This is a genomic window from Acinetobacter modestus (genome assembly GCF_014636095.1).
Taxonomy (GTDB): domain Bacteria; phylum Pseudomonadota; class Gammaproteobacteria; order Pseudomonadales; family Moraxellaceae; genus Acinetobacter; species Acinetobacter modestus.
This window is the reverse complement of sequence record NZ_BMDV01000002.1, coordinates 689,405-804,747: the sequence shown is the minus strand read 5'-3', so window position 1 is coordinate 804,747 and position 115,343 is coordinate 689,405. Positions and strand designations below refer to the sequence as shown.

Genomic DNA, 115,343 nt, shown 5'->3' with positions numbered 1-115,343 from the left:
TGAGCGTATAAAGCGGTCATGGCGATATAGCGAATCGCCAAAATAACCACAACAAATAACCCCAATAACATATGCCACTGGTTAAACCAGCTAAGTAAGACGGCTGCACCAAGCACGGCATAAACCAAACTACGTGCCCAACCAGCCCAAATCAGTAATTGTGTTGCTGCTATTTTTTTTAGTAAGAAAGCCGCTGTTACGGCAGCCAACAAGCCAATACCAGCACCAATCACAGACATCAGCACCCCAATCTCTGCCAGAGACCATTTTTGATCAATCAGCATTGGATTTAGCATGGCCATTGCTGGTGCTTCGACTACGCGATAACACACGATCAAAGCCAAAGCCCAAAGCATCTCAGGGCGCTTAAAGGCGCGAATCAGACTCGGCGCTTGCTTGGCAATTTTTTCAGTATTGGTTTTTTCTTTGATCTGAAACACTGCCAACATGGTCAGTGCTGTCATTGCAGCTAAACACATCAGTGCTGTTTGCCAACCATACAATTGATAAAGCCACAAAGTTGCAGCACCACCAATCATACTGCCTAACGCCACGCCAATACTTTGCGCCATACTGCCTAGGCGATATTCGGATTCAGAAAAGGTTTCAACGGTATAACCATCTATCGCAATATCTTGGGTTGCGGCAAAGGTTGAAATCCATAGACCGACAATGACAAAGATACTTAGACCGTAATCGAATTGAGTCAAAGCCAAGGCAACGACACCTAATACCAAGGCAATTTGAGTAAATAAAAGCCAAGTCTTACGTTTACCAAGTGCCTTAAAATAAAAACAATCAATTAAGGTCGCCCAAAAAAACTTAAAGGCCCATGGGATATACAGTAGCGACAACATGCCAATCCAACGCAGATCAACCCCTTGATGACGCAAAATCGCAGGTAAGGCAACATTATAAAAATACAGGGGTAATGCATGAGCAAGGTACAACACCACCACCGCAGATAAACTCAGTGCAGAGACTGTTTTGATTGGAAAATCTTGGTCAGGTTTTGTTTGTTGATTCATAAGTACCTCTGCATCGCCCATTGCACGGCATCGGTCTTTTCTAAACTGACAAAATAAGGAACATGCCAGGCTTTTTGCAAAGCTGGCGTGTCTAATCGAATACGATCTGCTTCATCTTGGGCAATTCGAGCAAGGCCAAAACAATATTGATAAAAATCTTGTTTATATTTTTTGTACCATTTCCCCTGAATCACCCGATATTCTTCGGGAAATTCAGTATTCGGCTCGGTTTGCATAATCAGCACAAAACTTCTTTTTTGTTCGAAATATTGTTGAATATGCATTAACCATTGCTCAAATTCTGCCACTGAGACATGCGCGGCAAAGCGCATGTCCAAGATGTGTATCTCATTGATAGATAGGCTCATGTAACACTCAGGATTTTGGCTGGCTGATCAGCTAGCTGTTGTTGTGATGTTTGATAATATTCACCAAACTTGTTATAAAAAGTTTCTCTAAAGCAGTAATACAGCATTGCCGTTTTTTCTGGCATCGGAATTAAACTTTGGGTTTCGTAGCAAAGTTCTGCGACCACAGCAGCATAAGGTTTAACCGTATGGTCTGGTTCACCCACGATTTTTTTCGCTTGTGAATGTTCAAAAATATAGAAACTCAGTAAACGAATTGTTGGACGTAAAAAGCCTTTGCCAAACACAGATTTATCGCCAAATAGCAAATGCCAACCGAGATCATTGTCATCACCTTCATAATAACGGCCTAAACGATCACGTTTACCTTCATAGATTTCGGTATATCCCACATCTTTGCCATCCACGCCCACAATCAATAAACGTTGATGGTCATCTGCTAGCATTTTGTCGAAGTAAACTTGTAGATCTAACTCAGATTTATTCAATTGCCATTGTGGAATGACATGCGGTTCATGCATCCATTGATGCAGCAAAGGAATATCTTGTGGATATTGCACTTGACGTAAGTAATACTGTGTTCCATCTTCGTGGTATTCAAAGTAGTCAGGTAATTGCTGAGAAATTGTTTTCATATCGAACCTTTATAAAATTTAGAAGAAGACTTAACCCGCTTTCGATTCAGTTTGCTGAATCGACCATTCAGCCAATGTTTCAGGGCTGACTGGGTTAGGGATTGGATCAAGGAATACAGGCACTGGACGCTCTGCTTCATCGTTATAACTGGTGGTAAATAGGCGGACACGGTTCAAACAAATTTTGGTGTAGGTTGGGCGTAACATGGCAAATTTTTCAGCACGTTCAGCCAACTCGGGATGTTGTTGGTTAAACGCAACAATGGTGTTAGAAATGGTTTGCCAGAAATCCTGTTCTGAATATTCTGGGTAATCTTGCAAGAACACATTACAGATATAACGGTAATGCACCATGAACAGCCCAGTGAAAATAAAATGACTTAAATCTGTCGCTTCATGACGTAATAACAAACTGCCTTCAGATGGCAATTGCGCCAATTCAGGGAAATCTTCATCCACCAAATTGATGTCATCAATAAAGTCTTTTAATACCAATGCTTTTGGCACACCATTTTCATGTACCAACATGGTGTTTTCACCATGCGGTGAAAAAGCTAAGCCATAGCGATACAGACAAAGCAGTAACGGACTGAGGCAGACTTGGGCAAATTGTGCTAACCATGCCAAAGGACTTAGACCTGATGCTTGAATCAGTACGCTTAGGATTGATTGACCTGAAATATCCCGATGTAATAAGGCTGCTTGAGAGAGCACTTGCTGTGATGGATCAACATAGCGATCGACACTTTCACGCCACAAGCAACCAAACAACTCTTTAAATTGGTAAGGTGCACCTTCTATTCGGTCAAAACATGGCTGGTGAATGGTTAAAGTTGCAACTTCACCTAAGAAAACCACACCGGTATTCTGCAGGTCTTGATCTTGCTGATGGATTTGCTTTAACCATCCAGTTACAGCTGGCGCAGCAAGATTACGTTTTGATGGTAGTCCACGATAAACAGCGGTATTAAAAATACTGACAGGCAGTTTAATGTAATGACGTTGTAAGTTCGATGTATTGCATAATGTACGAATAGACTGCATTGGCACATAGCTGTCTTGGCTAATGTTGAGCTCAATGATTTTCTGGTCGACAATTTCATTGGCATAGGTTGGAACCAACCATTGATGCCATTGCCAAGCATGTACAGGAATCAAAAAGTAATTTTGAGGGTCGAGATTTTTTTCTTTCAAAATTTGGATGAACTGCTGTAGTTCATTGGCATCAAATTCATGTTGATATAAACCACAAGCATCCCATTGTTCTGTACTGCGGAATTCTGCTAGATCACGATGTACAGCCAACCAGAGTACTTTGACTTCTGGAGATAGCTCTGGTGCAGCACTTAAATAATCATCATAACCAAAGCCCATACGGCCTTTGCTCATAATCAGCCAAGGGTGACCACGTAGCATGCCTTCAACTTTATAGTGCGGTTCAGTCAGCACTGCTGTGCTTGGTAAACGCGCTTCATTAAATAGGTGCGCTTCTGCCAACCAAGTATTATTCATTTCCTTAATCAAATACGCTTTGGTGAATGGCTTTACATTGGAACTGTCAGCCATTGCAACAATAAACTCATGTAAATTCCAAGCAGGCTGATCACTCTGCTGACCCTTGCTTACATCACGTACCGAGCCGTCCTGAATATTCCAGTGCCCTAACAAATATTGATGGCCTTGAAACTCATACTGACGATTGCCCAGATCTAACTGATAACGTCCTGCGGATATGGCTTTCACTTCAATAATTTCTTCATATAGAAACTCTGCAATCGCCATTTCAATGAGACGCTGCCCAGCGGCACGCCATTGCTGCTGATTAATTTTTAAAGTTGCAAAGTTCATATCAATTTCTCATAAGTTGAATGTACAGAAGCATTTTGTGCCCGTGTATTTGCACAGCGACTATTTGAATGTGCCGTAATCGTGTTCTGTTCTGTTTTCTTTAAAATAGAGTGTTTTTTGTTCACAACTTTTCCAGAAACAGCATCTTCTGGCAGCGCTTGGTCATCTACCATTTGGATTTTAGGATTTTGAGTGATTTCAAAATGCTGGAAGGTTTGCGCCTGCTGAGCAAGTTCATAAAGTGGCTCAACAAGCAATTGATTGATAATTGTCGCTGCACGATAAGCACCCAGCCCTAAGTCTGGTGTACCGACACCATGGCTATGCATTTCCTGATTTTGAACAAAAATATGGCCATTCAGATGATGTAAAACTCGATAGTCTGCTGTGATTTGCCAACGCTGTTTATGATCAAATTCAATATAAGGTTTCAGGAACTGCATAAAGTCAAAGTCAGGCGTAACGTAACCTGTTGCAGCAATCAGGAAATCACAATCTAAGTGGAAAGCCTGTGCCGTGGCACGCTGTTGGAAATGCAGTCGAATTTTTTGCGTCTCTAATACTTCTGCATCTTTCAAATCACATTGGCTATGTAAATGTGTCTGCAAACTTTGACCCGCAATGCTACGGTGATACAATTTTTGATAGATTTCACGGATGGTCTTTGCACTAATGCCCTTGTATAACAAAGACTGCTTCTGCAATTGCTGTTCTTTCTTCTCAGTTGGTAAAGTATAAAAATGCTGTGCATAATCTGGGCTAAAATGTTCCAGTCCTAATGGCGCATATTCCATTGGGAAGAAGCCCTGAGAACGCGTAAACCAGTGTAGGTCGAACTGATGATTGGCTGTATCTTGCTGCTCATCAAACAGATCAATAAAGACTTCGGCAGCAGATTGCCCAGAACCAAGTACCACCACATCGCCGTGTAAATCTGTATCGGCATGCGTCATATATTGCGCAGAATGCAGACATTTTTGTGGTTGCTGTTGCTGTACTTTGGTCAAACATTCAGGCAAGTGAGGAACATTACCGCTTCCGATGACCAGATGACGGCATAAATAACTGTGCTGAACACCTTCTGATTCCACCACAACTTTAAAGCCAATGGTTTGAGGTTCAATCTCCAAAACACGAGATTGGTATTCAATACAATCCAGTTGCTCTGCAACCCATTGGCAATAGTGGTTATATTCACAGCGTGGAATATGCGGCTGTTCTAAAAAGTAAAACTTATATAAACGCTGCTGATGACGCAGATAATTTAAGAAGCTGAATGGACTGGTTGGATCAACCATTGAGACCAGATCCGCCATAAACGGCACTTGCAATATCGTATTGGGTAACTGCATTCCTGCGTGCCAGTCAAACTGAGCTTTCTGTTCGAAAATTGCATAGTTCAGTGTGCTTTTATTATGCAGCAGGCTGGCCAGACTCAGATTAAATGGTCCTAGACCAATTCCAATGAAATCAAGCATAACTGACATCCTTCTGAGAAATACGCAGCGGATTTGGCAGTTGTACATAGACAGATTGATTTTCAACTGGTGCGATGAGCTCATCTAGCTCATGCAAACGTGTCAGCAAATTACCTTTATAAGGCAGTGTTGAATTAAACAATAATCCCTGCAACAAGGTACTGTCTGGATATTGCTGCAATTGCTCCTGCAAGAAACTTGTTAAATGTTCGAGCAATTCATCTTCAGTAATATAGCCTGTTGCGCCAATGGCATTGATAATGCCAAACAAGGTATTACCAAAGAAATAATAACTAAAACGTTCATCGACAAAATCTTTAGGACCAACGGCAAATGCTTTTTCTTTCAGTTCAGGCAGTGCTTGCAGAATTTCGGTTGCAAACTCTTCAATATAATAAAAACCTTGGTTATCACGTAACCATAAGGTTTTAGGGAAATGATTCTCTAACTCCAACAGCACATTCTGCTGATGTGACTCAAAAGCCATGCCATAACGATGGTATAGATACATCAACGGTTGCAAACTGACTTCAAGGAAGCGGTTAAACCAATCCAGAGCAATTTCTGAAAAATCGGTTTCATGATGTGCTTTTGCAATTTTTGCGAATAAGGTATTAAAACGATTTAGAGGCTTATCTGGATGATCCTGACATAAGGATGCAATACATGTGACTTGCTGATGTGGATGGAATGGCTGATCTCGGAAAATACAAATACTTTCATTCACCACTTCATCATCAATTTTTAAAGCAATCCACGCTGGGTCATTCACCGCTTTTAAGCTTGGGCACTGCTTTAAAATATTCTGACCAAATTCACTGTGCCATAGACGGTGGGTTAACTCACCACGGTGGCATTCTTTGGCTAAGTTCACCCGAATCGAGTTGGTAATCATCACTGAAAGTGATGGTTTTACCATCCATGGTGCATTAAAACTCGCCAGTGTTCGGATTGAAGTGGTTGGAGAAAATTGCCAGCCTCTTAAGCCTACATCAATTAACTGCCCCGTTTGTTTTAAACGTTCAAACCAAGGCTTACTTTGCAAATAACGGGCTTGCCAAGGATGTAATGGGAGTAATTTATATTCGGTGTGGGTCTTGAGCAGATTGAGATCATTTTCAGACAGATACCACTGTAGCGCTGTTTTTAATTGAGCTGAAATGTTTTCATCCGTGGCACAACCTTCAGAAATATAGTCCTGATGCACCAGCCAATAATGTAGTTGTGTCTTGCCTTTGTGTTCCGGTGAAAACTTTAGCCAATCTTCATGCACAAAACCTGTTCTACTTTTTGGTGCTGGGTGCATACTATGCCCCAGAATAAGCGCCTGCTCAGTTTCAATGAAACTCTGACCTGCTTTAACCAAATCATCAAAATCGGTCTCACGTTGTACTAAAAACTGTTGCAGTGCATCACGACTTTGAATCCACTTCTCTACTAAAGATGCAGCATCTAATGGAATAGACGATTCAAAAACGAGTTCTTCAAGCAATAACCCGACGATTGCAACAGGACTAAATGTCTTGATTTGACCATGAATAATAACTTGTGGAACATCTGCTAAACGGTGTCGCCCGACTCGACTGACATAAGATAAAGGGAAATTACATTGTGCTTGAATAGAATGTATTGGGATTGATAACAGCGTCAAACCTTGGCTAAACGCTTGTTGTTGCGGACTTTGCTGATTTTTATTAAGCAAGTGACCTTTGCCAGTTTCTTGCGTATATGCGTTGACGAAGTGTTGTATCGCCAACCGATTGGCAAGTGATTGCATCTGTCGGTATCCTCTTATAAAGAGAGAGTTAATTTTTTTTTCGAATGTTTTGAGCTCTAAACAAACCTTATTACAATGTTATTCACTGCAAATAAGATTTAATTAATGATAATTATTATCATTAACAATAGCAATTACAAAATTAGCTTAGATTTTCCTACTTAATACTCTGTTTTTTATAGTGAAAAATTCATTTAGATCAAGAAAAATACAAAAGATAATAATTCTTATTATCAATTATTTTAATTGTAATTCATTCTTTTATTGTTTTTATAAATCAAATAAAAGGGCTTTATGTTTTAAAGCCCTTTTTTAAAAATATTAGCAATCTAAAACATCTGAAAATGTAGCTTCCAGTAACTTAGCTAGATCAATTGGGTTAAGACCAATGTCCAATCCCCTTTTTCCACCGCTTACATAAATCTTGTTTAATGATTTCGCTGTTTCATCGATTACAGTTTTGAGTCGTTTTTTCTGTCCTAAAGGACTAATTCCACCGACTAAATAACCAGTTAAACGCTCAGCATCTTTTGGATTGGCCATTTGTAACCTCTTACACCCTACTGCTGATGCGACTTTTTTTAAATTTAATTGATGATTCACTGGCAAAACTGCGATGAAATAATTTTTTTCATCGGTGACCATTAGCGTTTTGAATACTTCATCTACATTTAGATTGAGTTTTTCTGCTGCTTCTAAGCCAAAACTTTTTGCATTTACATTATGTTCATATTCATGAATTGTGAATGCTATTTTATTTTTTTCTAATAACTTACAAGCTGGAGTCATTTCTTCTCAGTTCTTTGTTTTAGCGATTAAAGTAGCATAAGTGTAGCATTTAAAAATTAAGGATTAAATTAACTTAGGCTATTTTTGAGATAAATCTATTCTTGATAAACACTCAATTAACCTCATATATTCGCTAACAGTAAACAGAATGAGCTCAAGCAACGATGAGTTATAAACATAATAATTTGATGGCAATGCGTCAAAATTATTGGGATGATGAGTCATCTCCTACTGTGCAAGAAGAGAAAATTTTTCTTCGAAATACTTTGATTGAAGAAGGTATTTTTAAAGATGCGACTTTAGACGACACCAAGTATTTTTTCTTTACATTACCCAGTATCATTATTGTGAAAGCTCATGCTTTAGGCTTTCATCATAGTTATGTAAAGCGTATGTTGATTGCTCATATTCATACTAATCGTGCAGCTTTAATGAGAAAATCGACTCTAAAAATTCAGTTTAGGATTTAGGACATCTGTATAGTAAAGCCAAATTTGAAAGTTAAATTTCACTTAGGCTATTCTTATTTATTGACCTAGTTCACAAATTTAGACTGATAATTCAAGAGATTGAACTATTTTAATACGTTCAAAAGCTGTAATATCCGCTACAATTTAAGTCTCGGCTTTCAACCCTCCGATTTCAGCATAGGATTTTTCTTTCATGTCAGATCAGAACGATAAGCTTAAGAATCTAAAAACCTCCTCTGTAGATCGTCGCTTATCTATTGCAAAAGCCTCTTTACTCGCTGGAACACGTTGGGCGACTGCTAGCGCTACTTCAATTTTTTCTAGTGAAGAAGAAAAAGAGAAAAAGCGTAAAAAAGCCATGGCTGAACAAGCTCATTATTTAGTTTCTGAAATAGGAAAACTAAAAGGATCAATCGTAAAGATTGGTCAAATGATGGCTTTATACGGCGAACATTTCTTACCTGAAGAAATTACACAAGCATTAAATACATTGAACAATCAAACTGTCGCACTTGCTTGGCCTGCAATCAAAGCTCATTTGCAAGAACAGTTAGGTTCAAAATTAGATGAACTCACGATTGATCATGAACCAATCGGTACAGCTTCACTTGCCCAAGTTCATCGTGCGACACGTAAATCAGATGGTTTAGAACTGGTTCTTAAAATTCAATACCCTGGTGTGGCCGAAGCAATTGATTCTGACATGAATCTATTTAAAAACATGCTTAAACTCACACGTATGGTGCCGCAAACTCGTGAATTTGATCAGTGGTTTGATGAAGTTCGTGAAATGATGCATCGAGAAGTCGACTATGGCATCGAAGCCGCAACGACGCGTCGATTTGCTGATCGTTTAAAGAACGATCCACGCTATGCGGTACCAGAAATCGTAAATGAATTTTGCTCTGATAAAGTGTTGTGCATGACTTTCGAGCGCGGTGTACCAATCAATAGTCCGGTAATGCTTTCCCTCCCCCAAGAACGTCGCAACCAATTAGGCGAAGCTTCTTTGGAAATTGCAGTACGTGAATTATTTGAATGGGGTGAAATGCAAACTGATCCGAACTTTGGTAATTACCTTGTTCGTTTGGGCAACGGCGATGATGTAAAGGATAAAATCGTTTTACTTGATTTCGGGGCGATTCGTCAATTTGATGATAACTTACTTGCTGTAGCACGGAATCTCATTCATGCAGGTTATGACCATGATAAAACTGCAATGGTCAAAGCCATGACTGGTTATGAGTTTTTTGATGGAATGCCAGATAGTATAAAACCTGGTATGGCAGACGTGTTCTTGATTGCGACAGAGGCTTTTAGTTGCCCAAGTAATAATCCGAATATGCCAGCTGGTGTAATGGATGACCAAGACCGCTACGATTGGAAAAAAAGCCAACTCCATAGTCGTGTAATGCAACAAGCAGCACAATCAATGGCATCACGTTATTTCTCTGTTCCACCAAAAGAATTTATGTTTATTAGCCGTAAGTTTATTGGTGCATATACGTTTATGACCGTGATAGAAGCAAAGACAAATGTACGAAAAATGATTCGTCAGTTTGCATAAGCGCTATACCTAAAGTCATTTTGACCAATCTGATTTGTCAGTTTGGTCAATTTTTTTAAAATTTATTTTTCTAATATTTTTTTTATTCATTTAAAAACAATAATATAAAATCCATATACGAATCATTTTACCCTTTATCTTTCTTAATTTAGCACGTCAAACAAGACATAGTTTTTTTGACTAGAGCATGTCAGCATAATTTTACAACCATCCTCTAGGATAAAATCATGTCGAATATGATGAATAAAGCTCAAGGCTTTGGGCTATCTTTGATCACTAAAATCGCAGGAAGCGAAGTATTAGATCAACTCAAATTAAGAAAATTTGTAGAGAAATCATTATATCAAGGATCAAAAACAGGTTTTAAAGTACTGAATAAAACACAAAAAGCTTTTAAACCACAAGCAATTGATAAGCAACGCCTCCCGAATCAAGTTAATAAAAATTTGTTTGATCTCAGCCTTACTGAAGAACAGCAAATGACTGTCGATGCAATGTCTCAATTCGCTGAAGAAGTTTTATATGCTTTAGCGCATGACGCTGATCATCAAGCACAATTCCCAGAACAACTTTGGCAACATTTGGTCGACTTAGGTTTGAACTACTATGCTTTACCTGAAGCATTAGGTGGTGTTGCCGCTGAACAAAATATTGTGAGTAATATACTAATCGCAGAAAGTTTAGCTAAAGGTGATTTCAGTTTAACAGCAGGTCTGCTCAGCACATTTAGCGTTATTAATGCAATTACCCGTTGGGGTTCAACACAAGTTCAATCGATGTATTTGCCTGTGTTTGCTGAAGATACTGACGTTACCGCAACATTTGCATTTCAAGAGGCGACTCCTGCATTTAATCCATATCAGTTAAAAACAACTGCAACTGAAGCAAACGGTCAATTCTACATCACAGGTGAAAAAACCTTAGTTATTCTAGGTGATACTGCGGATGTATTCCTTGTAAGTGCCGAGTTTAATGGTCAACCTGATATTTTTGTTGTGCAGTCAAATGAAACGATTGCAATCAAAGCTAATCCAGCAATGGGATTAAAAGCAACTGAAACAGCAACACTTCACTTCAATCAAACACCAGCTTTACGCTTAGGCGATGCTGATTTTGATTACACTGCATTTGTCGACCTTGGAAATTTAATGTGGTGCGCCATGGCGATTGGTACAGGAGAAGCAATCAAAGCTTACTGTATTAAATATGCCAATGAACGCACTGCTTTTGGCGAACCTATCTCTCATCGTCAAAGTGTTGCTTTCATGATTGCCGATATGGCCATTGAAATTGATGCTATGCGTATGTTGGTTTTAAATGCGGCAAGCTTGGCTGAAGCTGGTAAACCTTTCCATCGCGAGGCCTATCTTGCTCGATTACTTTGTGCCGAAAAATCAATGAAAATCGGTACAGATGGCGTTCAAATCTTAGGTGGTCATGGTTTTACTAAAGAGCATCCTGTTGAGCGTTGGTATCGTGATCTACGCGCAACCGCTATCTTACATTCTGGCTTACATGCGTAATTTTGGAGAAGAAGAATGAACTTACAAAATCCGAAAAAATTTAAAATGTTGGTTGATCAGGCGCATGAAACAGCATTGAATGTATTACGTCCTATTTCACGTAAATATGACAAAGCAGAACATGCATATCCTAAAGAACTCGATATGCTCGCTGCGCTATTAGATGGCATGAATGAAAGTGGCGAAGGTGTCGGTGCAGCCAATGCGAGTAAACGAGGTACAGCGAACCCAGATGCCATTGTGAATGGCGGCAACATGTCTGCAGCGCTTGGCATTATTGAAATGTGTTATGGTGATACAGGCTTACTACTTAGTATGCCACGTCAAGGCTTAGGCAACTCTGCCATTGCAGCAGTTGCGAATGATGAACAACTTGAACGTTTCAAAGGAACTTGGGCTGCTATGGCGATTACTGAACCTGGTTGTGGTTCAGACTCAGCGGCTATTCGTACAACAGCAACGAAAGATGGTGATGATTACATCTTAAATGGAGAAAAAATCTTTGTCACTTCTGGTGATCGTGCAGACTCAGTTGTGGTTTGGGCAACACTAGATAAAAAGCTTGGTCGTGCAGCAATCAAATCTTTCGTCGTGCCAAAAGGTACGGCTGGCATGAAAGTCGAGCGTCTTGAACATAAACTTGGAATCAAAGCTTCTGACACAGCCGTGATTAGTTTTATTGACTGTCGTGTACCTGCTGCAAATTTATTGGGTAATCCAGAAATTGATGTTGCTAAAGGTTTTGCTGGTGTTATGGAAACTTTTGATAACACTCGTCCACTTGTTGCAGCCATGGCAATCGGCTGTGCAAAGGCATCTTTAGAACGTATTAAAGAAATTTTTAAAGATCAGCTTGATCCAGACTACAAAACGCCTTATTTGCAAACCTCGAATTTAGCTGCTCAAATCTATCGTATGGAAGCTGAGTGGGAAGCTGCTCGCCTACTTATGATTAAAGCAACATGGATGGCTGACAATAAAAAGCCCAACTCTAAAGAAGCTTCCATTGCTAAAGCAAAAGCTGGGCGTGTAGGTAATGAAATTACTCTCAAATGCGTTGAATTAGCTGCAAGCGTTGGCTATGGTGAAGATGAGTTATTAGAGAAATGGGCACGTGACTCAAAAATCCTTGATATTTTTGAAGGTACACAACAGATTCAACAGCTGATTATTGCTCGTCGTGAACTGGGTAAATCTTCGAGTGAATTAAAGTAATTTAATTAATAAGACGCGGATTGGGAAAGACTAGAAAGTCTTTCCCAATGATTGCTAAAATTACATCATTCATCTTTTTAATAGAGTTGTTTATCGATAAAGAGCTAAATTTGTACTTTCCCTCTAGTTTTAATTTAATTTTTTTAGTAATTTAAAATCAGATACTTATTAAATATTTAAATTATTATGATTATCACAAAAAATTTAAGTCGATCAAAGTTAATTCGATTAATGGGACTATTACCATTTATTTTATTTCCTATACTCTCAAAAAAGTTGGTTGATCAAGGTTTGATAAATTTTAATTTATTGATCTTGATAACAATACTTACAGGTGCTTTATTGGCTTTAATAACAAGTCAGCTCCTCAAATATTTTAAAATAGAATAATAAATATTAAACATAGGGACTCTATAAATACTTGTTTTATTAAATGATCTAGATTTCATTGATGCTCAATAAATCATATCAAAACACAATCTAGATCTAGACAAACAATTATCTCTATCGCATCGTCACAAACTCTTCTGCTGAGGTAGGATGAATTGCAACAGTATTATCAAAGTCTTTTTTCGTCGCTCCCATTTTTAAAGCAACAGCAAAACCCTGAAGAATTTCATCCATTCCAAAACCGATACCGTGGATACCGACAATTTTTTCATTTTCACCCACACAGACTAGCTTCATTTTGGTCGGCTGACGATGTTGCGTAATGGCGCTATACATCGCAGTAAATGATGAATTATAAACTTTCACAGCTTGCTGACCATATTTCTCAATCGCTTCTTGCTCAGTTATCCCTACTGTTCCAATCGGAGGATGGCTGAAAACAACCGTTGGAATATTATCGTAATCTAAATGCTCATCTGGCTTATGATTGAATAATCGCTCAGACAATTTACGACCCGCTGCAACTGCGACAGGTGTAAGCTCCATTTTCCCTGTAATATCTCCCACCGCATAAATGCCTGTTTGGGATGTATTCTGGAATTTATCGACTTGAATATATCCTCGATCATCGAGCTGTATATTGGCTTTTTCTAAATTCAAGCTCGCCGTATTTGGCTCACGGCCTGTTGCCCAAATTAAGCAGTCGACAGTATGACTTTCACCATTTTCTAAATGAAGCACTACAGAGCCATCGGCATTCTTGGTAACTTTTTTAGGAACAGCTTGTGTATGTATAGTAATTCCATCTGTCTGCATCACTTCAACCAAAGTTTCACTCAAGAAAGAATCAAAACGTCGAACAGGTAGATCTTTACGAATAAATAATCCAACTTGTGAACCTAAAGAATTGAGTACCCCTGCCAACTCAACTGCAATATAACCCGAACCAATCACGGCAGTAGTTTTAGGTAAAGCAGTTAGCTCAAAGAAACCATTCGAATCAATGCCATATTCAACACCATCAATATCAGGCAATGATGGCTGTGTCCCCGTTGCAATCAGGATATGATCTGCTGTGAATTTCTCACCGTTGACTTCGATAGTATTTTTATCAATAAAATGAGCCGCACCATGAATAAGATCAATCTTATTATTACTTAGGCTATTTTGATAGGACTGATGAATACGATTGATATAAGCCTGTCTATTGTTAATTAAAGTCTGCCAATCGAAAGATTCAACTTTACTGTTAAAGCCATAATCAGGACCATATTTTTGAATTGATTCAGCAATATGTGCTGCATACCACATGACTTTTTTAGGCACACAGCCGACATTGACGCAGGTGCCACCTATTTCAGCTTTCTCAATGAGAGCACATTTTTTTCCATACATTGCAGCACGATTGACTGATGCAATTCCACCACTACCACCACCAATCGCAATATAGTCATAATGTTTTGTCATCATCGCCTCATAAAATCAATTGCAAGATTCTTGTTTGTTCTAACGTATAGATATACAGCAACAAAGTATAAAAGCCGTTGTTTTTTTAAATTTTTTATACAAGAAAATAAAAAGGCACTGATGATGACTCATCAGTGCCTTGCTTTGGGAAAACTTTGATTATTCAGCAGTCACAGCTTCAATCTGAACCTGTTCTAAAGACTGATCAACCACACCAAATTTCTTAAATAGTTTTGCACGACGTTTTGGATAGATATTGGCTTTATTCAAGTCACCTTTGTAGTGATCAAATACACGCTTATCCATCATTTTTGACCATAGTGGTGGAATTAATGCTGGTAATAACATTGTTGCATAACCACTAGGTAATTCTGGTGCTTCATCAAAATGGCGCAGTGCTTGGAATGGACGTGTTGGATAAGCATGATGATCTGAATGACGCTGTAATTGATACAAGAATAAATTAGTCACAATATTGTTATTGTTCCAGCTATGCTCTGGCATCGTACGTTCATATTTACCATTTTTATCTTTTTGACGTTTTAAACCATAATGTTCAATATAATTAATGATTTCAAACAAGCTAATACCGTAAAAAGCTTGAGTTGCTAAATAAGGAATTACACCTTTACCAAATAATCCAATCATTGAACCATGAAAAGCAGCACTCATTCCCCAGCCTTGCAATAATTCATTTTCAGTAGACCAGAATTCTTTACCTTTACGTTTCAAACGATTAGTTTCAATTTCAATAGCAGATTTGAAAGAACCAATTACTGTACGTGGCCAGAACTCATAGAATGTTTCACCCATTTGTGAAGATGCTGGATCTTCAGGTGTCGCAGCACGTTTATGGTGTCCATATGGATGTTCTACACGGAAGTGATTATATCCTGTTGGTACAAGAGCAAGATGAGAAAGAATATGATCTATACGCTCATGTTTATGGCTAAGCTCATGTGCAGTATTGATTGCGATACCATTGATCGCACCCATTGAGATACCCAACAAGATTTTATCGATAAAAGAAGTTTCTTTACGGCTAGATAAATAACATGCGTAAAAATTAGCTGCATATTGTAATGGAAGAAAGCTTTTAACTAAGCGTGAATAATAGGGATCTTTTTCAAGTAGTTTAATATCTTCATCAGTTGGGTTATTTGCATCTTTTCCAATCAATGTGTCAATTGCTGGAATAACGATGTGCAAAACAATTGGCCCACCTAATGCAAAGATTTTTTTCAATGGACGAGGCGCAAATTGATAACCTGCTAAAATACCAATGCCAATTGCAGGTAAAGCTGGGCTAATTGCCCATAAATAACGTTTACGATCCAATTCAGTTTTCGATTTTGGAATGCTTACTGGCGTAAGTTCTTGCTCAACATTTACTGGTGCATTCATCATCTTATCCATGTCTTTGTATATATATGTATATTTTGATGAATTATGAATTTCATGACAGTTGCAAGCGTCCAAAAAACCTATGTGAAAGTCTTTGGCATAATCTTCCATGTTTTTGTCCTAAAAACACATATTGAGTTATTAGGATAGCTCTCTATAATTTACAATGAATACATAATTTAAAAATCATATGGATGCTTTAAGTAAAATATTTGCTGATATTCATTTAAACCATACGGAATATATCTACTTGAAAACTCAAGGAGAATGGAGTTTTACGTGCCAAGATCAAACAGCACTTATCGTATACATTGTTTTAGTTGGTTCAGTTTTCATTCAAATTGATTCACAAAATAGTTTAACTGCTCATGCTGGTGAAATTGTCCTAATTCCTTCTGGAACAGCGCATACGGGTGCAGATAACTCCATCACAAAGCTTGTGAACGCAGTCGATATTTCAAAATTGTTTGATGGGCATAAAGAAGATGCTATTGAATTCGGTACAGATTCGTCAGAGAAAAATCTTATTTTAAGTGTTCGTTGTCAGATTGACACCATCATGGCACGCCCTTTTATTCAAGCGTTACCTTCAATCATTCATATTCAACACGGAGAAAATACAGCACCTGAATGGTTACAAATTGGTTTGCACTTTTTAGCATTAGAGACACAAAATATTCAGGCAGGCAGAGATATTATTATTGATCATCTTGTAAATATTTTATTGATCAAATGTATAAGAGATCATATTCAACAGATCTCAAATCAACATGGATGGCTAAGTGCTTTAAATCATCCTGAGCTCAGCAATAGCCTTGCTGCAATTCATAACCATCCTGAAGATGCATGGACGGTTGAAGCCCTTGCAGAACAATGCTGCATGTCGCGTTCAAAATTTGCAAGTTTATTTCATGAGGTGATCGGAGAATCTCCGTTGGCTTATCTACAACAACATCGTATGCGCTTAGCGAGCCAGTATTTACGTAAAAGTAATTATTCCATTCATCTGATTGCAAATAAAGTGGGCTATTCTTCTGAAACAGCCTTTAGCCAAGCATTCAAACGAACTTTTGAAGTATCACCCAAGCAATATCGACAACAATTTATCGAAGCAGAAAATTAGAAAATAAAAAAAAGACACCTCGGTGTCTTTTTTTTATTTTCTAAATTTTAACGGACAATACCGCGTGTAGACTTTTCTAGTGAATCAATAAACAATTGTGCTTCAGGCGTCTTGGTCAGTATGTCGCTACGAATCTGCTCAATGGCTTGCTCAGTGGTTAAACCAGCCTTATAAATCAGCTTGTACGCTTCTCTTAAACCTTGAATCGTATCTCGAGTCCAACCTTTACGTCGCATGCCTTCAATATTCATACCGTAAGCATGTGCAGGATTACCAGATGCCATCACGTAAGCAGGAACGTCCTTAAGAATTAAAGCTGCTCCACCAATCATGCTGTATGAATCAATACGGCAGAACTGATGAATACCCGCATTACCACCTACAATAACATGATTACCTACATGGACATGACCTGCAACGCCCACATTATTGGCAAAAATATTGTGATCACCAATTACACAATCATGCGCGATATGGGTATTCACCATGAATAAGTTATGACTGCCAATTTTTGTTATTGCATTATCCTGAACCGTACCTCTATGCAAAGTACAATGTTCACGAATAAAGTTATTATCCCCTATTTCTAGCCATGTCTCTTCACCTTGATACTTTAAATCTTGGCAAATTTCACCGACACTCGAAAACTGAAAAATATCATTATTTTTTCCAATTTTCGTAAAACCGCCAATTACCACATGTGAACGTAATTTAGTCCCAGCATCAATCGTTACATTCGGACCAACAATACAATAAGGTCCAATGTGTACATCAGATGCAATTTCTGCAGATGGGTCAATAATTGCGGTTGGGTGAATTAGGTTTTGACTACTCATGTCTGCTCAATTTTTTGGTGGGAAATAATGATCTCTGCTGTTGCAGCGACAATACCGTCGACACTAGCCTTACAATTGTACTTGTAAATGCCACGTTTTTGCATCACTAGTTCTGATTTTAAGACAAGCTGGTCACCAGCAACAACTTGTTTCTTAAATCTTACTTTTTCTGCGCCAGCAAATAAGAACAATGATCCTTCTTTTGGCTTTTGATTTGTCAATACAAAGCCTAATATTCCTGATACCTGTGCGAGAGCTTCAATAATCAACACACCCGGCATAATTGGGTATGTCGGGAAATGCCCTTGCAAAAACTCTTCATTAATAGAGACATTTTTATAGCCGACAATACTATTCTCAGTTATTTCTGTAACTCTATCAACAAGTAAAAAAGGATAACGATGCGGTAAATATTCACGAATCGTAAGAATATCCATGGGTAATGCAGGCATTGTAAATGCTGGAGATGTAGACTCAGTCATAATAAATTATTTACGTAACTTAAAGGTTGATTCAAGGGACTCTAATTGAGCTTGCATATGATCAAGCCTTTTAGTGATTTGGGTCAATGGCACATCTGCTAATTGTCTTAGGCGAACAATTGTCTTTTTCCAATGACTATTTTCAAACAATCCCATTCCAGAAGAATACGTTCCAGGTTCAGAAATATTTTTTGTGACCATTGACATTGCAGTAAGAGTGACATTATCGGTAATTTCAAGATGACCAACAACCCCTGATGCTCCACCCATGATACAGTTTTTGCCAATTTTAGCACTTCCTGCAATTCCACAATTCGCTGCAATCGCAGTGTTCTCTCCAATTTGAACATTGTGAGCAATTTGCACAAGGTTATCAATAATGACGCCATCTGCTAAAATTGTGTCATCTAATGCGCCACGATCAATACTACAATTTGAACCAATACGGACATCATTACCGATTCTTACCGAACCGAGTTGAGCAATACGGTGCCATTTTCCTTGATAAGGTGCAAAACCAAAACCTTCTGATCCAACCACAGTATTCGCATGAATACGCACCCGATCTTTTAACTTTGCACCACCAGTAATCGTGACATGCGCATCAATGAAACAGTCATTACCAATTTCAACTTCATCATCAATAAAAGCATGTGCTTGGATAATTGTATTATGTCCAATAACACAATGCTCACCAATGACAGCATAGTGCCCTATATAAGCATTATCAGCCACAATTGCAGAAGGATGAATTTGAGCAGTACTTTCGATACCTCTTTGAAAAATTTTCTTCTCAAATAAATGTGTAAGAGTTGCAAAAGCGAGATAAGGATTTTCTACAACGATAAAATTTTGCTTCGATGATAATTGTTGTTTTAATGCAGTTGTCACAATATAAACACCTGCTTCGCTTGCTTCAGCTTGTGCTAAATATTTTTCACCATTTACAAAACAAATGTGATGATTTTGTGCCTGTTCCAAACTAGACAAATTAGAAATCTTAAAATCTTTATCACCAAAAAGCTCACCTTTTACAAGATGAGCTATTTCTTCTAAACGATAACTACGTCTATTCATTGATTATTTCAGTGCGTTAACCTTTTGGATCATTTTATCAGTTAAATCATACTGAGCGTCAGAGGCAATTGTTGAATTTTTATTCAAAATAAGATCTAAATTATTTTCTTTTCTTAATTGCTCAGCTGCTTGCTTCACTTTTCCTTCAAATGCAGTGTTCATTGACTGCAATGTAGACTGTACTTTAGTCTGTAAGCCCTGTTGAGTTGTATTGAACTCATTTAACTTAGCTTGATACAGTGCAGTCATTTTTTGAATATCAGCTTGATTCATCTTAGGACCATCGGTTTGCGCTTTTTGCTGCATAGTTTCCAATTCTTTACCTAATTGTTCTAATCGCGTCGATGTTGGTTTAACTGATTGGCCAAGAGCAGCATTTTGTTGTTTAAGATATGTGCTACTTTCAACTACGCGAGCTAGATCAACAACACCTATACCAGCAGCATTCGTCATAGCAGAAACCGTTAAGCCTAAGCCTAACATCAACATCGTTAATTTTTTCATTATTTCGTCCTTTTATATTTTAAGAGCTTAAGGGCCATACTTAGAAAGTACGACCAATTTCGAATTGAATAGATTTGGTATTATCGCCACTCTTATCATTAAGCGGATAAGCATAACTTAATGATAATGGACCAATCATTGTAATCCATGTGAAACCTGCACCAACGCTATAACGCATATTGCCAAAATCGAACTTGTAGTTATCATTACAATATTGTTTGATATCAACAGTATTACCACTTACCAGAATATTACCACTTGGTACATTACATTGTGTATCAAATACTTGAGCACCCTCTGCAAAAAGCACAGGTCGAACTTGACGTGTCCAATCACCCTTAAATGGTAAAGGTAATGCTAACTCTGTTCCAAATTGAACTAATGCGTTCCCCCCAACTTCTTCTGGGCTCGGGTCATTTTTACCAGTTGCTTGGAAGATAACACTTGGGTATTTAGGTCCCAGTGAACTATTGTCATAACCACGAACAGATCCATACCCCCCCGCATAGAAGTTTTTATAGAATGGAAGATCGTTACCATAACCTAGTTTACCGTAGCCTCTAAGCACAAAACCCATAGGTAATGATTTGAATGCTTGAGCATCATAAGTCATTTTCTGATAATCAACATCACTACCAGGAAGCCCTACTTCTAGCCCCACACGATGAGACATACCTGATGTCGGGAAAAGTGGTCTATTTAAAGTATTATATGACCAACCTAAATTCAAAGTATAAGTTAGAAACTCACCTTCAAAGGCGTTACCATATTCTTTTAAACTAATTTTATTAAAAGACTTGTCTACACAGTTAATTGGTAGGTCATATCCTTCAGGAATTGTACCTGGTGTTGGATTACCTTTCTGAGCATCAATTTCTCTTTGAGATTTGTAATCACCATCACAGAAAGAACCTGTTCCTGTTTGTTTCCCACCATTAGCCAACAAATAATCACGAATATAAGTAGAAACGTTAGGACCTGTTCTTACTTTAGTTTGATCAATACCTAATGACGCACTAACACTTTGATTTTCATCAATTGGATAACCAAAACTCAAACTACCACCAATACTATCAGTAACATAGTTATTAACGTTATAGTTCTCGCTCAACTTCGTTTTTCGATAGTAGACGTTGTAACCACGACTTACACCATCAATGGTAAAGTATGGGTCTGTCACACTTAAGTTATAATAGTCTTGTGTTTCTGAACGGGATAAATCAATCGCAACGCGGTTTCCAGTACCCATAAAATTGGTTTGGCTTAAACCTGCTTGGAAAGTAATACCACCATTCTGAGAATAACCGACCGCAAGTGTAGTTGTACCAGAGTGTTGCTCTTCGACATTAATATTTAAATCAACTTGGTCTGGTGAATTAGGTACACGAACAGGTTTTACATCAACAGTTTTAAAGAAACCTGTGCGTTCTAAACGTACTTTCGACAAATCAATTTTTTCATTGCTCGCTAAAGCGCCTTCCATTTGACGCATTTCACGACGTAATACATCATCAGCTGTTTTAGTATTACCAGTAAAATTAATACGACGAACAGTGACTTGCTGACCAGGATTAATATAATAGTTTAGATTCACAATGCCTGTTTGATTATTAATTTCAGGCACAACATTCACTTCCGCATAGTAGTAACCTGCATTACCATACTTGCGAAGTAGTAACTGCTTAACAGCATTTACTTTTTCTTGTGAATAAGTTTCACCATCTTTATATAATTTTAATGCTTTTAATTCTTCAGGTTTATAGAGTGCATCGCCTAAGAATTTGGTTTCACCAAACTTAAACTGAGTGCCTTCATCAACTGAAACCTCAATAAAGATATGTTTTTTATCTTCACTGATGTTGAGTTGTGAATTGATAATATTAAAGTTGATATAACCTTTATTTAAATATAGAGCTCGTAACGCTTCTAAGCTTGCTGCCATTTTTTCACGTGCATAGCGATCATTACGTGTAACAATAGAAGCCCAACCGCTTTCTTTAACTGCAAAAGCTTGCTTAATATCACTATCATTAAATACAGTATTACCAATGATATTAATATCAAATACTTTTGCAGCAGTACCTTCATTAAAATTAAGCTTGAGTTCTACACGGTTATTTGGTCTAGCAACCGTATCAATCGTTACATCTGCATCATAACGACCTTGCTGAGTATATTGTTGTTCAAGCTCAGTCTCAATAATCTGTAATGCAGATTTCTTGAAAACTTCCCCTTCAGCAATACCCATCTTTTTTAAGCCTTGTTCTAAGGCTTCTTTAGGGATAAGTTTATTACCTTTGAATTCCAATTTTGAAATGATTGGACGCTCTACAACTTTAAACACCAATACGTCTTTTTCTTTATAGGCTTTAATGTCATCAAATAGACCTGAAGCATATAAAGTACGGATCGCCTCAGCAATCATTGGATCGCTTACTCTATCGCCACTATTTATTGGTAACATAGAATAGATACTTGCAGGTGTTAAACGCACGAGGCCATCAATTCGTATATCTTGTGCAAGAAACTCATCTGCTGCGTATGCTTGTTGTACCACTGCCATCGCACTAACCAGTGCCAAAGGCATTAATAAATGTGTGTGACGCATGCCCATATATTTTCCAGTAAGTTAAATTCCGTTTGCGTTTTTATAAACGCATGAAGTCGTTAAATAAAGCCAAAAGCATCATGCTACCGAGCAGTACCATACCAACTTTTAGACCAAACATCTGTATTTGTTCAGAAACAGGTTTACCACGTATTGCTTCAATAAAGTAATAAACTAAATGACCGCCATCAAGCATCGGAATTGGTAATAAATTTAAAATTCCTAAACTAACACTCATCAATGCCATAAAAGAAATAAAGGTTTGCCACCCCATTTCAGCACTCTGTCCTGCAACTTTAGCAATCGTAATAGGACCTGATAAGTTATCCAATCCAATTAGTCCACGTACCATTTTAGTAATCGAACTAAAAATCATACCTGACAATTGTGTTGTTTTTTCAACAGCAACGCCGAAAGCTTCTACAGGTGAATACTGAATGGTTTGTTTATATTCATTCGGAATTGTGATTTTACCTGCATCACTTTTTACTCCAAGAACACCACTTATATTACCCATATTGTCACGCTGACCTTGAGGCATCACTTGTAAATGAACCAGTTTGTCTTGACGTAGCACATCAATATTTAAGAGTTTTTCAGGTGAATTTTGTACAACATCAACGACATCAAACCAATCTTTCATTGCAACGCTATTAATCGCAACAATTTTGTCTCCGACTTTCATACCTTGACGTATTGCAGCACCATCAGTACTCAGTTCTTTTACAATCGCTGGAATCACAGGACGATAAGGTAAAAACCCTAACTCATCTAAAGGCGATTGGTTCTGATCTTTTAGAAAATCTTTGATCGGTAAACTAAACTGTTTTTCAGTTCCAGTACGATCAACAACAATTGAAACTTGGCCTGTCTCTCCAACACGATTAACTAAAGCATAGTTTAGTTTTTCCCATGTTGGTGTCGTTTGACCATCAACCATTACTACTTTATCGCCAACCTGTAAATCGACTTGGGCAGCAGGTGTATTTGGCATGATTTTGCCAATACGGGTATTTAATTGTTCCTGAGCAGGTAAAAACAAAATCCAAAACAATAAAACAGCAAAAATAAGATTAATCAGCGGTCCAGCAGCAACAATTGCAATACGTTTCCAAGGTGACTGACGATTAAACGCATAAGGTAAATCTTGCTCTGCAACATTACCTTCACGTTCATCAAGCATTTTAACGTAACCACCTAACGGCAATGCTGAAAGCTGGTATTGTATACCTGATTTTTTCGATTGCCATTTAAGCAAAGTCGGTCCAAAGCCAATAGAATAGACTAAAACCTTAACGCCTAATTTACGTGCGACCCAATAATGACCAAACTCATGAATCGCAATCAGTGGGCCTAATAATAAAATCGCTGCAACAATCATAAATAGTGCGCTCATACGATTTAACCCCCTATACCCACGATGTACTTCTCTGCAATACCTCTTGCGATCATATCAGTCTGCAAAATGATGTCTATGCTTTCTGCTTTAGCATTTTGTACAGCTTGTAAAGTATGCTCGACCACTTGCGTAATTTCAGTGAATCGAATTTGCCCTTTTAAAAATGCAGCAACCGCAATTTCATTGGCAGCATTCAAAATTGTAGGAGCCAACCCACCCGCACGCATTGCTTGACGAGCTAAACTTAAAGCTGGGAACTTAATATTATCAGGTGCCTGAAAATTTAATTGAACTGTTTCAAACAGATTTAAAGCAGGCACATCCGTCTTTAAGCGTTGCGGCCATGCCAATGCGTGCGCAATTGGCGTACACATGTCTGGGTTACCCATTTGTGCCAAAGTTGATCCATCCACATATTGCACCATGGAATGAATAATACTTTGTGGATGAACAACAACTGTAACAAAATGTTCTGATATTGAAAACAAATGACACGCTTCAATCAATTCCAAACCTTTATTCATCAAAGTCGCTGAATCTACCGAAATTTTTTGCCCCATAGACCAATTTGGATGCTTACAAGCCTGTTGAGGCGTTACATCATATAATTGTTCTAAAGAATGATTAAGAAATGGACCACCAGAAGCTGTTAATAAAACCTGAGACACACCAAGTTGTGGCTCACCTGTTCTCTCAATCTGTAAATAATTGTGTGGTAATGACTGAAAGATCGCATTATGCTCAGAATCGACAGGAAGCAATAAAGCATTATGATCACGTGCTGCCTGCATCATGATGTCACCTGACATCACCAAAGCTTCCTTGTTTGCAAGTAACACACGTTTGCCTGCTTTGACTGCGGCAAGTGTCGGTAATAAGCCAGCAGCACCGACGATTGCAGCCATAACAATATCAACAGCATCACGTTCAGCAATGGCTATCAAACCCGCTTCATCTGTTAAAATTTCAATATTTTTCAGGTTTTCTTGATTTAAACGTTGCTCTAGTTCTAAAGCTTTTATTTTCGGAACAACCACTATTTTAGGGTTGTATTTTTTACATATTTCTACCAGTTCATCTAAACGACTATATGCAGAAACTGCATAAACAGAGTATTGGTCTGGGTGTCGCGCCAATACTTTTAAGGTACTTTGCCCAATAGAGCCCGTAACACCCAATATACAAACAGCCTGTGTCATTTATAGATCTACACCAATAAGTTTTACCAATACATACATACCAGTTGCAAAAATAGGCGCGGCAGCAAGAAGTGAATCAATTCGATCTAATACTCCACCATGCCCAGGAAGTACACGCCCTGAGTCTTTAATCCCTGCACGACGTTTGATCATTGACTCAAACAAGTCACCTAGTACTGATGCAAAAACGGTAATAATAGAAAGAATCAGGAATAAGATAAGCTGTATTACAGTTAAGTTTAAATAGAAATATTGTACAACCAACATAATCACAACTGTTGTTGCAATACCACCATACAATCCCTCAACCGATTTATTTGGGCTTACTGTAGGAGCAAGTTTTCTTTTACCAAATTTACGACCAACAAAATATGCACCACTATCTGCCCCCCAAACTAACAAGAACAAATACATCAGCCACCAAGGTGAGCTATGCCAAACAGCATAAAGTGCAGTCACTGCTGCAGAAATTAGAATAAAACCAATTGCATATAGTGATACATTGTACCAATTATCTGATTCTGGAAAGCTTTTAACCCAGTAAATACTACCTAGCCACGTAAGAATAGATGCTGCCCATAGCAACAATGCAACATCATCAAAAAATAATGCGAGTGTTGAAACTGATGCTACACATATACCATATATCCAAGCCTTAGGTTTTGAAACAATAGCTTCTTTATGAGGCATAAGCTTAAACCACTCATAGCCTGCAACCCCAGCTGCTAAAATCATAAGCACAAACATTGGATAATGTGATTGCGTCGCAAACATGCAACTTAAAACAACAGCAACTAACACCAATGCGGTAATAATCCGCTCTAACATTATTAATTCTCTATTTTCGCTTGTTGAATCTGTTCTGTCGTCTTACCGAAACGTCGTTCACGTCCTGAAAAAACACGAAATGCGTAATCCAACTCTTCGACTGTAAACTCTGGCCATAAAGTTTCTGTAAAATACAATTCTGCATATGCAGCTTGCCACAATAAGAAATTTGAAAGGCGATAATCCCCCCCTGTACGAATCAATAAATCCACAGCAGGCAGGTCATTTAGACTGACATATTTATCAAATAAATCAACATTTATATGATTTGTTTGAACTTTCCCAGCAAGAACATCTTGAGCAATACATTTTGCAGCATGGGCCATGTCCCACATACCACCATAGCTAATCGCAATAGTTAAGGTCATAGAATCAAAGGCTGCTGTTTTTTGTTCTGCATATTTCATCAAATCACTTAAATGATCTGAGAGACGTGATCGGTCACCAATAAAGCGTAGAGCAATATTAAATTTTTCCATACGAGGAAGCTGCTCATGAATCGTATCTTCTAACAACTTCATGAGTAAATCGACTTCATACTGTGGTCGATTCCAGTTTTCACTTGAAAATGCAAAAACCGTTAATGCTTTTACGCCGACACTTTTACAATGCTCGACAATCGGATCCAAGACATTTTTGCCTTCACGATGCCCATCACCTTTTTGCATTTGCATCTTTTTGGCAAAGCGATTGTTGCCATCCATAATGATGGCAACATGCTGAGGAAGAAGTTGATCTTCTTGCAAGGTCATAAAATTAGACCTTCATTAATTCAGCTTCTTTCGCAGCCAAACGCTTTTCTACTTCAGCAACGAATTTATCCGTAATTTTCTGAATATCCTCTGATGCACGGCGATCATCATCTTCAGAAATTTCTTTTTCTTTCAACAATGCTTTGATATCACCTAATACATCACGACGAATGTTTCGAATTGCAACTTTTGCATTCTCAGCTTCAGTACGTGCAACTTTTTGCATATCGCGACGTGTTTCTTCAGTCAATGCAGCCATTGGCACACGAATTGCGTCTGCTGTAATAGGGTTCAATCCTAAACCAGCTTCACGAATTGCTTTATCGATCGCTGAAACCATTGAACGCTCAAATGGTTGTACTAAGAGTGTACGTGAGTCCTCAAGTCCTACGTTTGCAACTTGGTTTAATGGAACATCAGAACCATAGTAAGGAACCATCACACCATTTAAAATAGATGGGTGCGCACGTCCAGTACGAACTTTTGCAAAACCTTGCTCCAAAGAGTCAAGTGTTTTATTCATACGCAGTTCGCTATCTTTTTTGAGATCGTTAATCATATGATCTTCCTTACTTATTCATTAGGTATTACAAAATATTTAGACATTAGTATAAAGCGCTTTATGGCTCACGTACATTAATTCGTAACGTGAGTACCCTCTTTTTCACCCATAACAACAGAAAGTAAAGCACCCGATTTATTCATATCGAATACTTGTAATGGGACATTATGATCACGACATAAGCAAATTGCTGTAAGATCCATCACGCCAAGCTTTTCATCAAGCACTTGATCGAAAGTTAAATTGTCATATTTAACCGCATCATCATATTTACTAGGATCTTTATTATAAACACCATCAACTTTAGTTGCTTTTAAGATGAGGTTTGCTTCAATTTCAATACCACGTAAGCAAGCAGCAGTATCAGTTGTAAAGAATGGATTACCTGTACCCGCAACAAATACACAAACTTCGCCTTGGCTTAGGTGGCGAATTGCATCACGACTTGAGTAAGACTCAACAACCGTGCCAATTGGAAGTGCAGACATTAAACGTGTTTTGATATTACGGCGCACTAATGCATCACGCATTGCCAAACCATTCATTACAGTTGCCAACATCCCCATTTGGTCACCTGTTACGCGACCTACAAGACCATCTTTTTGTAACTGACTACCACGGTATAAGTTACCACCACCAACAACAATACCAACCTGTACACCCAAACCAACCAAGTGTGCAATTGAAAGTGACATCTGATCTAATACTTGGGCATCGATACCCATATCTTTATTGCCTGCTAAAGCTTCACCAGAAAGCTTTAGCAAGATTCGTGCATAACGTGGATTTTTAGAAGCTGACATACCTTTACTCCAAACCGACCAATCTCAAAATTTCTTCAATTTAATTCAATATCAAGCTGATTTAATCTGAATCAACTTAGCAAATAAATCATATTCATCTGCATCCGTGATTTCGACTTCGAGTAAATCACCCGCTTTAATCACATTTTTATCAATATCTTCAACAAATACGTTGCCATCGATTTCTGGTGCATCTGCATATGAACGCGCAACAGCAACTGGAAACTCTTCTTCCAAGCTATCAACCAATACTGTCATCGTCTGACCAATACGTTTTTGTAGTTTTTCAGCAGAAATTGCTTGCTGAACTTCCATGAAACGCTCATAACGATCTTGCTTGATCTCTTCTGGTACATGATCAGGAAGATCATTAGCAGTCGCGCCCTCTACTGGCGAATAAGTAAAACAGCCCACGCGATCTAATTGAGCTTCTTTTAACCATTCTAATAGAATTTGGAAATCTTCTTCAGTTTCACCAGGGAAACCCACAACAAAAGTTGAGCGAATCACCAATTCAGGGCATTTTTCACGCCACAATTTCAGACGCTCTAATGTATTTTCGCTATGGGCTGGTCGCTTCATCAATTTTAAAATGCGCGGACTGGCATGCTGAAAAGGAATATCTAAATATGGCAGGATTTTTCCTTGTGCCATTAGGTCAATGACTGCATCTACATGTGGGTAAGGATAGACATAATGTAAACGCACCCAAATACCAAGCTGACCAAGTGCTTCACACATATCATAGAACTTAGTTTTTACAGGTTGACCATTCCAAAAGTCCAACTTGTATTTGGTATCGACACCATAAGCAGAAGTATCTTGGGAAATAACCAATACTTCTTTTACACCAGCACGTTTGAGTGCTGCTGCTTCATCTAACACACTACCCACAGGACGAGAAACTAAATCACCACGCATACTTGGGATAATGCAGAAAGTACAACGATGGTTACAACCTTCTGATATTTTTAAATAAGCATAATGTTTTGGTGTTAGACGCACACCTTGTTCTGGAACTAGATCAATAAATGGGTTATGTTTTGGAGGCGCTGGTACATATTCATGTACAGCTTCCATTACATCTTGATAAGCTGCCGCCCCTGTAACTTTAAGCACATTTGGGTGCATTTGACGAATTTTATCTTCATCTTTACCTAAGCAACCTGTAACGATCACACGACCGTTTTCGCTCATGGCTTCGCCAATGGCATCTAAAGACTCTTGCACTGCAGATTCAATAAAACCACAGGTGTTAACAACAACCAAATCTGCACCGTCGTAATCTGATGCAACTTGATAACCTTCAGTCTTTAACTGAGTTAAAATTCGTTCAGAATCTACCAATGCCTTAGGACAACCTAAAGATACAAAACCGACTTTGGGGGTCTTCATGAATCTGCGCTCCACTTGAATCGGCGTATTGTATGACTTTTCTTTGCTGCCGCATAGCTACAAAGCCATCTCTTTGTGTAATGCACCAAAATACAACCAAAATTTTAAACAAACCCCAACAACGCACCATTTTAAAGCATGATAAAATATTGAAATAACTCAATCTATGTGAAAAATACAGCATAAAGTCATTATTTATGAATTAAGTTATTGAAAATTAGCTAATACGAAGTTGGCTTGCATTTTGCATTAAATACATTTCAGAAGTTAATGGCTATTCATCTACATTGATATTTATTGCGCCATTTTAAAACAGGACGATTCACAAATGGATCAACATAACACTATCGACTATCGACTACTCGTAGATAATCTGACCACTGCCATATTATTGGTCGATAGTAACCTTAATATTTTTTATTTAAATTCGGCTTGTGAAGCATTATTCGATGTTAGTTTACTTCGCGCATCTGGTCAGCCTGTGCTCAATCTACTTCATGCACATGACGATTCATTCAATACACATGAAGCTTTATTAAATACATTAGAAAGCGGACAACATTACACACGCCGCGAAGCTGTAATTAATGTGAACTTTAAACCAATCCATGTGGATTATACGGTCTCGCAATTAAATGCAGGTAAAAGTTATCACCCACTTTTATTAATCGAACTCAATCCAATTGATCGAATGTTGAAAATTTCTAAAGAAGAAAATTTAGTACAACAGCATCAAGTCGCGCGCCAATTGGTCCGTGGCGTGGCACATGAAATTAAAAATCCTTTAGCGGGCATTCGTGGTGCAACACAATTACTTGCTCGCAGCTTAAATGATGAAAGCTATCGTGAGTTTACCGACATTATTATTAGTGAAGTCGATCGCTTAACCAATCTAGCAGATACCATGCTTGGTTCACGTCAATTACCAAGCTATGAGCTAGTTAATGTGCATGAACCTTTAGAGCGCGTTCGTTCACTTATTGTGAACCAAACGAAGAAAAAAATTAAGATTACCCGTGATTACGATCTGTCTTTACCTGATGTAATGGCTGACCGTGATCAACTGATTCAAGTTATGCTCAATATCAGCGTAAATGCTGTGCAAGCAATGACTGAAAATAAAGATTTTTTTGTTGATTCAGAACCAGAGCTGATTTTAAGAACGCGCATTCAACGCTTAGTCACAATTAACGGTGTTCTGAATCGCTCATCGATAAGAATTGATATTGAAGACAATGGACCAGGTGTTCCAGAAAGCATATTAGAGTCTGTATTTTACCCTCTTGTTACTGGACGAGCAAAAGGTACAGGACTTGGCCTCAGTATCGCGCAAAACATTATGCATCAACACAACGGAATGATCGAGTGTCAATCCGTTCCAGGAAAAACCATATTTAGCTTATATTTACCTTGGGAGTCAGACCGTGTCACGAAATAAAATTTGGGTAATTGATGATGATCGTGCCATGCGTTGGGTACTCGAAAAAACTTTTAAAGAAGAAGGTTTTGACGTCACCAACTTTGAAGAGGCACAAACAGCGCTCGAACGTTTGCATGATGCTGCACCCGATGTCATTTTGACAGATATTCGTATGCCTGGAATTGATGGCTTAACTTTCTTGTCTAAAGTTAAAAACACGCATCCAGATCTACCTGTCATCATCATGACAGCACATTCTGATTTAGAATCTGCTGTCTCAAGTTACCAAACTGGTGCATTTGAGTATTTACCAAAACCATTTGATATCGATGAAGCTTTAGCATTAGTTAATCGTGCTATTTTACATATCAATAAATTGCAACAACAAGAAGCAACCAAAGCGACGACGCCTCTACAATCAACCGAAATTATTGGTGAATCGCCTGCAATGCAGGAAGTGTTTCGTGCCATTGGACGTCTATCTCAATCCCATATCACGGTTCTTATAAATGGTGAATCAGGTACTGGTAAAGAACTTGTCGCACATGCATTACACAAGCACTCACCTCGTCGCGCCAAACCATTTATTGCACTTAACATGGCCGCTATTCCAAAAGACTTAATCGAAACTGAGTTATTTGGGCATGAGAAAGGCGCGTTTACAGGTGCAAATACTCAACATCAAGGTCGCTTTGAACAAGCCAACGGCGGTACATTATTTCTTGATGAAATTGGTGATATGCCTTTTGAAACACAAACACGCTTGCTTCGCGTCCTTGCTGATGGCGAGTTCTACCGTGTTGGTGGACATATTCCAGTTAAAGTTGATGTCCGAATTGTAGCCGCAACTCACCAAGACTTAGAGAAGTTGGTGAATGAAGGTCGTTTCCGTGAGGACTTGTACCATCGCCTTAATGTTATTCGCATTCATATTCCGAAACTCGCTCATCGTAGTGAAGACATTCCTATGCTTGCGCAACATTTCTTGGCGCGTGCAGGTAAAGAATTAGGTGTTAGTCCTAAAATCCTACGTACAGAAACAACTGACTATATGCAGCAACTCCCTTGGCCAGGTAACGTTCGCCAATTAGAAAATACTTGTCGTTGGTTAACAGTGATGATTACTGGACGTGAAGTCTATCCAGAAGATCTACCTGCTGAGCTAAAACAAGTTGCTATACAGAAATCGACGAATGATGCATCAACTACAAGCCCAGCTTTAGTTGAAAGAATTGCTGTACATCATTGGGATGAGTTACTAGCTCAATGGGCAATTCAAAAGTTAAAAAATGGCGAAATGAAAATTTTAGATATCGCTACGCCAATGTTTGAGCGCACCTTGATTAATGCAGCCTTACAACAAACACGTGGTCGCAAACGCCATGCAGCAGAGCTTTTAGGTTGGGGCCGTAACACGCTTACTCGCAAACTTAAAGAGCTTGGCATGGATTCAACAGACGATGATGAAGATGATGAAGTTCGTTCAGCATAAATCATAAATAGCCCATAAAAGCGAGTAATGATCACATTACTCGCTTTTTTACATTGAGATGTTTAGATACATGATCCAATGTCATAGCCATACAAGACATATGGTTTTTGCTATAATAAAATATTCCCTCAACGCTCATTGAATATAATGACTGATATTTGTTACCCAAGTTGCGAACAACCTCAAACTCGTCGTGGTCAAGAACGTCGCCTTGCATTATTACTATGTGCAACCGATTTATTTCTTGAAAAAGGTTATGATGCGGTTTCCTTGGATGATATTGTCAATCATGCAGGTGGCTCAAAAGCTTCTATTTATAAATACTTTGGCAACAAAGAAGGTCTTTTTACTGCGATCTGTGATTATCGTCGTGAAGTGTTTTTTAAAGGTGTTTGTTTTCCATACACTTCAGAACAAAATAATTTAAGAACATACCTTGTGCAAACATTACAACGCTTTTATCAACATATTATTCAACCTGAAAATATTGCCTTTATGCGCATGTTCACAGAGCAAACTCAAAAAGATATACAATTAGCGCACTATTTTTATGACCAATGTGCTTTAAATATACAGAATACGATTGCATTTGCTTTAGGTCAGGCACACGACCTCAATGAAATATACTGCTCTAACCCTCATTTCTCCGCCATGATGTATTTCGGAATTCTACGTGATGTTGAATGGCGACTTTTAATGGGTTTAGAAGTATCAGCAAATGACGCTGAAATAACTGATTATATTAACTATTCAGTTGATTTATTCTTAAAAGCTCATCAAAAAGTCTAATTCTTTTGCATTTTTTAGGTGGTGTAGTATAGTAGTCAATTCCTTTTTTATCACCACCCATTAAATAACAATTAATTATTGTTTTTATTCAATAATTATTGTGGGAGTAACTATGGCGCTTCGGCATTTCCTGACTTTACGAGACCTTTCAACTTTAGAGTTGCAACGCATTTTAGACCGTGCTCAAGAATTGAAACGCATGCAACATGCAAATACGGTTTTTCAACCATTTGTAGGTAAAGTCTTAGGAATGATTTTTGAGAAATCGAGTACACGTACACGTATTTCTTTTGAAGCTGGTATTTGCCAATTTGGTGGTAATGCGATTTTCCTTTCTCCACGAGATACTCAATTAGGTCGTGGTGAGCCAATTGAGGATTCAGCACGTGTCATTTCAAGCATGCTTGATATCGTAATGATTCGTACTTTTGGCCATGATATTGTTGAACGTTTTGCTTCTTATTCGAAAGTTCCTGTCATTAATGGATTAACGGATGACCACCATCCATGTCAATTACTTGCTGACTTACAAACCTTTCAAGAACACCGTGGAAGCATCAAAGGTAAAACGGTTGCTTGGATTGGCGATGGCAATAATATGTGTAATTCATACATTGAAGCAGCACATATGATGGGTTTTAAACTCAAAATTGCTGCACCTGAAGGTTATGAACCAAAACCTGAGTTTTTGACTGAATTTGCCGATTGTGTCGAAGTGTTCAATAAAGCTGAGGATGCTGCGGTTAATGCTGACCTGATCGTAACTGATGTATGGGCAAGCATGGGGCAAGAAGAAGAACAAAAGCTTCGTGAAAAAGCATTTGCTGATTTCCAAGTGAATGAAAAATTAATGGATCTGGCTCATCCAGATTGTTTATTTATGCATTGCTTACCCGCACACCGTGGCGAAGAAATTTCTGAGCACATGCTGGATCATAAAAATGCTGTTGTTTGGGATGAAGCAGAGAATCGCTTACATGCTCAAAAGGCATTAATGGAATTCTTATTAAATGAGAATTTGAAGAAAGACTAAATAGCTAAAGAAAACAGCATCATCATGATGCTGTTTTTATTTTTGCGATCTAAATTGAACACTTAAATAAAAACACTTATAGTAGAAAAATCTTTTATTAGAAGAAGTTTCTCCTCTTGGTTGAAACTTTGATAACTACAAAGCGAACATTATGACTTCACTCGAACAAGCACTTTCTGAAATTCCTAGTTTTTCTTTGGTGCACGAGCATCTATTTAGTTCTGCTCAGCCAAGCGCTGAACAATTACTGCAAATTAAAGAATATGGCTGTAGTACAGTAATCAATCTTGCGACGAGCAAATCAGAAAATCATTTAGCTAAACAAGACCAAATCTGTTTGGATTTAGGCTTAAACTACATTCATATTCCTATTGATTGGGATCTTCCTTGTGCAGAACAATGCTTATTCGTTTTAGATTTAATTGCTCATCTTGTTCAAAATGAAATTGTTTGGCTGCATTGCGCCAAAAACATGCGTGTAAGTAGTTTGATGTATTTATATCGTCAATTTTATATGGATATGGATATGCCCACAGCTCAAGCATTACTTCATGAAATTTGGGAACCGAATGAGACTTGGACAGGTTTAATTCATAGTATTACTTTACAACTGCAAGGTCGTAAAGCAACACTTGAACTTGAACAATCATTAATGGATGTAGATCATCTTGCTTGATGTGAAATTAAGACAGTTGCTGTTGCTAAAATGCCTTCTTGGCGACCTGTAAATCCTAGTTGTTCCGTCGTCGTTGCTTTGATACTAATTTGAGTGATATCGACTTCAAGTACATCAGCAATACTTTGGCGCATTTCTAAATTATGTTTTGCGAGCTTTGGACGTTCACACGCAACTGTGATATCAGCATTATTTAAATGATAACCACGATCTAAAATTAATTGATATACGTGTTTCAATAAAATGCGGCTATCAGCTCCTTTATACTCAGGATCAGTATCTGGGAAATGTTGCCCAATATCTCCCAATGCTAATGCGCCAAGTAAAGCATCACTCAATGCATGCAAGACCACATCACCATCTGAATGCGCTTTTAAACCATGCGTATGCGAAATTTTAATCCCAGCTAAAGTAACGAAATTGCCTTCTTCAAAAGCATGTACATCAATCCCTTGTCCAATACGAATTTGAGCAACCATATGATTTTCCTTTTACAATATACTGAACAAATCTTGTATTCAGGCTTTCTATTTCGCTATAGTACAGTGAGCAAATTAGGCTGAACATATAAGTGATTATGCTGTTGAACACCTTAATAAATCAATTAAAGAAATCTGGTTATATCATCACATTGAGTTGTTTTTGCTCATCATTTGTATTTGCCGCGTCAATTAATTGTACAACACAGAATGCTGAGCAAAAAAAAATTTGTTCTAAGCAGTATCAAGACCAACGAACTAAGCTGAATAATAAGTTTTTAACCGCTTATCTTGTGACTGATGCTCCAATTCAACTACTACATGACACACAAAAGCTTTGGCTTAATCAAATCCAACAGTGCAAATCTAAAAATTGTTATCAGCAACAATTTGATGTTCGTTTAGATGATTTAAACTTTTATACTTCAATGAATCAGACGCTTACACAACACTATTTAAAATTTGAACATGGTGATTTAGCCAAACAACCTGTTCACATCCAGATTCATCAACTGGATAAAGATAAGTTAAAAATCGAAGGAATTGCTTATCGTAATCCCAATAATCGTGTAGAGACTCAAACTTTATCTTTACTTGCCTACACGACTCCCGAGCAAAAGAATCTAATTATTGATAATGAAAAAAAGTGCCAGTACCAATTTGACTTTCAAAAAGCTTTATTAATTATAAAAAGTGAGCAAAAAGATTGTGAACGTTTTACAGGAATATATCGTTTGTATGATTAAACTTAGTAGCGTCTAGATGACCAAAACCATCCAAAAATTCCTAACCATCATTAGGAACAACTGGTAACCATTAAGGAGAATCTTACCTAATATGTATATCTACACTACTTGAAATACAAAAATACCACTTAGATAAGGTATATCTGCTGATTCATCAATACAAAAACCGATACCAGAAAAGATATCATTATCTTCAACAATGTAGATATTTTCATGCTCATTAAAAATAGGATTACATAAATTCTTCAACTCTAAAAAAGGCATACCTATATAGATACAATTTATTAGTTTCCCCTTATAACCATTAAATATAGATATATTAAATAAAAATCCTAAATGATTAAAATGCAACTCAACCACTCCTTTTGAATAGAACCAAATCTCCCCCTCAATCCGCCCTTCACTAATTTCTCTAGTAGGCACACATAACCATTTATCATTCTTGTGAATAGAATCATGCAGTGGGATTCCATCCGTTATTAACCATTTTTTTACATCAGTCAAATTTAGCCCATTATAGAATTCTGATAATGTTTGCCCCAAAGTAAAACCTGCTGCAGACTTTTGTGGCTCAATGAGAGCATTAATATCAACTTCCATCATAATTTTATTTTCTCATCTATAATCTTTATTTAAAACCTAAGCAAATCACTGTAAAGCCAATGCTCTACTAAACTGAATAAAGCATTAATTTCAAAACTATCTAAAATATGATAAAAAGCCGATGTTTTCACATCGGCTTTTTATATTTAGCTTGGGAATTTTTGTGCAATTTCCTCGCTAATCAATACCGCTGTTGCGGCAGATAAAGTCCAGCCTAAATGTCCATGTCCAGTATTGTAAAATACTCGCGCATGTTTCCCCTGTTTCACCACAGGCAACATATTTGGCATCATCGGACGTAAGCCTGCCCATGGTACAACGTGCTCAGTTGAAATATCAAAATTTTGGTTAACCCAATTAATCAAAGGTTGTATTCGATCTGCTCGAATATCCCGATTGTAACCATTAAACTCAGCTGTACCAGCTACACGGAAACGATCCACGCCTAATCTTGAGGTTACAATCTTTGCACTTTCATCTAGCAAGCTAACCCAAGGCGCATTCTTTACACTTCGCTCATCTTTAAGCTGAACTGTAATTGAATATCCTTTTACGGGATAGACATTGACTGTATCACCCAATAAATCTGCAAGCTGATAACTTCCCACACCACCGCACACTAAAATAATATCAGCTTCAATTTGAGTCAGTTGAGTATTATCAGGGTGCATATTCTCTGAACTATTTTTGCAATCTACTACAACTCTATCCTGCAAAAACTTGATATCAATCACATCTAAACCAAAGCGATATTTGACACCATATTTTTTTGTTTGTTCGGCAAGACCAACAGAATACTTATGAATATCCCCTGTTGCATCCGCAGCAGTGTAATATCCACCATAATAATCACCAGTTAAATTTGGCTCAATAGATTTCATTTCTTCAGGTGTTATTGCATAACGCTCAAGTTTACCCTCGACTAAAACATCATTCACTTTTTTGGCAATATCGAAGTCTTGTTTAGTATGGTACATGTGCAAAATACCACGCTTTTCTAAATCAAAAGCAATATTTTCTTTTTCTGCAATTTCAAATAATCGTTGTCTTGCTAACAACGCTAAACGAACTGTTTCAATTGTATTTACCTTATAGTCCTTAATGTGAGTCAAAAACTCGACTAGCCAGCGATACTTATGCACACTAAAAGACGGATTGAGCAATAAAGGTGCATCTTTCTTACTCATCCATTTAATCCCTTTCAACACTGTTGCCTTCTGATTCCAGACCTCAGCGTTACAAGCAGACAACTGCCCACCATTGGCAAATGAAGTTTCCATTGCTGGAAATAAATGACGATCAATCACTGTGACTTCATAACCCAATTTAATTAATTCATAAGCAGACGTTACACCCGTAATCCCCGCACCAATAACAACAACATGTGGCATAGCAAACTCCTTGAAATGCATAACATTTCATAATGCTTAGCCCCATCTGTCATGGTACCTGAGAGTTTTGGCAGATGATTACCAATTAATCATTAAGCCTTCCCCTTCGGTGAGTGTTAATCGTAGAAGAAAAATTATCGTATGTTTCTACAAGTTGAGCACTGCTCTCCAGATTGTATTTCTATTATTACAGTCCTTCTGCCTGAGAGTTTCCGGGGTCGTTGCTCCTTCGGCGAGTTCATTGAAGAACTTCTCTCCCGCAATAATATTTATATCCATATAAGCAATATATATGCCGCTTAAAAATACAGACACTAAATTCTTGTAATTGTTTGTAGATTAAGATTTATGCAATTTAAAATAAATCGAAGTATAAAAAAGCAGACTTGAAGTCTGCTTTTTTATACTAAAATTTGCACTGCAAAATTTGATCTGAGAACTGTCCTTTCCATAGTTCTCGTAATGTTGGTAAATAGAATTTTTCACCAATCATCACTAATTCAGCATCAATCAGTGCATGAATCTCATGCATCAAAACATAATCCAATGCAATCAAGGAAAGCTGTGTTTGTTTCTGAGAAATCTGCTTACGTTTAACTTGCGCTTTTTTAACTAACTCGTTGGCAAAATTTTTATCTTTATAAGCGGTAATGGCACTTAAACGTAATTCAATGATTCCCCAACCTTCCAATAATTTCTTAAATACTTCGAAATCTTTAGATGTTGCTTCCCATGTGACATTTTCCAAATTATTGTCTTCTGGTAATACTGGTAACAATAAGTCGGCGGTGCTCGGAAAAATTTTCTTTAAATTCAACAGAAACTTAACAGGATTTTCATTTGGAAGATCAGAAAATTGGATATTGGTTTTGGTATCTGTCAAATAAATATTGAGCATAATGAAGCAACAATCAGGTAAATCAAAAGCATATTGTACGCAGATCGATTTATAAAAACTACTCATAAAAAATCCCCCTAGGTTAAAGAAGGATTTTTTAAACTACCAATACGATTTACTTACTATTCGGAGAAACCATATTTTCAGGTCTAACTACTTCATCAAATTGCTCAGCAGTCACTAAGCCAAGTTCAACTGCAACTTGCTTTAAGGTTTTATTTTCCTTATAAGCTGTTTTGGCAACTTTGGCAGAATTTTCGTAGCCAATCACAGGGTTGAGTGCTGTGACTAACATTAAAGAGTTATGCAAGAAATAATCAATTTTCTCACGATTTGGTTCAATACCTACCGCACAATGATCATTAAAGCTATTACAAGCATCTCCTAATAACTGAATTGATTGCAATAAGTTATAAGCAATCACTGGCATAAATACATTCAGCTCAAAGTTACCAGAAGCACCCGCCACATTAATGGTAGTGTCATTACCTAGAACCTGAGCAACAACCATGGTCATCGCTTCACTTTGTGTAGGATTGACTTTACCTGGCATGATACTTGAACCAGGTTCATTTTCTGGAATACGAATTTCACCAAATCCGCAGCGAGGACCACTCGCCAACCAGCGAATATCGTTAGCAATTTTATTTAAGCTTGCTGCCAATGTTTTTAATGCACCTGAAGCAAATACAGCCGCATCACGTCCTGCCAAGGCTTCGAACTTATTCGGTGCAGTCACAAATGGTAAACCTGTCAGTTCAGCCAGTTGCTCAGCTGCTTTCACTGCATAATCTGGATGTGCATTTAAGCCAGTACCTACCGCCGTTCCTCCTAAAGGCAACTCATAAAGACCTGCAAGTGCTTGCTGTAAACGTTTTAGACCATGCTCTAGTTGGGAAACATAACCACTGAACTCTTGTCCCAAGGTTAAAGGAGTCGCATCTTGCAAATGGGTACGACCAATTTTGACAATATCATCAAATTCTTTGGATTTAAGATCTAAAGTCGCTTTTAGTTTTTCCACTGCAGGAATGAGTAATTCATTGATTTGAATACTTGCAGCCACATGGATTGCAGTTGGGAAAGAATCATTGGTTGATTGCGCACGATTGACATGATCATTTGGATGTACTGGTTTTTGTGCACCTAGTACTTGTCCTAATTTTTGATTGGCAATGTTTGCAATCACTTCATTACAGTTCATATTACTTTGCGTACCAGAACCTGTTTGCCAAACTACAAGCGGAAATTGTGAGTCCCATTGACCAGCAATCACTTCTTCAGCAGCATCAACGATATATTGACTTAAATCTTCAGGTAATTGTTTTAACTCAGCATTGGTTATTGCAGCCGCTTTTTTCACCAAACCCATGGCACGAATCATGGCACGCGGTAAACGTTCTTGACCGATTTTAAAGTTCTGTAAACTTCGTTGCGTTTGTGCACCCCATAAGGCGTCATTTGGAACTTCAACTTCGCCCATAGTGTCATGTTCAATTCGCATTTGCATAAACAACCTCTGCTTTATTTGGTTAAAATGTTCACGGGCTGAAGCAAACTGATGCTTTTGGCTAGCGAAGACTCAGTTCATATTGATGTATATTTGATAAGTCTTAATTATCCTAAACAAAGCCATTAAAATTGTAAATAAGAATCATTATCTTAATTACCTGTTAAGGTATTGCGATAAAAACGCCATTCGTCTTCAATCATTTGTGATAGAGAACGTTTAGGAACCCAATTTAATATTTTTTTTGCTTTATCAATATTTGCACCCAATTGCGCTAACTCTTGGTTTTGATATACAGCAGGTTGCACTTGAATTTCGGTCTGAGTGACTCTTGCAACTTCATCAATCAAATTTTGTATAGATGTGAGTTGATGATGTGCAATATTGAATGCTTCCAAACAACTTGTTTGTGTTTTTAACCAATTTAATGCGATCAAAACTGCATCACAAGCATCCAAAACATGTAAAAAGCTTCTTTCAACCGTTCCATCTTCTGTCCGTGCTTGATTTTGCAATTCGATACAATCTCGCTGCATCGCTGCAACTTGTAAAGCTAAAGGCACAATATTTTTAGGGAGTTGAGTTACGTATTCCCCTAAAACGCCATGTTCAAAAGCACCAACAATATTAGATAATCTGAGATTGATAATTTTCCATTCATGATCGACTTTATAAGTATCCGCAATAATATCTTCAACCATTTGCTGAGATCGAATGTATGGATTTGGGTAGCGATAATTAAACTCAGTCTCTTCAACTACACTTGGATTAGATTGCCCATATACGGCCAAACTAGAAATATTGATTAACTCTCTAACCCCCATCCGCTGCATTGCTCTCAATAAGCTCATAATGCTGCTGACATTATCATTGTAGTATTCCAGAGGCTTTAGAACAGATTCTTCAAGCGATTTAAAACTGGCTGTATGAATAACAGTATGAATTGAATATTGTTCAAATACTTTATTTAAGGCAGGCGTATTTCTCACATCTACTTTAACAAATGGAATATACATTCCTGAGATGTATTCTAAGCGCTCCAAGGTTTGTAAAGTCGAATTGGCTAAATTATCAACAATAACAATTTCTTGCCCACGTGCTAATAAACTCAAAGCAATATGTGAACCGATAAAGCCTAAACCACCTGTCACCAAAATCATTGTATACTTACCTTCTTTTTTAATCTGTCCATCATTTTGCTTACATGACCATAGTGAATGTTCAATGAGTACACTACTGTTAATAACTTCTGCACCTACTTCAATTATGGCTTGGCATGCTTTTGGTTTAGCTCAAGCATTAGGAAATAAGTCCGAAGATTTTCGTGTCTTCTTTTACCAAGATGGTGTTCAGGTTGCGAATGATTTACAGTGGTTTCCTGATGATCAACGCAATCTAAAACAAGAATGGCAAAAGCTTGGCATTCGACTCCCTGTCTGTGTCAGTGCTGCCCTTGCTCGGGGAATCACTGATGCAAGCAATGCCCAACGTCATTCACTTCAACAACACAACTTAGCACAAGGTTTTGAGCTAGTTGGGCTTGGAGAGCTAGCTGATGCTGTGCAAAGCTGTTCTCGTTTAATTCAATTTTAGTTTAAGTTCATTAATAGAGTGTTGCTTTTAAAAGGTAAATTGTGTGAAATCTGTACTCGTCATCCTAACGCAATCCAATTTAACTAGTTTGCAGATCAACGAAAGCGTGTCTGCAACTATGGTTTTAGCAACCTTTGGTATTTCTGTCAAAGTATTATTAAAAGATGCTGCACTAAGCTTATTGAACAATAAATTAGAGTTCGATCAATTCAAACAAGCTTTTAAAATTGCTGCCAATATGGTGGACAGTTTTGAGTTCTATGATCTAACCCCGATTTTAGTTGAAACTAAAAATCAACACTTGGCGATTGCGCAAGATAGTGATCAAGAAATCGAGTTTGTTGAGATTCAGCCTGAATTTATTCAATCTTTCGATCATATTTTGTATTGGTAGAGCTCAGAAACATGGAAAATTCAACTTTATTTTTGATTCAATCCCCTTACTACAACACAGATAAAATCTGGATTGAGTTAGCTCAAATGGCACATGTGAATGATACGATTGTAGTCATGGGAGATGGGCTTTTACTGCTAACTAAAAAGATTTTAGATCTTTATCCAAATCTTTATTGCTTAAGTAATGAGCAAAGCTTACTTAGAGATGAAATCAAATCTGAGGTCAAAATTATAGAATTCGCTGAATTTGCTGATTTAGTTCTGCAATTCAAACGCTGTATTTCTTTAAAATAAATTATCTTTAGTTAATTAGGTTATTTCATGCAATTAGAGTTAGATCAAGACGGTCATTTGGTCGATTATACAATTTGGAATACTGAAGTTGCCCAGCAACTTGCTCAATCACTTGATCTAGAACTGACTGCTTGGCATTTCGAAATTCTCCACGCCGTACGTCAATTTTATCAACAATTTGGGCATTCCCCAGCAACTCGTCCACTGATTAAATTTTTGATGAAGACGGTTAGTGCTGAAATCAATAATGCTGAATTACAGCAAAGATTTAACACAGGTTTAGTAGCGCGTCATCTAAGTCGTTTAGCTGGTGTTCCCAAACCTGCCAATTGTTTATAACTGCTATAAATTATGCAAATTTTTTAGCGCATGCAACACAGGCTATCACAGCGATGGTAACGGCAAACATCGCAACACTTACTTGCTCGTGAAGCAAAACAGCTGCAATCATTAGTCCAAATATGGGTTGTAATAATTGTAATTGTCCTACTGTTGCGATACCTCCTTGTGCTAAGCCTTTGTACCAAAAAAAGAAACCTATCAACATGCTAAATAGAGAAACATAAGCTAACCCCAATTTCGCAGCATTTGAAATCTGCGCGAAGTCCGCAGGCATGTAGAGATATGAAATCAACAACATAACTGGCAAAGTTATTAACAGCGCCCAACAAATAACCTGCCACCCTCCTAAGTGTTTTGATAATTTTCCTCCCTCAGCATAACCGAAGCCACATAGTAAGATCGCAAGTAACATAAAAATATCGCCATAGCCAAATCGCCATGTACCACTTTGAATGATCATGTAAATAAAAACGATCAAAGCACCTAAAACTGCAAATAACCAAAAATTTACATTTGGCCTTTCTCCACCCCGTAATACACCAAAAATAGCAGTCGATAAAGGAAGTAAACCAACAAAAACAATCGTATGTGCAGCACTCACATATTGCAAAGCGAGCGCAGTAAATAACGGAAATCCTATCACCACGCCGATTGCCACATAAAATAATGCAAGCCAATCCCTTTTAGCAGGAAACTGTTGTTTTAACAGCAAAAGTAAGAATAAACCTAATAATCCCGCAATTGCAGCCCGAGCAGCAGTTAAAAAAGTAGGACTGAAATCCATAACAGCGACACGTGTTGCTGGCAAAGAACCTGCAAAAATAATCACGCCGATCAGTCCATTTATCCAACCCTGATTCGCAACTTTCATTTCTTTTCTCCAAATCTATTTGGAGAATTTAATCTGTAATATGTTATATTCCCACATACAATACAGTACAATTTCAAATAACTGTATTGGTATTTTTACCAACACAGTGCGAATAAATGATATGAAAATAACAAAAATTGATTTAGTCATACAGCACATTAATCAACAAATCAACAATCGTTCATTAATGCCTGGTTCTCGACTACCTTCCGTTCGTGCGTTAGCGAGACAATTAAACTTATCTATTTCAACCATTGTCGAAGGTTACGAACGTCTTGTGGCAAAAGGTATAATTGAAGCAAAAACAGGTTCTGGCTTCTTTGTAGCTGGGCCACTTGTACCTCTCTCGATTTCTGAAATTCACCCTAAAATCGATCGAAATATTGACCCTTTGTGGATATCAAGACAAGCTTTGGAAGCAAAATCAGATGTACTAAAGCCTGGCTGTGGCTGGCTACCCAATGAGTGGATGCCACATGAGCATATTCGTAAGGCAATCCGTAAAGTTTCTAAAACCAATCCAAACATTCTGACGGATTACTCTACCCCACTTGGGCTTCCTGCCTTACGTGAATTGCTAGCGCGTAGAATGCAAAGCAAAGGGATTGAAGGGATTGCAAATCAGATTTTATTGACTGATTCTGGTACGCAAGCGATTGATCTGATATGCCGTTATTTTTTAAAACCAAATGATGTGGTATTGGTAGATGACCCTTGCTATTTTAACTTCCATGCCCTGCTAAAAGTGCATCAAGTTCAAATCATTGGTATTCCCTATACCAAAAATGGACCTGACTTAGCCGCATTTGCAACTGCTATTCAAGACTTCAATCCAAGGCTATACATTACTAACTCCGGAATTCATAATCCAACAGGTGCTGTATTAAATGCAGCAACAGCCTATCAAGTTCTCAAACTGGTAGAACGGTCGAATTTGATTGTCATTGAAGATGATATTTTTGCAGATTTAGAATTACACACTGCTCCACGACTTGCCGCACTTGATGGTTTATCACGAGTAATTCATATTGGGAGTTTTTCTAAGACCCTATCAGGTTCAGTCCGTACAGGCTATATTGCCACTAAACCAGAATGGATTGAGGATTTAACAGATATCAAGATTGCAACAAGTTTTGGCGGTAATCAATTATCTGCTGAAATTTTGTATGCAGCATTAACGGATGGGAATTATCGTAAGTATTTAGAAGAACTGAAAATCAACTTAGCAAAGGCAATGGATTCAACCATCAAACAATTAGAAAAACTAAATATAACACCTTGGTTTAAGCCACAAGCAGGATTATTTTTATGGTGTGAACTACCTAGACATTTAGATATTTCATCTATTGCACAAGCTTGTTTGGAAAATGGTGTGATTTTAGCACCGGGGAATGCATTCAGCCAAAGTCAAAATTTTAAGAATTTTATTCGTTTTAATGTCGCACAATGCAGCAACTCGAAGGTTTTTGCCGTTCTATCTCATGCTATTCAACAAGAGCAAGAACGGCAGCATTGATAAAATTATGCAGTTTTTTGTTTTTGTTCAATAAAAGCAAAATATCCTGGACCAGCTGATACACGGACATCTTTTACATTCAACGGTTCATCACATTCTGAGCAAACCACCCTTGGATTCATTTTCTTACCGCAACCTTTGTGTGTAAACTCAATCGGTTTTCCAAGTCCCATATCCATCCACTTATCAGCCCACTGCACCATCGCTAAAATAAGAGGATAAAGATCCAAACCTTTATCAGTAAGTTGGTATTCAAATCGTTCTTGACGTTCTACATAAGGTACTTTGGTTAAAATACCATGCTCGACTAAACGCTTAAGACGCTCTGAAAGTACGTGGCGGGTCAGTCCCAAACTACGTTGGAAGTCATCAAAACGACGTATTCCCATGAAAGCATTACGTAAAATTAGCATTGTCCAACGATCACCGAGTACAGAAAGCGTTCTCGCAACTGAACATGGCTGATCGCCAATTTCTTCCCATTTCATTATTATCACCTGATCATTTTTTAGAACTTTAAAGACATCTCATCGATGCCTTGAACCGTCATGTTTAGAAACTAAACACTATAAAATATACACTAAACCACCTGATCAATCAGATGCAATATTGGTACTCAGTTAAATATCAAAAAAACAGATCATTTCATCTAAATTCATTCGATAACTTAGCTATGAATAAAAACACCTGAAAGCTCTTGTCCAGCATCTAACTGAATATTTGCAGGAATACGTACTAAACAATTGGCCTGCATTAAATTACTCAACATATGTGATTGTTGTTTCGCAAGGCTTTGTAACTTGAGCTGTCCCTGATCAAAATAAGCATGCATTCTTAAAAATCGCTCACGTGCATCAGATTTCAGTCCATGGGTGAGTACTCCACTAAACCATTGCATAGGCTCACGTTGATTTTGCAAAGTATCCAATAAAGCGTTGCCATAAATCTGCATACACACATAAACAGCCGCTGGATTACCCGGTAAACCTAATAAATAACAATGATGGTCAGGATCTTCATATTTTGCAAAAAATAATGGCTTACCCGGTTTTTGTTTAACTTTCCAAAATATCTGTTCAAATCCAGTCTGGAAAGCACATGGACGAACGAAGTCATAATCACCCACAGAGACACCACCCGTGGTAATAATGACGTCATATAAAGATTTTAATCGATCGAAACATGCTGTGACTTGTTCAGCCGCATCTGCAATATGTAGAATCTCGACATCCATACCATAAGCTTTGAACCAAGCCTTCAGTAACGGCCCATTGGCATCAAAAACTTTACCAATGTGTAGATCTTCAGGTTGCTCAGCAACCTCATCACCAGTAATAACCACAGCAACCTTAGGCTGTTGAAATACCTCGACAGTTTGCACACCTGCCATACTTAAAGCAGCAAGTGCACCGATATTGATATTCTGACCAACGTCCGCAAGCTGTTGACCTTGTTTGACTTCTTCACCAGTAAATCGAATATCAGCCTGTGGTTTAAGCTGTTCAATCAGTCGAATTGTCTCCGACTCAACTTTAACAATTTCTTGTCGAGCAACATGTGTGGTGCCTTCAGGAATTTTGCCACCTGTAAAAATACGAATGGCTTGCCCATCAAGCAATTGATATTCGAGTTTACTACCCGCTTTAATCTCACCAATTACATCAAAACAAACATCTTGAAGCTGTGTAAGTGAACTATTAATCGCATAACCATCTACCGCACTTTGAGAAAAGCTAGGTAGATTGACCTCGGAATAGATTGCTTTAGCGAGATAACGATTCAAACCTTGGGCTAAAGCCAATACCTCAGTCGTCAATATTTTGGGCTGAGTTCGAATGAGTTCAAGTGCCTCATCAATACTGATTAAACCCTTTTCAGCACCACATCCAGACATTATTCATATCCTCCCGGATGTGGTAAATCTCGGCAAACATCAAAAATATGAACGAGAGCTGGCAGAATAGCTGCCATTGATTCACTCGCACCACCACGGCTACCCGGCAGCGTTACCACTAAGGAACGATCAATAAAACCTGCTACACCACGAGACATTGCCGCATATGGTGTGCGTTTTTGGCCAAAAGAACGTGCCGCTTCCATCAGACCATCTAATTTACGTTCTAAAAGTGGTTCAAGTGTATCAACCGTAATATCTCGTTTACCAATACCTGTACCACCAACGGTCATGATACATGCATAAGACTTTGTCAATTCTAGTACCAATTCTTTCAATTGATCTGATTCATCTGGCAAAATTTGATAATGAATTGGATCAAAACCTGCTTCGGTTAAGGTCTCAACCACTGATTTCCCTGCGGTATCAGGTTTACGTCCTGCTGCCACCGTATCAGAAAGTACGATCACTGCCGCTGAAACAGGTTGACGTAGAGTCCGTTTAAAATGTGACTTACCTCCTTTTTTCTTAAGCAATTTACATTGGTCTAAACACAATTCATCAGGTTCACAATGCGGCTTCAACATGTCATAAATGGTTAACCCTGCCAAACTCGCAGCAGTCAAGGCTTCCATCTCAACCCCTGTAGGCCCAATGGTTTCTACAGTCGTCAGAATCACAACGTGATCATGTTGTAAATCATATTCAACATCAGCACGATAAATCGGTAAAGGATGACAAAGAGGAATCAGTTCATCAGTGCGTTTTGCCGCCAAGATTCCTGCGATACGAGCTGTTTTTAAGGCATCGCCTTTTTCAGTATTTCCATCACGCAGTAGCTGAATGCAATGCGGTGGGGCATATAAAATCGCTTGTGCCTCTGCAACACGATAACTTTCGGGTTTCATCCCAACATTTTTCATTTTTACTTCCTAACGCTTTATTCGTGTGTATGCTCATGCGCACAATTTTCATGTTCGTGATGATGGTGATGCTCATGTTTATGAACATGAGCATCAGTTTCGACCGTATCTTTACGAATACAGCAACCTTCTACATATTGACTTGTACCATCCATAAAGAACTCTTCTTTCCAAATTGGTACTTCATGTTTTACACGTTCAACGGCTTCTTCACAGGCTTGAAATGCTTCACGGCGGTGAGCAGCATATGCAATTGCAATGATTGCTGTTTCACTGACATCCAAATAGCCAATTCGATGCATCACACGCACATAAGAAACCTGATGCTTCTCTTTGATTTGCTGCTCGATTTCACGAATCATTTTTTCAGCAACAGGTGTATACGAGGTATATTTTAAAGCTTTAACTGCTTTACCTTCATGATGATTACGTACAGTTCCAATAAAAATATCAATACCACCACATTCAGGAAATGATTGTATAGGATCAAAACTATCTAAGCTTAAAGCCTGATCTTGAACTCTTGAAAATTCGCGCATTTCATCCTCCAGCGACAGGTGATAACAATACCAAAGTACATGAAGTATTTAATGCTGTTTGACGTAGCACAATATCTTCACCTATCGCACACGCACATTTATCCATCGCTTTTGTTGATTCTGGGTAAAGCATTACAATGTGACTTAGCACTTCTTCAACCGTTTGATTTTCTGCAAACTCAAATGTAAGCTCTTTTGGCAATAACCGTTCAATAGCACCAAAGGCTTCTATTTTTATGTCAATAGTTTGCATATTCTCTCCAGACCACTTTTTTCCAAACTAACCACCCAACATATGCATACTAATTTTGCGTACTTGTTGGTGTTTTATCGCATGATAACCTTTCGCTTTGTGCCAAATATAAGGTTTAATTTGCTGATCAAGCTCTTGATAATTGATATCTTGAGCTAGTTGTTTCTGTTTAATCACAGCTTGTAAATACGGCTTTATATTCAGACCCTGTTGTGCAAATAAACAATTATATAATTCACCTTGTGCTGTTAATCGAATTCGATCACAATCACCGCAAAATGAATGAGTTATCGTAGAAATAATACCAATACAATATTGCCCGTCTAACTGATACTGACGTGCAGGCTCATGCTGCTGTTGCAAAACTTGAATCTGATAAAAAGGCTGAAGTTGCGCTAAAATTTCAGCTTCACTCACAACTGACTGATCTGTCCAATGCTGATCGCCATCTAGAGGCATAAATTCAATAAAACGTAATGGAATGCTATGTTGCTTAGCCCACTTTACCATTGGCAGAATCTGATCATCATTTTGACCTTTCATCAACACACAATTAATTTTGAAAGCAAGCCCCGCTTTTTTAGCTGCCTCTATCCCATTTAATACGGGTGTGAGTTCTTTTTTAGTCAGTTGCTTGAATTGATCTGGGTCTAAACTATCTAGGCTGATATTAAGATCATCTAATCCAGCTTGTTTTAGGAGTTCCGCATATTTAGCCAAATAATGTGCATTGGTTGTGATCGAGATTCGTTTTAAGCCCAATACTCGTAAACTCTGCAAATCACGAATAAAATGAACAACACCCTGACGCATTAAAGGTTCTCCCCCTGTAATGCGAATATTTTCAATCCCTTGCTTCACCATATATTGGCAAAATACCAGCAACGCTTCAAAACTTAGTAAATCTTGTTTTTTCATCCATTCTGGATGTTCAGGCATACAATAGGTGCATTTGAAATTGCAACGATCTGTCACGGAAATCCGCAACTTACGTTTAATACGACCATACTGATCTTCTAAGATCGGAATGTTCGTAGATATATCATGCTTCATCATTTGCACTCATATTGTGAAACTTCTTACTACCTTCAGCACAAGTTCTGTGCATCTTTGCTATCGAGTTTACAGCGAATTAATTTTAATACAGCAATATTTATTCCAATATGAAATCTATTTGCTTGCAATGCTTATTGTTCACTCAAATAAGCAATCATCGTAATTTGTAAACAACAATTAAAATAAGGTAAACCTTTCTAATAAAAACATTGCACCAATTTTTCCCATTTTCCGCTAAAAATGAAAGAATTTGGTGCATTTCTTGTAAAAGCTAATCCGCAATAACGGATACATCTAAATGTTCCAATCTTACGGGTACATACTTATGATATGGTGTCTTCGATAATGGATCACAATGTCGAGTTGAGGTTAAACGATTTAACTCGGGTCCGATGGGTTCACCACCACGATAGCGTAAGCCATAACCATGCGGTAATGATACAACGCCTTTACGCATCCCCTCATCAACTTCAACGACAACAGATATTTCTCCATGCTCAGAGACACATCGCAAACGCTGACCTGTTTCAATGGAAAATTGAGATGCATCTTCTGGATTTATTTTTAATCGACCTTCTGCATCAACCTTACGCCAAGCTGGATCACGATAAATTTGATTTGCATTGTAACTACGACGCTCGCCAGCAAGTAAAATAAATGGATAATCCTCTGTTAATGTAAGATTTTTTTGTTTGAGTTGGGCTAATTCAAGAAACATTTCTGGAATAGCTAAACGTATTTTTTTATCTTTATAGGCAATCAAGCTCCATACATCAGCATAGTCATGTTGTGATAAAACTACACCTGAACGTTGTTGCAAAATCGCTTGAAATAGTTTAACACCAAGATTCAAACGATTGCCCTCATAGCCTGCTTGTTTAACTGCATGATAATGTTGAGAAGCATATTGCATACATAATGGTAACAAGAGAGCTGTTGCAGCCGCATCCTTAGGTAAAGTTTTACCTAAGGTGCGATATACAATCGATGCAGCAAAAGGGATCAACTTTTTATTTTTAGCAAAACTTGCAGCTAATGCACCAAAGTAAGGGAGATAAGCCGTTTTAGCTGAATCTTTTTCTGCAATTTTACTGAGTATAGGAAATTGATGAGGTATCACCTTCATCGCTTCAAGCAAACGAGTATAGATCTCTGCCTCAGGCAAAGAATCACCTTGTGCGGTAAACAACGGATGACGTAAATGGAATCCATTTTTTGGAAATTCTAAATTAAAGCCTGTAAATTCCCATTTTTCGAACTGACTACGTGCAGGCAAAATATAGTCTGCAAAGCGAGCTGTTTCAGTCATTGCGACATCAACCACAACCAATAAGTCTAAAGCTTTAAAAGCTTGCTCATAAGCAGTGGTATCAGGGTACGTGAGTAAAGGATTACAACTATCCACAAAGACTGCTCTTACTCTTTTTTCTCCAGCTTTTAAAATTTCGTCGGGCAAAATGTTTGGCGGAAAGAACCCCGAAATTGGAAACATTTTATGATGTACTGTACGGCGATATTTAGGATTACGCTCATCAGTATTGGTCAAAATCGGAATAAACATAGTATGTAGATTGTTCGTGCCTTGTTTACCAAAATGCCCTGTCAATAAATATAAGAGTTTTTCTAAATAACCATTCAGTGTCGTATTTAGCGTATGTTGAATGCCTAAATCAATTCGAACACATCCACGTTTAGCTTTAGAAAAATCGCGAACAATTTGATAAATCTGTGCGACTGAAACATCTGCTTTTTGAATATATTCCTCTATCGGAATAGCAAGAAATGCCTGTTTTACCTCTTCAAAACCATGCGTATGCTTTTGAATAAAATCTTGATCATAAAGATTTTCACGTAACATAATTGCAATCATGGCAGACATTAAATAAGCATCTGTTCCAGGCTTGAGTTGCACATGAATATCAGCCTGTTTCGCAGTTTCTGTCACACGTGGGTCAAAAACGACCATGGTACGATTTGGATCTTTCTTTATATGTTTTAAGGTATCGCGTGCATTTGGGATACCATGCGCTTGAAATGGGTTTGTTCCAATAAACAAAACATAATCTGCATGCTCAACGTCTTCTGTCGTGTGACAAGCCTGACTGCCAAACAAACGACCATTTACCCAAAAGTCACCTGTCTTTTCTTGGGCTAAAGAGTTATATGCATAAAAGCTTTTCATCGCGTATAGCAGTTGGCGCCCATAAGCCGCACCAAGATGATTTCCTTGTCCACCGCCACCCACAGAGGCAAAAGCAGTTCCACCAAACGTATCTCTAATATGCACGAGTTGATCTGCTATTTCTTGAATAGCCTGATCCCAACTAATTTCTTGGAATAAGCCATCTGGCTGACGTTTTAAGGGTGTGGTCAATCGATCTGCATGTTTTTGATAATGTTGCAGGCGAGCTGCCTTTTGACAAATATACCCTTGCGAGAAAGGATGCTGATCATCACCCTTAATTTTTTTAAACTGATTATCTTCAATTTCAACGCTTAAACCACAATTACGAGAACATAAAATACACGCTGTCACGTCTTGCTTCGATGCAGATACTGTTGTTGTCATTTTCCATCATCCTGTCTTTATTATTTAAATTGACCCATTAAACAAACTTGTCCAGCAGAACCTACAACTCGAACATACTTTTCGCTCTGTTCAGTACATGTTTCAACTTGATTATGCTGTGATGGTAACTTTACTGGTTTTAAGAATCGAACATCAATTTGTTTAACTTCTTCTGGGAGTAACTCAAAACTTTTTGCAAACACCCCAAAACCATGCAGTACTTTTTGACCAAAATTTGAAAATTTTGCCAAGAAACCTACCCAATGAATCGGGTTGAAATCACCTGTAAGAAGTGCAAATTTAAAACCATCATCTGATTGAACAGACCATTCTCCTTGCGCCGTCCAATTTTTATGCTCTTGTGTTTCTGTGCGTTTAACTTTTTTGAAAGTTGGTAAAATAAACGCCATATGTAATATGGTTTCAACCAAATCAGGCTGAGAAATCGTTCCAGTTATGATTTGAACAGAAACCCGAGCTAAGCCATTGCGTTCATCAACTTGTGCAATTTTTGCCTGAATCATTAATTTCTCATTTCGTGGAATCTTGCCATTCATTTTCAGACTGACACCCTGATTAATTACTTGACTCAGTGGATAATGGGTTTGTAATAACAAACGTGTCGCAAATGACACCCCCCATTGAGAAACCATATGTGGAGGAATTGAGTCTCGATATTTGTTGATTTTTGAACCCGTCCATTTCACATAATGCTCGATCAGATCGTTACTTGGAGGATCAATCACCTCGATAATCGGAGCAACAACTTGCCAATCAAGCGCTCTTGGTGTGGTCTTTTTCAAAGTACGAAGTCCAATCTGTCCGAGACCAGCCAGAGTTGACTGATGCTCCAACAAAAAATGCAACGGAATCTGTTGATAACGAATTGTGAACATCTGAAGCCCCTTTCCTTTTATTTTTCTAATATTCCTTTAGCTACAGAATATTAGTTCACATCTGTTAAAAATATTTCGATGTAAAATTAAACAAGTTCTAAAATAGAACTTGTTTAAACAAAGGTCAAGAATTCTTATCTAAAACTTTATATTTTATGGAAGCTAAAAGAAGCTAGTGTGCTGTAAATATCTGATGAAAAGCTTTCATCTGTTTATACTGCTGTAACTCATCCAAAGAGTTAATACTATGGCAAAACAGGCTTTGCTTTTTAAATGAAGCACTTTGTGCATGCAATTGCTTAAAACAATCTCTTAAACTTAATTTATTGGTATTAATTTGTTGTTGTAAAATTGGCAGACTTTCTTTTTTTAATAAACAAAATGGATATAAAGCATCTCCATTAATTGCAACATAAGCCACTAGCGCTTGTGGATTTTTTTGTAGTGCGCGATGCAACTTAATTAAAACTTGATTGGGTATATACGTAACATCGCACGGAATAAACAAAGCATAGTCCGATTGTAAATATGACCACGCACTTTTCATTCCCATTAATGGACCTAAAAAACCTGTTTGATCATCTGAATAACAATAGATATTCGGTTCAATCTGCTTGTAAATCGAACTATCTCGATGACTGTTTACCCAAATGCTTCGCACTTCTGATTTAAATTTCTGACAAATTTTAGATAGCTGAATTTGATCATCAAATTGTTGAAGTAATTTATTCATGCCATTCATACGGCGTGCTTGCCCTCCCGCCAAGATCACTAGATCTGTAGCGGGAATTTGTATAGTCATGCTTCTGCCTCCAACTGACAAGTCTTAATCAAACCACGAATTTCTGGTAAACATGAACCACAGTTACCACCCGCTTTTAAACATGCCGTGACTTGCTTTTCATGCGTGATATTTTGAGTTTTGATCGCTTCAATAATCTTGTTTTTTCCTACTTTGAAACAACTACATACCAATGGACCATCGTTATTAGCAGCAGACATTGGCATACCTGCCAACAATGCTTTACGGTGCAAGGCACTTAATCGTTCACGTTTAAATAAACTTGCAACCCAATCACGATCTGGTAATAACTCAGCAGGTGCAATATAAAGGCTTGCGATTAAAATCCCATCTTTGAGTACAATACTATGACTTAATTGCGATGAAATATCCTCAATACTTAACCATTCATATGTTTCATCGACAAAAGGTAAAAAGGTTTTTAAGTTTTTCTGAGTTTGATCAATACTGTGTCGATCGGCAAGCTCATAACGCATTGCTTTTGCAGTTTTGATTTTTGTCCACCAAGCACAGGCCTGTAAAGATGCTTTGATTTGATGTTCGAACCCTTCTCTAACATATAAAACGCCTTGCCAAGTCGTATGGAAAGGCTGTATCGATACTGGCGTATGCTTAAACTCAGGTTCACCTGAAATTGCATCCACAACAGGGTTAACTACTTTACCAATCCGAGCATCTGAGGCGACTTGTTCTGTCCAATGAATCGGGGCAAAGATTTGTCCACGACGAACACCTTGAGCCAATGTCACACGTAATACACAACTTCCCCATACCGAACGAATCTCGACCAACCCTTTATCGCGAATACCAAATTTAAGCGCATCGTTTGGATGAATCTCACAAAATGGTTCAGCACGATGTGTGGTCAAATTTGCTGATAAACCTGTACGTGTCATGGTATGCCATTGATCCCGAATACGCCCCGTATTCAGAATTAACGGATAATCTTCAGAAACTGAGTGTACGGGATCGATTGCGATCGTTGGAATAAGTTTTGCTTTACGAGAAGCATAACTAAACTCACCTTGACCAAAAAGTTGCTTAACCGATGTCGTCTGACCTTTTTCCCACACAGGCCATTGCGTTGGTTTTAACTCGTTATATTCTTCAAGACTTAGATTGGTTAAACCTTTTAAATTAAAATAACGAAAATTTTCTACCTGATCACGTTCAGCTAAACTTGCATTTTGATACGCAGACAATGCAGCATGCTCATTAAAGATGTCACACGCATTGCTAAAATCAAAACCAGAAAAACCAAGTTTTTTTGCAACTTCAGCAACAGCCCACCAATCTGCTTTGGTTTGTTTTGGTGAAGCTAAAAATGCGCGTTGACGTGAAATTCGACGTTCTGAATTAGTTACCGTTCCATCTTTTTCACCCCAACCTAATGCTGGTAGCAAAATATCAGCATAAGCAGTGGTATCGGTATCGGAACAAATATCTGAGACGACAACAAATTCACATTTATCCAATGCTCGTTTCACTTGATCGGCATCAGGAAGACTTACCACTGGATTGGTTGCCATAATCCAAATTGCTTTAATTTTTCCACTTTCAACCGCTTGAAACAAATCAACTGCTTTAAGTCCAGCTTGTGTCGCGATGGTTGGGCTATTCCAAAAACTTTGCACCAAATTTTGATGCTTTGGATTATCAATGTCCAAGTGTGCTGCCAACATATTGGCAAGCCCACCAACCTCACGACCACCCATCGCATTAGGTTGTCCAGTCATTGAAAATGGAGCAGCACCCAGCTTACCAATTTTACCCGTCAGTAAATGACAGTTGATAATACTATTGGCTTTATTCACCCCTTGAGATGATTGATTAACTCCCATAGAAAAAAGAGTTACTACTTTTTCAGTTGTGGCAAATTTATCAAAAAACAATTGTAATTTTTCTTCTGAAATACCTGTGCGTTTGGCAACAGCTTTAAAATCTTGTTCAGTTCGATTCGCTTCTAAAAGTGCTTGAAGCCCCTCTGTGTAAGATTCAACAAACTCATGATCAGCATAACCATGTTGATATAAATATTGTAATAATCCTTTAAACAAGGCCACATCTTGACCTGGCAAGATTGGCAAATGTAAATCTGCTTGCTCACAAGTGCTCGTAAATCGTGGATCGACGACAACCACAAATAAATTAGGATTTTGACTCTTCGCTTGCATAATCCGTTGATACAAAACTGGATGACACCATGCTGTATTTGAACCAACCAATACCACCATATCAGCATGTTCAAAGTCTTCATAACTTGCAGGTACAATATCTTCACCAAAGCTACGTTTATGCGCAGCAACTGCTGAAGACATACATAGACGTGAATTGGTATCAATATTAGCTGTGCCTAAATAGCCCTTTACGAATTTATTAACCACATAATAATCTTCAGTTAATAACTGCCCCGAAACATAAAATGCCACACTTTCGGGTCCATATTGCTCAATACATGCCTGAAATTGAGTTGCAATTTTGTCAATTGCAACATCCCATGTTGTCACATTACGGTGATTTTTGCGTCCCAACATCGGATTTAAAACACGGGTTTCCAACCCTAAGGTATCTGCTAAATTGCTCCCTTTAATACAGAGTCGTCCAAAATTTGCAGGGTGTTCTGTGTCTCCTGCAACTTTAATATTTGAACCTTGTGTTTTATGTTGAACTTCAACATTAACACCACATCCAACGCCACAATATGGACAAGTTGTTTTTGTAATGAGTGTTTGTGCATGATCGGAGCGACTGTGTTCTAAATTTTGAATACTGTTCATGACTGCTCCTTTACCTATTCCATCTTTGCCCTAACTAAAGTTTCGATTGCTTAAAATTGTATGATCCGTGATCAATAGCCAATTTATAATCTACGCCTTAACTTTTATTGTGAATCTTTGGTTGACTACCATAAAGTAGTTAAATGACTGAGTTTTTGGTTTAGGAGAAATTTCTCCTAAACCAAAGTAAGATTAACCTGCTTTTTTCAATGCAAAATCTTTACCAAATAACAATTTATTTCTAAATGTCGAAACAGGTGTTTGATCCGCAATTAACTCGGCATACCACATACCATCTTCGGTATCACCGAATAAAACAGCACCAATCACTTTATCTTTTTGGATAATAATACGCTTGTAAATATGGCGTTTTTCATCATTTAGAATGATGTCTTCATAATCTTCTTTAGGCTCAAAATTACCTGCTGAGAAGACATCGACACCACTAACTTTAAGCTGAGTTGGTACCGTTGGAGACTTGAACGTTAAGCTACCGTGTTCAGCCAAATGGGTTGCACAAATAAATGCTTGCCCCCAAAGTGGCTCAACCAATCCAAAGGTTTGATTACGATGTTCAATACATTCACCAACAGCATAAATACTTGGATCAAAGGTTTGCATGGTGTCATTCACTAAAATGCCGCGATTACAACGTAATCCAGCGCTTTGCGCCAAAGTGATATTTGGACGAATACCTACAGCAAAGACCACCAAATCAGCATCTAATAAAGTACCATCTTTTAAACGGATCTGACTGACATGACCATTTTTACCAATTAAAGCTTCGGTATTGGCTTCAGTAATAATCTTGATGCCTTTCTCTTCAATGCTATGACGTAGCATACGGCTTGCTCGACCATCCAATTGACGTTCCATGATACGATCCATTAGATGCAGCACCGTTACATTCATGCCACGTTGCTTCAAGCCATACGCTGCTTCTAGACCAAGTAAACCACCGCCAATCACGACTGCATTTTTTTTAGTTTCACAATATTTAATCATGGTATTCACATCATAAATATCACGGAAACTAATCACACCTTTCAAGTCAACACCTTGTACTGGTGGAATAAATGGCTTAGAACCTGTGGCAATAATTAAACGGTCATAATCAACAGTTTCACCTTTTTCTGTATGGACTGTCTTGCGAGTACGATCAATTTTTATCGCAGGATCATCAGCAATAAACTTAATCCCTTTATCGCTATACCAAGCATGAGGATGCAACATAATATCTTCGATCGTTTTCTCACCTGAGAGCACTGGTGACAGCATGATACGATTATAGTTACCCCAAGGTTCTTCACCAATGACTGTCACTTCATAACGATCTGGCGCCATATCAAGCAAATCTTCTAGGCAACGCATCCCAGCCAAACCATTACCAATCAGAACAAGCTTTAACTTCTCTTGTGAAATTCCATTATTAGTAATATAAGTTTTTTGTGGTACGGCTCCGACCCAGACACGACCATTTTCAATTTTAGTCGGGAAAACCAATAGTTTTTGATCTTTATCTTCTAAGCAGCGTCCAGTCGCCAAACTAAAATGTTGTTTGTAAATAGGTGATGCAATCACGCGTTCACCTTGCAAATCACCAATAATACCGCGCGCCATAACATTCGCTTGGCTGAATGGATCTTTATTGCTTAATGCATAAATACGTTTTTCGTTCCCTACGCGAAATAAAGCAACAGATTGCCCCGCAATAAGTGCACCTGCGCCAGTATTTGGTGTGATGTCATCAAGGTTACATACATCGACCCATTGATTTTCTGGAAGCATACTCATGTCTTTTAAATTTGTCATTTTGATTCTCCTTATGCTTCTACCATCGGGATACGATCAACTGAACGTTCAGCTTCATTTAATGGACGGATTTGATCACGGACTTCGGTAAATTGAATATATGGATCAGCTTGCTCTTCAGCGCTTGCATTAATGTAAGTTTGGAAGCGTTTACGAATTTCAGGATTCTCTACCGCTGTACGCCATTCATCTTGATAAGTTCCAATCACATGCGCCATACGATTTTCCAGTTCTTCAGCAAGCCCCAGAGAATCATCAACAATCACAGCTTTGAGATAATCTAAACCACCTTCCATATTGTCACGCCATACACTCGTACGTTGTAAACGATCAGCAGTTTGGATATAGAACATAAAGAAGCGGTCGATATAACGGATCAAAGTTTCGGTATCAAGATCAGATGCTAGAAGTTCTGCATGACGCGGCTTCATTCCACCATTACCACACACATACAGGTTCCAGCCTTTTTCTGTCGCAATTACACCGACATCTTTACCTTGTGCTTCAGCGCACTCACGGGTACAACCTGACACAGCCATTTTTAGTTTATGCGGTGAGCGTAAGCCTTTATAGCGATTTTCTAATTCAATCGCTAAACCAACAGAATCATCCACACCATAGCGGCACCAAGTACTACCCACACATGATTTCACTGTACGTAATGATTTACCGTAAGCATGACCTGATTCGAATCCTGCTGCATTTAACTCTTCCCAAATAAATGGTAGTTCGTGCAGTTGAGCACCAAATAAGTCAACACGTTGACCACCTGTAATTTTGGTATACAGGTTATATTTTTTAGCAATTTGACCTACAGCAATCAAACCATCTGGAGTGACTTCACCACCTGCCATACGCGGTACAACTGAGTATGAACCATCCTTTTGGATATTTCCTAAGTAGTAGTCATTACTGTCTTGTAGACCAGCGTGCGTTGGTTCCAATACAAAGTCATTCCAGCACGATGCCAAAATGTTCGCCGTCATTGGTTTACAGATATCACAACCGAGACCATGACCATGTTGTTGGATCAAATCATCAAATGTCTTGATTTCATTGACACGTACCAAGTGATAAATCTCTTGACGTGAGTATGGGAAGTGTTCACATACGTGGTTATTGACCGTTACACCTTGACGTTGTAACTCAGACTTTAAAACTTGAGTGACTAATGGTGCACAACCACCACAAGCCGTTGCTGCTTTGGTACATTTCTTTAAAGCACCTAATGAAGTAGAACCATCACAAATCGCTTGGCAAATATCTGCTTTCGACACGTTGTTACATGAACAAATCGTTGCGCTGTCTGGAAGTAAATCAACACCACTACCACCCGCTTTCGCGCCAGAATCAGCAAATCCTGGCATGATTAAGCTTTCAGGTGTTTCTGGCAATGCGATACCATTCAACATCATTTGCAGAAGATCGTTATATTCTTTTGCATCGCCAACGAGTACAGCACCCAGTAATTTAGTTTTATCTGCATCGACAACGATTTTTTTATAAACCAATGCATCTTCATCAGCATAGAAATAGCTAAGCGAATTCGGTGTCATGCCATGTGCGTCACCAACCGATGCGACATCCACACCCATCAACTTCAGCTTGGTGCTCATATCAGCACCAGCAAAGCTATGTGTTTCTTCAACTAAAATATGTTTTGCTGCAATACGTGCCATGTCATAGCCCGGTGCAACTAGACCATAGATCTTATTGTCCCAAAGTGCACACTCACCAATCGCATAAATATCTTCATTTGAAGTTTGGCAATAATCATTAATCTTGATACCCCCACGCTCACCAAGTGCCAACCCGCTACTGCGTGCAAGTTCATCACGTGGGCGAATACCTGCTGAGAATAGAATAATATCTGTTTCAAGCTCGCTACCATCCGCAAACTTCATCACATGCGTTGCGCTTTCTCCCGCTTCAATAGATGAAGTTGCTTTTTGAGTATGAACTTTTACACCAAGGTTCTCGATTTTACGACGTAAAACTTTACCGCCTAAGTCATCAATTTGAACCGCCATTAAGCGTGGTGCAAATTCAACAACATGCGTTTCTAGGTTTAAATCACGTAAAGCTTTTGCAGCCTCTAAACCTAATAAACCACCACCAATCACCACACCCGACTTTGAATTTAAGCTTGCAGCGCGAATCGCATCTAAATCTTCAATGGTTCGATAAACAAAACAGTTCTCACGATCATTGCCTGAAATTGGTGGAACAAATGCATATGAACCTGTTGCCAATACCAATTTGTCGTAGCTAATCACATCACCAAAACTTGTTGTCACTGTTTTTTCTACAGCATCGATTGCAATTGCTTTGGTATTCAAGCGTAAGTCAATACCATGTGCATCTGCGAAATCAAAACGTGCCAGTGATAAGTCTTTTGCTGATTTTCCTGAAAAATATTCAGTTAAATGTACACGATCATATGCAATGCGTGGTTCTTCAGCAAGAATCGTAATTTCTAATTCATCATCAGCTTTCTCTAAGATGGCTTCGATGAATTTATGACCCACCATACCGTGACCAATCATCACTAATTTCATTGTGTTTCTCCTAAAATCTAATCTGAGATTAAGCTGCGCTGTTTTGTTCTGAGCCGCGTTCTAAAATTGCTTGTTCAAATAAGCGTTGTTCTTTTTCTTTATGCTCTACTGAAAATCGGATGAGCATTACTGAGCTTGCTGCGATGACAACTAAACCACCTAGAACCATTAAACAAGTTTGGATATCAACCATGCCTTTCAGTAAGAATCCCGCTGCAACTGCACCTACATTTCCACCTGCACCAATAATTCCTGCAACACCACCAAGTGCTTCTCGATCGATAAAAGGAACCAATGCGTAGGTTGCACCACACGCCATATGCGTAAAGAGAGCGAATATCGTCATACTTAAAATCGCAAATACTGCACTGTTCATATGAGAGAACAGCATCAGGAATAAGCCTTCACCCAAGATCAAGATGAATAGGATTCTTGTTCGGCCATCTAAGCCTTTTTTGATTGCAATTTTATCTGAAACGATACCGCCAAAGGCACGAGCGAACAGTGCTAATAATCCAAAAACACCTGCCGTCATACCTGCTTCTTTTAAACCAAAATTGAAATGTTCGACGTAGTACATCGCAATGATGTTATGCATGAAGATTTCAATACCAAAACATGCAGCGTAAGAGCAGAATAGAATCCAAACACGATAGTTACGTGCAGCATGCATTAAAATTGCAATACCGCCTTTTTTATCACTACCCGCAGCAAAACCTTGTGCACGCAGTTCTTTAAAATCACCTTGCGGACAATCTTGTGTGAATTTCCAATAAAGAAGTCCAACAATCACCATCATCACACCAGGTACAATCAGTGCAATTCTCCATCCCATTGCTTGCTCTACACCAAACATCACCAATGCAGATAGAAGTAGTGGCATAAGGGCTTGCGTTGCTCCACCTCCTGCATTCCCCCAACCTGCTGAGGTCGCATTTGCTGTACCTACAACGTTAGGAGCAAACATAATGCTAGTGTGATATTGAGTAATTACAAAACTTGCACCTATTGCGCCAATCAGTAATCGAAAGAAAAGGAACGATTCATAACTATTTGCTAATGCAACACCAAATACAGGAATACTTCCTAATAGCAACAAAGTGGTATACGTCTTACGTGGACCGTATTTGTCGCACAATGGCCCTACAATCAGTCGAACCAGAATCGTGATGGCAACTGCGGCAATATTAATATTTGCGATTTGATCTTTGGTTAAATGAAACTCACCTGCAATGACAGGCATCAATGGTGCGCAGGCAAACCAAGCAAAGAAGCAAACAAAGAAAGCAAGCCAACTCATGTGGAATGCTCGCATCGCCGGCGCTGAGAAGTTAAATAACTTAATTGATGTGGCTTTTTTCGCCGATAAATCTAAAGACATTGCCATCTCCTATACTGAACGTATACTGCTTTGTTGACACATATCGCTGTGTAAACAAACCGATCAGATCGGACATCGTTGGCCGTCTTACAATTTTTTAAAAAGTCTTCATTGACTCAATAAAGACAAAGCAAGTGTTATGCCAATTAATAAAATAAAAATAAAAATATAATATTAACTATTGTTTAATAATGATTTTTTATAAAATAAATAGCGTTTTAAATATCTTTAAAATGATCGAATAAATGCCGAACACATCAATGAACTGTTTTAAAGCACAATTAAACATGCTTCAAAATAATTCTTTTTATGCACCAACAATGAACATTAATTATTTTTAATAAAGATCACATCCATTTTTTATTTGTTTCCCTTAGCTGCAACGATACAATAAAGCGCACAAAATCGAGGCTAAAGTAATGCCTGCACTGAATAGATCATTCCTCATGGCATTAATTTTGCTTCAAAAAAATACTTAAAGCGCATTATGCTAAATGTGCATTGACTTATAATTTGACTTTATATTTATGCCGAAACTCAAAATCGCACTTATTGACGATGATCAGGCTCGAGCTGAATACATTAAAACATGTTTAATTCAACATGACTTTGATGTCGTTGCTAGTTTGACTTTAGATCACCTCAATGTTTTTAAATTAGAACATCTTCAAGCAGATGTTATTTTGCTTGATATGGATCACCCTCATCGTGATGTAATTGAGAGTTGCGTAAGCAATTTTGACTTACCAACGGTATTATTCACCAAGAATACTGACCGAGATATGATTAAACAGGCGATTGATGCAGGAATTACCGCTTATATCGTTGATGGTATTGATCCAAGTCGATTACACACCATTTTAGATATTTCGATTCAACAATATAAAAAACATAAAAAGTTAGAAGGTGATCTCAAAGATGCAAAGACCAAACTAGCAGATCGTAAGGATGTTGAGAAAGCTAAAGTCCTACTGATGCAATTACACGGATTAACCGAAGACAAAGCATTTCAACTCCTTAGAAAAAATGCCATGAGCCATCGTATGACCATTGGTGAAATGTCACGTCGCTTGCTCGATGCACAACAGCTTTTGAACAACCAATTAAAGGATGAATAAATGAGCAGTTTAGAAAAAAGTGAATTGCAACTTGGCTACATCCCTTTGCTCGATTGTATTGCGCTATTATGGGCAAAACAGCGTGGTTTGTTTGAAGCAGTAGGTCTAAACGTTACCCTAACCAAAGAAGCTTCTTGGGCAAGCCTACGTGATCGACTGGCTTTTGGTCTTTTAGATGCTGCACATTGCTTATCTGCCATGTTACCTGCAGCCGCAATAGGTGCTGATCAAATTGGTATTCCATTACAAACACCACTCATTCTCAGTGAAAATCGAGCTTTTATAAGTTTAAGTCAAAAACTGTGTTATCAGTTAGATATAAAGAAATATGATGCTGTAGAGCTATCAGCTAAAAAATTAGTAGAACACATGAAAAAAAATCATGTGGTTTCTTTAGGGCATGTTTTCCAGCATTCCATCCATCATTATTGCTTAAGAGAATGGCTAGCATTAGCAGATCCTGAACTTGCACATTCAATACAAGTCAAAACCTTACCACCTCCATATATGGTAGAAGCGCTAAATAACCATTTAATTGATGGTTTTTGTGTTGGCGAGCCATGGAATACTCAGGCAGAGCTGGCGGGATTAGGGCAAATTGTCAGCTCGAGTCAAGACATCATTCCAAATGTTGCAGATAAAGTTCTAGCTGTAACGCAAGAGTGGGCTCAACAGCATCCAAATACACTAATTGCCTTAACTCGCGCAATCTTGCAAGCTCAACAAGAGTTACGTGTGTTAGAAGATTTTGAACCTGTCTGGCAACTTTTAATTGATTTTGATGTCATCCAGTTTGAATGTTCACCAAGCATTCATGTCGAAAAATACTATACGATCCAAGATATAATTCGGAACTTCGTTAAAAGTAGCGCTATACCTAAAAGTACAGATTTTGAATGGTTATTTCAGCAAATGCAAAAATGGAACAATTGGCCTGTAGGTTCTGTAGATTACGAAAATAAAGCACAAAGTTTTCTACTACTAGATACTTATTTAGCAGCATCAAAATAAGAGAACTCGTTATAAAAAAAAGCTGTCTTGTAAAAAGACAGCTTTGAAAAGACCCATAAGAGATTCTGCCAATCGAGAGCTATCTCTTATGTAATAGCTATACTATCTATATTCAATTTATCTTTTTCGGACATTTTCATGTCATTAGCCGCCATACAAAACTTCACAATTCATCTTTTTTGCCAATAAGCCACTTTCATCGATTTAATCAACCCCTACCCACAAGCTTAAATTCAATGTCAAATTGAAGCTAATGCTTATTATCAATCTAAACTGGCATATTTTTTATGAATCCGCATCACTACGCTTAATCCACTGCTCTCTTTAGAAGTATATTTATACTAATTTTAAAAAATGAATTACAATAAAAATAAATATTTTTCATAAACTTAGAATAAAAAAATATTCATAGCTTGAAATAAACACATGAACTAATTGGAACTCAATATAAGTTTCAAAAAAGTAAATCAATGAATTACATGACTTTCGAGTTACACAAATTACATGAACGAAATAAGGTAATTCAGTTTAAAATAGTGAAAAATAAATAAGCCTGAAATTTGTCATATTTTAACATTGCCATTTCCTTGCAAAGTTTTCATTATATGCACCATGCTTGGTATGCAACTTTCTTCATCCATTAAAAGAAATTATAAGAAAAAATGCAGAATTTTGTGCCATAATAAGCAAACTTTGCAGACATCTTGCAAAAAACATTTGCAGATTTAGAACTGGAGCAGGCTGAATGAGCTCAACCATTTTGGTAATTCACGGACCGAATTTGAACTTGCTAGGAAAACGCGAACCAGAGGTTTATGGTTATCTCACATTAGATGATATTAATCAGCAACTCACCACTCAGGCTCATCAAGCATCATTTACACTAGATACATTTCAAAGCAACTGGGAAGGTGCGATTGTAGATCGCATTCATCAAGCACAAACTGAAGGGGTTAAATTTATCATTATTAATCCCGCAGCCTTGACTCATACATCAGTTGCTCTACGCGATGCCCTTCTTGGCGTTGCGATTCCATTTATTGAGGTTCATTTGTCAAATGTTCACGCCCGTGAATCATTCCGTCATCACTCATATTTATCAGACAAAGCCATTGGTGTTATTTGTGGCTTAGGTGCGAAGGGTTACTCCTTTGCTCTCGATTTTGCAATCGAAAAAATTCAATCTTCTAACTAATTTATACATTTCAGGAATGCTCACTCATGGATATCCGTAAAATCAAGAAACTCATCGATTTGATGATTGAATCTGACTTACAAGCGATTGAAGTTAAGGAAGGTGATCAATCCATCTCATTAACTCGCCCTACTCCAGTTTACGCAGCGGCACCTATGGCAGCAGCACCTAGTGCTTCTGCTCCTGTGGCTCCAGCAGCAAAAACACCTCGTGGCGCTGTAGAAACGTCACCGATGGTTGGTGTGTTCTATTCTGCACCAAGCCCAGGCGAAGGCCCATTCGTAAATGTAGGTCAAACAGTTTCTGCAGGTGAAACACTTGGTATCATCGAAGCAATGAAAATCATGAACCCAATTGAGGCAACTAAAAGCGGCGTGATTGAAGAAATCTTGGTAAAAAATGGTGAAGTGATCCAATTTGGTCAACCACTTTTCCGCTACCGCGCCTAATTAATTTGGGGATTCTAATGTTGCAAAAAGTATTAATTGCAAATCGCGGTGAAATTGCTTTACGAATTACGCGAGCTTGTAAAACGCTTGGCATTAAAACAGTTGGTATTTATTCTGATGCTGACAAAGACTTAATGCATTTACGCTTCGTTGATGAAGCTGTCTGTATTGGGCCGGGTACCACAAGTGAAAGTTATTTAAATATTCCTGCAATTATTACTGCTGCAGAAATTACAGGTGCGGATGCCATCCATCCTGGATATGGCTTTTTGTCTGAAAATGCTGAATTTGCTGAAATTGTAGAAAGCTCAGGTTTTATTTTTATTGGTCCTCGCCCTGAACACATTCGTCTTATGGGTAACAAGGTATCTGCGATTATTGCCATGAAAAAGGCTGGCGTACCTACCGTGCCTGGATGTGACCATGCAGTAACGATTAACAATGCACTTGCTGAAGCAAAAGAAATTGGCTTCCCGTTGATCGTCAAAGCTGCATCAGGCGGCGGTGGTCGTGGTATGCGTATCGTTGAACGTGTCGATACATTGCTTGAATCGGTTCAAGCTGCACAACGTGATGCTGAAATGTGGTTTGGTGATGATACTGTATACATGGAGCGCTTCTTACAGAAACCTCGCCATGTAGAAGTTCAAGTGCTAGGTGATGGTAACGGTCATGCAATCCATTTATATGACCGAGACTGTTCTTTACAACGTCGACATCAAAAGGTTTTAGAAGAAGCACCTGCTCCAAATCTACCAGAACAAGCACGTGCTGATATTTTAGAAGCATGTGTCAATGCTTGTAAGTTGATGCAATACCGTGGTGCTGGAACTTTTGAGTTTTTATTTGAAGAAGGAGAGTTCTTCTTTATCGAAATGAATACTCGTGTTCAAGTTGAGCATCCTGTAACTGAAATGGTTACTGGCATTGATATTATTGAACAGCAACTGCGAATTGCGGCTGGTTTAGGTTTAAATATTGAACAGCATGAAGTAGAAGTAAAAGGTCATGCGATTGAATGCCGTATCAATGCTGAAGATCCGACCACCTTTTTACCTTCTCCTGGTAAAATAGAAAACTTCTATGCACCAGGCGGCGCAGGTATTCGTTTAGATTCTCATATTTATCAAGGCTATAGTATTCCGCCGTATTATGATTCGATGATTGCAAAACTCATCGCTCATGGTAAAGATCGTAAAACATCTTTAGCTCGTATGCGTCAAGCTTTAGATGAAATGATTCTGACTGGAATCAAAACCAATATTCCATTACACAAAGATCTTATTTTGCAGGACAAAAACTTCTGTGAACAAGCTATGGATATTCATTATCTAGAGAAGCATCTACTAAAACAGCTTGAACCCAAAGCTGAAAAAGCATAAATAAAAAAGCCTCTAAGTTAAGAGGCTTTTTATTATTCAATCTTTCTAAGGTAGGACACGGCGTAATGTCGCAAAACATTTTTCGCCTTTTTCATTGGCGCAAAAATTAATAGTGTTATCATTTTCCCACTTCACAAAATATTGCGAAACTTCACCAGTTTGGTCTAGTGTTTGACCTGAGCAATCCATCTGATTATTGTCATACTTAATCTGTAAAACTAATGCAGGTAAACGCTCTTTATGATCTTCTGAAGGTTGATAATCATATAAACCATAAGACCACTCTTGGTTACTCTTAATCACGACCTCATTCATTCCACGAAAATTATAGTATTCGACACACTTCTTATTATTAGGAATTTCCATTCCCCATAGCCCCATGATTTCAGGACGAGTTATTACCCGAATCGCATTTGCTTTAGCCAACTGTTGTGCTGTTACTGCTTTTTCATTTACGACCGTGTCTGCCATAGTCCATGTTGAGCAAGCCCATAATAATCCAATAATATAAATATTTTTCATAGATTTAATTAAGTCGTAATCTAAACGGTGCAAGGCTTTAAATTAGCATATTTTTTGAGAAAAACATGCATTCATAACCATATAAACACAATATTTTTAGCTTGAACTTTATTTGATTGTTATGACATTTTTTCAGGTATGCTAGTTCTAGATTTACAGTTATTTTATTTACATTATAAAGATTTAGCTTTAAGGATAAAAGCCATGAAATTTTCTGAATATGTGCAATATGATGGTTTAGGATTAGCAGAACTGGTCAAAAGCAAACAAGTTCATCCTTCAGAATTATTAAAAATTGCATTAGAACGAACAGATAAAGTCAATCCAAAGCTAAATGCCATTATTATTCCAATGTATGAGCAAGCGAAGCAGCGCACACAGCAAGAATCCTCTGGATTATTTGCAGGCGTTCCATTTCTAGTCAAAGACTTATTCCAAGAATATCAAGGTATTCCAACCTCTTATGGTAGCCAAGCGCTAAAAAAAATTAATTATACGCCTGATTTTAATGCTGAAATCGTAAACCGCTGGGAACAAACAGGGATTATCACTTTTGGTCGTACGAACACGCCTGAGTTTGGTATCAAAGGAATTACTGAACCCGATGCTTGGGGGGCTTGCCACAATCCGTGGAATTTAAAACACAATAGTGGTGGTTCTTCTGGTGGATCAGGCTCTGCAGTTGCAGGTGGAATAGTCCCGGTTGCAGGCGCAGGTGACGGTGGTGGATCAATTCGTATCCCCGCTTCTTATTGTGGTTTATTTGGATTAAAACCGAGTCGTGGTCGTACACCTTGGGGGCCACAATACAGTGAAGCAATGCATGGTGCTGCCATGCAACATGTTCTCTGCAAAACAGTTCGCGATAGTGCTGCCATGCTCGATGCAGTTCAAGGTCCAGAACAAACTTCACTTTTTAGAATAGAAGCACCTGAAAAGAAATATTTAGATATCATTCAACAAGCTCCAAGAAAACTCAAAGTTGCTTTTAATACTCAATCACCGATTGGAACAAAAGTTTCTAAAGACGCGATTCAAGCTGTTCAACAAACCGCTAAGTTACTGGAGTCTTTAGGGCATATTGTTGTAGAAGATCGTCCAAAAATAGATGGTTTAGCATTAGGAAAAGACTTTGTAACGACTTGGTTCAGCCAGTTCTCATATATGCAGGCACAAATTAAACAAATGGCAGGTGCAACTGATCATGATTTCGAATTAGATTCTATTGCCCTCGCTGCTTTTGGGGCTAAGACAACCGCAACAGAATATATTCATACACTTAATAATTGGGGGCTTTATAGCACTCAAATGAACATTTTCTTTGAAAAATATGACCTTTATTTAACCCCAACAACAGCATCAGTCGCACCAAAGAATGGGGAAATTGCTACACCTAATTGGCAAAAACCTATCTTGAAAGGACTGTTAAAAGTAGGAAAAGCGCACTATCTCGCACAAGGTAAATTAGTTGAAAAAATGGTACAGGATAATTTAAGTTGGGTACCTTTTACGCAGTTAGCAAATGTTACAGGTCTACCTGCCATGTCAGTCCCATTATATTGGAACAAAAATGGCTTACCTTTAGGCAGCCAGTTTATTGCACCTTTTGGACGTGAAGATCGTTTATTGCAACTTGCAGCACAATTAGAACAGACACAACCGTGGATGTCTCAATATCAGAATATTCAACTCTAATCTAAGTTTTAGCTGCCGTTTCCAATTGATTCGGCAGCCAAAATACTAAAAACAAACCGATGAGTACGATACCACTTGCATATAAGAAAATTGTTGCGCCTGAAAATACTTGCCAAAAATGCCCAGCTAATAGACTTCCAGATGCGACCCCTAACCCCCACATGGTGCTGTAAAGTGCTTGTCCCCGACCTTGTTGCTCAGCTGAAAAATTTTGAAAAATCACTTTCATTGCAATTAAGTGAAATAATCCAAAACTAAAGGCATGTAAACATTGAGCGAATAACTGACCCCAAAAATGTGTGTTTAATATACTAACCAAAAACCAGCGTAAACTTGTCAGAATCAAACATACTGCAACTAGTGTCCGCCAAGAGAAACGAGTAAAGAAAACTTTTTGTGCTATGGCAAACATCATAATCTCTGCAATTACGCCTGTTGCCCACAGCGTTCCAATTTGTGTGGTGCTAAATCCTATTTCTTTTAAAAAATTACTATAAAAACTATAAAATGGCGCTTGTGAAAATAATAAGACAAATTCAATTGCAAAAAATGCGGCCACAGTAGGTCGTTTTAAAATAGGTATTATAGATTCTAGTTTTTTTTGCGAGCTAGGCGCATGTTCAGGCTCTTTAATGGTAAATGACCACAAAAAAGCTAAAAAAGAAACCGCTAGAAGTAAAATGGGTAGCATGGAAATTTGAATAATTTCTAATAAAGCACCAATAATAAATACGCCCAATATGAAACCAACAGATCCCCATTTTCTAACTTTTCCATAAAGCTCTGCGCGTTTATCCCCCAACCAGAATAAAGTAACGCCTTCAAATTGCGCCAAAATTGCATTTTGAAAGAAACTAAAGATCAGCATGAGTAGTGCAACAGATTGAAAGCTATTTGGAATAACAAAAATCGCAAACCAGATACAGGCTTCCATCCATGTTGCAATACGCACTAGCAACATTCGTTTGCCTGACTTATCAGCAATCCAGCCCCAAATCAGGGGTGCAAAAAAACGAGTAATAATCGCAATTGAAGACAAAATACCAATTTCTTGATAATTGAAACCCTGATCTTGTAGATATAGGTTCCAATAAGGCATGAATGTACCCACTATGGAATAGTAGAACAGGTAGAAACCACCCAATCGGGTTTGGATACTTAAAGATTGAAACAATTCACGCGCCTTTTATATGGATCAACAGCGATCATTCACAACAAGATGTATTGCCTTGCGATAAACATAAATTTTAGCGGATTTAGATATTTAATTCGTCCTTTTATTTATGATGAATATCCACCTCAGTAACTTTTATTTTTCATTCAACAATAATAAAGGGGCTGAAATATTCAGCCCCTTTATTAATTTAGATACACTTTAGCCGTTATATGTCCGTATGAAGAGCCACACTCGGTTGAGCATTTCTTAACTTTCGCTGTTTAAGAAAATACGCAAACATGAGACAAAGAATCCATGCTGGAATCATCATGACGGCAATACGCATATCTGGCGTTAAAGACATCACCACCAAAATGCCAAGCATAAAAACAATACATAGATAATTGCTGAATGGGTAAGCGATACTTGGGAACTTACTTGTTACCCCTTGTGCTTGCATCGTCTTACGAAACTTTAGATGTGTCCAAGAAATAACAACCCAGTTAATCACAATCGCTGCAACAACAAGCATCATCAACAAGCCGAAAGCTTTTTCTGGGAAAGCATAATTTAGTAAAACACACAATACTGTTACAAATGCAGAAATCAGTACAGCATTTGTAGGAATACCATTTTTGTTAATTTTCTTCAGGAACTGAGGTGCATTACCTTGTTGAGCCAAGCCCAATAGCATACGGCTGCTACAATAGCTTGTTCCGTTATAAACTGAAACCGCCGCCGTTAAAATTACAAAGTTCAGCATAGTCGCAACACCTTGGCTGTCTAGTGATGCAAACACCATCACAAATGGACTACCACCATTTGCCATTTGATTCCAAGGAAACAAAGCAAATAAGATAAAAAGTGTCGCAATATAGAAAATTAAAATACGATAAATAATTTGGTTTACTGCTTTAGGTAAAGTTTTATCTGGATCACGCGCTTCCGCAGCCGTAATACCAAATAATTCAATTCCACCGAATGCGAAGATAATTACAGCCATAGCCATAACTAAACCTTTTATGCCATACGGAAAGAAACCACCTAGTGCCCAAAGGTTACTAATACTAGCTTGCGGGCCCGCAGTGCCTGTAGCAAGTAAATAAGAACCAAAAGCGATCATTGCTAAAATTGCCAAAATTTTGATGATTGAGAACCAAAACTCCATTTCACCAAACAATTTTACATGCAATAAATTGATACCGTTGATTAATAGGAAAAAGGCTAATGCTGAAGCCCATGTCGGAATTTCAGGCCACCAGTATTGGATATATAGACCAATTGCACTCAACTCCGCCATACAAACTAAAATATTTAGTACCCAATAGTTCCAACCTGACATAAAGCCAGCGAATGAACCCCAGTACTTATAAGCAAAGTGACTGAAAGAACCACTCACAGGCTCTTGTACAACCATTTCACCTAACTGTCGCATCATTAGAAAAGCGATAAACCCAGCGATTGCATACCCCAGGATGACTGATGGTCCTGCAAGCTTGATTGATTGAGAAATACCGAGAAACAATCCAGTACCAATTGCACCACCTAGTGCAATAAGTTGGATATGCCGATTGCTTAAACCGTGTTTCAGGTTTCCTTGCTGTTGGTTTGACATATGATTATTCTCATCCTTGTCACGTAATTTTATTATTCAAAATTACGTATATCATAAATTAATCAGAAATGCCTAGTATTGATTGAAAAATAATTAAGTTACTTTTCTCATAACTGCGCATATAAGCAGAAATTTCAATAAATAACAATAATTATGAATTGTGTAATTAAATTATGTATTGCGTAATTAATTTAATTGCGTATTATAGAATAAATAAGACACCACCTTTCTTGCTTAATCGAAGTAAATAAGCGATATGAAATAAAAATATTTTATTAAATTTCATATTATTAGGCTCAGGAAGATAAACAACCCAAATAGTTTTTGACAAAATTTGAGACAAGGAAAGCAAATTATGATGCAACTTTTAACATCTTTTCTTGAAATAGATCCCCATTCAGATTTCACAATACATAATTTACCTTATGGTATTTTCAGTGAAGTGCCTAATGGTCATAAGCGCATTGGTGTCGCAATTGGTGAATGGGTGCTTGACCTAGCCTTATTAGAGTCGGAAGGCTTATTAAATATTGATGGAAATATAAATTGTTTTAATCAACCTACACTCAATAAATTTATTGAGTCAGGTAAACATAATTGGAAAAACGTGCGTAAAATGCTGCAAAGTTTACTTTCAATTGATAATCCAATACTTCGCGATAATCATGATTTGATTTCTCAAGCTTTATTGAAAAGAGATAGCATTACTCTACATTTACCAATTCATATTCCCGGCTATACCGATTTCTACTCATCAAAAGAACATGCTACTAACGTTGGTACGATGTTTAGAGATCCTAAAAATGCTTTACTTCCAAACTGGAGTGAACTTCCAGTTGGCTACAATGGTCGTGCAAGTTCAGTCGTAGTCAGTGGTACAAATATCGTTCGCCCATCAGGTCAGATCAAACTACCAAATGTTGACCGCCCTATTTTCTCTGCTACCCGTAAACTAGACTTTGAGTTAGAAACTGCGTTCGTTGTTGGTAAATCAACTGAACTAGGACAGCCTATTTCTATCGATAATGCATGGGATCATATTTTTGGTATGGTGCTATTGAACGATTGGTCCGCACGCGATATTCAACAATGGGAATATGTTCCTTTAGGACCATTTAATGCAAAAACCTTTGCAAGCGCCATTTCTCCGTGGGTTGTTACCATGGAAGCTCTTGAACCATTTAAAGTAAAAGGTCCAGAGCAAGATCCCAAACCACTGGATTATTTACAAGAAAATATTGCTAATAGCTATGACATTCATCTTAGCGTTGAGGTACAAAGCCCTCAATCACAATCAACGGATGTCATTTGCCAAACGAACTTTAAATATATGTATTGGTCGATGGCACAACAACTCACTCATCACACCATTGCGGGCTGTAATGTCCAAGTTGGTGATCTCATGGGCTCGGGTACGATTTCTGGTTCAAAAATTGACTCTTATGGAAGTTTGTTGGAATTAACTTGGAATACGACCAAACCTATTACCCTATCTAATGGGGAAAACCGCGGTTTCTTAGAAGATGGAGATCGCGTCATCATGAAAGGTTATTGTGAAAAAGATGGTATTCGTATCGGATTCGGTCAAGTCGAAAATACCATTCTTGCAGCGCATACATTTAACTTCGATAAAAAAGAGGTTGAACAGTATGAAACTGTATAGTTATTTTCGTAGCTCTGCTGCCTATCGTGTCCGTATTGCACTTAACCTAAAAGAACTTAGTTACGAAACGGAAAGCATTCATTTAGTTAAAAATGAACAACAAATGGATCGCTATAAAAATTTAAATCCTAGTCAATTGGTGCCCACGCTCATTGATGACGATAACGTTTTCTTACAATCGATGAGTATTTTAGAGTATTTGGAAGAACAATATCCAACCAAAGCCCTATTACCTAAAAGTCTGATTGAGCGTGCCAAAGTTCGTGCTTTTTCCCAAGCAATTGCCTGCGATATTCACCCTTTAAATAATTTAAGGGTATTGAAATATCTCAATAATGAACTTGCTATTTGTGATCAGCAAAAAAATGATTGGTACACACAGTGGGTAATCGAAGGCTTTAAAAGTCTAGAGCTGCAACTGCAGCACTCAAATGGACAATTCTGTTTTGGAACTAAACCAACGTTTGCAGACTGTTGTTTAATCCCCCAAGTCTATAACGCAAAACGTTTCAAAATTGATTTAAGTGCTTTTCCAAAAATTGAAAGTATTTATTTGCATTGTCTAACTCTCCCAGCATTTCTAAATGCCTCACCAGAACAACAACCAGATTGGGAATAATGAAAAGGAATTTGATATGAGTTTTGCAATTAAAAAAATTCACCACGTTGCCTATCGCTGTAAAGACGCCAAAGAAACTGTGGAATGGTATAAAAAAATGCTGAATATGGATTTTATCCTAGCGTTTGCTGAAGACCATGTTCCCTCAACTAAAGCTTTTGACCCCTATATGCATTTGTTCTTGGATGCAGGGCAAGGAAATGTATTGGCTTTTTTTGAACTTCCAACACAGCCTGAAATGGGACGTGATGAAAATACACCTCAATGGGTACAACATATTGCTTTCGAAGTTGAGAATCAGGAAGCACTATTAGATGCAAAAGCACATTTAGAGCAACACGGAGTAAAAGTGTTAGGTGTAACTAATCACGGTATCTTCCATTCTATTTATTTCTTTGATCCTAATGGACATCGCCTAGAACTCACTTATAACGACAGTCATGCTGATGCCAAAATTGCTCGTATCACTGAAGAGATGAAACTTGAAATGTTAGATGAATGGAGCCGTACCAAACGAGCACCTCAACACACACATTTCTTGCATCAAGAAGAATTAGGAGCATAGACATGGTCAACAAAGTCTCTCTAAATGCCGAAGTAGCACTACAAGGTATCGTCAAAGATGGTCAAACCATTGCTGTTGGTGGCTTTGGATTATGTGGTATCCCAGAAGCGTTGATCCAAGCTTTAAAACAAAGTGGTGTTAAACAACTTACCTGTATTAGCAATAACGCTGGCGTAGATGACTATGGGCTTGGTTTACTGCTACAAACCAAACAGATTAAAAAAATGATTTCATCTTACGTCGGTGAAAATAAAGAATTCGAACGTCAATTTTTAAACGGCGAATTAGAAGTTGAACTGACTCCTCAAGGGACACTCGCCGAAAAACTTCGTGCTGGGGGTGCAGGTATTCCTGCATTCTATACAGCGACAGGTGTCGGAACAAGCATCGCTGAAGGCAAAGAAGTTCGAGAGTTTCAAGGTAAGTCTTATTTACTTGAATCCTCATTAACCGCTGATGTTGCTTTAATCAAAGCGTATAAAGCAGATAAAGCAGGAAATTTAGTTTTCAGAAAAACTGCTCGTAATTTTAATCCTGAATGTGCAATGGCGGGTCGCTATACCATCGTTGAGGTCGAGCAAATCGTTGAGCTGGGCGAAATCGATCCAGATGATATTCACTTAGCAGGTATATATGTGAATGCAGTCGTTTTGAATGCTCATCCAGAGAAACGTATTGAACAACGTACATTAAAAGTTGCTGTATAAGGAGTAAGTCATGGCATGGACTAAACAACAAATGGCACAACGTGCAGCCCAAGAATTACAAGATGGCTTTTATGTAAATTTGGGTATTGGCTTACCAACCTTAGTAGCGAACTATATTCCTACTGGTATAGATGTTTGGTTACAGTCTGAAAATGGATTATTGGGTATTGATGAATTTCCGACTGAAGATCTTGTCGATGCAGATCTTATCAATGCTGGCAAACAAACCGTGACTGTAAAAAATGGTGGCGCATTCTTTTCAAGTTCTGAATCATTTGCGATGATCCGTGGCGGACGTGTTAACTTGGCCATCTTAGGTGCAATGGAAGTATCAGAACAAGGTGATCTTGCCAACTGGATGATTCCAGGAAAGAAAGTTAAAGGCATGGGTGGTGCAATGGATTTGGTTGCTGGAGTACAAAAAGTTGTCGTCTTGATGGAGCACTCCACCAAAGATGGTCAACCCAAAATCCTAAAGAACTGTACTTTGCCTCTAACAGGTAGTCAGGTTGTGAATCGTATTATCAGTGATTTAGGTGTACTGGATATCACAGAACATGGCGTGGAACTTGTTGAGTTAGCAGAGCAAGTGAGCTTTGATGAAATACAAGCAGCAACTGGTATTGAAATCAGAAATACACTTGCAGCATAAGTTTCTATCGGTATTGAAGAAATATAGCTTTAATACCGATTTTTTATTGCCTAAATTTCATCGAAGTCGCATCCTTAAGTTTATTTTTAATATGATAAGGCGGAGTGTAAGAATATAAATCATCAGAATATGCTTATACAATTCACCTATTTAAGTCATTTAAAAAGATGATTTTTATTTTATCCATTACTCAGGCATTATGTGCTGAGTTGATATTGTAAAAATGATCCATAGAACACCACTAAAGAGAATCTAGATTAAGGGCTATTGAATGATTGAAGAAAAGTTATCTGGTGGGGTTCAATCTCTTGAGGTAGGTTTAACCGTACTCAATGCACTTTTAGAACACAATAAACCAATTATTTTGAAAGATCTGTCTCATAAGCTAGATATGCATCCTGCCAAAGTACATCGTTATTTGGTTAGCCTAATTCGTATGAATTACGCCAAACAGTTAGATGATGGGCAATATACTTTAGGAGATCAAGCTTGGCGTTTAGGTCTCAGCTGTATTCAACATACTGATGTTTTACAACTGGTTCAGCATTTAATTTATGAATTACAAAGTAAGATCGGTTGTGGCATCCAGATTAGCAAATGGTCACCTCAAGGTCCTTTGGTTGTTCAGTCAATCGAATCAAACCACCCGATTTCAATTGTGACCAAAGTAGGTTCAATTATGCCTTTGGTCAACTCTGCTGCAGGTCGTGTGTTTGCCTCATATTTGCCTGAAGCAGTTATTAAGCCCCTTATGCAGGCTGAATGGGATAAAGCGACTCGTAATCATTATCCGATCAAGCCGAACGATTGGAATGAGTTCATCGCCTTAAAAGAAAAAACATTAGAACATGGTATGGCGATTGCCCAAGGAGATTTACTCGTTGGAATCAATGCTGTCGGTATTCCAATCTTCAATGCTCACCGCTCGATGGAATTTTGCATTGTTGCTTTAGATAGCGAAATGTTTTTACCTGTACATCAAGACAGTGAAAAACTCGAATTGTTTAAACGCGAAGTCGCTGCAATCAATCAATTTATTCAAACAAGATAGATATTTGCAAATAAAAAAGCCAAGAAATAAATTTCTTGGCTTTATCTTTTTAGAGTTTTTATTTTGCTTCTAATACACCGCGGCGAATTTGATCACGTTCAATTGATTCAAATAGCGCTTTGAAGTTCCCTTCACCAAAACCATCATCGTCCTTACGTTGAATAAACTCAAAGAACACTGGTCCAAGCATATTTTGAGAAAAAATCTGCAACAGCAACTTTTTCTGACCATCTTTGGTATTACCATCTAGTAAAATACCACGCTTTTGTAATTCTTCAGTCGGTTCACCATGTGCTGGTAAACGATCCTTCAACATTTCGTAATAAGTCTCTGGTGGTGGTGTCATAAACTCCAAACCCAAACCTTTTAACTTATCCCATGTTGAAAGCAAATCATCAGTAATAAAAGCAATATGCTGAATGCCTTCACCATTAAAATCTGCTAAGAATTCGGCAATTTGACCATTACCTTTATCTGAATCCTCATTTAATGGGATACGAATCATGCCATCAGGTGCAGTCAAAGCTTTTGAAGTCAGACCAGTATATTCGCCTTTAATATCAAAATAACGGATTTCTTGGAAATTAAAAATCTTCTCGTAGAAATTTGCCCAATAATCCATACGTCCTTTGTAGACGTTATGAGTCAAATGGTCAATTTCGTTTAAACCAGCGCCTTTTGGATTTTTATCTACATCATCAAAGAAGACGAAGTCATTAGAATAAATATCACGGTCAACAAGGAAAATTGGCATTCCACCAATTCCTTTAATCGCAGGAATATTGAGTTCCATCGGTCCAGCTTGTGTGTACATCGGCTCAGCACCAAGCTCAACAGCATTTTTAAACGCTTTAGCTGCATCGCGGGTTCTAAACCCCATTGCACATGCAGATGGACCGTGTTCTTTGAAAAAGAATGAAGCATAAGATTCAGGCTGATAATTCAAAATAATATTGATATTACCTTGGCGCCATAAATAAACTTTTTTAGATTTATGTTTTGCAACTTTAGAAAAACCGATTGTTTCAAAAATTTGATCTAAGCCATTTTCCTTCGAAACAAACTCAATAAAAGCAAAACCACATAGTTCTAATGGGTTATCTAAAATGTCCATCTAGTTTCCCTTATTTAGATAAATTCATCCGTTTGAATACTAAACACATGCTTATGTATAACAATCAATAGCATCTGCTTAACTTACTAGAAAAGGTAACAAGTGTTTTTATAAGTGTCTCAAAAACATCCTGATTGAAACCTTTCCTGTCCTTATCGCAACCAATACATCTTTTAGAAAACCTATTCTCAGTATTGATTTTAATCCATAGAACCATGCTACAAGAAAGATTAAATTTATGCAATACATAATTTAATTACGAATAGTATAATTTAATTAAATTTCAATCTCACCAAAATTAGGTGAATTTTCACTAGAATAAAATTTAAAAAACAAGCACGCCATATCAAAATCTGACATTCTTAAAAATCGAGTAAATAAATCCCGACGTGTTACAAGGCAATTAAAAATAATTATCAAATCTAACAATTCGTTACTTGTAGATTGCATAGGTTCAGGGCATGGTTTGACTACTGCTGAATTATAGGAAATTGTTGCCTATGGCTAGCCCTGCTCAAGCAATAAGACATAAATTACTTAATACTTTCTTTTCAAGACACTCGGTTTGGTTTCTTTGTATTTTTACTGCTTTAACTATTACTTGGTTTAGAACGATTTATACACCACACACCATTTATTATTTTATTTCAGATACGTTATTAAATACGCTATGGCTTGTCACCAGCTTACTGAGTCTCTTGGGTCTACATGATTTATTGCAAAAAAAGCATGCAATACTCAGAAACTATCCCATTTTAGGGCATTTCCGTTTTATCTTTGAAGATGTTCGACCTGAGATCAGACAATACTTTATAGAGTCTGATCAAGATGCATTACCCTTTTCAAGAATGCAACGTAGTCTTGTTTATCAACGCGCAAAAAATGAAAATGCAGACAAGCCATTTGGTTCAATTATTGATGTTTATGAACCAAACTATCGATTTATCGTTCATTCAATTTCTCCATGTCCGCCTGCTGACCCAAGCACTTTTCGCGTACAGATTGGCAATAGCCAATGTAGTCAACCCTACAGTGCATCCATAATGAATATTTCTGCCATGAGTTTTGGAAGTTTAAGTGCGAATGCAATTCGTGCACTCAACAAAGGTGCTCATCTAGGAAATTTCTATCATGATACGGGTGAAGGTAGCTTGAGCCCTTATCATCTGGAAAATGGTGGTGACATCGTATGGCAAATTGCAAGTGGCTATTTTGGTTGTCGAACTGTTGATGGATTATTTGATCCTGAAAAATTTAGACAACAAGCACAAAATCCAAAAATTAAGATGATTGAGCTAAAACTCTCTCAAGGCGCGAAACCTGGACATGGTGGAATATTACCAAAACACAAAATTACGCAGGAAATTGCAGAAATACGAGGTGTTTCTAGAGACCAAGATTGTATTTCTCCTGCAAAACATCCAAGTTTTAACACACCTATCGAAATGATGTTCTTTATTCAAAAACTTAGAGAGCTATCTGGTGGAAAGCCCGTGGGTTTTAAACTGTGTATTGGTCAACCTTGGCAATTTATGAGTATTGTCAAAGCGATGCTTGAAACCAAAATCATCCCTGACTTTATCGTCGTTGATGGCTCTGAAGGTGGTACAGGTGCAGCACCGATTGAATTTAGTGATTATATCGGCACTCCCTTAAGAGAAGGCTTACGCTTTGTACATAACACTTTAATAGGTGCAGGCTTACGACAACAAATCAAAATTGGTGCCAGTGGAAAAATGATTAGTGCTTTTGATATTGCGAGCACCTTTGCTTTGGGCGCAGATTGGGTTAATTCAGCACGAGGCTTTATGTTTGCTGTGGGATGTATTCAAGCACAAAGTTGTCATACGAACCAATGCCCTGTTGGAGTTGCAACGCAAGATCAAGATCGTCAAAAAGCGATAGATGTTCCGACTAAAGCAGAACGTGTATTTAATTTTCATAAAAATACATTACATGCATTATCAGAAATGATTGCAGCTGCAGGCTTAAAGCATCCATCTGATATTAAAGCCCATCATCTTGCCCAACGTATGAATGATCGTGAAATCAAAAATTATGCACAGATTCATTTTTTTCTTAAAGAAAATGAATTACTGAAAAATGATCTGAACGATGAAGAAAATTTCTACTATAGAATGTGGAAATTGGCAGATGCTAATACATTCTAATTCTAGTAATGATTAAGTTATAAAAAATCACCACTAGTAATAGTGGTGATTTGGTTTTGCATGTAAAAATGCAGGAATCAATCCAGTCAAAGCAGCTCGAATATCTGCACGCTCATTAATCAATTGATGCGAACCCTCTTCCAACATCAACAAGGTTTGTAATCTAAATTTACGACGAATATATTCAATGTTATAACGCCAATCTACTGTTTGATCGAGTGCACCTTGAGCAAGCCATACAGGAATACGACATGCAGGTCGATGTTCCATTTCTAACATCCATTTAGACATTGCTAAAATCCAATCCATCCCCATCATTCGAGGTTGTAATGGATCAGTTAGGCGAATAAATCTTAAAAATTCAGGGTTATGATTATTACGACGGAAATGTCGTGGTACTTGGCTCTTTATACGACGAATAATTCCCAAACCAACAGAATTATGCCACCAAGCTGTTTTTGCGGGTCGAATTAATGGCGATAAGAGCAACACTCGATTAACGATCGGATCTTCTCTACGCTCAGCAAATTCAAGTAAATGATGCATCCAAATTGCACCACCAGTACTTTGCCCTATTCCTAACCATGGTTTTGGTAGTTGTTTAGCACTACGAACAACATCATAAACTGCATGCAATACTTGCTGGTAATGGTCAAAATTCTGAATACTTGCTGGTGAGCCATTACTTAATCCGTGACCGGGCAAATCGTATGTAATAATACTGAATCCTTGATCGAGAATTTCTTTTATGATGGGTTGATAAATACCACTATGCTCTAAGTATCCATGTAATAAGCATACCGTACCTAAAATCTTTTCACGTTGAGGCTGAAATACTTGTACATGTAAACGAAATAATGGCATTTCAACATAGCCTTGCCAGTGTTCGCATTCAAGTAAATCTAAACCATAAAGCTTTCTATAGGCTTGTAGTGCTTTTGAAGGTTCTATTATTTTTGATAAATCAAGCGGCTCTAAAAGCTGAGGCGTTGTTTCTCTATTGGGGATAGGTAAATCCAATTGTTTGAGTATTGTCGGATTTAAAAATGGAATATTGGACATATTATGGTATCTCTCGACAATCACTTGAACCAAAAAGCGTATCACGAATCGTTGCTAGCAATTCATAGTTAGCACGACGACTGTGATCATAGTTTTGTTCACTAGGTCGCCAGTCTGTCAATGTCGTTGGCATCGGTGCGATCACAGGAACAGTTTCAATTCCATTGAGTGCAAATAAACGTCTTGTTCGTGGCATATGATATTCATCTGTGATAAGAATGACTGTCGGTGCGCCACCTTTCTTTTGCAGTAATAATGAACTAAATCGGGAGTTTTCACAGGTATTCATACTTCTATTTTCTAGAAGCTTCGCTTCTATACCGCGTTCTTTCAGCCAAGCTTGCATATAAGGTGCTTCAACACCACTTAAGACAATAGGAAGAGGATATTGCTTTTCGACTTGCAAAGTTTTTTCCAACCGAAGACGTGTATAGTTATTTACAACAATATCTTTACCATTTGCACCAAGTGTCAAACCACCACCTAAAACAACAATTGCATATGGCTGAGACAATCCTTGCGACTCGTTCATTCCATCCTTGTTCTTCTTCAGATCAACTAAATCTTTATTTGTCTCGTCTTTTTCATCTGGATAAATAGGTAATTCAACAGGATATGTTTCTAAAAAAGCAATATATTTTCCCATTAATGCCTGATTATCAGGCGTATTCCACTGTAAAAAATCCATTGGCGTACTTGCTGCTACAGCAGAACTCTCTTGTTCCTGTTCTGATTTATCGACCATTAATGGAATATTCGTCTGCTGATTTTCTTCTACATTTTCGCGTTCTTGATCTTCGGTAATCAGTTGTTGTAATAATTTATAACGTGCTTGAATTAATCTTAAATCTTCAGGTTTTTCAGACTGAAATGTTTTTTCCATTAACTTGAGATAAGCTTGGCGCGCAATCCACAAATTAGACCCCGGCTCCAAAGTTTCATGCTCGCTTAACGCAGCTGGTTTCTGACTTTGTGCAGCAACTTCATTCACATCAACAGGCACAAATCGGTTTAACCCCTTTACAACCAATTGCGAATAAAATGGCGAATATAAAAAAAGTACAAAGCAGCCTAATAGCACGAAAAATATAGTTATGATTCGTACTAAGCCAATCATCCAATGTACTTTATCCATAAAATTCCTTATACATGATGCGCTTGGATTAAGCCTTGCTCACTATACAACACTGGTTCAGGTTCTAATTGAATATTAAACTTCTGTTTTACATCACTTTGTACAGTTTGATAGGTATTTTTAACATCAGCTAATGTCGCGTCTGCATAATTCACTAACACCAATGCCTGTTTATCAAACATTCCAACCGAACCAAGTTGTTTACCTTTCCAACCTGTTTGATCAATCAACCAACCAGCTGCAACTTTAACATTGCTATGTGCTTGAGGATAATGGGGAATATTTGGAAAATGTTGAGCAATTTTGCCAAATTCAGCTTCAGTCAAAATTGGATTTTTAAAAAAGCTTCCAACATTTGGAAATTCTTTTGGATCAGGTAATTTACTTTGACGAATATGAATCACCTGATTTTGTAAATTTTCAGCGGTGAATTCCTCTCCAACAGCTTGTTTAAGATCACCATAACTCAACTTCAAATCAGCTTTTTTTAATAATTTGAAAGTAACACTCACGATGATGTAGCGGTTTGGATAGTCTTTGAAAATACTATGGCGATAAGCAAAGTGACAGTCTGAACCTGAAATAGAGTCAAAAACTTTAAGTTGACGATCATAGACTTGAACAGAATCGATAAACTCGCCAACTTCAACACCATAGGCACCAATATTCTGCACAGGTGATGCACCCACTAAACCAGGAATTAATGCGAGGTTTTGCAAACCAAACCATTGTTGTTGAGTGCTGTACAACACAAAGTCATGCCATACTTGCCCAGCACCCACTTTAACTGTAATGGTATTTTCATCTTCAGCGAGAACATTTATCCCTTGTATATTTAAATGCAACACCAAAGCTTGAATCTGTTGGGGTAATAACACATTACTTCCACCAGATAAAATCAAAGCATTCAAATTGTGTTGCTCAGCAAAGTTTAATGCCTCAATTACATCATCAGGATGATTGATTTGAACATAATGCGAAGCAATAGCATTCAAATTTAATGTATTTAAGTTTTTAAGCTGAACTTGTGCTTGTACCTGCATATTAAATTAAATCCTATTACCCTACTTTCATTTGCTTTTTAAAAACGTTAACCCATGCTTGGCTGCTAGATTCACATTGATCAAGTACTCGATCAAATCCATCCGATCCACCATAGTAAGGGTCAGGAACAGCTTGTTGCATAAAATGAGGGTCATGCTCACTCATCAATGCGATCTTGGCTCGAATTCGATCAACACCGAATTGATTTACCGCTTTTGATATTAATGCCTGAATATCATCAAAATTTTCATGATCCATCGCAAGAATAAGATCAAACTCAACAAAGTCTGCTAAAACAATTTGTCTTGCTCTTAATGTCGATAAATCATAACCACGTTGTATGGCATGTTTTTGACTACGTAAATCTGGCGCTTTGTTTGGATGATAATTACTGGTTCCCGCAGAATCGACCACCACATTTAAACCATGTGTCTCACAATAATGTCTGAGAATTGCTTCTGCTGTAGGAGAACGACAAATATTCCCTAAACAAACGCATAGAACCCTATATGGTGTTTCCATTAAAAAAACATTCCAAGATTTTGTTTTTTAAAAAAATATAAATATTGCATACAAAATTCCTGCAAACTGCTTAAATGTGATCATACGTGAATTGACCATTGTGACATCAGGTATTTTGTCAAAAATTGCTTTGATTTGAAAGGAAATAGTAACGATCAATATTGAATATTCTTTATCAAGATATACTCTTTAGGAATTAAGAATATGTGTCAGTTATAAACTAATTAAAAGAAACTGTGATCAAATAGTAGATTCATAAAAATTATGAATCATTTTAGATCAAAAAAGATAAACTGAAAATATAAAAACTTTTTAAAAAAGTGGTTTTCTGCAAGGAAAGAAATTGAAAAAAATGTCTTCTTAAGAATTTTAACAACCTTAATCTGTAGTTTATTCACACTATTTTATCTAAATTTATAGAGGTAGAAAAAGTGCAATAAACAACAAAGATAAAAGAGCACCTTTAGATCCGATAAAATGTTCTTTAATAAAAATATTAGTATATGAATTAGGCTAAAACAATACTGTATTTGATGCAGTTCAGCTATACGCTGTCATAGATAAAAAAGAGAAAAACTATTTGGTTAAATCAAAAAATATTGTATATTAGAATCATAATTTTGATAAAAATACACCATCAAGAGTAAAAACTATGTCAGCTTTTTTAGTCACTATCGGGTTTCTCTTTTCAGTGAGTGGAATGATATTTAGCCCACACATATTTCACAATTTAATCAAAAACACTCAAGAACGTAAAATTATAAGCTTTGTATCTATGTTACCAGGGATACTAATATTATCTCTTGGATTTTATTTAAGTTGATAGTTTAAAATTAAAATTCACTTAGAAATTATACTCATCTTAATTTTACAACTTAATCAAATTAACAACCTTTGGTAAGTCAGACTAAAAATATTCAACTTAAAGCAATGATAATAAAAATATTTTTATTACCTTCAGATCATCCATGCATCTTAAAAAAATATGATTTTTTCATCTAATATTTAAAATTTCTTAATTTATTTTCTATATTTATTTAAATAATATTTTATTTTTTCTAAATTAAAAACCCAATCTTGATCTGGAATAATTATGTGAATTATTAAATGCAATTTCTTATTTATAGCAAAATATTTAATATTTAGATTATTATTAGAATACAACCTTTGATTCACTTACCAAAAGATCGATTGGTTTTTAGATCATAATCACATAAAATTCTAATTTCTGCAAAGTAGTTCTATATATTTATCATTGGATTTTAACATTCTCATCAGGTGAATTTTTTTGTACTTTACACATTCATATTACTCACAAACTATTTCAAGTTTCTTACTGTATGAATCCATTGTCTCCTTAAGATCATCTAATAATTGTTCTTTATTCTTGTCATTTAATTTTTTTAACCTTGTAAGTCTTAGAATAGCTGGCAAGTATTCATACTTATAGACCTTGGGATATTGTAAACATAGAATATTTTCCTGGTCGTCCTTTTCAGCTTTATGATTATTGAGAATTCTTAAGAATGCTTCAATCTTATTATTAGCCTCTTTTAAATGGTTTCTCGCGACCAACTCTCCAAAACTAGATTGCTGACAACCAGCTACCCCTACAGTAATGAAAATTAATAATACTTTTTTCATATTTTTAACATTTTAAGTTATTGAAAACTTGGTTTATTTTGAAGCTCAAATTTATAACATAACTTTACAAAAAATAAAGACCTTTATTAAGAAATTTCAATCCACCAACTTGAAATAAATGCACCCTATTGCTTCGATTGGTTGGTTATTGCTTCAGAAGCATTGAATGAATTACTCTTTAAGGCTACTGATGAGCTCTTTCTTCCAACACCAAGCGTTGATTCATATTGTCTTTATGATGCATAGAGACATGACCATAACACTTTCAAAATGACAGAATCGCTTCAAAGCTACACTTATTTACAGCGTGTTATGTTAATTTATTTGGGCAGTGAAACTTATACTCACTTGATATAAAAATGATGTATTTATGATGAAAAATAAGGATGTATGTATGAACCCGTTTCAATTTCAAACTGTTCCCAACATTATCTCGGGGCTAGGTTCGATACAAGAACTTAAAAACGTGCTTTCTCAACAAAATTATCAAAAAGCATTAATTGTGACCGATGCAGGAATGATACAGCATCAATTGCATCAACCCATTTTAGAAATCCTGACTCAGATTGGTCTCGAGTATCTTATTTATTCCGATATCCAAGCAGATCCACCAGAGCATATTGTATTGGAAGCTGTTGATTTTGCAACACAAGAGCAAATTGATGTGATCATTGGTTTTGGTGGTGGTAGTTCCATGGACGTGGCTAAAATCATTGCCTTGCTCGCACACCCTAAACAACAGCAAAAACTGAGTGAAATCTATGGGGTAAACCAAGCTAAAGCACCGCGTTTACCACTCATTCTTATTCCAACAACAGCGGGAACAGGTTCAGAAGTCACACCAATCTCGATTGTCACAACGGGTGCAACCACCAAAATGGGGGTGGTAGCACCAATTTTATATGCCGATGTGGCCATTTTAGATGCAACTTTTACAAAAGGTCTGCCCCCTCACATCACTGCTGCAACAGGTATTGACGCGATGGTACATGCAATTGAAGCCTATACTTCAAATGTTAAAAAGAACTTCTATGCAGATATGTTAGCCAAAAATGCACTGAAATTATTGAATCATAATTTAGCTAAAGTATTGAAAAATGGTGCTGATCTAGAAGCTCGCCAAAATATGTTGGTCGGTTCAATGCTTGCTGGTCAAGCATTTGCTAATGCCCCAGTCGCCGCAGTCCATGCCCTTGCTTATCCATTGGGCGGACATTTCCATCTTTCGCACGGACATACCAATGCCTTAGTTTTAGTTGAAGTGCTAAAGTTTAATGCCCCGAAAGCTAAGCAATATTATGCAGAACTCATGCAACTGTTAGATCCACGTAGTACAGGTTGTACTGATGGTTTATGTGATTTATTTATTGATCATATGCAGAATCATTTAGAGCAAAGTGGATTAACATTGAAATTAAAAGATTTAGATATTCCCGAGGCGAAATTACCTCAGTTAGCAAAAGATGCAATGCTACAAACCAGACTGTTGCAAAACAATCCAAGGGAAATGACCGAGCAAGACGCATTACAGATCTATCAGGCGATTTATGAATGAGCAAACCGACTTTAAAACGACGCGAACAATTTAAATTCTTTTTTCCAATCCAAACCCGTTGGGCCGATAACGATATTTACGGCCACGTCAACAACGTGACGTATTATAGTTATTTTGATACCGCAGCCAATTCATTACTGATCCAGAAAACTGGCTTCGATATTCACAATAGTGAAATTATTGGCTTAGTGGTTGACTCTGCCTGTAGTTTTTTGCAAGAGCTTTCCTTTCCAGAAGTCGTTGAAGTTGGTGTTGCGATTGGCAAAATTGGAAATTCATCACTTAGATATGAACTAGCAATTTTTAAGCACGGTCAGTACGAGGCTGCTGCTCAAGGGCATTTTGTCCATGTATTTGTGGATCGGGTAAGCCGAAAAAGCACAGCAATCCCAGATGCAATGCGCTCTACACTCTTCGAATATTTGCTGCTGACCGTATAAATGAATAGAGGAAAAACGTTTCCGTTTTGCCTCTTACTTAGAATCGTTAAGATTTCAATTGAATATTATGTAACTCTGCATCAAAAGTTTCCACTAGACTTTTGATCGTTGGTTCCTTGCTTAATAATTCGATCGCCCGATGATAAGCTCTTTCTTTACGCTCATTCTGCATAACTAAAGGCGTATTGGAATTAACAGCACCATATTGAACACTGAACAGCGTTTGTGGCCATTGTTCTTTTAATGCATCTTCTAAGCCATGCTGCAATTGCGACAACATACCTTCATATTCTTGAGGAATCTGGAAAATAGAAGTGCCGTTGATCTGTCCTTGCATTACACCATGTTGGGCTAATTCCTGAACAGCTGGTGAAAGCTGACTGGTTCTAAACCAGTATTCCCATTTTTTCAGATTCCACTCACCTTCTAATGTCTGCTCAGGCAACTTTAGAATGTCTTGAGGCATTAAGCTACTTGACTCTTCTTGAGTAGAAGAAACTGCGATGACTGGTGATTCGACAACAGTTTCTGCAAGCTGCCCATCAATGACTGGAACAAGTTGTTCAGGTGTCGCTGCTTGTTGATATTCAAGATGCAGATCATCTAGTTGAGCAAATGTTTCAAGATTCTGTTCAACAGGGAAAATTAAAACCTCATCCGAATCTGTAATACTCACTTGAATTATTTCCGCTGATGCTGACGCGTCAAATCCAATCAACTGCCCATCTTCTGCATCAAACACCATTAAGCTGCTATCTGGATTTTGCGCAACAGGTTCAGGTTCAGGTTCAGGTTCAGGTTCAGGTTCAGGTTCAGGTTCAGGTTCAGGTTCAGGTTCAGGTTCAGGTTCAGGTTCAGGTTCAGGTTCAGGTTCAGGTTCAACGCTAACCGTTTCTTGCTGAACTGCAAACTGATTTTCTGTACTTAAATCCTGTACGGGCTGATACGCTTCAGGCGCTGTAATTTGCGTAACAGGTGTTGCAGTTACGGTAACTTCATTCAAAGTCAAAGGTCTAAACGCTAGTAAACGCAACACCGTCATTTCAAAGCCTTGCTCTTGCGTCACCGCAAGTTGCAACTCAGCTCGACCTTTACAAGCAATTTGATAATACAACTGCAAATCTTGAGCAGAAATGAGTTTCGAAAGTTGCAAAATTTTCTGATTAATCTCTTCACTATATTTCAATGCAAGATTAGGTAAATATTGCAACAATGCCAATTCATGCAAGGTCGAAACCAATTGATCCAAAACCAAAGATACGTCTAAAGCTTGCTGTCTAAATTGTAGAAGTAGCTGACTTACCCGTACTTGCTGATTTTGATGGATTGCCAAAATCAAATCATAAATAATGGTTCGGTCAATCAAACCGAGCATATCTTTAACATCTTGATGATGGACTGCACCTTGGCCATAGGCAATTGCTTGGTCTGTTAGAGACAATGCATCACGTAATGATCCTTGTGCAGATTCTGCAATTTGCCAAATTGCATCTTGATCGGCTTCGATATGCTCTTTATTTAAAATCGCTGTCAAATGCTCTGTGATTTCATCAACAGCCAAAGGACGCAATGTAAACTGCAAACAGCGTGAGATGACAGTAATCGGCAATTTCTGTGGATCTGTTGTTGCAAAGAGGAACTTCACATGCTCAGGTGGTTCTTCCAGTGTCTTGAGCAAGGCATTAAACGAATGCGTTGAAAGCATATGCACTTCATCAATCAGATAAACTTTGAAGCGACCCTGCGTCGGCGCATAAGGTACATTGTCGAGTAACTCTCGAGTATCTTCAACCTTAGTCCGTGATGCCGCATCGATCTCAATTAAATCAATAAAACGACCTTCATTTACGGCCTTACAGGTTGCACAGACTTCACATGGCGTTGAAGTGACTCCTGTCTCGCAGTTCAAACATTTGGCTAAAATACGGGCAATCGTGGTTTTACCGACGCCGCGCGTTCCTGTAAACAAGTAGGCATGATGCAAACGCCCACGTTCTAATGCGCTGGTTAAAGCACGAGAAACATGGTTTTGCCCAACTAACTCATTGAAATTACGAGGACGGTATTTTCTTGCCAGTACTTGATACATGTATGCTCCTTTCTGCATCTTAAGCATACTGTTTTTTTGAAAGGCTGTGAACGAGTCCATTTCTAATTGATCAAGATTAAATACTTTCTGGAGCTTTTAAGCTGAATTTCTTATAGATTTACTTACAATCATCACAAGACTTGCACCGATATTCAACTCAATAGAGAATACACCATAATTTTTAAGTTGCTGGTCTCTTTGACATGTCTGAATCCTTAGCGGTACTCGGCGGTATTACCGCAGAACAATTCCTGAATGAATATTGGCAAAAAAAACCATTATTAGTTCGCAATGCAATGCCTGAAATTATGGGTTTATTAGAACCCGAAGATGTCAAAGAACTAGCGCTAGAAGAAGATGTCAGTGCTCGCTTGATTCGTCAAAAAAATAAAAATCCAAATGAATGGCATGTAAAATCATCACCACTCACTAAAGGCGATTTCCAAAAGTTACCGAATCTTTGGACTATCCTGGTTCAAGCGGTGGACCATTATTCTTTTGATATTGCTGAGCTCTGGAAAAAATTTCCATTTATTCCTCAATGGCGCCGCGATGACATCATGGTCTCTTATGCACCTAAAGGAGGCTCTGTTGGTAAACACTTTGATTTTTACGATGTATTCCTTGTACAAGGGCATGGTCATCGCCGTTGGCAACTCGGTCAAATGTGTGATGAATCAACAGAATTTGTTGCAGACCAACCATTAAAACTACTTTCTCAAATGAATGTAGATTTCGATGAGGTACTCGCACCTGGCGATCTATTATATGTACCACCTGGTCTTGCTCATTATGGCGTTGCTGAAGATGATTGTTTAACTTTCTCATTTGGCTTCCGTATGCCAAATTTAGCTGAAATGACAGATCGACTCAGTGAACAATTCGCAAAAAACTCAGTCTTAACAAATCCTCTCGCGGATATTACTCGCTTAAAAACAAATGCTATTGGAGAGATAAATAATACTGAGTTTTCTTATCTCAAGACTCAATTACTTGATTATCTCATTCAAGCACCAGAATTTGATGCGGCGATCATGGCATACATGAGTGAATCTAAATATCCCAATAGTATTCCTGAGCCAGAAGAAATTGTGATAGATGATTTGGTTGAAGTTATCAATAGTGGCTATCAACTTATTCTGGAACCTGCATCAAGATTGCTCTATAGACAACAAGATCAATTATTAGACTTTTGGGCAAATGGGGAAAATATCTGTATTTCTCAATCTTTCCAAGAACAACTGAAACAAATTGCAGATGGCGCAAGCTTAGCATTTGATGAAGAATTTAATCATACGGATATCTTAGAAGATATCGTATTGTTACTGAATCAAGCAGTTATTATGTTGCTACCACCTCACTAAGCCTGATACATCCTCTAATTAAAGTAGAAGTAGTTTCGACTATTTCTACTTTTATGATTTGACATAAAAAATTAAAACTATTTTTTTATAATGATTACATTTTAAGTCTTGAAAGAGATCATATTTTTTATAGACTCACTAATAACAACTTAAAACATAAATTATATCTAAATTATTCTTTACTATAACGGAGAATCAATATGTTTAAAAAAACACTATTTTGTTCATTGATCGCATCTTCATTCGTACTTCAAACAGCACAAGCTTGTACTAGAGCAGTATATTTAGGCAATGACAATCACATCATTACAGCACGATCAATGGATTGGAAAGTAGATGTTGGAACCAACCTATGGATCATGCCGAGTGGCGTAAACCGCGATAGTAATGCAGGCCCTAAATCACTTAAATGGAAATCGAAATATGGCAGTGTTATCGCTTCAGGCTATGATATATCAAGTACGGATGGCATGAATGAAGCTGGTCTAATGGCAAATGTGTTATGGCTAGTTGAATCAGAATATCCAAATGCAAAACAATCAAATAAGCCACAATTAAGTATTTCTGCATGGGCACAATATGTGCTTGATAACTATGCGACTGTGTCGGAAGCAGTGACAGCCTTAGAAAAAGAACCATTTATACTAATTACAGACAGTGTTCCTGGTGAACAAAGGCTCGCAACACTTCATTTATCAATTTCAGACAAAACTGGTGATAGTGCAATAATTGAATATATTAATGGTAAACAAGTCATTCACCATGACAGGAAATATCAAGTTATGACCAACTCTCCTACCTTCGATCAACAATTGGCTTTAAATACCTATTGGAAGCAAATTGGTGGCACTGTAATGCTACCAGGAACGAATAGAGCATCCGATAGATTTGCGCGAGCATCATTTTATATCAACGCTATCCCTAAAAATGATAATTCAAAAGAAGCGATTGCCTCTGTCTTTAGTGTTATACGTAATGCATCGGTTCCTTTTGGCTTAAATACAGAGGAAGAGCCCAATATTTCTTCAACACGTTGGCGTACAGTTGCAGATCACAAACAACTACTCTACTTTTTTGAATCTGCTGTATCTCCTAATGTTTTCTGGGTGGACTTAAAGAAAATTAACTTTAAAGATGGTGTGACGCGTAAATTAGATCTTGGTAAAGACCAACAAAATACTTTTGCTGGCGATGCGACTGATCAATTTAAAATTGCAAAACCATTTGAATTTCTTGGTCCAGAGTTACATCATTAACATCTGAATAGAAATAAACTCGAGAAGTTAAATATGAAAAAAGTACTTGGTTGTCTTAGCCTGTGTATCGCAATAAGTGGTTGTAGTAACCTAACAAATCCAACATCAGATGCTACAAATATAAGTCAACTCGCAACAGCAGGTTCATTAAGTTGCAAGGCAAATGAACTTTGTCCAAATGTTGTCGTGGAATGGGATAAGCAGCAAAAAGATCGCCTACAAATTGATGTGGCATTGAGTAGTACTTATGAATATTATGACATTACAGGTATGACATTCAGCGTTGATAATAAATTATTCAGTTATGAGCCTGTTGGAAAAACCCAGCAGAAATACATCAATCGTCTCATTCCTAAACGCTCATCAAATACTTTTGTTATCCCGAGTTTATTTCTTAATGAACTTAGAAATGCAAAAAATGTCGATTTAATGATCCAAACCAATAAAGGCACAATTAAACGCCCTGTATATACACCTACTCAACAATCAACGCTTTATCAAAATTTTGTGCGTTTAATTGAAACTTTACCAAGAAGCTAATTTTTAATAAACTATATAAAAGTCAGTTATTTATCTTAAAAATTTAATAACTGATTTTTATTATTCAATTATCATAATTTTAAATAAATGTGAATTAGTTTAAATTCATATTATAGAGTTATAAATCACCTTATAATTACTGTATTTTATTTAAATTAGTTTAATTAATTCATATATTTAACTAAAAAATAACTAATAAACTGTAAATTTAAGAATCAATTAAATAAATAATGTTATTTTTTTCTATGATATTTCTTTAATACCATGTAAAATTCGTGCCAAAATTGCATGATGGAATGCAAATAATGCTCAGCTCATATTAGCAGAGAGCGAATTCGAGGCTTGTATGTCAAAAAAAGAAGATATTATTAACACAGCATTAAAACTTTTTAACTCGCATAGCTACAATTCGATTGGGGTTGATCGAATTATTAGTGAGTCAGGCGTTGCAAAAATGACATTCTATAAATATTTTCCATCGAAGGAAAAGCTTATTGAGGAATGTTTGCTTCAACGTAATATTAACCTTCAAACCTCACTGAATGAAACATTAGCTCAATGTGATCAAACAAATTATTTAGAGCAAATTGAATCGATATTCAAATGGTACAATGCTTGGTTCCAAAGCGAAGACTTTAACGGCTGTATGTTCCAAAAAGCACTTGAAGAAGTGATTAAAATTTACCCTTCAACCCTTGAACCTGCGACACAATATAAAATATGGCTAACAGCCTTGATCCAAAACTTACTGACTAATTTAGATATTCGAAGCCCGACACACTTGGCTACATTAATCGTAAGTATTTTAGATGGAATGACCATCCAAGCGCATGTAAATAAAAACTCTGTTGAAATGAGTGAGTATTGGACTCGCGTAGAACATTTAATTAATTTTGAAAAGCAAATGGCATCATAAAATTCTCAGAAAGCTGAGTTAAAACAAATAATATGAAATTGAAAGTATAAAAAATAAAGCGTGATTTATAGTTATTATTGTGGCTCACGCTTGCGTCTGAGTTGTAAAAAGAATAATAAAAATATTACCCTCTGGCGGTCGTACAAATTGCACATCCCGATCCTTCTTATGCAGACAGATCTTTCTGTCTTGTTTTTATTATATACACTTTTTCTGCAAGTACAAATAAAATTTTTAAATTTTTCATATTCATTAATTAAATTAATTACATAATTTTATTGTTTAGAAAATTTTAACAATTACCAATATTTCTAACATTGCTAAAAATATCTAGACTCCCAAATTTTAAAGTCTAAGCGTTATTAATGATAAATATAAGTTTCACTGATATAGATATTCACAAAAAACCATTGTATTTTTCAAGTTTTAATACATTTTTATGTTTTTCTCACCTTATACTAAGTTCGGCTTGAATGTAGTGAGAAAAGTATGCAAAAGAATATAGAGATCAACGTGATGAGAGAGTCTGCAAGCTCTATTGTCAATGTACTTAAGTCTTTGGCAAATACAGATCGCTTAATTATTTTATGTCATTTAGCCAAACAAGAATTAAATGTGTCTCAAATTGAAGAAGCTACTCGTATCCTACAACCTACCCTGTCACAGCAGCTTATGATGTTAAGAAAAAGTAATGTAGTTTCTACACGTCGGGATGGAAAGCAAATCTTTTATTCAATTAGTGACCCTAAGTTACAGGTTGTTTTAACAACGCTTTATGAAAATTATTGTCCTAATATCTGAATTTTACTAAAGTAAGATTATTAGAGAATTATGGAAATTCTTAATTCTCTAAAAAAGCTCAAATTTTAAGTTCTCTTTCGCCCTTTGCTCGAAATTCTGTTGAAAATATTCCGTTTGATACAGCGGTTCTGTCTGATAAAAATGCGCTAGAACTTGTTTTCTTTTAATCAAATAAATATCAGGATCAACCCACGCATACTCTTTTTGAATCTGCTGTTCATATTCCACAAAACGATCTGATGAAGCAGCTAGAATCGCTAAGTCAATATCAAGTAAAAACTGTAAATCCAACTCATCTGTCGATGCATGCTTTTGCGTTGCAACAATCCACAGCTTTATTTTTTGGACAATATCAACTGATAAATCTTGAGCCAAATACTGTTGAAATAGCTCAGCACTTTTTAGCTCATTATCTTTAGCTTGTGGATCATAAACTGCATCATGGAACCAGAGCGCCAATGCAACTGCATACGCATCATTTAAATCAGCTCGAATCGTGTCAAATAAAGCCAAACATTCACACAAATGCTGCAGAGTATGATAAGCCCGCTGCTTTTCACTGTAGGCAGCAATCAACTTATTAAAAACTTTCTGCGGTTCAGAAAAATGATAATGCTGCTGCAGCTCAAACCATGATTTTTCTAATAAAGTTAAATATTGTGGCATTGCTCATCCTCATTGGATTTCTTTATTCAGCCACTTTGCCAATGATTCAGCATCTTTACGCTCAAGAAAAAGCTGATACAAAGTGCAGGAACCAAACTCATGTTTCAGTTCCTGCTGACGTACGGGATGATTGCCAAAACGAAAACGTCTACTTCCATCTCGATCTAAAGGCAATGCATATACCCCATAACTCCGAGGTTCAGTCAAATGTCCTTTAACTTGGACTTGATCAGACGATATTGCGTGTTTTAATAAATATTCTTTGGTTAACATCCCACCCTGCCCAAGGCAAATCTAAGCTGCGTGTTGCTCATCTCTCTTAAAGACCAATTCTTTATTTGATGAACTTGCAGCATCAAAGTAATACCCTTCACTATCAAATGCTTTTAATTGTTCTACTTGGCTTAATTTATTTTCAATCAAATATCTTGCCATCAGACCACGCGCTTTTTTCGCATAGAAACTAATGACTTTATATTTTCCGTTCTTCTGATCCAAGAATACAGGTTTTATAATTTCTGCCTGAATTTTCTTTTCATTCACAGATTTATAATATTCGTCAGAAGCTAAATTTACCAATACTTTTGCATCAATTTCAGCTAAATCTTGGTTAATTTGATCAGTGATAATACTTCCCCAGAATTCATATAGATTATGACCACGCTTATTTTTCAATTTAGTGCCCATTTCCAAACGATACGGCATCATCAAATCCAACGGACGCAGTAAGCCATAAAGACCAGACAACATACGCAAATGCTGCTGGGCAAAATCAATATCTTGATCTTTTAAGTGATAAGCATCTAAACCGGTATACACATCACCTTTAAAGGCAAACAAGGCTTGACGTGCATTGGAAAAATTAAAATCAGCATTCCAGTCACGGAAACGCTCTACATTTAAGTTAGCAATTTTCTCGCTTACCGTCATTAACGACGCGATTTCAGTTGCCGAAAGCTTACGGCATACATCAATTAACTGCTGTGATTGTGCCAATAAACGTGGTTGGGTATGTGTGTCTGTAGGAAGTGCTGTTGTGTAATCAAGTGTTTTGGCAGGAGAAATTAAAGCAAGCATAATCAATCAAACATAAATTTATCTTGGTGAAACTATAACAGTTGATAATTTTTAATGCCAATTCGTGTTTTCATTCTTCATTATCGGTAAAATAGTGGATTCTTCCATTATCCATTGCGTATCTTATGTCTGAGCAATTATTCATCCAAGGTCCTGTTGGTCAAATTGAAATGTTTGTCGATCAACCCCAAGGTGAAGTCACAGGTTTTGCTGTTGTCTGCCATCCACATCCTTTGCAAGGCGGGACACCAAATCATAAAGTTCCTGTACTACTGGCTCAGATTTTTAATGAAATGGGCTGTGTAGTTTATCGTCCAAGTTTCCGCGGTCTGGCAGGCAGCGAAGGTACACATGATCAAGGCTATGGCGAGACTGATGACATCATGGCTGTGATTGAATATGCCCGTGAAAAGCATGCAGGCTTAACCTTCTACGCAGGTGGTTTTAGCTTTGGTTCACATGTACTGGCAAAATGCCAAGCACAACTCAATGATAAATTACGTCCAAAACAATTAGTGCTCTGTGGCTTACCAACTGGTTCGGTGGTCGATTTACGCCACTATAAAACCCCTGCGATTGATGGCGATATTCTATTTGTTCACGGCGAGCAAGATGACATTACCTTGTTATCAGATATGATTGCGTGGGCAAAGCCACAAAAGCATCCCATCACGATTTTGCCAGGTGCCAATCATTTCTTTACAGGTTACTTAAAACAGCTCAGACAAGTCATTACTCGCTTTTTAAAACTGTAGACTTAACAACAAATTACTAAGAAAACTATACGTCTTTTCAATCCAATGTCTGTTATATCAGTATAGATGTACAGACATTCGAGTTCTTTAATGAAATTAAATAAAAAACAAGGACTTTTTTTAAAGCAAACCATTGAACAATGGCAACAACAAGGCACCATTACGCCCAATGTTGCCAATGATTTAAAAAATAGTTTTTCGATTCGACCTTTTGATTGGGAAAGACTGGCAAAATATTCATTCTGGATTTCAATAATTTGTGCCGTGATTGCCATTGCCGCAATTACCGCAGATCAGTTCTTGATGGAACTGATTGAAAAAATCTTTATTGATTCCAAAATCATTCCTTGTCTGATTTTTGCAGCAGTTGCTGCGGCCTTTTATGGCTTTGCATATCGTCGACGTAAAACCAAACCACTGCATCAATTTAGCAATGAAGCCATTATTTTTGCTGGTGTGCTCTCTACAGCAGCATCTGTGGCTTATTTCGGACAAGCGATTGATACAGGCAGCGGACATTTCTCTTTGTTATTCCTGCTCTCAACCATCATTTATGCCACTCTTGCCTTCTGGTTCCCATCCAGATTGATTTGGGTGTTTTCATTACTCTCATTGGGTTCATGGTTTGGAACTGAAACAGGTTATATGTCTGGTTGGGGTGCGTATTATCTAGGGATGAACTTCCCTCTACGCTTTGTATTCTTTGGTGGCGCACTGATTGGCTTAAGTCTTTTCTTTAAACGTTATGCGCATTTTAAAGACTTTGCGCACTCAACTTATGTCATGGGATTGCTTTATCTATTTATTGCCTTATGGATTCTGTCAATCTTTGGCAACTATGGTGATTTAAGTAGCTGGTATAATGTTAAACAATATGAGCTGTTGCATTGGGGTGTCTTGTTTGCATTTATTGCTATCATTGCAATTGTTTATGGCTTAAAACATGATGATGCCACCTCACGCGGTTTTGGTATCACTTTCTTATTTATTAATCTGTATACCAAGTACTTTGAGTTCTTTTGGAATGGCATGCACAAAGCCATTTTCTTTATTTTGCTAGCAGCATCTTTCTGGTGGCTGGGTCGGCATGCCGAAAAACTCTGGAACTTGGAGTTTCTAGCCAACCCATCTCAAAATAAGAGAGATCGTCTAGGAGAATGATTACTGGAAGTCACTCCAACTTAAGCCAAACCGAGCCAAATATTTTTTGACTCGGTCACTGTCATTGGTGGTATTACGTTGTTGGCGTGAAGCTGCAAACAATTGACGTCCAGCATCCGCCATCGACTTGGCATTTTCACAGACTTGCAGCACCCCACGCAGTTGAATCTGATCAAACTCATCGATCTCGCTCAACTGCGCTTGATCTAAATACTTGAGTAGTACATCCTTTTCCTTAAATTCACTTTGTGTGGTTTGAATCGACCACAACTGCTTTAAACGCTGAATCTCTTTTTCGACTGTTTCTGAACGGATCAGCTCACCACTGGATAATGTCGCTAATCGCGTCACACTGGCAGTTAAATCACGAAAATTGCCTTGCCATGATGCTTCTTTAGACTTAGCAAATTTCAAATACACATCGAGTGCATCACGTTGAAAGCGTAATTGGCGTTGCTGATTTGCCGCGAAGCGTTGTAACTCAAATTCAATATTCGGAGCAATATCTTCAATTCGATCTTTAAGATTGGGTAAAAAGAAAGTCCATGTATTCAATCGCGCCCATAAATCCTCTCGGAAACGACCTGCCTGCACTTCAGTTCTTAGATCTCGATTTGTCCCTGCAATCAGTTGGAAATCTGCCTGAACCTCTTTGTCACTTCCGACAGGAAAAAAGGATTTATCCTCAAGCGCCTTGAGCAGCATCGCTTGCTCATCTAGCCCAAGCTCCCCAATTTCATCCAAAAACAAAATACCCTGATCGGCACTTTTTAATAGACCTGTCCGCGAAGCCGCTGCACCTGTAAATGCTCCTTTGATATGACCAAACAAACTGGACATGGCACTATCACCACGTAGCGTTGCACAATTCACGTCAATAAAGCGCCCACTTAAATGAAACTTATCCTTTTTTAATAGAAAGATTTGTTTAGCTAAGTGTGATTTTCCAACCCCTGTTGCTCCCATAATCAAAATCGGAGCACTCGAGCGTGTTGCCACCAACTCAACCTCGGTAATGAGTTGATTGAATTCATGGTTATACGTTGAAATATTGGCTTTCAGCTGTTGCCAGTTTTGTTGTTGTTCATCTTCAAAACGCTGCTTGAGAACATCATAGCGAGACAAATCCAGATCAATGATACGATATTCACCTTCTGGTGTTTTCTGTTGATTTGGCGCACTTTGAATCAGCTTGGCAGGCAAATAATTGGCATCGACTAGAAGATACCAACAAATTTGGGCAACGTGCGTTCCCGTCGTAATATGCAGAAGATAATTATTTTTTTCAGTATCAAAGGAATAGGTTTTTACAAAATCATAGAGTGCGCCATAAACCTCAGCAAAATCCCAAGGGTCACGGATACTAATTTTATATCCTGAAACTGTGGTTTGAGGAGAAACCTCGGCTGCATCTTCTCGAATAAAATCGACCAAGTTACGGTGTTGTCGATCATGCAATAAAACTAGCTCATCCACGATGAAATCTTCATGCATGAGTAGACTCAGCGTTGGACGCCAACGCTGCCAACGTTCAGGACGTTTCCCTTGATCTAAGGTAGAACCCACAAAGCCGATAACGATGGTTTTTTTTGCATTCGCCATGATTTCTATAATATTTTATAAATACCTATAATATACAATACGCATTTCAGTGAAGAATTCCAACAATATGCTGCATTTTACTTTTTTAGGCACATCTTCAGGTGTGCCCACACTGACACGCAACGTTTCTGCTTTGGCAGTTCGTAACAGTAAGAATAAAGACTGGATTCTGGTGGATGCAGGTGAAGGCACTCAACATCGGATTCAGCAAGCTAAGCTTTCTTTACAAACTTTGATCGCAATCTGTATTACCCATGTCCATGGTGATCATTGTTATGGGCTCATCGGTTTATTAGCAAGTGCAGGCATGAATGCACGAACTGCACCTTTAACCATTATTGCACCCAAAGAAATTCAACAGTGGATTGAGGTCACCGCGCAATTGACTGACCTACATTTACCCTATCCACTCAATTTTATTGATGTCAATGACGCGACTCAAATACAACAACTGACGGATGAACTTTCCATACAAGCTCATCCATTAAGTCATCGTGTACCGAGCTTTGCATTTAGTATTATTGCGCAATATACCCAAAAGAAATTAGATACACAGGCTTTAATTCAGCTTGGCGTACCAAAAGGCAAGGCTTGGGGTGATTTGCAACAAGGTCAGGATATTCAATTTAATGAGCAAATTTTAACAGCGACTGATTTTATTCAAATACAAATGCAGCGCGTACATGCCATTGTTGGTGGTGATAATGATCAACCTGAATTATTAGCTCATGCTTGTGAAGATGCTCAACTACTCATTCATGAATCAACGTATACCCAAGCAATTTTGGATAAAGTAGGTCAAGGTCCAATGCATAGTTCTGCCAAAATGGTGGCTAAATTTGCGCAGCAGCAGAATTTAAGCAATCTCATCCTTACTCATTTTAGCCCTCGCCATCAGGATAGTCTTGGACAACAAGCGATTACTGAGGAATTTCGTGAATTTTATCAAGGCAATTTCTATTTAGCCCATGATTTTGATCAATTTAGCTTAAATGAAACAGGTCAACTTTCAAAAATCGTTGCATCATCATAATTTTTTCTCCTATGTGATCTTTCAATAAAAACCACATATAGATCACATATCTTTTTTAATACTTTCATATCCATTTAGATATATTTTACATGTAAAAATTCTATTCATTGTATCTCGCAAAAATATTTATTATTTTATTTATGATAATTATCAATAATTTAAAATTTATTAAAATAAAAAAAAGAAGATTGGCACACTCTCTGCAATAACACATCCAAGAAACAACAACTTAAAATTTATGGAGGATGCGTCATGGCAAACCAGACAATTTTTGCCTCTCAGGCAAATAAGAACAAATTAATCAGCAATGAAGCTGGCGGGTGGGCTTTTCAATTAGATTATCGTCAAGCTTTGGCGCAACTTGCAGCTACAGGTACGTTGAATCATACTTTTTACAAAAATGCGCAAGCACAGCTTGAACAAGTGTTAGCATTTACCCAAAATGTAGAGCCAACTTTTATTGCTAAAACAGCAGTCTACACACGTAAAAACAATCATATGAAAGATATGCCTGTTTTACTGTTGGCAATTTTATCACAACGTGATCAGGCTTTATTCAAAGCAGTGTTTCCCTTAGTCATTGATAACGGAAAACAGCTACGTAACTTTGTACAGATCATGCGTTCAGGTACGATACAACGCAAATCTTTAGGTAGCTTACCTAAAAAAATGATCAATCAGTGGTTGATCAATGCCAATGAAAATCAGTTGCTTGCAGCCAATATTGGCAATCAACCTTCTTTGGCGGATGTGTTAAAAATGACACATCCAAAACCTAAAGATGTGGCTCAAGATGCATTCTTTGCTTATGTGCTTGGTAAAAAATATGAGCTTGAGCAACTACCTGTCAAAGTTCAGGCATTAGAAAAATTCCGTCAAGGCTTAACACAAGATGTACCTGATTTACCGATGCAATTGCTGACCAATTTATCACTTTCAGCACAGCAATGGGCAGAGATCGCTAAAAATGGTGGCTGGCAAATGCTCAGAATGAACTTGAATACTTTTGCCCGACACGGCGTATTTCAGATTGAAGGCATGGACAATGTCATTGCAAACAAATTACAAGATCAGGACATGATCCGTAAAAGTCGAGTCTTGCCTTATCAATTGATGGCAACTTGGGCAGCTTTAGATGATGCCGTTCCTCAAATTGTACGACAAGCATTAGAACAAGTAATGCAAGCTGCCTTAGAAAATGTGCCTAGTTTAACGGGTCGTGTGGTGGTTGCGATTGATGTTTCTGGTTCAATGGCAAGTCCAATCACAGGTTATCGCAAAGGTGCGACCTCAAAATTGCGCTGTGTAGATGTAGCATCGTTATTTGCATGTGCTTTAAAGCAGGTCAATCCTGAGATTGAAATTATGCCGTTTGATACGCAACTGCATTCTCTCAACATTACGGAAAATGAATCATATCAAGCGAGCCTATTTGCTCGATTAAAACAAGTTTTCTCTGGCAGCAAAACACGCTCTATTTTTGAGGTTGCCAAACAGTTTGCTGCACTTGGTGGTGGTGGAACGAATTGCAGCATTCCATTAAAGCGACTTAATCGAGATCAGACAGCTGTCGATTTGATGATTTATTTTTCAGACAATGAATCTTGGGCTGACCAATTACGCACACGCCATAAAACAGGCATGTTGTATGAATGGGATATTTTAAAACAACGCTGCCCAGAAGCTAAATTGGTTTGTGTTGACTTGCAACCATATACACATGCGCAAGTCCCTGAACGAACTGATACCATTAATATTGGTGGGTTTAGCGATGAAGTCTTTCGTTTAATAGATCTGTTTGCACAAGGTAAAATGCACAGCGATCACTGGGTTAATGAAATTGAAAAAATCGAATTACTGACTTGATTCGTCAGGTCAGTAAAGTGTGGCAAATGCTTTAGGAACTACATCTTTTAAATGTCTCTGTTTCTAACTTAACTTTGTTGCCATATAATAAAACTGCACAAATACAGATGGAACTACATCACTATCCTTCCACGATAGCTCAGCGTAAGCTGGCTCGATGTTTCATCACCTTTGTTGTGCAAATTTATGATTATCACAAATACTGATTGGATTACATTGCATAGGGCTAAGACCCTAGTTTCAAAAATCCAATCACTTACTTGTTGTGATAATCATAGCCAGTAAAATGCCAATAGGACTACATTTGTTGAGGGTTCAAGTCCCTTCAAATTGATGCAAATCAGTTTGTAGCTCAATTGGATAGAGCCATGTATAAAAGGTCTTATCATTTTTGTTTACTGGTCACAGACCAAATGCTGTTAGGACTACATAAAGGGCTTCAGCGTCAGTAATGACTTGATGGTTCGATTCCATCTTGATTGACTTCGATCAATGGCGGAAAGGAAAACGCACTGAAATGATTGTCTTAATACTCTTTGTTGGTCTGTTTTTTGTGGTACGGCATAAAATGCATTAAGGACTACATTCCTACCATTAATGTGGGTAGCCACTCTCACCTGTATCTAAGTACAGTCGTCTAATTAAGGCAATGGTCTAAAGTCTTTAACTTTTTTGTTTATGTCGCATCATCACAAATGCCAATGGGACTACATGGTGAGTGCGTAAGCACGGGGTTCAAATCCCTATTCCTTTTTAGGAAAAGTCTCATTATTTTTGTTGTGATGATTACTTTTAATCTCGTAAATATATCAATTATTTTTAGAATGAAAAACCTTATGGAAAATAAAATTATGACAAACAATCAACTTCATACATCTCAAATAGAGCATAGAATAATAAAAGAACTTTTCCTTTCTATTTATTTTAACGATATAGAAAGAACAATCGCATTAAAAAATAAATATCCTGAAGTTTACCTACATCGCCACAACACAATAATACTAGATGAAGGTGATGAAATTAATATTGACTTAACCAATCTCACCCTTCTCAATAAAACCATATGGAATAGCACAGATTGGTTGAATAAAATCATGCCCATCGTCCATAAGAATCAAGTAAAAACAGAAAAAATGTTACATTTCTGGCACACAGAACTTAAAGAAGAAAACATGCCAAAAAAAATCATATATAATAAATATTGTGATTTTTTTATTGTAATGATTCAAATGAAAAAGCAGAAATATTTGACAAACCTTTGTCTTACTATCTCAAAAAAGGCTTTAGAGAAATAGATGTAAAACTATTCAATCATGCACAATGTTTTGATTTTGAAAAAACAAAACTCCTATTAGAAAAAGGAGCAAACCCCAATATTAGTTTTATTGAAAATGAAAGTAATAGCAGTATTAAGAATAGGATTTTAGTCGAATATTCTTTTTTATCCACTTGTCAAGTTATTCCAAATTTCAAAAAATTTGAAGAAAAAGGCTATAATCAAAATTTTAATATTATTGACATGTTTGGTGATTTACTTGGTCTAGCAGCATTCCAAGAAATGTATTATTTGTTGGAAAAATACAAAAAAATTGAATAATTTTTAAAAGACTTAGATTCCCTCACATTATAGACTATCTGGAGATAAAGTATCGAATATTCCTCGCAATAACCGAAATGGTAAAGTAACGATCCAATAAACAACTTCAACCGTAATATCGATCACATCCACCCAGTCCCACGTATCATTTCTACGATCATGGTTTTCTCGTTTTGGTTTTACCCAATAAGCAAGCAGAAAACAGACAAAACTTACCGCTAGAAATATAAAATTGAAATCGTCTACTAAAAAACGTATAAGGCAAAATGCACCAGTAATAAATAAAAGAATCGTGAGTAAATAACGAAAAATATCCATGAGGCTTGGCAATTTATTTGTCTTTTGTTATGTTTATAACATGTCTTTATACAAAGACATATCCTCACCCTTAATAAAAGACAGGTGTCAGTCTTTAAAACGCAAAATATGTCCATTACAGTCTATCTTCAAGACGATCAAGACATTGATCAAGCCTTATACTTGCTCAATCAAAAACACTACTACCTACAAGCCACTCGTTGGTATAAAAAACGATATGGCTATTTTGAAAAGCCCTCAGTATTAAAGCGTAAGCGAAAAAAGATGAAACAGATATTAAGCTATAGAAATCACAGCCTGTCTCTCATAACTCATATTGCACCCAAGGATACTCTGTGGTTAAAAATTAAAAAAGAGCAACAATTCGCTCGAACAGGTAAAAATGCGATGGGCTATTAAATATAATTTAGGATATAAAAATATATATTTTTATATTCTACCTCTTACAAAATTCCATTTCAAAAAATATTGAAATTAAATATATAAATAAATATCAATATCTTAAAATTAATTTCATCTATTACCAACAAGTTGGCACAATCACTGCAATAGTATATATACACAACATCATTGGGATCTTGTGTATATCACCTGTCTGCAAACGCTTGGCAGGCAGGCTTTGAAAGGAAAATGAAAATGTCAGTCGTTGAAGAAATCAAGCAACAAGTTCAAATTGAACAAGAGCAACAAAAACGTGCTTACCAAGTTCTACAAAATGAAAAAAGTATGCCTGTGAAAATGTGGACAAATGGCGTAATTGTTGATGACAACTCAAAACAACAATTATTACAAACAGCGCAGATGCCCTTTATTTATAAATGGATGGCGGTGATGCCAGACGTACACTTTGGCTTAGGTGCAACCATTGGAAGCGTGATTCCAACCAAAGGTGCGATTATCCCTGCTGCTGTCGGTGTCGATATTGGATGTGGAATGATGGCGACCCGTACCAACTTAACCGCATCAGATTTACCTAATAATTTACATGGATTAAGAACTGAGCTTGAACGTTTGATTCCACATGGTATGACTAAAACACGTGGTCGCCGTGATCAAGGTTCATGGGAAACTCCACCTGAAATGGTGGATCAAGCTTGGGCTAACTTGGTTGCAGATTTTGAGTTGATTTGTGCTAAGCACCCTCGCCTAAAAAATACCAACAATCGCAAGCAACTGGGAACTTTAGGAACAGGAAATCACTTTGTAGAAATCTGCTTGGATGAACACGATCATGTTTGGATTATGTTGCACTCAGGTTCACGCGGTGTTGGTAATGCCATCGGTAATCATTTTATTGAGCTGGCGCGTAAAGATATGCAAAAGCACTTTATTAATTTACCCAACAAAGATTTGGCATATTTAGTTGAAGGAACTGAACATTTTGATGATTACTGGTTTGCTGTAGGTTGGGCACAACGCTTTGCCATGAAAAACCGTGAAATCATGATGCAATCAGCGATTAAAGCTTTAGCGACCATTATTCCAAAACCATTTAATGCAAAATTGGAAGCAGTAAACTGCCACCACAACTATGTGGAAAAGGAAGAACATTACGGCGAAGAAGTGATGGTGACACGTAAAGGTGCTGTAAGTGCCAAACTTGGACAATATGGAATCATCCCTGGTTCTATGGGTGCCAAGTCCTTTATTGTGCGTGGGCTTGGAAATCAGGAATCTTTTTGTTCATGTTCGCATGGTGCAGGTCGTGTGATGAGCCGTGCGGAAGCCAAGAGACGCTTTACGGTTGAAGATCAGATTGCTCAGACTGAAGGTGTGGAATGCCGTAAAGATGCCGCTGTGATTGATGAAATTCCATCCGCCTATAAACCAATTGAAGATGTGATGAAAGCCCAACAGGATTTAGTTGAAGTGGTTTATACATTAAGACAAGTGGTTTGTGTGAAGGGATAATCATGGAAAAGAATTGTTTAGATATTGAAACCTATAAAATCAGGGTGAATGAAAGAACTGATCTAGTTCTACCTGAACAATCCTATTACATCATCTTAGTTGTGAATACTAATCCGGTTTTACCTGAATGGCGTAATCAGCTTTGTGAACAGATTGTCCATTCAAGACTATGTATTCAAGCAATGGTTACAGGACATGAATGTTCCATTTGGGACGATGTTTTAGACGAGACTTATGTGGCTTTTTATAACAATGAACCGCCAATTGATACTTGTTTTATGACCACTTGGCATGAGAATGAAAGTTTAGATGAAGTTATTGAATTTGCAAAAATTGGTATGCAATTGGAAAGTATTTCAAAATTAGTCATTGTACAGATTGAATAAAAGGTAAAAAAAATGAAACTCGCAGAAGCACTTTTACTTCGAAGCGATCAACAAAAAAAGCTCGCTTCATTAAAACAACGGATCAACGCCAATGTCTTGGTGCAAGATGGTGATGAACCGAGTGAAGATCCAAATGAACTGATCAAACAAGTATTTGCTTTAACCCAAGAAAGCAATCAATTGATTTGTCGTATTCATTTGACCAATGCGCAAGCCAAGTTGGAAGATGGAAAAATATTGCTATCTCTATTAAGCTTGCGTGATAGTTATGCTGAGCAACATAAGATTCTCGTTGATGCGATTGCCAATACCCATCGTGAGCCTGATCGTTATAGCTCACGTGAGATTAAATGGCAAAAAGTTATCCCTGTTTCTAGCTTGCAAAAACAAGCCGATGATATCAGCGCGAAATTACGTGATTTAAATATTAAAATTCAGGCTGCCAATTGGCAGATTGATTTAGTCGAATAGACAATAGATTTTGTGAGTTTAATTCACAATTACAGTTTGGGCATACTGGGCGAGTACAAGATCCTGCGTTACTCCGATCTGAGGGATTGAAAATAATTCAGGCGGCTATGGCAGCATGTGAGCCGTGCATCAATCTTTACTGATTAGGCTCCGCACCATGTACCTAGCAAACCTTTGCCAAAAGCAAAGTCACGCGTTACTTCGCATTACCATGTACTGACAGTATGTTCATTAAATTAGAAAATAAGGAAAATAAAAGTGAATAAAGCTTTGGCAAATATGCCAGCAACCATCCAAATTGATGGTTCACAAGGTGAAGGTGGTGGGCAAATTTTAAGAACAGCTCTTGCCCTTTCGATGATTACAGGTCAGGCATTTGAATTAATCAACATTCGTGCTGGGCGTAAAAAACCAGGCTTAATGCGTCAGCATTTGGTCTGTGTACAGGCATCTCAACACATCAGCCAAGCCTATGTGGAAGGTGCTGAACTTCATAGCCAGCGCTTGTACTTTGCACCACAACATGTGCAAAGTGGAAAATACCAATTCCAGATTGGTTCAGCAGGAAGCACAACACTGGTTTTGCAAACCCTATTGCCTGCTTTGTTATTGCAAAATGATGCCAGTGAACTCACCATTTCAGGTGGTACTCACAACCCGCTTGCCCCAACAGCAGATTTTATCGAGCATTGCTTTTTGCCTACACTCACAAAGATCGGAATAGAAACCGAATTTAAGTTAAATAAAGCAGGCTTCTTCCCGATTGGTGCAGGTGAAATTCAAATCAAGATTCAGCCATGGCTACATCGAAACAAGTTAAATCTATTAGATCGTGGCGCTTTACAAAGTACTGAGGCTTTTGCAGCGGTATTGAATCTTTCAGAAGAAGCGCAAATCGCAGAACGAGAATTAGCGACTTTAAATAAAAGATTAGCCCTCAATTCTCAGCAGCACTTTCATTTAAAGGGAATCAGCCAAGGCAATACCGTTTATGTCAAAGTTGAACATCAGCATCACACCCAACTGTTTACAGCCTTAGGTGAAATGCGTAAAAGTGCAGAACAAATTGCAAACAGTTTAGCTGAGGACATCAAATATTATCTAAACTCAAAAGCAGCCGTTGATGAGTATTTAGCAGATCAGCTCTTGTTACCTTTGGCATTGGGTCAAGGCGGTCGTTTTACGGCTCAATGCATCAGTGAACATACTCACACCCAAGCAGCAATGATTGAAAAATTTATTGATTGTAATATTGAGTTTATCGAACTTGAAAAAACTCAATTTCAAGTCAATGTACACGTTAAATAATGAAGATTAGAAATGAAATCACATACTCAAACAAGTAAATTCTTAAGTTTAATCCTAAGACATAAACCTGAGCAAATCGGGCTTCAACTCGATCAAGAAGGTTGGGCAAAGATTGCTGAGCTGATTGAAGCAGCAGAGCAACACAATACATTTTTGGATGATGAATTAATCCAAACAATTGTGGCACAATGTGACAAGAAGCGTTTTCAAATTTCAGACGATGGTTTAAATATTCGTGCAGTACAAGGTCATTCAACCCCTACAGTACAAAGAGAGATGATTGCAATTGAACCACCGCAACATTTATATCATGGTACAGCCAGTCGATTTATGGAATCAATTCAGGCACAAGGCTTAATTGCGGGACAACGTCATTATGTACATTTAAGTGAAAATAAAGAAACGGCTTTGAATGTAGGTCAACGCTACGGTAAGCCAGTGCTCTTCTTAATCAATACGGTACAAATGTATGAAGATGGCTTTGCATTTTATCAAGCAGAAAATGGTGTTTGGCTAACAAAGCATGTACCAACACAATATTTATCAATAAATGATCAGACCAAGACATAATCATTGGTCTGATCTAATTCCAAGATTGAGTTAACGCACACTTTCCAAAGCCGTTACCAATAATTTCCAACATTTCTCGACCGTATCTACCTTAACCCTCTCACCCGGCGCATGTGCACCCTGAATATCTGGGCCAAAAGACACCATCTGTAAATTCGGATAATGTTCAGCGATAATGCCACACTCCAAACCAGCATGAATCACTTTCAAGTTTGGCTCAATCTTAAATGCAGATTGATACGCTTGTTGTAAACATTTCAATGCAGCCGAATCGGGATTTGGTGTCCAGCCCGACACTAACAGCGTTAATTCGGATTGAATCTGGAAACTAGCAAAGTGTTGTTGAATGTTTTGCGCAAATATTACTGCCTCTTGATTGACCATCGAACGAACCATAATCAAAGTTTTAGCTTCGTCTTTAGTCAGTTTGACCACACCAAGATTATTCGAAGTTTCAACCACATCAGCTAAAGCACTACTCCATTGAGCAATGCCATATGGACAAGTTGCCAATGCTTTTAACCAAGCTTGCTGCTGCTGTAATGTAATGACTTCATGTATCTGATTGGCATTTTGCTGCACGGTGATTTGCAACTGGTCATCAATGCCCTGTAACTTTTGTTGCCATTCAATTTGTGCCACAGCAACGGCATTTTCCAACTCGGGTAATTGCTCTACTTGAATTGCAATGGTTGCAACGGCTTCACGCGGGATGGCATTGCGTGCTGTTCCACCCACAAACTCAACCAGTCGACCATTGGATTGTGCCAAATAATCATTGAGGAAATTGGCTAAAATCACATTGGCATTACCACGACCTAAATGAATATCAACCCCAGAGTGACCACCTTTCAAGCCTGATACCAGTAAATCTACAAAGATTAAATCACTTGGTGCTGTTTCATATTCAAGATGCTGTCCTACTTCTAGGTCAATACTGCCTGCGCAGCCAAGATACAGCTCGCCCCATTCTTCGGTATCAATATTAAATAACCACTGTCCAGTTAACACGCCTGACTCAAGTAAACGAGCGCCACTCATTCCTGCTTCTTCATCAATGGTTAGAAGAACTTCAATCGGCCCGTGCGAGATATCACTGGATTCTAATACGGCAAGCGCCAGTGCAACCCCAATGCCATTATCCGCACCTAATGTGGTATTTTCAGCGATCAGCCAGCCATCTTTTAATACAGGTCGAATTGGATCTTTAAAAAAGTCATGTTGCGTACCACGATTTGCCTGAGTCACCATATCTAAGTGCCCTTGCAAAATCACACCAGCAGCTTGTTCTTTACCCTTAGTTGCCGCTTTTCGAATAATTAGGTTACCAATGTCATCAACATAGGTTTCTAAATTGTGCTGTTCTGCCCAATCTTTTAAATGCCGTCTTAACTGTTGTTCATGTTTAGATGGTCGAGGAATTGTACATAAGGTCTCAAAATGCCTCCAAACTACTTGTGGAGATAATTTAGAAAAATCAACCTGTATCATGCACCAATACTCTCAAATAAAGTGTTTAAACAAATATACACCATATGCCTAAATGGTAATGCTTAAATCACTTTATTTAAGATTTTATTGGAAAAATCGTCTTAGCTTTTCCATACAAATTGAGAAAAACTATGCTCTGCTTTTAAGCTATTTTCTACGGCTTGAGCCAACTGTCGGATAATACTTTGCGTTTCTATTCGTTCAAACCAAGCTTGTTCTTGCTGTGGATTGGCAGAGATTTCACAGAGAATGTGACCTTCTGTTTCTTGTTGTGAGCATAAGATTGACAGAGGTAATTGATGATTATCGATGCGTACTTCAATTTTTTCATGCTCATGACGAATATGTTCTGTATCAAAACCATAATGTTCTAATTGTTTATAGAGTAGTGCTGCAACATATTCTTGCGTGATATAGCATTCATTTGGTGGATGATCAATTACCCCATGTTTAGGGCAATCTGCTATAAATTGCAATGTTTTCATGGTATTCCCTCTATTTTTATGTTTTTAGCTGGATCGCAGCATAAAACCGACTCGTACGGTAAGAATTATTATATATACAATTGTCTTTAATTGATTAGCCGATTGTCTTACTTATTTTACTAAATTGATAAATTTAGACCTAATTAGATATGTACATGGCCAAACTCATCATTTTCATTATTTATACGTTTTATATTTGCAGCTAACAACTTATTTTTATGTATAAACAAATAAAAAATGCAGCATTTAGCTATTCTAAATACTGCATTTCTCAATTCGTTTACTGATTTACGACTTGTAAATCTAAACCTGCTGAGTTTGCTAGTTCAGTAAAAGTTGGAAAACTCGTTGCGACAGTTTCTGTACCATGGATCGTGATGTTACCTGAGGTACGTAAACCAGCCATACTAAAGCTCATGGCAATACGATGGTCATGATGTGATTCAATTTCACCACCACTAAAGATCGCCGACCAGTCGCCAGATTTACCTTTACCTTCGATGATAATACCATCTTCAGTTGGGGTACAGTCGATGCCCATGATTTTCAAGCCATCAGCCATGACTTGAATACGGTCAGACTCTTTGACACGCAGCTCAGCCGCTCCTGTCAGAACCGTTTGACCTTCTGCACATGCAGCAGCAATGAATAATGCTGGGAATTCATCAATGGCTAATGGCACTTGGTCTTCTGGCATATGAATGCCTTTCAGTGTTCTTGAACCTTTGATATGAATATCTGCAATTGGTTCACCACCTGCAATACGTTCATTCTCAACAGTCAGATCAGCACCCATTTGCTTGAGAATTTCGATCACGCCTGTACGAGTTGGATTAATCCCAACCGCTTCAAGGACCACATCAGCACCTTCAGTAATGGCAGCACCCACCATAAAGAATGCAGCAGATGAAATATCCGAAGGCACTTGAATATCTGTACCAACTAATTTACCACCACCCACAAGCGAGATTTTATTTCCTTCAGTTTTCACATCATAACCGAAAGCACGCAACATACGTTCTGTATGGTCACGGGTTGGTTCAGGTTCCGTCACCGAGGTTTCACCAGCTGCCCATAAGCCTGCCAATAAAATACCTGATTTAACCTGAGCAGATGCCATTGGCAAATCGTATTGAATCCCTTTGAGTGCTTGACTACCTGTGATACTCACTGGTGGCGTACCTTTCTCACCTGTGGTTTGGATTTGTGCACCCATTTCGCGAAGTGGCTTAGCAATACGCTCCATTGGACGTTTCGACAATGACGCATCACCTGTCATCACTGAATCAAATTTTTGTGCAGACAACATACCTGATAGCAAACGCATACTAGTACCAGAGTTACCCATATACAACACGCTCGCAGGTGCTTTTAAGCCTTGCATACCCACGCCATGAATCGTGACTTCACCATTCTTAGGCCCTTCAATGCTCACGCCCATATCACGGAAAGCCTGCAAAGTTGCAAGTGCATCTTCACCTTCCAAGAAGCCTGTCACATGCGTTGTGCCTTCAGCAATCGCACCAAACATGATTGAGCGATGTGACACAGACTTGTCACCCGGTACGGTGAATTTACCTGTAAATGTTTTCTTTCCCGGTAAAATGGTAAATTGCTGTGTCACCTTGTTTTTCTCCATCAAAGGTTTTTTGGCCAACATATGGTTAAAGTGCTGACGTGCTGCTTGAGCATGCCCGAGCAGTCCCATCAACGCTTGCGAATCTTCCTGTGCAATCAATTTCTTTAAAACTGATAATTGCTGTTCAAAGCCATCAACAGCATTCAGAATTGCCGTTTTATTGGCAAAGAAAATGTCATGCCACATCTGTGGGTCACTAGCCGCAATACGCGAGAAGTCACGAAAACCTCCCGCAGCATAGCGGAAAATATCTAAATTATCTTCACGATTTGCCAGTTGTTCGACCAGATTGAATGCCATCAAATGCGGTAAATGACTGGTATGTGCCAACACTTCATCGTGCTTAGTGACATCCATGCAAATCACTTCTGCTTTTGCCGCAGACCAAAGTTGAATCAGTTTTTCAACCGCCCAAGCGGCACTGGTCGGAAGTGGTGTCAAAATTACTTTATGGTTGACAAATAAATCAACTTTACCCGCATGTACACCTGTATGTTCTGCACCTGCAATCGGATGACCTGGTACAAAACCGATTGGTAAATTTTCACCAAATACTGCTTTTGCAGCTTCAACGACATTGCCTTTAGTACTACCCACATCGGTAATAATGACATTGTCTGCAAGATAAGGCTTAATCTGTTCAAGCACTTTTTGCGTTGCACGAACAGGCAAAGCTAAAACAATTAAATCTGCATCCTGAACAGCTTCTTCAGGTGTTTCATAACCGTATTGAATAAGACCGAGTGCCTTGGCATCTTCTAATGTTTTTTTTGAGCGTGTTGAAGCCACAATTTGAGATGCAAGTTGTTCAGCCACAATCACGCGAGCAAGACTCGACCCAATCAGTCCAAGCCCAATAAATGCAACTTTCTTAAATAATGGTTGAGACATAAAACATATTTGCCTAATAAGACGACT

Annotated in this window: 107 protein-coding genes and 1 riboswitch (1 of these 108 cut by a window edge); of the genes, 48 read left to right on the top strand and 59 right to left on the bottom strand. The window is 37.7% G+C overall.

Annotated features, from left to right (window positions below; genetic code table 11):
• The 7 genes from IEV17_RS08055 to ybaK form a co-directional block, all read right to left on the bottom strand.
• Positions 1 to 1,028 carry the 5' portion of an MFS transporter gene (locus IEV17_RS08055; protein WP_004662058.1) on the bottom strand. The gene continues 214 nt to the left of window position 1, outside the view, so the window shows 1,028 of its 1,242 coding nt (coding positions 1-1,028); its start codon is at positions 1,026 to 1,028; its stop codon lies off the left edge, out of view.
• Positions 1,025 to 1,396, bottom strand: coding sequence for a hypothetical protein (locus IEV17_RS08050; protein ID WP_004662057.1), 372 nt, complete (start codon positions 1,394 to 1,396; stop codon positions 1,025 to 1,027). The genes IEV17_RS08055 and IEV17_RS08050 overlap by 4 nt, the downstream gene beginning before the upstream one ends.
• Entirely contained in the window at positions 1,393 to 2,031 is a 639-nt protein-coding gene (acbD, locus tag IEV17_RS08045) for an acinetoferrin biosynthesis acetyltransferase AcbD (protein ID WP_004662056.1), read from the bottom strand. The genes IEV17_RS08050 and acbD overlap by 4 nt, the downstream gene beginning before the upstream one ends.
• Positions 2,032 to 2,061: 30 nt before the next feature.
• The gene (locus IEV17_RS08040) at positions 2,062 to 3,879 is read right to left on the bottom strand and encodes an IucA/IucC family protein (RefSeq protein ID WP_004662054.1); all 1,818 of its coding nucleotides are present in this window, start codon (positions 3,877 to 3,879) and stop codon (positions 2,062 to 2,064) included.
• Positions 3,876 to 5,357: a lysine N(6)-hydroxylase/L-ornithine N(5)-oxygenase family protein gene (locus IEV17_RS08035; protein WP_004662051.1), complete on the bottom strand. Its 1,482-nt coding sequence runs from the start codon at positions 5,355 to 5,357 to the stop codon at positions 3,876 to 3,878. The genes IEV17_RS08040 and IEV17_RS08035 overlap by 4 nt, the downstream gene beginning before the upstream one ends.
• A complete protein-coding gene (locus IEV17_RS08030) occupies positions 5,350 to 7,134 on the bottom strand; it encodes an IucA/IucC family protein (protein ID WP_004662050.1) in 1,785 nt (594 codons plus the stop codon). Before IEV17_RS08030 ends, IEV17_RS08035 begins: the two co-directional genes overlap by 8 nt.
• Positions 7,135 to 7,455: 321 nt before the next feature.
• The gene (gene ybaK / locus IEV17_RS08025; protein WP_004662049.1) at positions 7,456 to 7,923 is read right to left on the bottom strand and encodes a Cys-tRNA(Pro) deacylase; all 468 of its coding nucleotides are present in this window, start codon (positions 7,921 to 7,923) and stop codon (positions 7,456 to 7,458) included.
• Positions 7,924 to 8,087: 164 nt separating this feature from the next.
• On the opposite strand from ybaK, the gene IEV17_RS08020 reads away from it, so the two are divergent.
• From IEV17_RS08020 to IEV17_RS08005, 4 genes are all read left to right on the top strand, one after another.
• Complete coding sequence (locus IEV17_RS08020; protein WP_004662048.1) at positions 8,088 to 8,393, top strand: hypothetical protein; 306 nt, start codon at positions 8,088 to 8,090, stop codon at positions 8,391 to 8,393.
• A gap of 193 nt (positions 8,394 to 8,586) precedes the next feature.
• Positions 8,587 to 9,960 (top strand): ABC1 kinase family protein, encoded by a 1,374-nt coding sequence (locus IEV17_RS08015; protein ID WP_004662047.1) that lies wholly within the window; start codon positions 8,587 to 8,589, stop codon positions 9,958 to 9,960.
• Between the two features lie 236 nt (positions 9,961 to 10,196).
• Positions 10,197 to 11,483 carry an acyl-CoA dehydrogenase family protein gene (locus IEV17_RS08010; protein WP_171062439.1) on the top strand — a complete coding sequence of 429 codons (1,287 nt, stop codon included), beginning with the start codon at positions 10,197 to 10,199 and terminating at the stop codon, positions 11,481 to 11,483.
• A 15-nt stretch (positions 11,484 to 11,498) separates the two neighbouring features.
• Positions 11,499 to 12,698, top strand: coding sequence for an acyl-CoA dehydrogenase family protein (locus IEV17_RS08005; protein WP_004662043.1), 1,200 nt, complete (start codon positions 11,499 to 11,501; stop codon positions 12,696 to 12,698).
• Positions 12,699 to 13,202: 504 nt separating this feature from the next.
• Here IEV17_RS08005 and gorA read toward each other — a convergent pair.
• Positions 13,203 to 14,555, bottom strand: a complete 1,353-nt coding sequence (gorA, locus tag IEV17_RS08000) for a glutathione-disulfide reductase (RefSeq protein ID WP_004662042.1) — start codon at positions 14,553 to 14,555, stop codon at positions 13,203 to 13,205.
• A 159-nt stretch (positions 14,556 to 14,714) separates the two neighbouring features.
• Entirely contained in the window at positions 14,715 to 15,959 is a 1,245-nt protein-coding gene (locus tag IEV17_RS07995) for an alkane 1-monooxygenase (protein ID WP_034601348.1), read from the bottom strand.
• 190 nt (positions 15,960 to 16,149) lie between these two features.
• Here IEV17_RS07995 and IEV17_RS07990 point away from each other — a divergent pair, with 190 nt between their 5' ends.
• Positions 16,150 to 17,082, top strand: coding sequence for an AraC family transcriptional regulator (locus tag IEV17_RS07990; protein ID WP_004662040.1), 933 nt, complete (start codon positions 16,150 to 16,152; stop codon positions 17,080 to 17,082).
• A 47-nt stretch (positions 17,083 to 17,129) separates the two neighbouring features.
• On the opposite strand, the gene lpxA is transcribed toward IEV17_RS07990, so the two are convergent.
• The 12 genes from lpxA to rimO form a co-directional block, all read right to left on the bottom strand.
• On the bottom strand, positions 17,130 to 17,918 hold the full coding sequence (lpxA, locus tag IEV17_RS07985) for an acyl-ACP--UDP-N-acetylglucosamine O-acyltransferase (RefSeq protein WP_004662039.1): 789 nt from the start codon (positions 17,916 to 17,918) through the stop codon (positions 17,130 to 17,132).
• Positions 17,915 to 18,400 carry a 3-hydroxyacyl-ACP dehydratase FabZ gene (gene fabZ, locus IEV17_RS07980; RefSeq protein ID WP_004662038.1) on the bottom strand — a complete coding sequence of 162 codons (486 nt, stop codon included), beginning with the start codon at positions 18,398 to 18,400 and terminating at the stop codon, positions 17,915 to 17,917. Before fabZ ends, lpxA begins: the two co-directional genes overlap by 4 nt.
• 6 nt (positions 18,401 to 18,406) lie before the next feature.
• Positions 18,407 to 19,477, bottom strand: a complete 1,071-nt coding sequence (gene lpxD / locus IEV17_RS07975; RefSeq protein WP_004662036.1) for a UDP-3-O-(3-hydroxymyristoyl)glucosamine N-acyltransferase — start codon at positions 19,475 to 19,477, stop codon at positions 18,407 to 18,409.
• Between the two features lie 3 nt (positions 19,478 to 19,480).
• Entirely contained in the window at positions 19,481 to 19,981 is a 501-nt protein-coding gene (locus IEV17_RS07970; protein WP_004662035.1) for an OmpH family outer membrane protein, read from the bottom strand.
• Positions 19,982 to 20,021: 40 nt separating this feature from the next.
• Positions 20,022 to 22,595, bottom strand: a complete 2,574-nt coding sequence (gene bamA / locus IEV17_RS07965; RefSeq protein WP_004662034.1) for an outer membrane protein assembly factor BamA — start codon at positions 22,593 to 22,595, stop codon at positions 20,022 to 20,024.
• Positions 22,596 to 22,629: 34 nt separating this feature from the next.
• A complete protein-coding gene (rseP, locus tag IEV17_RS07960; RefSeq protein WP_004662033.1) occupies positions 22,630 to 23,985 on the bottom strand; it encodes an RIP metalloprotease RseP in 1,356 nt (451 codons plus the stop codon).
• Between the two features lie 5 nt (positions 23,986 to 23,990).
• On the bottom strand, positions 23,991 to 25,187 hold the full coding sequence (gene ispC / locus IEV17_RS07955) for a 1-deoxy-D-xylulose-5-phosphate reductoisomerase (RefSeq protein ID WP_004662032.1): 1,197 nt from the start codon (positions 25,185 to 25,187) through the stop codon (positions 23,991 to 23,993).
• Entirely contained in the window at positions 25,188 to 26,015 is an 828-nt protein-coding gene (locus tag IEV17_RS07950) for a phosphatidate cytidylyltransferase (protein WP_004662030.1), read from the bottom strand. It abuts the gene before it with no gap.
• A 2-nt stretch (positions 26,016 to 26,017) separates the two neighbouring features.
• On the bottom strand, positions 26,018 to 26,767 hold the full coding sequence (gene uppS / locus IEV17_RS07945) for a polyprenyl diphosphate synthase (RefSeq protein ID WP_004662029.1): 750 nt from the start codon (positions 26,765 to 26,767) through the stop codon (positions 26,018 to 26,020).
• Positions 26,768 to 26,771: 4 nt separating this feature from the next.
• Entirely contained in the window at positions 26,772 to 27,326 is a 555-nt protein-coding gene (gene frr, locus IEV17_RS07940) for a ribosome recycling factor (RefSeq protein ID WP_004662028.1), read from the bottom strand.
• A gap of 77 nt (positions 27,327 to 27,403) precedes the next feature.
• The gene (gene pyrH, locus IEV17_RS07935) at positions 27,404 to 28,132 is read right to left on the bottom strand and encodes a UMP kinase (RefSeq protein WP_004662027.1); all 729 of its coding nucleotides are present in this window, start codon (positions 28,130 to 28,132) and stop codon (positions 27,404 to 27,406) included.
• Positions 28,133 to 28,183: 51 nt separating this feature from the next.
• On the bottom strand, positions 28,184 to 29,527 hold the full coding sequence (gene rimO, locus IEV17_RS07930) for a 30S ribosomal protein S12 methylthiotransferase RimO (RefSeq protein ID WP_004662025.1): 1,344 nt from the start codon (positions 29,525 to 29,527) through the stop codon (positions 28,184 to 28,186).
• Positions 29,528 to 29,855: 328 nt separating this feature from the next.
• On the opposite strand from rimO, the gene glnL reads away from it, so the two are divergent.
• The 5 genes from glnL to IEV17_RS07905 all read left to right on the top strand — a co-directional run bounded on the left by glnL (position 29,856) and on the right by IEV17_RS07905 (position 34,937).
• Positions 29,856 to 30,965 carry a nitrogen regulation protein NR(II) gene (glnL, locus tag IEV17_RS07925; protein ID WP_004662024.1) on the top strand — a complete coding sequence of 370 codons (1,110 nt, stop codon included), beginning with the start codon at positions 29,856 to 29,858 and terminating at the stop codon, positions 30,963 to 30,965.
• Positions 30,952 to 32,439 (top strand): nitrogen regulation protein NR(I), encoded by a 1,488-nt coding sequence (gene glnG / locus IEV17_RS07920; protein ID WP_004662022.1) that lies wholly within the window; start codon positions 30,952 to 30,954, stop codon positions 32,437 to 32,439. The genes glnL and glnG overlap by 14 nt, the downstream gene beginning before the upstream one ends.
• A gap of 147 nt (positions 32,440 to 32,586) precedes the next feature.
• Positions 32,587 to 33,228 (top strand): TetR/AcrR family transcriptional regulator, encoded by a 642-nt coding sequence (locus tag IEV17_RS07915; protein ID WP_004662020.1) that lies wholly within the window; start codon positions 32,587 to 32,589, stop codon positions 33,226 to 33,228.
• A 112-nt stretch (positions 33,229 to 33,340) separates the two neighbouring features.
• Entirely contained in the window at positions 33,341 to 34,261 is a 921-nt protein-coding gene (gene argF, locus IEV17_RS07910; RefSeq protein ID WP_004662017.1) for an ornithine carbamoyltransferase, read from the top strand.
• A 151-nt stretch (positions 34,262 to 34,412) separates the two neighbouring features.
• Positions 34,413 to 34,937: a protein tyrosine phosphatase family protein gene (locus IEV17_RS07905; protein WP_004662015.1), complete on the top strand. Its 525-nt coding sequence runs from the start codon at positions 34,413 to 34,415 to the stop codon at positions 34,935 to 34,937.
• On the opposite strand, the gene ispF is transcribed toward IEV17_RS07905, so the two are convergent.
• On the bottom strand, positions 34,925 to 35,416 hold the full coding sequence (gene ispF / locus IEV17_RS07900; RefSeq protein ID WP_004662014.1) for a 2-C-methyl-D-erythritol 2,4-cyclodiphosphate synthase: 492 nt from the start codon (positions 35,414 to 35,416) through the stop codon (positions 34,925 to 34,927). The two genes, IEV17_RS07905 and ispF, sit on opposite strands and share 13 nt — an antisense overlap.
• Positions 35,417 to 35,514: 98 nt before the next feature.
• On the opposite strand from ispF, the gene IEV17_RS07895 reads away from it, so the two are divergent.
• Complete coding sequence (locus IEV17_RS07895) at positions 35,515 to 36,162, top strand: A1S_1983 family putative colistin resistance protein (RefSeq protein WP_004662013.1); 648 nt, start codon at positions 35,515 to 35,517, stop codon at positions 36,160 to 36,162.
• Between the two features lie 99 nt (positions 36,163 to 36,261).
• Here IEV17_RS07895 and IEV17_RS07890 read toward each other — a convergent pair whose 3' ends face one another.
• From IEV17_RS07890 to galE, 5 genes are all read right to left on the bottom strand, one after another.
• On the bottom strand, positions 36,262 to 36,765 hold the full coding sequence (locus IEV17_RS07890; protein ID WP_004662012.1) for a hypothetical protein: 504 nt from the start codon (positions 36,763 to 36,765) through the stop codon (positions 36,262 to 36,264).
• A 146-nt stretch (positions 36,766 to 36,911) separates the two neighbouring features.
• On the bottom strand, positions 36,912 to 38,156 hold the full coding sequence (locus IEV17_RS07885; protein WP_004662011.1) for a D-amino acid dehydrogenase: 1,245 nt from the start codon (positions 38,154 to 38,156) through the stop codon (positions 36,912 to 36,914).
• 180 nt (positions 38,157 to 38,336) lie between these two features.
• A riboswitch (glycine riboswitch) is annotated at positions 38,337 to 38,426 on the bottom strand.
• 136 nt (positions 38,427 to 38,562) lie between these two features.
• Positions 38,563 to 39,054, bottom strand: coding sequence for a hypothetical protein (locus tag IEV17_RS07880; protein WP_171062437.1), 492 nt, complete (start codon positions 39,052 to 39,054; stop codon positions 38,563 to 38,565).
• Between the two features lie 115 nt (positions 39,055 to 39,169).
• Positions 39,170 to 40,564 (bottom strand): class II fumarate hydratase, encoded by a 1,395-nt coding sequence (fumC, locus tag IEV17_RS07875; RefSeq protein WP_004662009.1) that lies wholly within the window; start codon positions 40,562 to 40,564, stop codon positions 39,170 to 39,172.
• 152 nt (positions 40,565 to 40,716) lie between these two features.
• A complete protein-coding gene (gene galE, locus IEV17_RS07870; RefSeq protein WP_004662006.1) occupies positions 40,717 to 41,724 on the bottom strand; it encodes a UDP-glucose 4-epimerase GalE in 1,008 nt (335 codons plus the stop codon).
• Between the two features lie 64 nt (positions 41,725 to 41,788).
• On the opposite strand from galE, the gene tusD reads away from it, so the two are divergent.
• The 4 genes from tusD to IEV17_RS07850 are packed head-to-tail and all read left to right on the top strand — an operon-like array spanning position 41,789 to position 43,186.
• Complete coding sequence (gene tusD / locus IEV17_RS07865; RefSeq protein ID WP_005160335.1) at positions 41,789 to 42,157, top strand: sulfurtransferase complex subunit TusD; 369 nt, start codon at positions 41,789 to 41,791, stop codon at positions 42,155 to 42,157.
• A 43-nt stretch (positions 42,158 to 42,200) separates the two neighbouring features.
• Positions 42,201 to 42,551, top strand: a complete 351-nt coding sequence (locus tag IEV17_RS07860) for a hypothetical protein (RefSeq protein WP_004662003.1) — start codon at positions 42,201 to 42,203, stop codon at positions 42,549 to 42,551.
• A gap of 11 nt (positions 42,552 to 42,562) precedes the next feature.
• The gene (locus IEV17_RS07855) at positions 42,563 to 42,847 is read left to right on the top strand and encodes a hypothetical protein (RefSeq protein ID WP_004662002.1); all 285 of its coding nucleotides are present in this window, start codon (positions 42,563 to 42,565) and stop codon (positions 42,845 to 42,847) included.
• A gap of 27 nt (positions 42,848 to 42,874) precedes the next feature.
• A complete protein-coding gene (locus IEV17_RS07850) occupies positions 42,875 to 43,186 on the top strand; it encodes a TusE/DsrC/DsvC family sulfur relay protein (protein WP_004662001.1) in 312 nt (103 codons plus the stop codon).
• 10 nt (positions 43,187 to 43,196) lie between these two features.
• Here IEV17_RS07850 and IEV17_RS07845 read toward each other — a convergent pair whose 3' ends face one another.
• Positions 43,197 to 44,060 carry a DMT family transporter gene (locus IEV17_RS07845; RefSeq protein ID WP_004662000.1) on the bottom strand — a complete coding sequence of 288 codons (864 nt, stop codon included), beginning with the start codon at positions 44,058 to 44,060 and terminating at the stop codon, positions 43,197 to 43,199.
• A 121-nt stretch (positions 44,061 to 44,181) separates the two neighbouring features.
• Between IEV17_RS07845 and IEV17_RS07840 the strand changes: the two genes are divergently transcribed.
• Positions 44,182 to 45,576 carry an aminotransferase-like domain-containing protein gene (locus tag IEV17_RS07840; RefSeq protein WP_034601339.1) on the top strand — a complete coding sequence of 465 codons (1,395 nt, stop codon included), beginning with the start codon at positions 44,182 to 44,184 and terminating at the stop codon, positions 45,574 to 45,576.
• A gap of 5 nt (positions 45,577 to 45,581) precedes the next feature.
• On the opposite strand, the gene IEV17_RS07835 is transcribed toward IEV17_RS07840, so the two are convergent.
• The 13 genes from IEV17_RS07835 to IEV17_RS07775 form a co-directional block, all read right to left on the bottom strand.
• A complete protein-coding gene (locus IEV17_RS07835; RefSeq protein WP_004661997.1) occupies positions 45,582 to 46,064 on the bottom strand; it encodes a winged helix-turn-helix transcriptional regulator in 483 nt (160 codons plus the stop codon).
• 179 nt (positions 46,065 to 46,243) lie between these two features.
• Complete coding sequence (locus IEV17_RS07830; RefSeq protein ID WP_004661995.1) at positions 46,244 to 47,470, bottom strand: molybdopterin molybdotransferase MoeA; 1,227 nt, start codon at positions 47,468 to 47,470, stop codon at positions 46,244 to 46,246.
• The gene (moaCB, locus tag IEV17_RS07825) at positions 47,470 to 48,393 is read right to left on the bottom strand and encodes a bifunctional molybdenum cofactor biosynthesis protein MoaC/MoaB (protein WP_004661994.1); all 924 of its coding nucleotides are present in this window, start codon (positions 48,391 to 48,393) and stop codon (positions 47,470 to 47,472) included. Before moaCB ends, IEV17_RS07830 begins: the two co-directional genes overlap by 1 nt.
• A 17-nt stretch (positions 48,394 to 48,410) precedes the next feature.
• Positions 48,411 to 48,932 carry a molybdenum cofactor biosynthesis protein MoaE gene (locus IEV17_RS07820; RefSeq protein WP_004661991.1) on the bottom strand — a complete coding sequence of 174 codons (522 nt, stop codon included), beginning with the start codon at positions 48,930 to 48,932 and terminating at the stop codon, positions 48,411 to 48,413.
• Position 48,933: 1 nt separating this feature from the next.
• The gene (locus tag IEV17_RS07815) at positions 48,934 to 49,185 is read right to left on the bottom strand and encodes a MoaD/ThiS family protein (protein WP_004661989.1); all 252 of its coding nucleotides are present in this window, start codon (positions 49,183 to 49,185) and stop codon (positions 48,934 to 48,936) included.
• 27 nt (positions 49,186 to 49,212) lie between these two features.
• Complete coding sequence (gene moaA, locus IEV17_RS07810; protein ID WP_004661987.1) at positions 49,213 to 50,241, bottom strand: GTP 3',8-cyclase MoaA; 1,029 nt, start codon at positions 50,239 to 50,241, stop codon at positions 49,213 to 49,215.
• A 271-nt stretch (positions 50,242 to 50,512) separates the two neighbouring features.
• On the bottom strand, positions 50,513 to 52,810 hold the full coding sequence (locus IEV17_RS07805) for a molybdopterin-dependent oxidoreductase (protein ID WP_004661986.1): 2,298 nt from the start codon (positions 52,808 to 52,810) through the stop codon (positions 50,513 to 50,515).
• Positions 52,811 to 52,830: 20 nt separating this feature from the next.
• Positions 52,831 to 53,706 carry a MaoC/PaaZ C-terminal domain-containing protein gene (locus IEV17_RS07800; protein ID WP_004661985.1) on the bottom strand — a complete coding sequence of 292 codons (876 nt, stop codon included), beginning with the start codon at positions 53,704 to 53,706 and terminating at the stop codon, positions 52,831 to 52,833.
• 172 nt (positions 53,707 to 53,878) lie between these two features.
• Positions 53,879 to 54,508: a molybdenum cofactor guanylyltransferase gene (gene mobA, locus IEV17_RS07795; protein WP_004661983.1), complete on the bottom strand. Its 630-nt coding sequence runs from the start codon at positions 54,506 to 54,508 to the stop codon at positions 53,879 to 53,881.
• Positions 54,505 to 57,285: a nitrate reductase gene (locus IEV17_RS07790; protein ID WP_004661982.1), complete on the bottom strand. Its 2,781-nt coding sequence runs from the start codon at positions 57,283 to 57,285 to the stop codon at positions 54,505 to 54,507. The genes mobA and IEV17_RS07790 overlap by 4 nt, the downstream gene beginning before the upstream one ends.
• A 192-nt stretch (positions 57,286 to 57,477) precedes the next feature.
• On the bottom strand, positions 57,478 to 59,097 hold the full coding sequence (nirD, locus tag IEV17_RS07785) for a nitrite reductase small subunit NirD (protein ID WP_004661980.1): 1,620 nt from the start codon (positions 59,095 to 59,097) through the stop codon (positions 57,478 to 57,480).
• Positions 59,098 to 59,108: 11 nt separating this feature from the next.
• Complete coding sequence (nirB, locus tag IEV17_RS07780) at positions 59,109 to 61,655, bottom strand: nitrite reductase large subunit NirB (RefSeq protein WP_004661979.1); 2,547 nt, start codon at positions 61,653 to 61,655, stop codon at positions 59,109 to 59,111.
• A gap of 28 nt (positions 61,656 to 61,683) precedes the next feature.
• A complete protein-coding gene (locus tag IEV17_RS07775; RefSeq protein WP_004661977.1) occupies positions 61,684 to 63,036 on the bottom strand; it encodes an MFS transporter in 1,353 nt (450 codons plus the stop codon).
• A gap of 527 nt (positions 63,037 to 63,563) precedes the next feature.
• Between IEV17_RS07775 and IEV17_RS07770 the strand changes: the two genes are divergently transcribed.
• The 5 genes from IEV17_RS07770 to accC all read left to right on the top strand — a co-directional run bounded on the left by IEV17_RS07770 (position 63,564) and on the right by accC (position 68,191).
• Complete coding sequence (locus IEV17_RS07770; protein WP_004661975.1) at positions 63,564 to 64,154, top strand: ANTAR domain-containing response regulator; 591 nt, start codon at positions 63,564 to 63,566, stop codon at positions 64,152 to 64,154.
• The gene (locus tag IEV17_RS07765) at positions 64,155 to 65,165 is read left to right on the top strand and encodes an ABC transporter substrate-binding protein (RefSeq protein ID WP_004661973.1); all 1,011 of its coding nucleotides are present in this window, start codon (positions 64,155 to 64,157) and stop codon (positions 65,163 to 65,165) included.
• Positions 65,166 to 65,910: 745 nt separating this feature from the next.
• On the top strand, positions 65,911 to 66,360 hold the full coding sequence (gene aroQ, locus IEV17_RS07760; protein ID WP_004661972.1) for a type II 3-dehydroquinate dehydratase: 450 nt from the start codon (positions 65,911 to 65,913) through the stop codon (positions 66,358 to 66,360).
• 26 nt (positions 66,361 to 66,386) lie between these two features.
• The gene (gene accB, locus IEV17_RS07755; RefSeq protein WP_004661971.1) at positions 66,387 to 66,809 is read left to right on the top strand and encodes an acetyl-CoA carboxylase biotin carboxyl carrier protein; all 423 of its coding nucleotides are present in this window, start codon (positions 66,387 to 66,389) and stop codon (positions 66,807 to 66,809) included.
• Between the two features lie 17 nt (positions 66,810 to 66,826).
• Positions 66,827 to 68,191 (top strand): acetyl-CoA carboxylase biotin carboxylase subunit, encoded by a 1,365-nt coding sequence (accC, locus tag IEV17_RS07750; protein WP_004661970.1) that lies wholly within the window; start codon positions 66,827 to 66,829, stop codon positions 68,189 to 68,191.
• Between the two features lie 45 nt (positions 68,192 to 68,236).
• On the opposite strand, the gene IEV17_RS07745 is transcribed toward accC, so the two are convergent.
• Positions 68,237 to 68,713, bottom strand: a complete 477-nt coding sequence (locus IEV17_RS07745) for a hypothetical protein (RefSeq protein WP_004661969.1) — start codon at positions 68,711 to 68,713, stop codon at positions 68,237 to 68,239.
• A gap of 204 nt (positions 68,714 to 68,917) precedes the next feature.
• On the opposite strand from IEV17_RS07745, the gene IEV17_RS07740 reads away from it, so the two are divergent.
• Complete coding sequence (locus tag IEV17_RS07740) at positions 68,918 to 70,408, top strand: amidase (RefSeq protein ID WP_004661968.1); 1,491 nt, start codon at positions 68,918 to 68,920, stop codon at positions 70,406 to 70,408.
• Between the two features lies 1 nt (position 70,409).
• On the opposite strand, the gene IEV17_RS07735 is transcribed toward IEV17_RS07740, so the two are convergent.
• Both IEV17_RS07735 and IEV17_RS07730 read right to left on the bottom strand, forming a co-directional pair.
• Positions 70,410 to 71,582, bottom strand: a complete 1,173-nt coding sequence (locus IEV17_RS07735; protein ID WP_004661967.1) for an MFS transporter — start codon at positions 71,580 to 71,582, stop codon at positions 70,410 to 70,412.
• A gap of 208 nt (positions 71,583 to 71,790) precedes the next feature.
• On the bottom strand, positions 71,791 to 73,179 hold the full coding sequence (locus IEV17_RS07730; RefSeq protein ID WP_004661966.1) for an amino acid permease: 1,389 nt from the start codon (positions 73,177 to 73,179) through the stop codon (positions 71,791 to 71,793).
• Between the two features lie 355 nt (positions 73,180 to 73,534).
• Between IEV17_RS07730 and fahA the strand changes: the two genes are divergently transcribed.
• From fahA to IEV17_RS07700, 6 genes are all read left to right on the top strand, one after another.
• On the top strand, positions 73,535 to 74,842 hold the full coding sequence (fahA, locus tag IEV17_RS07725; protein WP_004661964.1) for a fumarylacetoacetase: 1,308 nt from the start codon (positions 73,535 to 73,537) through the stop codon (positions 74,840 to 74,842).
• Positions 74,829 to 75,461, top strand: a complete 633-nt coding sequence (gene maiA / locus IEV17_RS07720; protein ID WP_004661962.1) for a maleylacetoacetate isomerase — start codon at positions 74,829 to 74,831, stop codon at positions 75,459 to 75,461. Before fahA ends, maiA begins: the two co-directional genes overlap by 14 nt.
• A gap of 16 nt (positions 75,462 to 75,477) precedes the next feature.
• Positions 75,478 to 76,026: a VOC family protein gene (locus IEV17_RS07715; protein ID WP_004661960.1), complete on the top strand. Its 549-nt coding sequence runs from the start codon at positions 75,478 to 75,480 to the stop codon at positions 76,024 to 76,026.
• A gap of 2 nt (positions 76,027 to 76,028) precedes the next feature.
• On the top strand, positions 76,029 to 76,733 hold the full coding sequence (locus IEV17_RS07710; RefSeq protein WP_004661958.1) for a CoA transferase subunit A: 705 nt from the start codon (positions 76,029 to 76,031) through the stop codon (positions 76,731 to 76,733).
• 10 nt (positions 76,734 to 76,743) lie between these two features.
• Positions 76,744 to 77,385, top strand: a complete 642-nt coding sequence (locus tag IEV17_RS07705; protein WP_004661956.1) for a 3-oxoacid CoA-transferase subunit B — start codon at positions 76,744 to 76,746, stop codon at positions 77,383 to 77,385.
• Between the two features lie 271 nt (positions 77,386 to 77,656).
• Entirely contained in the window at positions 77,657 to 78,436 is a 780-nt protein-coding gene (locus IEV17_RS07700; protein ID WP_004661954.1) for an IclR family transcriptional regulator, read from the top strand.
• Positions 78,437 to 78,494: 58 nt separating this feature from the next.
• Here the strand turns inward: IEV17_RS07700 and hppD are convergent, their stop codons facing one another.
• Positions 78,495 to 79,550 (bottom strand): 4-hydroxyphenylpyruvate dioxygenase, encoded by a 1,056-nt coding sequence (hppD, locus tag IEV17_RS07695; protein WP_004661953.1) that lies wholly within the window; start codon positions 79,548 to 79,550, stop codon positions 78,495 to 78,497.
• A gap of 500 nt (positions 79,551 to 80,050) precedes the next feature.
• On the opposite strand from hppD, the gene IEV17_RS07690 reads away from it, so the two are divergent.
• Complete coding sequence (locus IEV17_RS07690; protein WP_004661952.1) at positions 80,051 to 81,721, top strand: FMN-binding glutamate synthase family protein; 1,671 nt, start codon at positions 80,051 to 80,053, stop codon at positions 81,719 to 81,721.
• 33 nt (positions 81,722 to 81,754) lie between these two features.
• Here the strand turns inward: IEV17_RS07690 and IEV17_RS07685 are convergent, their stop codons facing one another.
• From IEV17_RS07685 to IEV17_RS07665, 5 genes are all read right to left on the bottom strand, one after another.
• A complete protein-coding gene (locus tag IEV17_RS07685) occupies positions 81,755 to 82,783 on the bottom strand; it encodes an alpha/beta hydrolase (RefSeq protein WP_004661951.1) in 1,029 nt (342 codons plus the stop codon).
• A gap of 1 nt (position 82,784) precedes the next feature.
• Positions 82,785 to 83,918 (bottom strand): YdcF family protein, encoded by a 1,134-nt coding sequence (locus tag IEV17_RS07680; protein ID WP_004661950.1) that lies wholly within the window; start codon positions 83,916 to 83,918, stop codon positions 82,785 to 82,787.
• An 8-nt stretch (positions 83,919 to 83,926) separates the two neighbouring features.
• The gene (gene murB, locus IEV17_RS07675; RefSeq protein WP_004661949.1) at positions 83,927 to 84,961 is read right to left on the bottom strand and encodes a UDP-N-acetylmuramate dehydrogenase; all 1,035 of its coding nucleotides are present in this window, start codon (positions 84,959 to 84,961) and stop codon (positions 83,927 to 83,929) included.
• A gap of 16 nt (positions 84,962 to 84,977) precedes the next feature.
• Positions 84,978 to 85,484: a low molecular weight protein-tyrosine-phosphatase gene (locus tag IEV17_RS07670; RefSeq protein WP_004661947.1), complete on the bottom strand. Its 507-nt coding sequence runs from the start codon at positions 85,482 to 85,484 to the stop codon at positions 84,978 to 84,980.
• Positions 85,485 to 86,792: 1,308 nt separating this feature from the next.
• Positions 86,793 to 87,128 carry a hypothetical protein gene (locus IEV17_RS07665; protein ID WP_004661944.1) on the bottom strand — a complete coding sequence of 112 codons (336 nt, stop codon included), beginning with the start codon at positions 87,126 to 87,128 and terminating at the stop codon, positions 86,793 to 86,795.
• A gap of 394 nt (positions 87,129 to 87,522) precedes the next feature.
• On the opposite strand from IEV17_RS07665, the gene IEV17_RS07660 reads away from it, so the two are divergent.
• Together IEV17_RS07660 and IEV17_RS07655 are read left to right on the top strand one after the other, a co-directional pair.
• Positions 87,523 to 88,683 carry an iron-containing alcohol dehydrogenase gene (locus tag IEV17_RS07660; protein WP_004661943.1) on the top strand — a complete coding sequence of 387 codons (1,161 nt, stop codon included), beginning with the start codon at positions 87,523 to 87,525 and terminating at the stop codon, positions 88,681 to 88,683.
• Positions 88,680 to 89,123: an acyl-CoA thioesterase gene (locus IEV17_RS07655; RefSeq protein ID WP_004661942.1), complete on the top strand. Its 444-nt coding sequence runs from the start codon at positions 88,680 to 88,682 to the stop codon at positions 89,121 to 89,123. The genes IEV17_RS07660 and IEV17_RS07655 overlap by 4 nt, the downstream gene beginning before the upstream one ends.
• 46 nt (positions 89,124 to 89,169) lie before the next feature.
• Here the strand turns inward: IEV17_RS07655 and dnaX are convergent, their stop codons facing one another.
• Entirely contained in the window at positions 89,170 to 91,212 is a 2,043-nt protein-coding gene (dnaX, locus tag IEV17_RS07650) for a DNA polymerase III subunit gamma/tau (protein ID WP_188363579.1), read from the bottom strand.
• Positions 91,213 to 91,415: 203 nt separating this feature from the next.
• On the opposite strand from dnaX, the gene IEV17_RS07645 reads away from it, so the two are divergent.
• The 5 genes from IEV17_RS07645 (at position 91,416) to IEV17_RS07625 (ending at position 96,089) form a co-directional block, all read left to right on the top strand.
• Complete coding sequence (locus IEV17_RS07645; protein WP_004661938.1) at positions 91,416 to 92,576, top strand: ribosomal protein uL16 3-hydroxylase; 1,161 nt, start codon at positions 91,416 to 91,418, stop codon at positions 92,574 to 92,576.
• 200 nt (positions 92,577 to 92,776) lie between these two features.
• Positions 92,777 to 93,832: a linear amide C-N hydrolase gene (locus IEV17_RS07640; RefSeq protein WP_004661937.1), complete on the top strand. Its 1,056-nt coding sequence runs from the start codon at positions 92,777 to 92,779 to the stop codon at positions 93,830 to 93,832.
• A gap of 33 nt (positions 93,833 to 93,865) precedes the next feature.
• The gene (locus IEV17_RS07635; protein WP_004661935.1) at positions 93,866 to 94,372 is read left to right on the top strand and encodes a hypothetical protein; all 507 of its coding nucleotides are present in this window, start codon (positions 93,866 to 93,868) and stop codon (positions 94,370 to 94,372) included.
• A gap of 346 nt (positions 94,373 to 94,718) precedes the next feature.
• Positions 94,719 to 95,288, top strand: coding sequence for a TetR/AcrR family transcriptional regulator (locus IEV17_RS07630; protein WP_004661933.1), 570 nt, complete (start codon positions 94,719 to 94,721; stop codon positions 95,286 to 95,288).
• A 489-nt stretch (positions 95,289 to 95,777) separates the two neighbouring features.
• On the top strand, positions 95,778 to 96,089 hold the full coding sequence (locus tag IEV17_RS07625; RefSeq protein WP_034601329.1) for an ArsR/SmtB family transcription factor: 312 nt from the start codon (positions 95,778 to 95,780) through the stop codon (positions 96,087 to 96,089).
• A gap of 48 nt (positions 96,090 to 96,137) precedes the next feature.
• Here the strand turns inward: IEV17_RS07625 and IEV17_RS07620 are convergent, their stop codons facing one another.
• From IEV17_RS07620 to yaaA, 3 genes are read right to left on the bottom strand one after another with little or no spacing between them, the layout of a single operon-like run.
• Positions 96,138 to 96,755: an HD domain-containing protein gene (locus IEV17_RS07620; RefSeq protein ID WP_004661931.1), complete on the bottom strand. Its 618-nt coding sequence runs from the start codon at positions 96,753 to 96,755 to the stop codon at positions 96,138 to 96,140.
• 9 nt (positions 96,756 to 96,764) lie between these two features.
• Positions 96,765 to 97,028: a hypothetical protein gene (locus IEV17_RS07615; RefSeq protein ID WP_004661930.1), complete on the bottom strand. Its 264-nt coding sequence runs from the start codon at positions 97,026 to 97,028 to the stop codon at positions 96,765 to 96,767.
• A gap of 21 nt (positions 97,029 to 97,049) precedes the next feature.
• Positions 97,050 to 97,832, bottom strand: coding sequence for a peroxide stress protein YaaA (gene yaaA, locus IEV17_RS07610; RefSeq protein ID WP_004661929.1), 783 nt, complete (start codon positions 97,830 to 97,832; stop codon positions 97,050 to 97,052).
• Positions 97,833 to 97,957: 125 nt separating this feature from the next.
• Here yaaA and IEV17_RS07605 point away from each other — a divergent pair, with 125 nt between their 5' ends.
• Positions 97,958 to 98,587, top strand: a complete 630-nt coding sequence (locus tag IEV17_RS07605) for an alpha/beta hydrolase (RefSeq protein ID WP_004661927.1) — start codon at positions 97,958 to 97,960, stop codon at positions 98,585 to 98,587.
• A gap of 90 nt (positions 98,588 to 98,677) precedes the next feature.
• On the top strand, positions 98,678 to 99,748 hold the full coding sequence (locus IEV17_RS07600) for a DUF2157 domain-containing protein (RefSeq protein ID WP_004661926.1): 1,071 nt from the start codon (positions 98,678 to 98,680) through the stop codon (positions 99,746 to 99,748).
• Here IEV17_RS07600 and rtcR read toward each other — a convergent pair whose 3' ends face one another.
• Entirely contained in the window at positions 99,749 to 101,350 is a 1,602-nt protein-coding gene (gene rtcR / locus IEV17_RS07595) for an RNA repair transcriptional activator RtcR (RefSeq protein WP_004661924.1), read from the bottom strand.
• Between the two features lie 67 nt (positions 101,351 to 101,417).
• Between rtcR and IEV17_RS07590 the strand changes: the two genes are divergently transcribed.
• The 4 genes from IEV17_RS07590 to IEV17_RS07575 all read left to right on the top strand — a co-directional run bounded on the left by IEV17_RS07590 (position 101,418) and on the right by IEV17_RS07575 (position 105,846).
• On the top strand, positions 101,418 to 102,383 hold the full coding sequence (locus IEV17_RS07590; protein WP_004661921.1) for a ribonuclease Z: 966 nt from the start codon (positions 101,418 to 101,420) through the stop codon (positions 102,381 to 102,383).
• A 252-nt stretch (positions 102,384 to 102,635) separates the two neighbouring features.
• Positions 102,636 to 104,249, top strand: a complete 1,614-nt coding sequence (locus IEV17_RS07585) for a TROVE domain-containing protein (protein ID WP_004661919.1) — start codon at positions 102,636 to 102,638, stop codon at positions 104,247 to 104,249.
• Between the two features lie 836 nt (positions 104,250 to 105,085).
• Positions 105,086 to 105,544, top strand: a complete 459-nt coding sequence (locus IEV17_RS07580; protein WP_155757117.1) for a hypothetical protein — start codon at positions 105,086 to 105,088, stop codon at positions 105,542 to 105,544.
• On the top strand, positions 105,508 to 105,846 hold the full coding sequence (locus IEV17_RS07575; RefSeq protein WP_004661917.1) for a hypothetical protein: 339 nt from the start codon (positions 105,508 to 105,510) through the stop codon (positions 105,844 to 105,846). Before IEV17_RS07580 ends, IEV17_RS07575 begins: the two co-directional genes overlap by 37 nt.
• A 27-nt stretch (positions 105,847 to 105,873) precedes the next feature.
• On the opposite strand, the gene IEV17_RS07570 is transcribed toward IEV17_RS07575, so the two are convergent.
• On the bottom strand, positions 105,874 to 106,164 hold the full coding sequence (locus IEV17_RS07570; protein ID WP_004661915.1) for a hypothetical protein: 291 nt from the start codon (positions 106,162 to 106,164) through the stop codon (positions 105,874 to 105,876).
• A gap of 108 nt (positions 106,165 to 106,272) precedes the next feature.
• On the opposite strand from IEV17_RS07570, the gene IEV17_RS07565 reads away from it, so the two are divergent.
• The 6 genes from IEV17_RS07565 to IEV17_RS07540 all read left to right on the top strand — a co-directional run bounded on the left by IEV17_RS07565 (position 106,273) and on the right by IEV17_RS07540 (position 110,810).
• Positions 106,273 to 106,563, top strand: a complete 291-nt coding sequence (locus IEV17_RS07565; protein ID WP_004661914.1) for a hypothetical protein — start codon at positions 106,273 to 106,275, stop codon at positions 106,561 to 106,563.
• Positions 106,564 to 106,800: 237 nt separating this feature from the next.
• Entirely contained in the window at positions 106,801 to 108,075 is a 1,275-nt protein-coding gene (locus IEV17_RS07560) for an RtcB family protein (RefSeq protein WP_004661913.1), read from the top strand.
• Between the two features lie 2 nt (positions 108,076 to 108,077).
• Positions 108,078 to 108,461 carry a DUF7684 family protein gene (locus IEV17_RS07555; protein WP_004661912.1) on the top strand — a complete coding sequence of 128 codons (384 nt, stop codon included), beginning with the start codon at positions 108,078 to 108,080 and terminating at the stop codon, positions 108,459 to 108,461.
• Positions 108,462 to 108,473: 12 nt separating this feature from the next.
• A complete protein-coding gene (locus IEV17_RS07550; protein ID WP_004639341.1) occupies positions 108,474 to 108,932 on the top strand; it encodes a DIP1984 family protein in 459 nt (152 codons plus the stop codon).
• A 258-nt stretch (positions 108,933 to 109,190) separates the two neighbouring features.
• Positions 109,191 to 110,240 carry an RNA 3'-terminal phosphate cyclase gene (rtcA, locus tag IEV17_RS07545; RefSeq protein WP_004661911.1) on the top strand — a complete coding sequence of 350 codons (1,050 nt, stop codon included), beginning with the start codon at positions 109,191 to 109,193 and terminating at the stop codon, positions 110,238 to 110,240.
• Between the two features lie 12 nt (positions 110,241 to 110,252).
• The gene (locus IEV17_RS07540; protein ID WP_004661910.1) at positions 110,253 to 110,810 is read left to right on the top strand and encodes an RNA 2'-phosphotransferase; all 558 of its coding nucleotides are present in this window, start codon (positions 110,253 to 110,255) and stop codon (positions 110,808 to 110,810) included.
• A gap of 30 nt (positions 110,811 to 110,840) precedes the next feature.
• On the opposite strand, the gene IEV17_RS07535 is transcribed toward IEV17_RS07540, so the two are convergent.
• From IEV17_RS07535 to IEV17_RS07525, 3 genes are all read right to left on the bottom strand, one after another.
• Positions 110,841 to 112,301 (bottom strand): aminoacyl-histidine dipeptidase, encoded by a 1,461-nt coding sequence (locus IEV17_RS07535; protein WP_004661909.1) that lies wholly within the window; start codon positions 112,299 to 112,301, stop codon positions 110,841 to 110,843.
• Between the two features lie 101 nt (positions 112,302 to 112,402).
• On the bottom strand, positions 112,403 to 112,786 hold the full coding sequence (locus IEV17_RS07530) for a hypothetical protein (RefSeq protein WP_004661908.1): 384 nt from the start codon (positions 112,784 to 112,786) through the stop codon (positions 112,403 to 112,405).
• Between the two features lie 280 nt (positions 112,787 to 113,066).
• Positions 113,067 to 115,316 (bottom strand): bifunctional prephenate dehydrogenase/3-phosphoshikimate 1-carboxyvinyltransferase, encoded by a 2,250-nt coding sequence (locus IEV17_RS07525; RefSeq protein ID WP_004661906.1) that lies wholly within the window; start codon positions 115,314 to 115,316, stop codon positions 113,067 to 113,069.
• Positions 115,317 to 115,343 lie beyond the last annotated feature (27 nt).

What these genes read in the sequence shown, in the direction of transcription:
- IEV17_RS08035 (WP_004662051.1), bottom strand. Translation starts at nt 5,357, where the DNA reads ATGCTTGATTTCATTGGAATTGGTCTAGGACCATTTAATCTGAGTCTG.
- accC (WP_004661970.1), top strand. Translation starts at nt 66,827, where the DNA reads ATGTTGCAAAAAGTATTAATTGCAAATCGCGGTGAAATTGCTTTACGA.
- IEV17_RS07840 (WP_034601339.1), top strand. Translation starts at nt 44,182, where the DNA reads ATGAAAATAACAAAAATTGATTTAGTCATACAGCACATTAATCAACAA.
- IEV17_RS07820 (WP_004661991.1), bottom strand. Translation starts at nt 48,932, where the DNA reads ATGCGCGAATTTTCAAGAGTTCAAGATCAGGCTTTAAGCTTAGATAGT.
- IEV17_RS07855 (WP_004662002.1), top strand. Translation starts at nt 42,563, where the DNA reads ATGGAAAATTCAACTTTATTTTTGATTCAATCCCCTTACTACAACACA.
- IEV17_RS07970 (WP_004662035.1), bottom strand. Translation starts at nt 19,981, where the DNA reads ATGAAAAAATTAACGATGTTGATGTTAGGCTTAGGCTTAACGGTTTCT.
- IEV17_RS07635 (WP_004661935.1), top strand. Translation starts at nt 93,866, where the DNA reads ATGAAAAAAGTACTTGGTTGTCTTAGCCTGTGTATCGCAATAAGTGGT.
- lpxA (WP_004662039.1), bottom strand. Translation starts at nt 17,918, where the DNA reads ATGAGTAGTCAAAACCTAATTCACCCAACCGCAATTATTGACCCATCT.
- IEV17_RS07805 (WP_004661986.1), bottom strand. Translation starts at nt 52,810, where the DNA reads ATGACAACAACAGTATCTGCATCGAAGCAAGACGTGACAGCGTGTATT.
- IEV17_RS07615 (WP_004661930.1), bottom strand. Translation starts at nt 97,028, where the DNA reads ATGTTAACCAAAGAATATTTATTAAAACACGCAATATCGTCTGATCAA.
- tusD (WP_005160335.1), top strand. Translation starts at nt 41,789, where the DNA reads ATGAGTACACTACTGTTAATAACTTCTGCACCTACTTCAATTATGGCT.
- IEV17_RS07670 (WP_004661947.1), bottom strand. Translation starts at nt 85,484, where the DNA reads ATGGAAACACCATATAGGGTTCTATGCGTTTGTTTAGGGAATATTTGT.
- rseP (WP_004662033.1), bottom strand. Translation starts at nt 23,985, where the DNA reads ATGAGCGCACTATTTATGATTGTTGCAGCGATTTTATTATTAGGCCCA.
- IEV17_RS07905 (WP_004662015.1), top strand. Translation starts at nt 34,413, where the DNA reads ATGACTTCACTCGAACAAGCACTTTCTGAAATTCCTAGTTTTTCTTTG.
- IEV17_RS07550 (WP_004639341.1), top strand. Translation starts at nt 108,474, where the DNA reads ATGAAACTCGCAGAAGCACTTTTACTTCGAAGCGATCAACAAAAAAAG.
- IEV17_RS07585 (WP_004661919.1), top strand. Translation starts at nt 102,636, where the DNA reads ATGGCAAACCAGACAATTTTTGCCTCTCAGGCAAATAAGAACAAATTA.
- IEV17_RS08015 (WP_004662047.1), top strand. Translation starts at nt 8,587, where the DNA reads ATGTCAGATCAGAACGATAAGCTTAAGAATCTAAAAACCTCCTCTGTA.
- frr (WP_004662028.1), bottom strand. Translation starts at nt 27,326, where the DNA reads ATGATTAACGATCTCAAAAAAGATAGCGAACTGCGTATGAATAAAACA.
- IEV17_RS07580 (WP_155757117.1), top strand. Translation starts at nt 105,086, where the DNA reads ATGGAAAATAAAATTATGACAAACAATCAACTTCATACATCTCAAATA.
- IEV17_RS07630 (WP_004661933.1), top strand. Translation starts at nt 94,719, where the DNA reads ATGTCAAAAAAAGAAGATATTATTAACACAGCATTAAAACTTTTTAAC.
- IEV17_RS07710 (WP_004661958.1), top strand. Translation starts at nt 76,029, where the DNA reads ATGGTCAACAAAGTCTCTCTAAATGCCGAAGTAGCACTACAAGGTATC.
- ispF (WP_004662014.1), bottom strand. Translation starts at nt 35,416, where the DNA reads ATGGTTGCTCAAATTCGTATTGGACAAGGGATTGATGTACATGCTTTT.
- IEV17_RS07915 (WP_004662020.1), top strand. Translation starts at nt 32,587, where the DNA reads ATGACTGATATTTGTTACCCAAGTTGCGAACAACCTCAAACTCGTCGT.
- rimO (WP_004662025.1), bottom strand. Translation starts at nt 29,527, where the DNA reads ATGAAGACCCCCAAAGTCGGTTTTGTATCTTTAGGTTGTCCTAAGGCA.
- IEV17_RS07535 (WP_004661909.1), bottom strand. Translation starts at nt 112,301, where the DNA reads ATGATACAGGTTGATTTTTCTAAATTATCTCCACAAGTAGTTTGGAGG.
- lpxD (WP_004662036.1), bottom strand. Translation starts at nt 19,477, where the DNA reads ATGAATAGACGTAGTTATCGTTTAGAAGAAATAGCTCATCTTGTAAAA.
- IEV17_RS07845 (WP_004662000.1), bottom strand. Translation starts at nt 44,060, where the DNA reads ATGAAAGTTGCGAATCAGGGTTGGATAAATGGACTGATCGGCGTGATT.
- IEV17_RS07765 (WP_004661973.1), top strand. Translation starts at nt 64,155, where the DNA reads ATGAGCAGTTTAGAAAAAAGTGAATTGCAACTTGGCTACATCCCTTTG.
- IEV17_RS07625 (WP_034601329.1), top strand. Translation starts at nt 95,778, where the DNA reads ATGCAAAAGAATATAGAGATCAACGTGATGAGAGAGTCTGCAAGCTCT.
- fahA (WP_004661964.1), top strand. Translation starts at nt 73,535, where the DNA reads ATGATGCAACTTTTAACATCTTTTCTTGAAATAGATCCCCATTCAGAT.
- IEV17_RS07740 (WP_004661968.1), top strand. Translation starts at nt 68,918, where the DNA reads ATGAAATTTTCTGAATATGTGCAATATGATGGTTTAGGATTAGCAGAA.
- IEV17_RS07700 (WP_004661954.1), top strand. Translation starts at nt 77,657, where the DNA reads ATGATTGAAGAAAAGTTATCTGGTGGGGTTCAATCTCTTGAGGTAGGT.
- IEV17_RS07730 (WP_004661966.1), bottom strand. Translation starts at nt 73,179, where the DNA reads ATGTCAAACCAACAGCAAGGAAACCTGAAACACGGTTTAAGCAATCGG.
- IEV17_RS07890 (WP_004662012.1), bottom strand. Translation starts at nt 36,765, where the DNA reads ATGATGGAAGTTGATATTAATGCTCTCATTGAGCCACAAAAGTCTGCA.
- IEV17_RS07770 (WP_004661975.1), top strand. Translation starts at nt 63,564, where the DNA reads ATGCCGAAACTCAAAATCGCACTTATTGACGATGATCAGGCTCGAGCT.
- IEV17_RS07600 (WP_004661926.1), top strand. Translation starts at nt 98,678, where the DNA reads ATGAAATTAAATAAAAAACAAGGACTTTTTTTAAAGCAAACCATTGAA.
- IEV17_RS07640 (WP_004661937.1), top strand. Translation starts at nt 92,777, where the DNA reads ATGTTTAAAAAAACACTATTTTGTTCATTGATCGCATCTTCATTCGTA.
- IEV17_RS07620 (WP_004661931.1), bottom strand. Translation starts at nt 96,755, where the DNA reads ATGCCACAATATTTAACTTTATTAGAAAAATCATGGTTTGAGCTGCAG.
- IEV17_RS08050 (WP_004662057.1), bottom strand. Translation starts at nt 1,396, where the DNA reads ATGAGCCTATCTATCAATGAGATACACATCTTGGACATGCGCTTTGCC.
- fabZ (WP_004662038.1), bottom strand. Translation starts at nt 18,400, where the DNA reads ATGACTGAGTCTACATCTCCAGCATTTACAATGCCTGCATTACCCATG.
- IEV17_RS07990 (WP_004662040.1), top strand. Translation starts at nt 16,150, where the DNA reads ATGGATGCTTTAAGTAAAATATTTGCTGATATTCATTTAAACCATACG.
- IEV17_RS07525 (WP_004661906.1), bottom strand. Translation starts at nt 115,316, where the DNA reads ATGTCTCAACCATTATTTAAGAAAGTTGCATTTATTGGGCTTGGACTG.
- IEV17_RS07665 (WP_004661944.1), bottom strand. Translation starts at nt 87,128, where the DNA reads ATGAAAAAAGTATTATTAATTTTCATTACTGTAGGGGTAGCTGGTTGT.
- IEV17_RS07775 (WP_004661977.1), bottom strand. Translation starts at nt 63,036, where the DNA reads ATGTCTTTAGATTTATCGGCGAAAAAAGCCACATCAATTAAGTTATTT.
- IEV17_RS07995 (WP_034601348.1), bottom strand. Translation starts at nt 15,959, where the DNA reads ATGAATGCACCAGTAAATGTTGAGCAAGAACTTACGCCAGTAAGCATT.
- hppD (WP_004661953.1), bottom strand. Translation starts at nt 79,550, where the DNA reads ATGGACATTTTAGATAACCCATTAGAACTATGTGGTTTTGCTTTTATT.
- glnL (WP_004662024.1), top strand. Translation starts at nt 29,856, where the DNA reads ATGGATCAACATAACACTATCGACTATCGACTACTCGTAGATAATCTG.
- IEV17_RS08040 (WP_004662054.1), bottom strand. Translation starts at nt 3,879, where the DNA reads ATGAACTTTGCAACTTTAAAAATTAATCAGCAGCAATGGCGTGCCGCT.
- IEV17_RS07880 (WP_171062437.1), bottom strand. Translation starts at nt 39,054, where the DNA reads ATGCTCAATATTTATTTGACAGATACCAAAACCAATATCCAATTTTCT.
- IEV17_RS08020 (WP_004662048.1), top strand. Translation starts at nt 8,088, where the DNA reads ATGAGTTATAAACATAATAATTTGATGGCAATGCGTCAAAATTATTGG.
- nirD (WP_004661980.1), bottom strand. Translation starts at nt 59,097, where the DNA reads ATGACAAATTTAAAAGACATGAGTATGCTTCCAGAAAATCAATGGGTC.
- IEV17_RS07745 (WP_004661969.1), bottom strand. Translation starts at nt 68,713, where the DNA reads ATGAAAAATATTTATATTATTGGATTATTATGGGCTTGCTCAACATGG.
- dnaX (WP_188363579.1), bottom strand. Translation starts at nt 91,212, where the DNA reads ATGTATCAAGTACTGGCAAGAAAATACCGTCCTCGTAATTTCAATGAG.
- aroQ (WP_004661972.1), top strand. Translation starts at nt 65,911, where the DNA reads ATGAGCTCAACCATTTTGGTAATTCACGGACCGAATTTGAACTTGCTA.
- IEV17_RS07645 (WP_004661938.1), top strand. Translation starts at nt 91,416, where the DNA reads ATGTCTGAATCCTTAGCGGTACTCGGCGGTATTACCGCAGAACAATTC.
- galE (WP_004662006.1), bottom strand. Translation starts at nt 41,724, where the DNA reads ATGATTTTGGTGACAGGTGGTTTAGGCTTTATCGGTTCACATATTGCT.
- IEV17_RS08010 (WP_171062439.1), top strand. Translation starts at nt 10,197, where the DNA reads ATGATGAATAAAGCTCAAGGCTTTGGGCTATCTTTGATCACTAAAATC.
- IEV17_RS07705 (WP_004661956.1), top strand. Translation starts at nt 76,744, where the DNA reads ATGGCATGGACTAAACAACAAATGGCACAACGTGCAGCCCAAGAATTA.
- IEV17_RS07815 (WP_004661989.1), bottom strand. Translation starts at nt 49,185, where the DNA reads ATGCAAACTATTGACATAAAAATAGAAGCCTTTGGTGCTATTGAACGG.
- IEV17_RS08005 (WP_004662043.1), top strand. Translation starts at nt 11,499, where the DNA reads ATGAACTTACAAAATCCGAAAAAATTTAAAATGTTGGTTGATCAGGCG.
- IEV17_RS07895 (WP_004662013.1), top strand. Translation starts at nt 35,515, where the DNA reads ATGCTGTTGAACACCTTAATAAATCAATTAAAGAAATCTGGTTATATC.
- rtcR (WP_004661924.1), bottom strand. Translation starts at nt 101,350, where the DNA reads ATGGCGAATGCAAAAAAAACCATCGTTATCGGCTTTGTGGGTTCTACC.
- maiA (WP_004661962.1), top strand. Translation starts at nt 74,829, where the DNA reads ATGAAACTGTATAGTTATTTTCGTAGCTCTGCTGCCTATCGTGTCCGT.
- IEV17_RS08030 (WP_004662050.1), bottom strand. Translation starts at nt 7,134, where the DNA reads ATGCAATCACTTGCCAATCGGTTGGCGATACAACACTTCGTCAACGCA.
- bamA (WP_004662034.1), bottom strand. Translation starts at nt 22,595, where the DNA reads ATGGGCATGCGTCACACACATTTATTAATGCCTTTGGCACTGGTTAGT.
- IEV17_RS07790 (WP_004661982.1), bottom strand. Translation starts at nt 57,285, where the DNA reads ATGAACAGTATTCAAAATTTAGAACACAGTCGCTCCGATCATGCACAA.
- acbD (WP_004662056.1), bottom strand. Translation starts at nt 2,031, where the DNA reads ATGAAAACAATTTCTCAGCAATTACCTGACTACTTTGAATACCACGAA.
- IEV17_RS07690 (WP_004661952.1), top strand. Translation starts at nt 80,051, where the DNA reads ATGGCTAGCCCTGCTCAAGCAATAAGACATAAATTACTTAATACTTTC.
- IEV17_RS07540 (WP_004661910.1), top strand. Translation starts at nt 110,253, where the DNA reads ATGAAATCACATACTCAAACAAGTAAATTCTTAAGTTTAATCCTAAGA.
- murB (WP_004661949.1), bottom strand. Translation starts at nt 84,961, where the DNA reads ATGCAGGTACAAGCACAAGTTCAGCTTAAAAACTTAAATACATTAAAT.
- IEV17_RS07850 (WP_004662001.1), top strand. Translation starts at nt 42,875, where the DNA reads ATGCAATTAGAGTTAGATCAAGACGGTCATTTGGTCGATTATACAATT.
- IEV17_RS07660 (WP_004661943.1), top strand. Translation starts at nt 87,523, where the DNA reads ATGAACCCGTTTCAATTTCAAACTGTTCCCAACATTATCTCGGGGCTA.
- IEV17_RS07555 (WP_004661912.1), top strand. Translation starts at nt 108,078, where the DNA reads ATGGAAAAGAATTGTTTAGATATTGAAACCTATAAAATCAGGGTGAAT.
- IEV17_RS07800 (WP_004661985.1), bottom strand. Translation starts at nt 53,706, where the DNA reads ATGTTCACAATTCGTTATCAACAGATTCCGTTGCATTTTTTGTTGGAG.
- argF (WP_004662017.1), top strand. Translation starts at nt 33,341, where the DNA reads ATGGCGCTTCGGCATTTCCTGACTTTACGAGACCTTTCAACTTTAGAG.
- IEV17_RS07885 (WP_004662011.1), bottom strand. Translation starts at nt 38,156, where the DNA reads ATGCCACATGTTGTTGTTATTGGTGCGGGGATTACGGGTGTAACGTCT.
- IEV17_RS07685 (WP_004661951.1), bottom strand. Translation starts at nt 82,783, where the DNA reads ATGTCCAATATTCCATTTTTAAATCCGACAATACTCAAACAATTGGAT.
- moaCB (WP_004661994.1), bottom strand. Translation starts at nt 48,393, where the DNA reads ATGAAAAATGTTGGGATGAAACCCGAAAGTTATCGTGTTGCAGAGGCA.
- pyrH (WP_004662027.1), bottom strand. Translation starts at nt 28,132, where the DNA reads ATGTCAGCTTCTAAAAATCCACGTTATGCACGAATCTTGCTAAAGCTT.
- ybaK (WP_004662049.1), bottom strand. Translation starts at nt 7,923, where the DNA reads ATGACTCCAGCTTGTAAGTTATTAGAAAAAAATAAAATAGCATTCACA.
- IEV17_RS07655 (WP_004661942.1), top strand. Translation starts at nt 88,680, where the DNA reads ATGAGCAAACCGACTTTAAAACGACGCGAACAATTTAAATTCTTTTTT.
- mobA (WP_004661983.1), bottom strand. Translation starts at nt 54,508, where the DNA reads ATGACTATACAAATTCCCGCTACAGATCTAGTGATCTTGGCGGGAGGG.
- IEV17_RS07565 (WP_004661914.1), top strand. Translation starts at nt 106,273, where the DNA reads ATGTCCATTACAGTCTATCTTCAAGACGATCAAGACATTGATCAAGCC.
- uppS (WP_004662029.1), bottom strand. Translation starts at nt 26,767, where the DNA reads ATGACCTTGCAAGAAGATCAACTTCTTCCTCAGCATGTTGCCATCATT.
- IEV17_RS07680 (WP_004661950.1), bottom strand. Translation starts at nt 83,918, where the DNA reads ATGGATAAAGTACATTGGATGATTGGCTTAGTACGAATCATAACTATA.
- gorA (WP_004662042.1), bottom strand. Translation starts at nt 14,555, where the DNA reads ATGACAAAACATTATGACTATATTGCGATTGGTGGTGGTAGTGGTGGA.
- ispC (WP_004662032.1), bottom strand. Translation starts at nt 25,187, where the DNA reads ATGACACAGGCTGTTTGTATATTGGGTGTTACGGGCTCTATTGGGCAA.
- IEV17_RS07530 (WP_004661908.1), bottom strand. Translation starts at nt 112,786, where the DNA reads ATGAAAACATTGCAATTTATAGCAGATTGCCCTAAACATGGGGTAATT.
- IEV17_RS07950 (WP_004662030.1), bottom strand. Translation starts at nt 26,015, where the DNA reads ATGTTAGAGCGGATTATTACCGCATTGGTGTTAGTTGCTGTTGTTTTA.
- IEV17_RS07835 (WP_004661997.1), bottom strand. Translation starts at nt 46,064, where the DNA reads ATGAAATGGGAAGAAATTGGCGATCAGCCATGTTCAGTTGCGAGAACG.
- moaA (WP_004661987.1), bottom strand. Translation starts at nt 50,241, where the DNA reads ATGATGAAGCATGATATATCTACGAACATTCCGATCTTAGAAGATCAG.
- IEV17_RS07560 (WP_004661913.1), top strand. Translation starts at nt 106,801, where the DNA reads ATGTCAGTCGTTGAAGAAATCAAGCAACAAGTTCAAATTGAACAAGAG.
- IEV17_RS07570 (WP_004661915.1), bottom strand. Translation starts at nt 106,164, where the DNA reads ATGGATATTTTTCGTTATTTACTCACGATTCTTTTATTTATTACTGGT.
- nirB (WP_004661979.1), bottom strand. Translation starts at nt 61,655, where the DNA reads ATGAAATTAGTGATGATTGGTCACGGTATGGTGGGTCATAAATTCATC.
- IEV17_RS07715 (WP_004661960.1), top strand. Translation starts at nt 75,478, where the DNA reads ATGAGTTTTGCAATTAAAAAAATTCACCACGTTGCCTATCGCTGTAAA.
- IEV17_RS07590 (WP_004661921.1), top strand. Translation starts at nt 101,418, where the DNA reads ATGCTGCATTTTACTTTTTTAGGCACATCTTCAGGTGTGCCCACACTG.
- IEV17_RS07830 (WP_004661995.1), bottom strand. Translation starts at nt 47,470, where the DNA reads ATGTCTGGATGTGGTGCTGAAAAGGGTTTAATCAGTATTGATGAGGCA.
- accB (WP_004661971.1), top strand. Translation starts at nt 66,387, where the DNA reads ATGGATATCCGTAAAATCAAGAAACTCATCGATTTGATGATTGAATCT.
- yaaA (WP_004661929.1), bottom strand. Translation starts at nt 97,832, where the DNA reads ATGCTTGCTTTAATTTCTCCTGCCAAAACACTTGATTACACAACAGCA.
- fumC (WP_004662009.1), bottom strand. Translation starts at nt 40,564, where the DNA reads ATGCAAATGCGAATTGAACATGACACTATGGGCGAAGTTGAAGTTCCA.
- IEV17_RS07605 (WP_004661927.1), top strand. Translation starts at nt 97,958, where the DNA reads ATGTCTGAGCAATTATTCATCCAAGGTCCTGTTGGTCAAATTGAAATG.